Source organism: Algiphilus sp., assembly GCF_965216485.1.
Classification (GTDB): domain Bacteria; phylum Pseudomonadota; class Gammaproteobacteria; order Nevskiales; family Nevskiaceae; genus Algiphilus.
This window is the reverse complement of the sequence record NZ_OZ244162.1, coordinates 1,548,426-1,661,792: the sequence shown is the minus strand read 5'-3', so window position 1 is coordinate 1,661,792 and position 113,367 is coordinate 1,548,426. Positions and strand designations below refer to the sequence as shown.

Here is a 113,367-nt window from a genome sequence, read left to right as displayed (position 1 = left end):
CGTAATCGTGCAGGTAGCCCAACAATTCATTGGTACGGCTTTGCTCCATCGAAAGCGCCTTTTGCGCCTCGCCGAGCTGGCGAGCTGCCACTTCTTCGTTGCTGTTGCGTACGCGGGCGACCGCCTGCAAGGGGTGCTTGGACGCTGTCATGCGCTTTCCTCCGCGAAGAGACTGTTCAATGCCTGGCGGGACGACGCCAGATCCGAGGCTTCCCGCGTACCCTGACGCAGGAAGGATTCAATGCGCGGCCAGAGCCGGAGTGCTTCGTCGGTATCGGCATCCGTCCCGCTCTTGTAGGCGCCGATGGTGATGAGGTCACGATGCCGGCTGTAGGCCGAGAGCAGCCGACGGAGCCGACGCGCGGCCTCCTGCTGCGGTTGATCGGTTACGGCATCGGCCACACGCGATACCGAGGCCTCGATGTCAATCGCCGGGAAGCGGCCACTCTCCGCAATGGCACGCGACAGCACGATGTGTCCGTCGAGTACCGCGCGGGCGCTGTCCGCTACCGGGTCCTGCAGATCGTCGCCATCCACCAGCACGGTGTAGATCGCCGTGATGCTGCCCTGGCCATCGCCGTTGCCGGCCCGCTCCACCAACCGCGGCAGGCGCGCCAAGGCCGACGGTGGATATCCGCGGGTGGCGGGCGCCTCGCCGGTGGCAAGACCGATTTCCCGGGCGGCGTGTGCAAAACGCGTCAAAGAGTCCATCAGCAGCAGTACGGACAGCCCTCGGTCGCGGAAATATTCCGCCACGGTGCTGGCCAGCCAGGCACCCCGCAGGCGTGCCAACGGCGGTGCATCGGCAGGGGCGGCGATTACGCAGGCCCGCGCAAGACCTTCCGGCCCGAGCGTCTCATGGACGAAGTCCGCCACTTCCCGACCCCGCTCGCCGATCAGGCCTACGACCACCACATCGGCCGAAGTATTGCGCGTCATCATGCCGAGCAGCGTCGACTTTCCGACGCCACTTCCGGCGAACAGACCTACGCGCTGCCCTCGGCCCAGTGTCAGTACGCCATTGACCGCGCGTACGCCGACGTCGAGAGGGGTGTCGATGCGCCGACGCATCAACGGATTGATGGCCAGTGGCTCCGCGTGCGCCGGACGGTCACCGCGCGGTTCCGGGCCACCATCCAGCGCATGGCCACTGGCGTCGACGACACGACCCAGCCAATCGGGGCCGATGCGCAGGCTCGCGCCCGTCGAACGCTGCGACACCTCGGCGTCCGGCAGCAGGCCAGAGGCGCTGTCGAGCGGCATAAGCAGGGTACGCCCATGCGCGAAACCGACCACTTCGGCGCCAATGTCCTTGCCATTCGCATTGTCGATGCTCACGCGGGCACCCAGCGGTGCGGTGCAGCCTTCGGCCTCCAGCGTGAGACCGACCGCCCGCTTGAGGCGGCCGCTGCGCACCAAGCCACTGCCATCCGGCCAGTGCTGACGCAGGCCTTCGAGCCGTCGCGCAAGGGTTTCGCCGCGTGCACTCATGTCTAGCAGCGGCTGCATCACGAGGCCCCCTCGGCCAGCCAGACATGGGCCAGCTCTGTGATCCGGCTCTTCATGCGGCCGTCGATACCAGCCGTGTCCCGCCAGGCCCGGATGTCGCCACGCTGCAGCGCGGGATCATCGTGCCAATTGACGTGATCGGGTAGCGCGAATTCTTCGGGAAGGGCGGCACGATCCTGCGGATGCAGGGCGATATGCGCAGGTCCATCCATGTCACGCAGCGCATCCAGCGCGGCGCGCACCAGGCCCGCCAATGCCTCCGGCGAAACCGCCAGCGTATGGCGCGCCAGCTGCTCGCCGATCTCCAACGCCAACAGGCGCAGTTGCTCCACCGCGGCCTCGTCGGCTGCGGACAGCGGTGCGGCCAGGGACTGGGTCAGTAGCTTCAGCCGCTCGGCGGCAGCGTGCACCTCACCGAGTCCGGCGGCATAGCCATCCTCCCGCCCCTTCTCGTAGCCTTCGCCATAGGCGCGGGCAAAGACATCGTCGAGTTCGGCGGCGGTAGGCGGCTTGCTGCCATGCGCGCGTTCGGTGAAATCCGGAAAGGCGACGCGTTCCGCGCTATCAGACATATTCCTCACTCCCGCCCTTGCTGCCCAAGGTGATTTCGCCGGCGTCGGCGAGCTGGCGCGCCTGCGCCAGGATTTCCTTCTGCGCAGCTTCCACGTCGGAGACCTTGACCGGCCCACGCGCTTCGAGGTCTTCCTGCAGCATCTCCGCGGCGCGCTTGGAGATATTGCTCATGATCTTGTCGCGGACGGCGGTATCGGCGCCCTTGAGTGCCACCGGCAAGCGGTCACCGGGGACCTCGCGCAGCAGCCGCTGGATACTGCGATCGTCGAGACTGGCGAGATCATCGAAGACGAACATCAGATCCTCAATGCTTTCGCTCAGCTTGGGGTCGATAGCGCGCACGTTCTCGATCAGCTCGGTTTCCGTGCTTGAATCCAGAAAATTCAGGATGCCGGCCGCGACCTTGATGCCACCGACATTGGAGGCCTTGAGGTTGTTGTTGCCGGAGAACTGCCGCTCCATGATTTCGTCCAGCTCGGACAGCGCATTCGGCGGAATGCCTTCCAGGGTCGCGATACGCATAACGACATCGGCGCGTGTCCGCTCCGGCAGAATCTGCAGGACTTCCGCAGCCTGATCCGGTTCGAGATAGGCCAGCACGATGGAGACGATCTGGGGATGCTCGTTGCGCACGAGATCAGCAATGGCGCGTGCATCCATCCACTTCAGTGCATCCAGACCCTTGGTCTGACTGCCGACCAGGATGCGATCGATCAGGCGGCTGGCCTTGTCGTCGCCCAGCGCGTTGGCAAGTACCTTGCGGACGTACTCGTCGGCTCCCACACCCAGTGAGGTCTGGCCGTCGAGCTCGGCGACGAAGCTGCCGATGACTTCCTGCGCCTGCTCGGTGGAAACCGGCCCCATGCGCGCCATGGCTGCACCCAGCTTCTGTACCTCGCGCGCATTCATGTGTTTGAGCACTTCGGCGGCTTCGTTCTCGCCCAGCGAGAGCAGCAGCACGGCGGCGCGGTAGGTGCCGTCGCTGAGATTGCTTTCCGGCCGTTCGGCCAGCGCCGTACTAGCCATCGTTACCCACCCATGTCCGCATCAGTTGCGCCACCCGCTTGGGGTCCTGTTGCACCACTTCGCGCGCGGCCTTGAGCTGACGTTCATAGGGTGCCTCACGAACTTCGTGCTCGGGCGCCGTGTTCATCGCCGCCGCACCGCCATCGACCTCGCCCGCGACCGCGCCAGCGAGCTGCGGCCGCAGCCCGGGTTCGTCCAATGCCTGAACCGTGATCGGTTCCATCAGCGTGCGCATCAGCGGCCGCAGCACAGTGAAGATGAGTACCAGCAGCAGCAGCACGCCCCCGAAATTCCGAGCTGCCATCTGCAGCCAGCCATCGTCGAGCAGACGCTCCCACAGGGCCTGCTCCTCGGGCGGGCCAAGATCGGGGCCGGCGTCGACGAAACGGGCGTTGTCGATGGTGAGCTGGTCGCCGCGTGCGGCGTCGAAGCCAATGGCACTCTCTGCGAGACGACGCAGTCGCTCCAGCTTTTCGGGGTCGAGGGGACGAGAAATCGCATTGCCTTCGGCGTCGGTCTCCGGAAGGTTGTCGACCAGGATGGCTGCCGAGACACGCTTGATACTGCCCGATGGCTGCCGGGCAAATTCATATTCACGGCCCACCGCGTAGTTGCGCTGCACGTCGCTGGATTGGAGCGATTGCTCCTCGTTGTTGGTGGTGGCCTGTCCATCCGGGTTGTCCGGCATGTTGGCGGCAGCCCCGGCGGCACCCGCGGCCTGACGGGCTTCCCGCTCCTCCTTGATGCGTTCGCTGGTCACCGCCGCGGGATCGCCCTGGACCCGTTCGCTGGCGAGTTCGCGGCTCTCGGTCTGCTGCTCCACCGTCACCTGTGCACGGACCCGACCTTCACCCACGACGGCTTCCAGCAGTTCGACGATGCGCGAAGTCAGCAAGGCCTCGGTCTGCCGTGCCATCTCGAAATGGCGCTGTGCCTGCGACTCCGCCGAATCCTGGTTAGCCCGCTCGGAGAGCAGATTGCCAGCGCTGTCGACCACGGTGACGGCACTGGGATCCATCTGCGGCACGCTGGCCGCAAGCAAATTGACGATGCTGCGCGCCTGATCGGCACTCAAGCGTCGTCCCGCGTGCAGGTCGACCACCACCGAGGCGCTGGCCCGGCTGCTGTCGCGCACAAAGGCGGACTCGCGGGCCACGGCGAGGTGTACGCGCGCGCTGCGTACCGGCGCCAGGCTGCTGATTGTGCGGGCGAGCTCGGTTTCCAGCGCGTACTGATAGCGCGCCGATTCCATGAACTGGCTGACACCGAAGCCGGGCGATTCCGACAGCATCTCGAATCCGGCATCGCTGCCAATGGCATCGGTGCTGGCGAGTTGCAGTCGCGCCGCATGGAGCTGCGTGCGAGGCACCAGTACGGCATTCCCCATGTCGTTGACCTGCGTGGGGATGCCGGCCGCTTCCAGCGACTGCGCAATCTGCGCGGATTCGGTGGCATCGAGGCCGCTCGTTACCGGCGTCCAGTCGGTGCCGCGTGACCACATGTAGATGCTGATACCAAGGGCGACGGCCAGGGCAAGTCCGACCAGCAGCAGAATCGGCTTCAGCGCCGGCACTTCCTGAATCACACCAATGGGAGTACGTGCCATGAGAAGCGTCCTATAGCGGCATGTTCATGATGTCTTGGTAGGCCGAGACCGCGCGATTGCGTACTTCCACCGCGGCTCGGAATGCGACGCTTGATTCCTGCATCTTCAACATCGTGGTTGCCAGATCCATGCGACCCAGCTGGAAGGCTTCCTGCGCCTTTCCGGACTCGGCCTGCTTGGTGTTGAGGTCACGTACGGCATCCGCCATTGCATTGACAAAGCCGCTTTCCTTGCTTTCCTGCGCCGGTGCGGTGGGCGCAGTGGGTGCCACTTCCTGAGCGGGGAGCTTCGAACGCGCCTGCAGGGCCCGCATCTCCGTCAGCACACGATTGATTCCGAGATCATTCATCGCCATTCGCTCCTCGATCCCCTAGGCATTGCTGCAAGTGCCATACCGGGGCCCTAGCCGTTCGACGGTGCGCTGGCACCGTCCGGCGTAATGTCGTACTTGCGCAGCTTTTCGATCAGCGTGGTGCGGGATACACGCAGCAGCTGCGCGGCATGCGTCACCACGCCTTCGCTGCGCGCCAATGCCTCGCGGATCAGGCTGGCCTCAATCCGCGCCAGGTGGTCGCGCAGGTCGATCCCATCGGCCGGTAGTTGGTTGTCCGCGGCACGCGGCCGACACGGCATCTCGCCCGATGCCGTTGCCGGCACGTTGAGATCGGCTCGGTAACGCAAGGGCAGATCGTCGGCCGTGACCGTGCCATCGGTGCAGGTCACGGCCAGGCGTTCAATCAGATTGGCAAGCTCGCGCACATTGCCCGGCCAGCCATAGCCCTGCAGCGCACTGTGCGCACTGGCATCGAATTGCAAGGCCTCGCCGGCCTGGGTTGCGATGCGCGTGGCCAGCGCCTCAATCAGCAGCGGCAGATCGGCGACACGCTTGCGCAATGGCGGCAGTTCAATCGGGAAGACCGCGACGCGGTAGTACAGATCTTCGCGGAAACTGCCATCGCTGACCCGTGCTTCCAAATCGCGATGGGTGGCGGCGACGATGCGCACATTGCAGCTCAGCGTCTGGCTGCCACCGACGCGCTCATAGCTGCGCTCCTGGATGACGCGCAGCAGCTTGACCTGCATCGGCAGCGGCATGTCGCCGAGTTCGTCGAGAAAGAGCGTGCCACCCTCGGCCAGTTCGAAGCGACCCTTGCGGGCTGCAATGGCGCCGGTGAAGGCGCCGCGCTCGTGCCCGAACAGCTCGGATTCCAGCAGCTCGGCGGGAATGGCACCGCAGTTGATGGCCACGAAGGGACGATGGGCCCGGTCGGAGGCTTCGTGGATGGCACGCGCCACCAGTTCCTTGCCGGTACCGGATTCCCCGGTGATCAGCACATTGGTGTCGAAGGCCGCAACCTGTCCGATCAGCGTGCGCACGCGAACCATCGAGGGGCTGTCGCCGATCAACCGCCGCGCGACCGGCGCCGGACTCGCTTTGGCTGCGGGCGGCGCGATGCGCGACGACTTGGCGGCCTGCGCTTCATCGCGTTCGGCGGGCGGTTCAAGGGTCATGACGGTATCGAAATCCATGGCGGTGTCCTAGTTGATCCGGCGCAGCGTCAGGCGCTGATAGCGAGGGACTGCGAGGCTGCGCGCAATCGCGCTGGCGGGATGCCGAGGGCTTCGCGATACTTGGCAACGGTGCGGCGCGCGACGCGGATGCCGCGCTCGGCAAGCCGAGTTGCAATGGCCGCATCGTCCAGCGGCGTACGGGGATCCTCAGCCGCAACGAAACGGCGTACCAGCGCGCGGGCGGCGGTATTCGAGACCGCACAGCCGACACCAAAGCCGGCACCGAAGAAATGCTTGAGCTCGAAAATGCCGCGCGGTGTGATGACGTATTTGCCGCAGGTCACGCGGGAGACCGTGGATTCGTGCACGCCGACCTCGCCTGCGATCTCACGCAGCGTCATCGGCGCCAGCACTTCCTCGCCACCGGCAAGGAAGGCGTACTGGCGACGGAAAATGGCGTGCGTGACCTTGAGAAGCGTCTCGGCACGCTGAGCCAGACCGCGCAGAAACCAGCGTGCCTCGTGCAATTGCTGCTTCATCGCCGGCGCTGGCGTGGCACTGTCCTCCAGCGCACGCACATAGGCCGGGTTCACACGCAGGCGAGGCGTGGCAAATTCGGACAATGTGATGGTCCAGCGCCCGTCGACCTGGGCAACCACCACATCGGGATAGATGGCGGCCCCCTCCACCGCGGCGCGGCCCGGGTGCGGGTCCAGACGACGCAGCAGGGCCAGCGCTTCTGCGAAGGCGGCATCGTCGAGGCGCAGTTCGCGCTGGACAGTGCCGATCTCGCGACCTGCAAGGCGCTCCATGCCGGCACCGACGATTGCCAGCGCGTCGCGTACGGCCGCGTTTGGTGGCATGGCGCGCAGCTGCATAGCGAAGCATTCGGCCAGATCGCGCGCACCAAAGCCGGCAGGTGCCAGTTTCTGAATGAGTGCCAGCGCCGACACCAGTTCACCGGTGGGAAATCCCGTGCGACAGGCGATATCGTGCAGATCCTCTTCCAGCCAACCGCGGTCATCCACGGCCTCCAAGACCGCAAAGGCAGCGGCCAGGGCGCGGGGAGTACGGCACTCCATTGGCAGTTCGCGTGCCAGGCGGGCGATGGGATCGGTCACATCTGGTGCGGCCAGGGGCACATCAATGGCCTCACCGGAGGCAATGCCCGCCATGGGGGAATAGCCGTCGTCCCAATTGGAATCGAGCGCGATGTCGTTGTCGTCGGAATCGGGGGCGACTTCGGCATCCACGCCTTCGTCATCCACGTCGCTGGCCTCGGGCTCGAGCATGACGTTGTTCGCCAGCCACTGGTGGACTTCCTGCTCCAGCTCCTGCGCCGACAGCCCAAGAATGCGAATCTGCTGCGCAAGCTGTGGATTGAGCGTTTGCCGACCGCCTTGGTGTTGCGAGAAATCAACACGCATGTGCCTTCCCCTTCGACTGACCTGTTCCGCTGTTCTCCGACACCTTCGATGCCGGCCCAGATACTGGCGACGAGATTCCGTCGCGATGGGGAAATGATTCGATAACGGAAGTCCGACGCCCACTCGGGATTCCCCGACATGCGTAAGGCAAAGCCTTACATCACGCGGGGGCCGACTAGTGGCGCCTTTTCAGGGACTGAAGGGGCTTTCAGGCCGAACGGCTTTTCGCCTGGACTGCGCGCACGACGAGGTCGTGCGCGGTACGAAGTCCGAGTTGCTGCATGAGGCGCATGCGATGGGTTTCCACCGTCTTGACGCCAATACCCAGCAAGGTGGCGATGTCGCGCGTGCTCATGCCGCTGCCGATCAGATCAAAGATCTGGCGCTGGCGGGGCGGCAATTGATCGATGGCGGATTGCGGCCGCGGCACCTGGTGGCCGTTCAGCAGTTCGCCCACCAGATCGGCGGGTAACCAGCTATGGCCCTGCTCCAGTTGGCGCAGGGCCTCCAGGCAACGCTCCATGGGATCACTGGCGCTGATCAGCGCGGTGGCGCCGTGACGCAGCGCGGCGCGCATGATCTCGCGATCCTGCGGCGCGAGAACCAACAGCGAGGCCGTAGCCTGCGCGCCGCGAATGGCATCGAGGAGATCCGTCAGACGGATCAAAGGCAGACTGCCGCAGTCCACCACGAAGCAGCGGGCCGCCGTCGCGCGCAACGCCCGACCGAAGCCGTCGCCTGGCGGCAGTACGTCCACCCGCTTGATGCCGCTCTGCTGGCGCAGTCCCGCTGCCATCATTTCGGCTACCGCATGGTGCGGAGAATGCACGGCTAGATGCACGTCGATGCGTCCCCTTGGGTTTCACGGCATGGTAGCGCCGCGCGCTGCCGATGGCAGGATCAGCTCTGACGTCTGGCAGCAATTTCCCGTCGATGCAGACGAAACAGGAGCTGGTTGTATAACTCCTGTGTGGTGGCATCCGGTGTATCGAGATGGCACAGCATCCCATCCCCATCGCGCTGCACGGTCACCGGCAGCGGCAGGGGCATGGGCAGGCCCTCCAGGCAATAGAGCAGCAACCACTGCCGCTCATCCTCGATTTCCATACCGTTGGGCTCCATGTGCAGCTTGTCGGCATAGAGGGTGACCGACCGACTGGCCGGCAAAGGCCGATGAATGGCGAGCAATTCCGCGCCCATCCATAGCAGAAGGTCCACCTTGGTGTGCAAACGGCGCATTGCGTCCGACACCGTGCTGCTTTCGAAGTCCTTTTCGTCGGCTTCCTGGACACCTCCCAGACCGCCAATGTCGATAAGACGACTGAGCAGCGTCGCGAATGGCGTCGGCGAACCGTCGATGCGGGTCTGGAACGCCAGCGGCATGCGCGTGCGTGCCGTCAGCTCGCTATGGACATCAGGCGGCTGCATAGGCCCGGCTGACGTCACGCCCCTTGTGCATGCGCTGCAACTGGCGGCGCGCGTCGTCGCGAAGGACCTGCACGTGGGCAAGCAGTCCCAGATACGTGTCGTGCCAGCGGCGCAGCACATCTGGCGCCGGCAATTCACCGCGCAACTGCCGTTCGCGCAGCCATTGTCCTTGCGCCACGGCGAGGGAGAGAGCGTGATCGTAGTCACCCGCGAGCAGCGCATCGCTCAGATGCGCGCGCATGGCATCCACAGTGTCAGCGCGGTCTGCGCCGTCGGCAACGGTCGGGGTCAGGCGTGCGGGCAGCGTCATGAGGGGGATACCTCGGCGGCATGCATGCGGGAGGGAAGCTGATCCCAGGCGCTCTTGACCTCGCTGATCAAATCGGCAACCTCCTGGTAGGCGGCATCGTCCTGCCGTGTATTGGCTTCGAAGATGCGGCGGATGCAGTAGTCGTACAGGCTGCGCAGTCGCGTCGTCAATTCTCCGCCCGCCTTTGGATCGAGGATGCCATCCAGATAGCCGATGATGTCGATGACGCGCGAGCTGTGCAGCCCGCGCGCGGAGGCGTCTCCGGTGGCAAGTGCACGGCGGGCCTGCGCGATGCGCGACAGCGCCCCGGCCAGCAGGCACTCGATCAGCTGATGCGGGGATTGCTCGGCCGCATGCGCCAGAGGGCCGGACTGTCCGTAATGATTGACCGCTTGGGCGTAGGCTAGCGACATGGCGTAAAGCTCTTGGTGGACTCAAACACGGTATCGGCTTGCCAGGCTGATTCTTGAGTCATTTTTCACCTCTTACTCGCGCGGCAGTCCCAACTGCTGGAGCAGGAACTGACCATCCTGCTGCAACTGCGCAACGATGGCGTCCAAGGCCGTGAACTGACTGCGCAGGCGTTGTTCATACTGCTCCATGCGCCGATCCAGCGCCAGCCGATCTTCCTCGATGCGCTCCAGACGCTGGTCGAGCGAATCGCCGCGCGCGGTCAGCAGACCGTCGTTGCCGGTATAGCCGGACACGGCACCATCGATGCGCCCGGAAAGCCCGGCCTGGCCGAGCAATGCGGCCACGCCATCGGGATCCGTGTTCATGGCATCCGTGAAAGCGGCGCGATCGAAGCTGATGCGCCCGTCCGAATCGGTCTGGATACCGACCTGCGAGAGCACACTGATCTCGCCGGATTCGACGATATTGAAGGCACCGCGCATGGCGCTGGAGAGACTGCGCACGGCGGAATCGCCGAGCAGTGGGCCGGCATTACCGGTTTCGCTGTTGTAGCGGGTCTGCTGATCGATAACCCGACGGGTATCGTTGTAGGCGTCGACGAAGCGCTGGATCGCATCCGCCGTAGCGTTGTCGTCCCGGCGCACGTCCACATCGAAACTGGTGCCCGGCTCGGCACGGGCAATATCGATGTCGATGCCGTCGATGACGTCGCTGAACTGGTTGGTGGCACTGGTGATCTCGACACCTTCGACGCGGATGCGCGCGTCGCTGGCCGCCGCGATCTGGGTCAGGTTGTCGTTGATGCCGTCGCCGGCGTAGACCAGTGCATCCAGTCCCCCGTCGCCACCGCTGGCGCTCACCGTGATGGTGTTGGCCGCGCCGGTGGCTTCCGAGCTGAACACGATCTGGTCCCCGCTGGCGCCATTGATGACGGTGGCGCGTATGCCGGGGTTGTTTTCGGCATTGTTGACCGCTGCGGCGATCTCGTCGGGCGTTCCATTACTGGCAAGCACCTCGATGTCAAAGCTCTCGCCGCCCAGCGAGAAGGTGAGCGTCCCCGTCCCAATATCAGCGGCCGGATCAAAGGCCGCCGAGCGCAGCTTCTGCGCCGTGGCCAGGGCCTCCGTTTCCACGGAGAAGCGCCCGGTGGTCGCTGTATTGGAAGCTGTCACGCTGAACGGGGCGTCCTCGGGTACATCCACAGAACGCGATGGCTGGCCGATCTGTTCGGCCAGGGCTGTGGCCTGTGCCGTCAGTGAGGACACGACGCTTGCCAGGCTGTTGAAGGCACTAGCTTCGTCCTTGACCTGCTTTTCCTCACGGTTCAACCGCAGCTCGGGAGCGGCACGCTCCGCCTGCAGCAGCTGACGCGTCATGCTTTCGAGGTCGAGCCCCGAGCCGATTCCGGCAAAGCGGATGGGTTCCATCGCGCACCTCCTGGGTTTCGCGGTCTAACGGCTAGGCACTTGCATCCACCGTGCCGCCGCGCGCGTCCGCAATCATGTCCGCCACCCGCAACATGACTTCGCTCGGGATTTGGCGCACGATCTCGCCCGTTTCAGGATCACTGATGCGGATGACGACGCGGTCGTTGTCCTCCAGCTCGAAGCGCACATCCGACGATGGACTAGCCGGCTGTGGTGCCTTCGAGGGCAACTGACTCGGCACCGCAGGCTGTGCGGTGGCACTGGGCGCAGGCACCGCAGGCGGCGCGGTCAGTGCGGGACGCGGCGTTTCCGCCGGGAAGCGTTCAAGAGAAGAGATCACCATCATGATGTGGTCCTCCACGCATCAACACGGGGTGCTGACACGAGACAAAGCGGGGGCCGAGCAATCCCGGCCCCCGCGAAACAGCCCCTACCGGACTGAAGTTGACGCATTACCGAAGCAGACTCAGCACGTTCTGCGAGGAAGCGTTGGCCTGGGCCAGCATCGCCGTACCCGCCTGCTGCAGCACCTGGGTGCGGCTCAGGTTGGCGGTTTCCTTGGCGAAGTCCGCGTCCTGGATGCGCGACCGCGATGCGCTCAGGTTCTCGGAGGTAGTCTGCAGGTTGGCCACAACCGTTTCGAAGCGGCTCTGCAGCGCACCCAGGTCGGCGCGTGTGCTGTTGACCGTGGTCAGCGCGCTGTCCATCAGCTTGATCGCGGTCTGGGCGCCGGCAAAGTTGGCGACCGTGGCCGTATCGATACCGCTGGCGGTGGTGATGGTCGCGAAGCTCTGGTTGGCGTAGCCCGCCACGGTGAGATCGTTGACCGTACCCGCGATCGTGATCGCCGCTTCGCTGTTCAGCGTGAGCTGACCGGTGGCGGCGTCGTAGGAGGCGCCCACGCCCGTCTGCTGCGAGACCTCGTTGATGGCGTCGGCCAGCTGACCGGCACGCTCGGCGGCGCTGCTCGCACCGGCGATGGCGCCAATGTCGGTACCGTTGATGGTCACGCCACCCGCGGCGATGGCCGTTGCGAAGCCGGTGATGCTGGAGGCGGCAACACTCAGACCCGCCGAGGTGTTCTGGTCGACCGAGCCCAGCGCCGCGGCGTTGGTGTCGGCTATCGAGGACACGGTGATGGTCTCACCGGCATTGGCGCCCACCTGGAACTGCGCACCGGCGAAGGAGCCGTCGAGCAGATTCACACCGTTGAAGGTGGTCTGGTTGGCGACGCGGTCGATTTCGGAGACGAGCTGGTTGACTTCCGCCTGCAGGGCGTCGCGATCGGACTGCGAGTTGGTGGCGTTCGAGGACTGCACGGCCAGCTCACGGATGCGCTGCAGGTTGTTGGTGACCTCGGTCAGCGCGCCTTCGGCGGTCTGGGCGAGGGAGATGCCGTCGTTGGCGTTGCGCACGGCCTGGTTCATGCCGCGGATCTGCGAGGTGAAACGCTCGGAAATGGCGAGGCCGGCGGCGTCGTCCTTGGCGCTGTTGATGCGCAGGCCGGAAGACAGACGCTCCATGGAAGTGGCGAGCGAGCTCTGGGTGGCGCCGATGTTGCGCTGGGCCGTCAGAGACATCACATTGGTGTTGATCGAAAGCATGGCGAAGACTCCTAGTTCGGGCTTGAGGCCGGTTTGCTAGCCCGGCCAAGCCGGGCGATGGTCTGGCGCTCAGTGCGCCTTCGATCCCGATATCGGCCCCATCCCTGCGCCATTGAGCCCGCTTCGGCGGCTGGCGGCGCGAGTGGTAGGTCGCGACCGACGAGCGGCATCAGGCCGCCTTCGCCGCGACCTCGGACACCGCGCCGAGGTGGAATCCCTGCCCCCACGCGATACCGTGAGCGGCGACCGTGCGTTGCATTTCCACGTCTTCCAGACCCTCCGCGATGACCATGCCGCCCATGTCCTCCATCACCCGACAGGCCGCCTCCACCAGATGGCGGTAGGCAATATCGTCCTCCAGTCGATGCACCGTGGCGCGCGAGATCTTGATGCCGTCCGGCTTGAGTCGGCTCAGGCTGTCAAAGGAGTTGAAGCCGGTGCCGAAGTTATCCAGCCAGATTGCGTGACCGCGCTGACGCAGGCCGTCGATGAGCGGCGTGGCCTCACTGCTCAGCGCGATCTCTCCGTCGTTGACCTCGAACTGGATGCGGTCCGCTGGAATCGCCGCGGCATCCAGTACCGCCAGACATTCGCGCGTGAAGATGGGATCGCCCACCGACTGTGCTGAGAGGTTCACGGAAACAAAGCCCTCGCCCGTGGCACCGGCTTGCATGGCCGCGACCACGTCGCGCACCACGCGAAGATCGATGAGCCGCATCAGCCCCAGGCGCTGGGCAGCGGGCATGAAAGCGCCGGGCGCGACCACTCGACCATCCTCGCCGCGGAAGCGCAGCAGGATCTCGTGCCCGACGACCTGACCGGTATCCAGTTGCACGATGGGCTGCTGGTGCAGCTCGAAGTGGTCACTGTCGAGCGCGGCCTGCAGCTGTTGCGCCCAGTCCAGTTCTTGGCGGGCACGCGAGACATCGGCATCGGTGACCGAGAAGGTGTGCACGCGGTTACGTCCGGCACGCTTGGCGACGTAGCAGGCCGTATCGGCCCGCGCCAGGGTTTCCGTGGCACTGCCGGTCACCGGTGCGACGCCGAGACTCAAGGTCACCCGGAAACGGCGGCCATCAGCCACGAAGCTGTACTCGGCGGCGGCCTCCAGCAGCGACTGGGCGATACGCTGGGCGTCATCCAGTCCACATTCCGGTAGCAATACGGCAAATTCGTCGCCACCGATGCGCGCCAGCCGATCACCACTGCGCAGCCGGGTCCGAAGCAAACGCCCCATCTCGATGAGCAACTTGTCTCCGGCCTGGTGGCCACAGGTGTCGTTGACCACCTTGAAATGGTCGAGATCGAAATAGATCAGCGTGTGCTGCACCGGCATGTCGCGGCGGGTGTCACCGACGCGGGCGCACAGCTCGGTGAGTGCGGATTCAAAGGCGCGGCGATTAAGTAGACCGGTCATCGGATCATGGCTAGCCTGGAAGGCCCAGCCTTCGGCCACGCGCTTGGCATCCGAGATGTCCTGAAAGACGAAGACGCAGCCGAGCACCTCGCCGTCGCGCGCGTACATCGGCGTCAGCGTGTAGGCGATGGCGTTCAGATCGCCGTCCCCGTTCCTGAGCCGGGGAAAAGGCTCGTGCTCCACTGTGGCGCCTACGCGTAGCAGCGCGTCCACCGGATCCGGCAAGGGAACATCACGCCCCGGATTGAACAGCGGAACGCAATCCGAGAAGCGCTGACCAATCAGACTTTTCTCGGAACGCGCCAGATGCCAGCAGGCGGCATCATTGACATAGGTAATGGTGCCGCGCGCATCGGTACGGATGACGCCATCACCGATGGCGGCCAGCGTGATATGCGCCATTTCATTGGCTTCGAACAGCCAATCTTCGTACTTCTTGCGCTTGCTGATGTCCTGCACCTGCGCGATGAAGTAGAGCGGCTCGCCCTCCTGATCGCGCACCAGCGCGACATCGAGCTGGACATGCACCACGCGCCCGGACTGATGAAAGCAGCGTTTGAAGATACGGTATCCCGGCCGCTGCCCCGCCAGTGTATCGGTGATCAAGCCCATGTCGGCGTCGATGTCGTCGGGATGGGTCAGAGTGGCCCAGTTGGTGTGCTCCAGGTCGACCTCGCCGTAGCCCAGGATGTCGCAGAGGGCGTGATTGACCCGAATGAAGCTGCCATCCACATCGAGCAGCGCCTTGCCGATAGGGGCCTCGTCAAAGCTGGTGCGGAAGCGCTCCTCGGAATCGCGCAACGCGGTCTGCACGAGCTTCATCTGCGTGGTGTCGCGGGCCTCCAGCACGAGCAGGCTGCTGGGGTGCCCGGGTGCGCTCGACGACTTGATCGAGAGATCGACATCGGCCTGCGCGCTATTGGCGCCGGCGAGACATTCGTCATAGCGCACGAACTCCCCGCGCGCTGCTCGTTCCACCGCTGCGCGCAACCGCTCCTGGACCGTTTCGTCATACGCAAACCAGGGCGTCTCCCAGATCGGCCGGCCAATGACATCCTCGCGCGCAACGTCGGCAAAGCGCAGGGCAATGTCGTTCACGCTGAGCACCCAGCCATCGCGATGCAGCACGGCCATGAACGAGAAGGCGGCGTTGAACACGTCGCGGTAGCGCAATGAGGCCTCCGACGAAGGAACCTCTATGGCGTCAGTCGGCGGTAAAGGGGTTTCGAGCGGTGTGTCAGCGGCCATGGCGCAATCTCGGATTAAACGGACGTCCGGGACAAGCTTGCGCGCCGGTGGTCGCGACCGGCGATCATAGCCGCAGGGTGGTAGTGAGAATCCGACTAGCGGATGAGATCGAAAAGCGATTGCCGCTGGACCTGCAGATAGCTCTGCTGGGCAGCCGACAACCGATTGCCCGTCAGCGTGAGATCGGTAATGGCCTGCGCAATATCGGTATCCATCAAGTTCGCGCGCGTCACCGTCAACTGCTCCGACTCCACCGCACGCACCTCGGCGGATTGCTCAATGGCGGACAGACGGGCACCGACACGTCCGCGCGCCAGATTCATCTGGTCGAGCCGGGCGTCGAGCTGATCGAGGGTGGCTGCGGCTCCCGCCGCACGCAAAGCCGGATCGGGCTCCTCGACCGCGGCGATGGCGGCGTCGACGGCGGCGAAGAGGTCATTGCTGCCACGCCCGAAGACCGCCGGACCCTGTTCCCCGTCGGCAACCGTGGCGTCGGTGTTGATCGGCACCAGTCGGCTGCCGGCATTGCCCTGATAGATAATCGCGCCGCTGATGTCCTGCTGATAGGGCTTTCCACTGGCAGTCCCGGCAAAGAGGGCACGTCCCTCCCCGTCGCTGGCGTTCGCGGTTTGTAGCAGACCCTCGCGGATCTGACGCAGTTCGCGCGCGATGGCGGCACGGTCATCGCTGGACAGCGTGGCGTTGTTGCCCTGCACCACCAGCTCGCGCACGCGATTGGTCTGGTCCACGGCTTCGCCAATGCGGGATTCCGTGAGCGACAGGCGCGCGAAGGCGCGGTCGCTGGCGCGCTCGAAGCCAGTCAACAGCTCCTGACGGGCATCCAGGCGGGTGGCGGTGGTGAAAGCGGAGGGGTCCTCGCCGGAGCGGCGAATGCGCTCGCCCGAGGACAGCTGCTCCTGGACCCGCGCAAGATTGCTCTGCGCGTCCTGGATGGCCGCGACGGCCTGTCGGTAGATGGTGTCACTGGCAATGCGCATACTTACCTCCGTACCGCGCCAAGCAGGGTCTGGAACAGTTCGTCGGCGGTGGCGATGATGCGCGCCGAGGCCTGGTAGGCCTGCTGCAGGCGCAGCAGATTGGCCGCTTCCTCATCGAGGTTGACGCCGGATGTCGCCTCGCGTGCCGCCAAATCCGCCGTCTGCAGACGCTGGAAGGCATCGCGCGCGGATTCGGCCTGCCGCGCGGTGACGCCACCGGCCGCTACCAGTTCGGCATAGCCGCCGCTGGGCGTATCGCCACTGGCAGTGACCGGAGACTCCGCCAACGCGGCCAGGGCACGCGCACCGGCATTGCTGCCGCTGTCCGTCCCGGTGGGTGTCAGTTCAATACGATCGCCCGCGGAAGGGCTTCCTTCCAGGGTCAACTGCCAGCCGGCCCCGGTGATGACCCCGTCCGGATTCAAGCCCTGCACCGGACCGCCATCAATCTGATAGCTGTTCGGCCCCAGGAATTCGATGCTGGCGGCCGTACGCGCCCCCGGGTTGTTGGGATCCACACTCTCCACCGAGCGCACCGAGAAGTCACCCGTATTCGTCGGTGGCAAGCTCGGGGACAACGCCCCGGCAGCCGCGATACCGCGCGCGCCGATGTTGTTGAGTTGCATCCCTGCCACGGCGTCGCTGGCGGACTTCAGGGAGAATCGGTCTCCGTCGGAAGGGGTGCCGCTGACGATAATGGACAAGGCACCGGCCCGGAAGGGATCACCCGGCGTACCGCTGCCGGTCAGCGCCAGCGTGCCACCCTGCTGCGATTGCAGCTGCCAGCTGCCGCTGCTGAAGCGCAGCGTGAGTGCGCTGTCGGGCACCTTGCCATCCGCGCCAAAGGAGACATCCACGGTGGCAGTGCCGTCGTTGTTGGCGTTGGGCACCGCCACCGGGTTGCCGAGCTCGAACAGGGGCTGGCCGGGCTGGCCGTTGAGATCGGTTGCGGCCGTCTGCACGTCGTTGACCGCCCGAGCCAGGTTGGCCGTGAGCGCGCCAAGGCGCTCGCGCGTCGGGTCAATGACCTGGGTGCGGGCGCTGAACAGACCTCCCAGTTCACCGTTGGTGGGGGTCGGCAGGGGGATGGCACCGGGGCCCTGTCCTACGGTCAGCTGCAGCCGCGAGCCGCGCTCGGGATCCTCACGCAGAGCGAGCGGCCGGACATCGGCCCCCAGCAGAAGCGCATGGCCATCCCGGGTGTACACGTTGAGCTGATCGCCATCCTGCAGGGTGGTGTTGATGCCTATCTTTTCGGACAGTTGCCGCGTCAGCCGGTCGCGCTCGTCGCGCAGATCGTTGGCCGGGCCGGCACTGGCCGCAATATCGCGATTGACCCGCGCCAGGCTCTCGAGAATCTCATTGGCCTCGGCGACCGTGGCGATCGCGCGCTGGTCGATTTCATTGTCCAGCCGCGCGAGTTGGCTGTTGAGCGTGGTGGCGCGTGTCGTGAGATCGCGGGCGCTGCCAAGCAGCACCTCGCGCGCGGCCAGGCTGTTCGGGCTGGCCGAGACATCCTGCGCCGCCTGGAAGAAGGCATTGATGCTGCCGGAAAGGCCACTGTTGCTGTCCGAGAGGAGGGTATCCACACGGGTAGCGAAGTCGGCAAGGCGGGCATTGGCCGCCAGACCGGCGCCGTCTTCGATCAGGCGGTTATTGGCATAGACATCTTCGAGGCGCTCAACGCCCACCACGCGCACGCCTGCGCCGAAGGGCGAGCCGGTCACCTGGGCGCTGAGTTCGACCCGCTGCCGGCTATAGCCGTCGACGCCGGCATTCGACACGTTGTGCGAGGTGGTGGTGAGTGCACGCTGATAGGCCAGCAGACCGGAGGTCCCTACGCGGAGAAGGTCGCTCATACTCGCATCCCCCCATCGTTGCGCCCGTGATCATCGAGTGCGGCATCAAGCAATGGCGAACGGAAGACCCGCTCCAACTTCTGCGCGTAGTCCGGATCGGTGGCGTAACCGGCCTCGGCCACGCGCTGCAGGAAGGCGGCGCCGTCGCTGCTCTTAAGCGCCTCGCCGTAGCGTGGATTGCTACGCAGGAAGTCGACATAGTCGCCAAAGGCGGCCGCCGCGCCCGAGTAATTGCGGAAGCTTTCCTGCTGCGGACGCAGCACGGTTCCATCGAATTCCAGCGTGGCGCGCTGGCTGGCACTACCGGACCAGCCGTTGTGCGCCTTGATTCCGAAAAAGTTGTCACCCGGCGCATGCGCCCCCCAGCCGGATTCCAGGGCGGCGTGGGCGATAACGGCACGCACCGGCACGCCCAGCGCGGCCGCGGCCCGCTCGGCATGCGGCAGGATGCGATCCACGAAGGCCTGCACCCGCGCCCCTGCCCCCTCGACCGCCCGCACAGGCGGCGCCGCCCGTGCGGCTTCGGCTGCCGCAGGACGCTGTGCCATGACGCGTTCGCTGGGGAGGTTCATGGCGACGTTATCGGCGCCCATGGCATCGCCTTGAGTTCGACCACCACGGAGCTGCGCCACAAGGGCCTCGGCAATGCCCAGGCCACGGCCACTGCTGGCCAGGGTCTGCGCCAACTGGCCATCGAGCATCTGTCGATAGGTAGCCCCGTGCTTGCCGGCACCGTCGTCGCCGAAACTGGTCGCGCGCATGGCGGACAGCATCTGTTGCGTCAACAGCGCCTCGAATTGCTGCGCCGCCTTATGCAGGGCCGCATCGGGATCGCGCGCGGCCTGATGGCGCAGTGCGCTCAGCCCGCTGAGATCGGTATGCAGCGGCGTGGCGCTGTGCATCATCAGATCACCACAAGCTCGGCGCGCAGCGCACCCACGCGCTTCAGCGCCTCGAGAATGGCGATCAGATCACCCGGGGCAGCGCCGACTTCATTGACCGCGCGCACCAGGTCCGACAGCGTCACGCCAGGGTCAAACAGAAACATGCGGCCATCCTCCTGTTCGACGCGGACCTGGCTCTGCGGCGTCACCACGGTCTCGCCCTGACCGAAGGGCGCGGGCTGTGACACCCCGAAGGATTCCGAGATCGTCACCGACAGCGATCCGTGCGCCACGGCCGCGGGCGAGACCCGCACATTCGAGCCGATCACGATGGTTCCAGTGCGGCTGTTGACCACCACGCGGGCAGCCGCCTGACCGGGATCGACCTGCATGCTTTCGAGTTCCGCCATGAAGCGCACGCGGGCACTGGCGTCGCGCGGCGCCGCAACTTCGATGGAAACGGCATCCAGTGCCTGTGCGGTACCGGCGCCATAGACGGCATTGAGGCTCTCGACAATGCGCGAGGCCGTGGTGAAATCCGCGCTATGCAGGTTCAGCGTGACGCTGTCCTTGGCCGAGATATTGGTGGGTACTGCGCGCTCGACAATGGCACCACCGGGAATGCGCCCGGCCGAGGGAATATTCACCGACACCCGCGAGCCATCCCGGCCCTCGGCTCCGAAGCCACCCACCACCAGACTGCCCTGCGCCACGGCGTAGATCTGCCCGTCTGGGCCCTTGAGGGGGGTCATCAGCAGGGAACCGCCGCGCAGGCTGCCAGCGTTGGCGAGCGAGCTGACCGTCACATCGATCTGCTGACCCGGCTTGACGAAGGGCGGCAGGTCGGCGTGTACCGCCACGGCGGCCACATTCTTGAGCTGCGGATTCACATTCGGTGGGATGGTGACGCCGAGCTGGGTCAGCAGGCTTTTCAGCGACTGCACCGTAAAGGGCGCCTGGGAGGTCTGGTCGCCGGTGCCATCGAGGCCGACCACGAGTCCGTAGCCGATCAATTGATTGTTTCGGACCCCTTCGATGGAGACCAGGTCCTTGAGGCGGTCGGCCTGCGCCGAGGTCGCGACGATGAGCAGCGCGAGCAGCACCAGCGTCAGTCGAAAGGGTCGTTGCCGGATCATGGAGATCTCCTCAGAACGGCCACAGTGGCGAGTTGAAGAAGCGGCCTAGCCAGCCCTGCTGATTGGCCTGACCGAGCTGACCGCGACCGCGATAGCTGATGTCGGCATCGGCCACGCGCAGCGAGGGCACGGTGTTGTCCGGGCCGATGTCCTGCGGACGGACCAGGCCGGTGAGGACGATGGTCTCGTCGCCCCGATTGATGCGTAGCCGCTTCTCGCCGTGCACGCGCAGCAGGCCATTGGGCGTGATGTCGACCACTTGCGCGGTGATGAAACCGTCGAGCTGATTGGTCTGCTCGCTGGCGCCGCTGCCATTGAAGGAATTGTCCGACGTCACATCGGTGGTGAGCAGTGGATTGCCGCCGCGCGTCACCGGCGCGCCGAACAGGGTGGGATTGGGCAAGGAGATCTCCGTGCCCTTGCTGGTTTCGGTGGAGGAGGAGGTCCGCGCCTGGGTGCGCTCCTCCAGGACGATAGTCAGCACGTCGCCGAGCTGACGCGCGCGCTGGTCGGCGAACAGCGACACCGGCGACTGGGTATGAAAGAGGCTGCCGTTGCGCGCCTGCACCGGCTCCGGATAGGGCACGCTGACCGGCTTGCTGGGGGGCGGCTCCGCGGTGGTCGCGCAGCCGGCGAGGACCAGGCTCATCAGGATCAGAAGGCGCTTCATGAGTGCACCTAGAGCTGCTGGTTCACGAAACGCAGCATCTCGTCTGCTGCACTGACTGCCTTGGAATTCATTTCATAGGCGCGCTGGGTCTCGATCATGGCGACCATCTCCTCCACGATGTTGACGTTGGAGGCTTCCAGCGAGCCCTGCACCATCGAACCCAGGCCGTTAAGGCCCGGCGTCCCCTGCTGAGGCGGGCCGCTGGCGGCAGTCTCGACGTAGAGATTGCCGCCACGCGCCTGCAAACCCGACGGATTGACGAAATCCGTCAATGTCAGCCGGCCCAGCTCCAGCGGCTGTGCCTGATCGGCCAGCTTGGCCGTCACGGTGCCGTCTGCGGCGATGGTGATGCTCTGCGCGCCCTGCGGAATATTGATTGCCGGCTGCAGCAGGAAGCCCTGACTGTTGACCAGCTCACCCTGCGCCGACAGCTTGAAGCTGCCGTCGCGCGAGTAGGCCAGGCTGCCATCGGCCATCTGAATCTCGAAGAAACCACGACCGTCCACAGCGATGTCCAGCGCGTTGCCGGTCTGCTGCATATTGCCCTGGGCGTGATTCTTCTCGGTGGCGGCCACGCGCACACCAGTGCCGAGCATCATGCCGGTGGGCATGTCGCTCTGCTGCGTGGTGGCGCCGCCGGGCTGGCGCACGGTCTGGTAGAGCAGGTCCTCGAACACCGCGCGATCCTGCTTGAATCCAGTGGTGTTGGCATTGGCCAGATTGTTGGAGACCACGGACATGCGCGTGTTCTGCGCGTCGAGACCGGTCTTTGCGACCCAGAGGGCTTTCATCATGGCGCTATCTCCTAGCCACGGCGGATCAGGCGCGAACCTGCGGCGGCGTTTTCATCCACGCTGCGCATCAGATTCACGTTGAGTTCGAACTGCCGCGCCAGCTCGATCATCTTGACCAGCGACTCGGCGGTATTGACGTTGGCGCCTTCGACGGCACCGGGTTGAAGGACCTCGCCCACAGCGGGATTCGCCACCGCGTTCTCGGTCAGGCGCAGCAAACCATCTGGGCTGCGTTGCAGATCCTGCGGCGCAATGTCCATCACGCGGAGGCGGCCAATCTGAACCAAGGTGCCGCCGGCAGCCCCTTCGGGCACGATGCTGATCGTGCCGTCGCTACCGATGGACGCACTTTGATGCGGCGGCAGCGCAATCGGCCCATTCACGCCCATCACCGGGTGGCCGGCACCATTGAGCAACTGGCCGTTGGCATTCAGGCGCAGATCGCCCGCGCGGGTATAGGCGGCGTCGCCATCGGGCCCAAGGACTTCCAGATAGTGGTCGCCTTGCATGGCCACATGCAGCGGATTGCCGGTGTGCTGGATCGCACCATCGGCCGCCGAGAAGCCAGCTTCGTACGCCCGCGAATACTGGCGGGAGTCCGACAGCGGCATGGCCTCGGAGGCCACCATTTCGGCACGAAAGCCGGTGGTGGTGGCGTTGGCGAGATTGTTGCTGTTGGCCGCCTGCGCCCGCAGGGCGAGCGTGGCGGCATTGGCAGCAACGTAGAGTGCGCGATCCATGATTCAGCGGCCGGCTTAGCGACGGATGTTCAGGACGGTCTGCGTGACCTGATCCGAGGTGGTGATCATCTGCGCGTTGGCCTGGAAGCTGCGCTGCGCCGTGATCATGTTGACCAGCTCCTTGGTCAGATCGACATTGGAGGCCTCCAGGGCGCCGGATTCCACCGTGCCAAGATTGCCGGAGCCGGCCACGCCACGGACCGCCGGCCCGGAGGTGAAGCTTTCGCCCCAGGCGGTATCACCCAGCTTGGAGAGCCCTTCCGGATTGGCGAATTCGGTCAGGGCAATCTGCCCCAGCTGCTCGGCCTGGCCATTGGTGAAGCGGGCCTGGACGATGCCTTCCTTTGTGATTTCGATCCCCGTCATGCGGCCGGTCGCAAAGCCATCCTGGCGCAGCGCGTTAACCGCGAAACCACCACCGAACTGCGTGATGTTGGAGACGTCCAGGGTCAGGTTGAGATCATCGGCACCGCCGGTCACGGGTGCCGCCGGCAGCGTGATCTGGCCGCCCGCAGGGGTGGCGATCTGGCCGCTGCTGTCGAATGTGATGGTCTGGGCGGCGCCTACCGCCTGGCCGTCGAGTTGGGTACGCAGTTCCCACTCACCGTCGGTGGCGGTCCGCGTGAAATACAGCGAGGCGGTGCGCGGCGTGCCCAGCGAATCGTAGGCGGTCACTGAGGTGGTGTGACTGAAGGTCGAGGCATCACTCGGATCAAACGGCGTGTTCACGGGCACGTCGCCCTGGGCCGGTAGATTCAGCGCGGCTTCGATGCTCTGGGTGGCGCGCGGCGGATTGTCCGCGGTGGAGACGCGCAGATCCTGCAACTGACCGGTATCAAAGCCATCGGCGCTGGCCGGGAAGACCTGCAGGCGCGCACCCTGGGCATTGGTCACGAAGCCGTCACGATCAGTGCCGAGCGCGCCGTTGCGCGAGTAGACCAGTTCGTCCCCCTTGGCAAAGGTCAGGAAACCGTCGCCGGAGATGGCCACGTCGAGTGCCTTGTTGGTGAACTCGATGGAGCCCTGGTCGAACTGCTGGCGCACCGAGGCGAGACGCACGCCGCTGCCGACGGTGCGATCGGTCAGACCCTGACCGCCATTGGCGAAGACATCGGCAAATTCGGCACGCGAGCCTTTGAAGCCCGTGGTGTTGGCGTTGGCTACGTTGTGGCTGGTGACCTTGAGGTTTTCGTTGGCGGCGTTGAGGCCGGTCAGCGCTACGGTGAAGGACATGTGATGCTCCTTGGGCGAACCCGGTGATCAGGCAATGCGACGGATATCCGACATGGAAGCCGGCGGAAGTCCGTCAAGTTCGAGTTGCACGGTGGCGCCATCTCGCGTCACCGCGGAAACCGGTGCGGACAGATAGGTAGAAAGCTGCGTATTGCGGCCGTTGTCGACGGTGCGTGCGGCAACGCGATACTCGGCGACGGGAAGAAGATTGCCCTTGCTGTCGCGGCCATCCCAGGCAAAGGCGACATCGCCGCCACGGCTGCCATCGACGCTCAGGCTGCGGACGGTCTCGCCCGCCGGATTGAGAATGTCGACGCGCACCTCGTTGGCCGGGCCTGGCAGCTCGACGATGCCCTGCAGTCCGTCACCGGTGGTGCGCGCCATGGCCGGCACCAGCACATCGCGCCCCAGCAGGTTGGCCGCGGCCAGGGTCTGCTCGCCCGCAAGGCGGGAGCCGAGATCGTCAAATCCGGTATTGAGCTGCTGAATGCCGTCGACCATTGAGAACTGGGCCATCTGCCCCAGAAACTCGCCGTTGGCCTGCGGCTTCAGCGGATCCTGATTGCGCACCTGCGCCAGCATCAGTTCCAGGAAATCCTGCTGCCCCAGTTCCTGCTTGCCCTTCTGCGGCTGCTCGCGCGTCAGACCGAGTGCGGAAAAGGGATTGCTACCGGTGCTTGCGATGTCCATCAGGACCTCCCGATCTGCAGTGTGGCGAGCATCAGATCGCGCGACGTGGACATCACGTCCACCGCATTCTGATAGGAACGTGAAGCAGAGATCATGTTGGCCATCTCTTCCACGGTGTTGATCGCCGGGGCGTAGATGTAGCCCTCTGCGTCAGCCATGGGGTGACCCGGCTCGTAGCGCGCCTCGGGCGGCTTCTGGGAATCGACCACGCCGTCGGTGCGCACTCCGGCCACGCCGGCGGCGTCCATGACGGTCTGGAATAGCGGCACGCGGGCTCGGTAGGCCTGCTCGGGTGAGGCCGCCACGCTGTCGACATTGGCCAGGTTGCTGGCCGTGGCGTTGAGCCGCGTGTTCTGCGCGCTCATGGCGCTGGCGGCGATATCGAAGATGCGAAGGCTGCTCATGGTGGCTCCTACTGACCGCGAATCGCGGTCATCAGGCCGGAGATGCGGCCATCGACAAAGCGCAGCGCGGCTTCATAGCGCAGCGAGGCATCGGCAAAGGCCGCCTGCTCACGCGCCATGTCCACGGTGTTCTCATCCAATGCGGGGCTGACGGTGCGATAGATCGTGCGCGCCTCTTCCACCGCGTTGACGGTGCGGCTGCTCTTGCCCTTGTCCGACGCCATCGCTTCCAGCGTCGCCTGAAAGTCCAGATCCTGGGCGCGATAGCCAGGGGTATCCGCGTTCGCCAGATTGCCGGAGATCATTTCCATGCGCCGCGCCTGAAGCTGCAGGGCTGCGCCGTGGATTCCAAAGAGAGGGTGAGACATGGCAGGTCAACCGGATTCGGATGCACCCGCATTCCAGCAACCGCCATTCCCCTCGCCGTTGACTTGAGCCCGAGGCCGACGAGCGGTCGGGCGAGCACCGCTCAGCGGCGCACGGCTGACGCCAAAGCGCCTAGGCGGCGTTTCTGGCCATCAACTGATCGAGCCGTTCACTGACCGCGCGCGACAGCTCTTCCCGGCTGAACTTGGTGATGAAGCGATCGGCCCCAACCCGGTCGACCATGGCGCGGTTGCTCACACCGGAGAGCGAGGTATGCAGCACGATGTAGAGATCCTGCAACGCGGGCTCGCGACGGATCTCCGCGGTCAGTGCGTAGCCATCCAGGCGCGGCATCTCCACATCGGAGACGACCAGGGCGACATCGTCGAGATGGCCAAACTGGGCCTGTTCACGCAGCCAGACCAGGGCGCGCTCGCCGTCCGGTACGCAAATGCACTTGATACCGAGCGCCCGCACGGTTTCTTCCACCTGGCGCCGGGCAATCTGCGAATCGTCAGCGATGAGCGCGCGCCATCCACTGCTGCCGGCATCATCGTCCACCGCCGCACCCACATGAATATTGTTGATTTCCGCCATCACCCGCTCGACGTCGACGATCTGTACCGTGCGCTGGTCGTAGCGCGTCATCGCGGTCAGGAATCCTTCCGGATCATCCGGCGGCAATACATCGGCCACGTCGACGTGCAGAATGCGCTCGACACCGCCGACGGCAAAAGCCTGCATGTGGCGGTTGAATTCGGTGACGATGACGTACTGCGGGTTGCTGCTGCCGAGACCAAGGGCAGCGCTCAAATCAAGAACGGGCAGCACGACGCCGCGGCAATCAAAGACACCGCGTACCAGCGGATGCGCGCGCGGGACCTGCTGCAGCTTTGGACAGGGCAGCACTTCGCGTACCTTGAAGACGTTGATACCGAAGGTCGCCTTGCCGCCGAGAGAGAACAGCAGCAGCGCCAGGCGGTTGTAGCCTGCCAGCCGCGTTTGCTGGTCGATTGATTGCAGTAGTCCGGTATCCATGGCGCCATCATCGGCAAACGACCGGCCAGACTGAAGCTTTTGCCACTCGTCGGAGACAAGCGGCCGAGGCATGGGGATTGCTGCATGCTCCAGACATCCTCTTCACGGCGGGCATCATGCGCTGGAATCACCTTCTTCTCGTCGGGCTTCTGTCGGTCCTTGGCGGTTTCGCCAGTGCCGCGCACGCCCAGTGGGAGGATCCAGAGCGCCTGCGAACGGCAGCGGCCAGGGCCATGGGCGCCGACAGCGTGCAGATCGCGGTCGACCCCAATACCCGGGTACCGCGCTGCACACAGGCGCCCGAAGCCCGCGTGCGCGCCCGCTCGCGCACCGGCGCCAGCATTGAAATCCACTGCGAGGCCCCGGCCTGGCGCATCTACGTACCCGCGCGCAGCAATGGCGAGGCGCTGGTCGCCGTCTTGACCCGCCCTGTGGCCGCCGGCAGCAGTCTGCAGGCCTCCGACTTCAGTCTTCAGCAACGCAGTACGGCGACGCTCGGCTACGGCTGGTTCGAAAACCGGGATGGTCTGGTCGGGCGTCGCGTGCGCCGCGCGCTCCCTGTCGGCAAGGTGCTCAGCCCCAACGATCTGGAACAGGAACGCATGGTGTCCACCGGCGATACCGTGACGATCCTGAGCCGCAATCACGGCATCGAGGTGCGCATGAAGGGACAGGCGCTGTCCCACGGCGCGCGTCATGAGCAGATCCGCGTCCGCAACAATCAGTCCGGGCGCACCGTGGAAGCCACGGTGATCGCAGCCGGTACGGTGGAGGTTGCCCGATGAATCCAATCATTCCCGGAAATGCATGGCTCAAGTTTTCCGGACAGGCGTCGATAACACCAGCGAGTTCGTCGAACAACGAGTCTGCTGCCATGAAAATCGAATCCTCAAACGCCCTGGCTGCCACCCGCGCCGCAGCCGCTGGCGGCGAGGTCCGCAAGGCCGATGCGGCCGCTGCGCCCAATGACGCCAAGGGTGATTCCGCCGTGCTTGCCTCCCGCGCCCAAACCAATGCCCCGCCTCCCTTCGACAGCCAGCGCGTGGCCGAACTGCGTGCACAGGTTGCCGAAGGCCGCTATCAGCCCAGCGGCGAGCGCATTGCCGACGCCATGATCGTCCTCGAAGCTGACCTGGCCGGCCGCGGTCGATGAATCCGAGCGCGACAGCCGCCGCTCCGGACGACGGCTTGCAGCCCTTGATGCAGGCGCAGGACGCGCTGGCGGCCGCACTGGCCAACGGCGACGAAGGCCAGATCCAGCAGCAGGCACAGGCCCTGCTTGGCGCGGTGCAACGGCATGCCCGAGCCCTGCAGCAGGCACCGCCCGAAACACAAGCCGCACTGGGCAGCACCCAACGACAACTCCGCATCATGTTGCAGGCCCGACTGGGACAGACACGGCAGGTCATCGATGCCCTCGGCCTGCACGCCGCGCAATATTCCGCCGATGGCCGAGTCCGCTACCAGTCGCGTTGACGCCGAACTCACCGGCCTGGTCGAGGACCCACAGGAAGCCGCGCGCCTGCTAGTCCGTCTGCGCCGCATGCGCAATGTCATCACGCTACGCGCAGCGCAGAGCCCCAAGGAATTCAGCTCGATCCTGCTGTCGCTGGACCTGACCCACCGCTATCTGGTGCTGGATGCGCCCCGGCCCCGCCCGCAAGCGGCGGACTTTCGTCCGGGAACGAAGGTCTACGCGCGCAGTCACGTCGATGGTGCCGCCCTCATCTTCGTCGCCCAGATCGACAGCCTGATCGCCGCCGATGACACCGGGGACGACAACCTGGTGCTGGACTGGCCTACGCGTATCAGCCACTACCAGAAGCGGCGCGATTATCGGGTCTCCGTTCCCAGCACGGTGGTCCAGACCCCCGCGCGACTCATCATAGACAACCACGCCATCCATGCCCGCCTGCTCGACCTGTCGACATCCGGCGTGGCCATCCTGCTGGCAGCGGAAAGCACCTCGATTGCACCGGATACGACGGTGGAATGCGTGCTTCCCCTGCCCGAGCGCGACTTGAAGGTTGCGATGCGCGTGACCTCTGTGACGCCGACGCGGGATGGCGTGCGGATCGGCGGCGAACTGGCGCTTGAGGACAACAGTGCACGCGAGCTGATCCAGCGCACCGTGACCACACTGGAGCGCTGGTGGTTACAGCATCACCCCTGACAGCTGAGGTGTCGGCGCATCGACAGCACGGCTGCGCAGCGTCGGAACATCGACACCGATCCGACTACCGGTTGTCGATCCGTTTGAGCGAAAAGGCGCCTCGCAGCGTACCCAGCGCGTGACCGGTGGCGGCGTCATGCGGATAGTTTTCCTCTAAGACTGCGCGCAACTCCGCAGGCTGTGCCTCGGCCGCGCCATGGCAGACAAGGCACGCTGGCTGCGTTGGGATCGCCTGCAGGTAGCGTGACGCCATGCCCATGGGCTCTTGCACCCGCGCGAAATGCCGCAGTGGTGGCTCCGCCCCCCGTTTGAGCGCGTCGGCAAAGCGCAACAGCTGTTCCTGCTCCCAGGCATCGGGCAGACCGATGGCAGGGTTGCGCACCTTCAGGCTGACCCGCTTGACCTGCCAGCCGGACGTGCGAGACAGCTGCGCCGCGATGGCTGGCGCCACCTCCCGGCAGACCCTGATGGCCTCGACCGGCCCGCCGCTTCGCATCGCGCTCTGCAGTTCGCCCTGCAGGGTGCTGGCAAAGCGCTGGACGACGGCGGCCGCTTCCTTGGCGGCATCCTCCTGTGCGTAGGCCGACGTCCAGCCGCCGCTCAGTGCAGCGATGATGAGGGCTACCGTACCGCAGCCGGCGCATCGGCTACGGACCGTACGCCGCGGTCGGAAGGCTCTGTGCATGACGGCTTTCTCCGGTGGACATGGAATGGCCGGCAAATACTTCAGGCGTATTTGGAAAGGATGCGGCTCATCTCGCGAACCCCTGCTTCCAGATCTTCGCTCAGTGCGACATGGCGGCCGACTTCTTCGGATACCGCGCAGGCCATCATCTCGAAAAAGGCGCGGTCGAGTGCGCGACGGGCTGCTGCCAGTTGATGGGCCACGGCCTCACAGTCCTGACCTTCACCAATCATTCTCTGCACGCCGCGCAGCTGTCCTTCCACGCGGCGGAGCCGCTGCGTCAGTGCCTGTCGGGAATCTTCCATTGCCACTCCTTCGCCCGTTCACGGGACATCCGGCCCGCGATCGCTTGCCCATCATATACCCCCAGGGGTATTATGCAAAGCCGTACGCGGTGGGTTTCACCCACCACATCTGCCTTGGGAGAGCCGTCATGGAAACCAGTTTTACCCCCCTCACCGGATTACTCGGGGGCCTGCTGATCGGTAGTTCGGCACTGCTGCTGCTGTGGGCCAATGGCCGCATCGCCGGTATTTCCGGCATTGTCGGCGGACTGATCAGCCCACAACGGGGCGAAGTCGCCTGGCGCCTCACCTTCGTGATCGGGATGCTGATCGCCGCCCTTGGCTATGCCTTGACGCAGGACGGCCTCGACGTGCAGTTGGCGGCTGAATGGCCCGTGCTCGCCCTGGCCGGTGCCATCGTGGGCTTCGGCACACGGCTGGGCAGTGGTTGCACATCCGGACATGGCGTCTGCGGCATTGGCCGTCTCTCCAGCCGCTCTCTCGCCGCAACGGCCGTCTTTATGGTTTCCGCAGCGGTCACCGTCTACCTCATTCGTCACGTCTTCGGAGGTGCGGCATGAAGGCGCATCCCATCGCATCGCTAGCGGCCGGCTTGCTCTTCGGCCTCGGTCTGGTCATCTCCGGCATGGTCAATCCCGCCAAGGTGCTCAATTTTCTGGATGTGGCCGGAAGCTGGGACCCCACCCTGGCCTTCGTTATGGGAGGCGCGCTCCTGATCACCGTGCCGGGTTTCCGTCTCGTGCTGAAGCGGGAGACCCCGATTCTGGACGGGCGCTTTCACCTCCCCGAGCGCAATGACATCGATCTGCCGCTGATCGCCGGCGCGCTCCTGTTCGGCATTGGCTGGGGTATCGCCGGCTTCTGCCCCGGCCCCGCCGTCACCGCCATAGTCACCGGCGCGCCGGCGGTTCTTGCCTTCGTCGCCGCCATGCTCGGCGGGAGCTGGGTCGCTGGTCAGCTACGCCAGCGCATGGGTAGCTGAGACCTGAACGACAACGGGCGCCCTAGGGCGCCCGTTGAAGGATTATTTCTCGGACGACTTACTGGGGTCGAACGTACAACAGGGTGTTCGGCGAACCCGCACCGATGCCGCTGAGTACACCCGTCGTGGCATCGTCGAGCAGCAGATCAAAGACCGCCGCCGGGGCGCTCGCTTCATCGAGCAGCAGAGCCGCTGCTCCCGCCACGTGGGGCGAGGCCATCGAGGTGCCGCTGATGGTATTGGTCTGCGTATCGCTCTGATACCAGGCCGAGGTGATGTTGCTGCCCGGAGCAAAAATATCGACGCAGACCCCACGGTTGCTGAAGCTGCTGCGGCTGTCATTCTGCGTAGTGGAACCCACAGTGATGGCCTCAGCCACACGATTCGGCGAGCCATTGCACGCGTCGGTATTGTCATTACCCGCCGCAACAACCATGACCACACCGCGGTTGACCGCGTTGCGCACGGCATCGTCAAGCGCCGTGGATGCACCACCGCCGAGGCTCATATTGGCCACCGCGGGCTGATTGGCATTGTTCGCCACCCAGTCCACGCCCGCGATCACGCCCGAGTTGGAGCCACTGCCGTTGCAGCCGAGTACGCGAACACCATAGACGGTCGCCGCCTTGGCCACGCCGTAGGTCGTGCCGGCTGCGGTGCCGGCAACATGGGTGCCATGGCCATTGCAGTCCTCCCAATCGGTGGGATCCACGCTGCCACCGCCGAAGAGGCCGCCGAGCAATCCGCCGAAGAGCCCCCCGAACAGACCACCGGAGCTGCCGCCGACAAAGTTGCGCCCCTCGCCCACGCGACCGGTGAACTCGCGGTGCGTGCTGCGGATGCCCGTATCGATCACGTAGATATGCGTACCGGCGCCACCGTCCGCTGGATAGCGGTACTGGTTGTCGAGCATGCGCGCACGCTCGTCACTGCGGTCCAGGCCCCAGGTCGCTGGCGTCTGCGCCACGGTATTGGTGATCGACATCATCTGGTCCTGCTCGACGTAGTCGACCTGCGGATTGGCGGCGAGGATGCGGGCGGACAGCCCATCCACCCGAACCAGTGCGCCATTGATGATGGGTAGCTCCGCCAGGAAGCTGCCACCCACCGTCGAGAGCAGTGTCTGCACCGTCTCAGCAATCGGGCCGGTTTCGTCTTTGAGGACGACGATGTACTGCCCGGAAATCGCATTCGGATTGTCCGCGTGCAGCACTGTTCCCAGCTCGTTGCCGACACGCTGCAGCGTGCCTCCCAGCAACTGCGCCTGCGCGGCCGTTGCGCCCAGCGCCATCACAGCAGCGACAGCCACCCTCACTGACTGCTTCAGAGTCATCCCTTCCTCCTTGTGTGTCTGTGTACCGGTCTGCGCTTCTTGACCGGCCGTTCAGTCTAGCGGACCCGTCATGAAAGCGGTATGTCAGATGGGAAGTACACGCAATCGTGACTTGCGGCCGCCTTGCAACGCACAACCTCAAACGAAATCGGCCCGGGCGATGCACGCGCCCGGGCCGAGAACAACGCTATCGAATGTGGGGCTAAATGATCTCGCCGCCGTCGTCCTTCTGAATGACCACCGTGGCCGAACGCGGCCGCGCGGTGCCGTTATTCAAGGGCCAGCTGCCGCCCGGATGCTGGACATTGAGGAACATCGTTTTCAGGTCCGGCGTCATGATCACGCCCGTGACTTCGCAGTCGCTGGGCCCAACGAAGAAGCGCTTGAGCTGCGCCTGATTCTCGGCGGTGATGCTGTCGCTGCCCAGACGGGCCGGGATGACGGCCAGCATCTGGTCGTTCGGATCGTCGCCGTAGTCGAGCGGCGCGCCATTGTCGGTCTGAATCCAGAGCACGCCGCGCGGGTCGAACCAGAGGCCGTCGGGGCCACCAAACTCGTTGTCGGCCGTCAGACCGGACAGGTTGAAGTTCTCATCGGCGCTGGCCGGCGAGCCGAAGACAAAGTTGTTCCAGACAAAAGCAGTGGCTTCGGCGCGGTCGCCGTTTTCGCGCAGACGCAGCACGTGGCCGTGCGTGTTTGGCGTACGCGGGTTGGCGGCGTTTTCGCCGGCGTCGTCGCTCGGCGTCTCGCGGCGCGTGTTGTTGGTCAGCGTGACGTACATCTCCCCGGTATTCGGATCGACGGCGGTCCACTCGGGGCGGTCCATCGGTGTCGCGCCCACCAGGTCACCGGCAGTTCGGGTGTTCACCAGCAGCTCGCCCATGTCAGAGAACTCGGCCGCCAGGGTCGGGTTGTCCAGCGTCAGGGCGATCCATTCGCCAGTGCCATCGACGCTGAACTTGGCGACGTAGAGCGTGCCCTTGTCCAGCATGTCGGGGTCCGGATTGTTCGGATTCCACGCGTCGGCGGTGACGAACTTGTAGAGATATTCGAAACGCGCGTCGTCGCCCATGTAGAAGGCGATCGGCTCGCCGGCGCGGATGCGGCCCGGCTGGCAGCCTTCGTGACGGAAACGGCCCATGGCGGTGCGCTTCTTCGGCGCCAGATTGGGCTGCTTGGGATCGATTTCGACGATCCAGCCGAAGTTGTTGGCTTCGTTCTCCCAGCCGCCACCGGTCGACACGTCGAAGCGCGCGAATTCGCCTGCGGTTTCGGAGGGGTCGCCGGCCACGGCATTCCAAAAATAGCCAAAGCCGTTCTCGTTGATGCCCATGCGCGCAGTGGCGCGCGGCGGATTGGCATCGCTGGTGACGAAGTAGCCCTGGATATTCTCTTCGCAGGTCAGGTAGGTGTTCCACGGCGTGTCGCCCTTGCCGCAGTTGTTCACCGTGCCGCGCGTGCGGGTACCGGCACTGAACGGCGTGCGCAGCAGTTCGTGACCGCGCGCCGGGCCGGTGATCTCCATCTCCGTTTCCACCGTGATGCGGCGGTTGAACGGGCTGGTGGTATCGATCTCCCACTGCGTGCCATTGCGGAAGATCTCGATCACCGACACGCCGTGGGCGCGGATATCCTTGCGCACTTCGTCGACGTCGGTGGGACGGCCGTTCTCGTCTTCCTGGCGGCCGTCGCCGGCGTACAGCGTCGAGTTGGTGTATTCGTGGTTCATCACGAGCAGGCCCTTCTCGCTGTCGTTGAGCGGGAAGTAGTGAATGCCGTCGTGGTTCTGACCCACCTGCTGGGCCTGGTCTGCCGCCGTATTGGTGCCGTCACCCGCGTAGGCCGGCAGGCTGCCGACGATGGGCGTGCCCCAAGGGGCGAGAATCTGGAAATTGAAGCCCTCGGGGACAATCGTCACATTGTCCTGATTGGAACCCGGCACCGACGCAAACTTGAGTTCGCTGGGGATGTTGCTGCTACCACCACCGTTGCTGTCGGAGCAGCCCGCCAGGGCGCTGACACCGGCACCGGCGAAGACAGTGGATGCAGCCAGACCCAGGCCGCCGCGCAAGGTATGGCGGCGGGAAACCTGCATCTCGAGAAGCTCGTTCAGAGACGGGCTGGAGCTGTTGGACAGGCGAGCGCTGCCCTTGCGGCGTTGACGATCCATGCGTGCGAAACCTCTTGATGGTGGAACTATTGGAATAGTTCGCGGAGGTTAATGAGCACAGATGACAGGTCCGTGGGGCTTTTGTAACCACTTGATGACGCTTTCCACCCTGTGCATCAAAACGCTTCAGCGCACGCTCAATTCTCCGGGCTACGCCGTGTGCCCTCATCTCTTGAAGACCCGTCCGATGCGGGGCGGGGATCGTCGGTCATCTCGCGCTCCAGCAATCCCATCACCAGAACAATGATCAGAGCTAGCAGGGTCACCAGAGCGGCGAGGATCAGATTGCCGGTGGCACAGGCCACGCCGATCGCACCTGCAATCCAGATGGCGGCACCCGTGGTGATGCCGTGCACGCTGCCGCGGCTCTGAATGATGCTGCCGGCGCCGAGAAAGCCGATGCCGCCAATGACACCCTCGACGATCCTGGTCGGATCGATGCGCGCCGACGGGTCCCCCTCGGCGGTGGCCATGAGAATCTCGAGCCCGACCAGCAGAAAGGCCGCCGAGCCCAGCGCAACCAGCATGTGCGTGCGCAGTCCGGCGGGCCGATTCTTGAGCTGCCGCTCGAGGCCGATGACCGCAGCCAATGCCACTGCCGCGCCCAGCCGGATCACCATGTCGGTGAGGGCGAGTTCTGTCTGCATCCGGGCATCCTTGTTTACAAGCGTGCCCCTACCCCACCGCTTTAACGCTGAATCCTCCCTGACCGCACCGTGCCCATGTAGCGGCACAACAAGGGGGCGCTGCCTCGCTACCATAGGCGCATGATGGCGCTGATCGCCCCGCTCCTCCGGTCTCCCAGGGTCGAACACGGTCCAGGCGCGAGATGACCGCCCAGAATGCTCCGCCCATGCCGGCGCTCAGCCGTGCGCACTGGAGCCGCCTGCGCCAGATGGTTCGCTCGGCGGGTTGGCCGTGTCACGACGCCCTGGAACTGGATCTGCTGGCCGCCGGGCTGCTCGAGCGCATCACCCCCAGCAGCGGCCACGTCTTCCTGCAGCCAAGCCCCGCAGGCCTGCAGGCCCTCAGCACGCAGCGCCGCCGCAACCAGCACGCACGCAGTACCCACGCCGAGCTGGTTCAGCGGGTTGCCGAGCAGCTCGCCCTGGAAGGGCGCATCGCCTATGCCGAGCTGCCGCTGCGCGCCAAGCCCGGTGATCGCTGGCTGCGCTTGCGGCCGGATGTCTTCTCGATCCGGCACACCACGCGCAGCGAGGGCCTCGCCCCGATGGTCCACGAAATCAAGACGAGCCGCGCCGACCTGCTCGGCGATTTGCGCAATCCGGACAAGCGCGCGGGTTATCGCGCCCTCGCCGGCTGCTGCTATTACGTGCTCGCCGAGGGCATTGCCGATCCGTCCGAGGTGCCGGAGGAATGCGGCGTGCTGCAGGCGGAGGATGCATGCCTGCGCCTGCTGCGGGCGGCCCCCCGTGCGGCGGTGACGCTGGATTTCGGCACCTGGATGGCGCTGGCACGCGCCACACCGGTACCTGTTGCACCCGACCCGCAGCCTTCGCTGTGACCAAGACACAGGCATTGGAATCCTCGGAGCCGATTAGCGCCGGCGTCCGCGCCTTTTGCGCCTTCGTGGCCAAGTCGGGCGATCTCGATCATCGCTTCACCCCCGCACCCAGCGCCGAGGAAGGCATGGCGGGTCACCGCTTCGTAGTGGCGCGTCGGGGCCCGGGCTATCAGCAGGAAGTTGCCCTGGATGCCACCGTCAACGGCCTGCGCCTGCGCGGTCGCGTCGATGGACTGGACACCGATGCCGAAGCCCTGGAGGAGATCAAGACCTTCCGAGGTGATCTCGCCGCCATGCCCGACAACCACCGCGCACTGCACCGCGCCCAGCTCGAGACCTACGGTGCCCTCTACTGCCTGATGCACGGAAAAGCGGCCGTGACCTTGCGGCTGGTCTATTTCGACGTCGATCGCCGGGACGAGCAGATCGAGGACATCGACGGGGATGCCCAACGCCTGATCGCCATCACCGAAGCGCGAGCCGCCGACTACCTCGCGTGGGCGCAGGCATTGGAGGCGCATCGCCAACAGCGCGATCACGCCCTGCAGGCGCTGTCCTTCCCCTATGCCGCCGTGCCTGACGGACAGCGCCACCTGATGCAGGCGGTCGATGCGGCCATGGAGGAAGGCCATACTCTGCTGGCGCAGGCCCCCACCGGCGTCGGCAAGACCCTGGGGGTGCTTTATCCGGCGTTGCGCGCTCTGGGTCGGGGCGCGGTCGATCGGCTCTTTTATCTCACCGCCAAGACGAGCACCCAATTCGAAGCGCAGAAGGCGCTCGACCAGCTCCAGCCCGCCCAGGGCGCACTGCCGCTGCGCGTACTCACACTGACCTCGCGCGAGAAGGCCTGCGAGCATCCCGACAAGGCCTGCCACGGTGCCTCCTGCCCGCTGGCGCGCGGCTTCTTCGACCGGCTCCCGACGGCGCGCATCGCCGCCCGTGATCTGCCAGCCTTGCACCTGGACTCCTTGCGCGCCACCGCCGCGCAGCATCAGGTCTGTCCCTATTACCTCGGACAGGAAATGGCGCGCTGGGCCGATATCGTGATCGGCGATCTGCACTACTACTTCGACCGCAGCGCCCTGCTCTACGCGCTCAGCCTTCAGAATCGCTGGCGTCCGGGGGTGCTGATCGACGAGGCGCACAACCTCATCGAGCGGGCGCGGAGCATGTATTCGGCGGCCATCGCGCAGACGCCGCTGCGGGAAGCGGGACGCGGCGCCCCGGCCGACGTCCGTCAGGCACTGGCACGGCTGGACCGCTGCCTGGACGACCTTGCGCCGCAGGATGAGGCCGCTGCCGAGAACGCCGATACGGCTCCGCCGGAGACCCCGCCGGAGCCGCTGGTCCAGGCCCTCAACAAGAGCGTTGCGGCGCTCGGCAGCCACCTCAACACCACAGGCTCCCACACCGAGCCGGAGTTGTTGCAGCGCTACTTCGAATTGCTGGCGGTGCAACGCCTCGCCGAGGGGTTCGGCCGCCACGCGCTGTGCGACATCACGGTCGAGGCCGCACGCAGCAGCGATCTGTTCGGCACCGTCAATACACAGTTCGCCATCCACAACGTCATCCCGGCACCGCATCTGGCACCCGCGATACACCGCGCCCGCGCCCTGGTGGGCTTCTCCGCCACGCTGACGCCGCCCGAATACCATCAGCGCATGTGGGGATTGCCGGACGCACGCTTTCGCTGGTGCGATGCGCCTTCCGCCTTTGCCGATGGACAGCTGCGTGTGCGCACCGTTACGCGCATCCCCACCCGCATGCCACAGCGCCGCGCCTCGGCGCCGCGCATCGCCACGCTGATCGCGACCCAGTTCCACTACCGGCCCGGCAACTACCTGGCTTTTTTCAGCAGTTTCGCCTACCTGCAGGCGGTTGCCGAAGCCCTGGCGCGACTGCATCCGGACGTGCCGCAGCGGCGGCAGTCTTCCGCGATGTCCGATGCGCAGCGCAGCGCCTTCGTGCAGGATTTTGAGCACGGCGGACGTGGCGTGGCCTTCGCGGTGCTCGGTGGCGCCTTCGGTGAGGGGATCGACCTGCCCGGCGACCGCCTGACAGGCGTTTTCGTGACGACCCTTGGCATTCCACCGGTGACGCCTTTCCGCGACAGGATGGCGGCGCAGGTGGAACGGTCCTTCGGCGAAGGCAGCGGTTGGCCCTTCGTCTATCTCTACCCAGGTCTGCAGAAGGTGATCCAGGCCGTAGGGCGCACCATCCGCACCCAGGACGACGAAGGCGTCGCTATCCTCATCGACCCCCGCTATGGACGCCCCGAGATCCGGGCGCTTCTGCCCCCATCGTGGTATCCACCGCGCACGGACTCCGCGCGGGGCAGTGCGTCGCGATAGCGCACCCGGTCTCCTCAAATCGGCACGGGCAGCCTGCGGACACGAATTACTGGGCTGGCTCCTCGGCCACGATATCGACCACCAACGCACGCATCGGTGCGTCCGATACGTTTTCCCACCAGTGCGCGACGCCGCTGCGCTCGACGGCCACCGCGCCGGCACGACGGACGATGGGCTCGGGGTGATCATTGCGGTGCTCCACCGCCTCTCCCTCCAGAATGTAGGCGTAGCCCGGCCGTCCGTCGTGGCGGTGCACTGCCACCACCCCGCCGGGGGCGATGGTGATGACGCGTGCGCGGAAGACGCGGCCTTCGAGGCCGGGGAACTCGGTGGCAAGATCGATCGCGCCCAGGGCCTCTACGGACGTGATGCCGTGAGTCTCGCTCGGCCCCTCCAGCCCCAGCACCTCGGCAGTGCGCCGCTCGCGCTCGGGCGTGACCGCCTCCGCATGCACCTCCGCACTGGGGTGGGCCAGCAACGCCGGCGACCCCAGCCCTGCAGCCAGCAGCACGCAGACTCCCAAGGCCCGGCTCCCAACGGCAACCATCCTCGCCATGCATCACCTCTCATTAATCCGTCTGCGATAGCGCCAGAAACCATACGCCTGCATACCCCGGACAGGGAAGCTTAAGGCGCGATCCTTAGGCTCCAGCCGCATCAATGCCTTTGGATAACGAACAAGGAGAAGGCGCCCTGAGCGACGACGCCCGCCAACTGCCCCAGCGCACCGTCCACGGCAGCGCACGCATCGACACCCTCGAGGGGGTGCTCAATCAATTGCAGGCGGCCGACCTGGATGGCGACGGCGCCGTGTCGCTGCGCGAAATCTTCGAGACTTTCGGCACGCGCTCCTTTGGGCCAGTGCTGCTGATCCTCGGGCTGATCCAGGCCCTGCCCACGGGCGGGATTCCACTGATGCCCGATGTCATCGGGCTGCTGACGATCCTGCTCTTCGGGCAGATGCTGATCAAGCCACAGCGCCCATGGCTGCCGTCCCGGCTGATGCGCATGACGATCCCGCAACACCTGCTGGATCGCTCGATCTGCCGCGCCCGGCCGTGGATTCAGAGGGCCGACCGACTGTTTCGCAAGCAGCTCGGCTTCCTGCACAACAACCGCCCCGCGCTTGCCGCCCTGTGCGGCGCCGGCGTTGCAACCGGCGTCCTCATCATCGTTATGGGCTTCGTGCCCTTCGCCGCGGCCATACCGGCGCTGAGCCTGATCTGCTTCGGCATCGGCCTGACAGCAGAGGACGGTCTCCCCATCCTGTTGGGCTACGGCATCATCCTCGGCTGCATGGCCCTGGGGGTGTACTGGTTCGGCCTTCTTTAATGGCCGCCGCGCGCTGGCTCACGCCTTTGCAAAGCGCTGCACCGCAATCTCCCACGCCGAGTCGCTGACAGAAAGCAGCAGGCAACTGGGCCCGCCATAGGTGCGGGCACGCCCCGCGGCGCCCGGATTGAGAATCCACGGCCGTGCACTGTCATCCACGATCAGTCGGTGACTGTGGCCATAGAGCACGGCGGCGGCATCCGGGTAGGCCGCACGCAGACGGCGATGGCGGTCCCTTGCGGGCCATGCGTCACCGTGCACCACCGCCAGGGTGCCCCCCGGCAGCGCAAGACGGATGGACGCTGGCAGGCGCGCGCAGATCGCGGGATCGCCACGCCACTTCTCGGCGGTATCGTTGTTGCCGCGCACGCCATGCACGGAGGCGGTGCCAGCGGCGCACTCGTCTAGCACCGCCTCGCTGCCGATATCCCCGGCATGGACGACGTGATCACAGCCCTGCGCCACGGCTGCGATCCGTGGATCGAGAATGCCGTGGGTATCGGCGAGCAGGCAGAGTCGGATGGCGTCCACGCCGGCAGCCTAGCGCCCCGGCTATGCCGCGGGCAAAAAGCGGATCAGCACCCAGGCGGCCAGTGCGATGTGCGTCAGCGTGATCATGACCGAGGCGGCATGCAGCCAGCGAAAGCGCGACGTGGCTCCGCTATCGGTGGCACGGTTGATGGCCGGCATCAGCCTCTGGCGCGTGGGGATGGTGCTCAAGGCGATGGCCGCGAGCAGCACAGCTCCAAGCGGGTCCTCAGGCCATAGCAGGCCAGCCGCCACTGCTGCACTGATCAAAACGAAGAGATAGAAATGCGGGAAGGCGCGTCGGATCGTCGCCCCCGCCGTCTCGGCCGGCAAGGCGGTGAACAGAAAGGCCGCAAAGCCGAAGGCGTAGAGCACCATGCCACCGAACAGCAAGGCGGTGAGGAGCAGGGCCAGGATGGTCAGCATCGGGATCGCTCCAGACGGTGACGCGGCTGGTGGCATGCCGTGCAAGGCGCATGAGCCAAGACGGGCTGACCACAGCGCAGCACATCCCGCCAGGGCGGTGTATCCGCTACGAGAATCATCATGCCAACCCGACCTCGCGCAGGATGCGGGGAATCTGCTTCTTGACCTTGAAGAAGCCAGCCGTGGCGTGGGGCCAGATCGCCGTATCCCAATCCCGCCGCCACTCGCTCAGAGCCACGCCCTCGGCCTCCAACGCTGGTGCGGCTTCGTCGAGCCAGTCGCGCAGCGGACCAAAGGACACATAGGGCGTAACGATCTGGCGCACGCCGGCGCGGCGTGCCCACAGGGCAAGATCCTCCGGGACGCCAGCGCGCATGGCGGTCGCGGCCAGACCACTGCGTTCGGCGGCATCGCGTAGCGCACCCTGCTCGAAGGCCACCACCTGCGGGGCGACCTCGCGCGGCGAACGCAGATGACTGGCCTCCAGCGTCGCGGCGGCGCGAATATCCATGTCGGCCAGCGGGAAATCCTCGGCTCGGCAATCCTCTTCGGTCAGAAGCAGGGCAGACGGCAGCGCCGGATCGGGCGCCCGCGGCACACGCAGCGGCTGGACGTCTGGAAGGCCTTCCGGCTCCAGATGCTCCAGTCCGTGCACCGCACCGGCCAGATCGCACTCGCGTGGGCGGAAGCGTTGCTGGGTGAACTTGGCGATGTTCCACGCCTGTGCGGCATAGGGCTTGCCGCGGGTATGCAGCCCAGCAACCCATCGCCAGCTCAGCGTATTGGATGCCGGATCTCCATCAAGCAGATGGCGATAGAAGAAATCCGCGCCCAGCCGCCACGGCAGGTCAAAGGTGAAGATCCAGATGGAGGCGAACCACATGCGCGCGTGGTTGTGCAGATAGCCGGTCTCGCGCAGCTCTTCGGCCCAGGCGTCGAAGCACTCGAGCCCAGTGGTGCCGGCTTCAGCCTGCTCAACCTGCCGGCGCAGGCGCCGGTCCTTGTCCAGGGTGGCCAGATCCTGCACCAGGCCATCGCGGTAAGCCGACCACACCAAAGGCCGACGCTCCAGCCACCCCTTGAAGTAGCCGCGCCAGAAAACCTCCTGAATGAACTTCTCCGCGCCTTCCAGACCGTGGGACCCGAGGGCGGCGGCCACCGCCTCCTGTTCCAGCACGAGGCGCCGGCGCAGATAGGGCGAGAGCAGCGAGACGTCCCGGTGCTTACCCGGCCCGCGGTCGACATTGCGGCCGTTGGCGTACTGGCGCCCCATGCGTGGTGTGAAGCGTTCCAACACCGCCAGGCCCTCCGTACGTCGCGCTGCGACGGACTCGGTGCAGCTGGCTGCAATGTTCTGCTGACTGGCCATGAATGATATCGCTCCGAAGCGCTGCCCAAGCGCTGCTTGATCGCATCGCTGGCTTTGGGTTTGGGGATCACAGGCAGTCTGGCGCGGTGCCTTCTGTGCGGTCCATCGGCATCACCGTCTGTAGAACTTCCGGGAAATGCCGCCACGCACGCCCGTCGTCGCACTGCCTTCGTCGTTGCCTGCATCGCCGAACGCTGGACTTCAGCCGACACACGGCCTTGACGAAGCCTTGACCTGGGTCAAGGCGCAAACAGGGCGCCGACCGCGATGCTGTGCACGCCTTGGGATGCGTCGCGCAAGCGCGCGCTGGGGGCAGGTGGTCATCCGCGCGACTCGGACGAAAAAGGGCGTGGAGACCGAGAACTCGCGATGAGCAACACAAAAGGTCATAGCAATGAAAACGCAACACCGCTTCGCCCAACTGATCCCCGCGATCAGCCTCGCTGCCCTGCTGGGCATGACGCCCCTTGCCCATGCGCACAAGGCCGGCGATTTGATCGTACGTGCTGGCGGTGCCTGGGTCTCTCCTAATGACACCAGCGGCGACGTGCAGGGCTTTCCCGGGAACGGCGTCGAAGTGGATGACGCCTTTGCCGCCGGCCTGTCCATCACCTACATGGTGACGGATCTGTTCAGTGTCGATCTGCTGGGCGCCTCGCCCTTCACGCACGACGTCAATGCCACCGGCCCGGATCTGGGCGGCCTCGGCAAGATTGCCGAGGTCACGCATCTGCCCCCGACTCTGCTGGCGAACATCCATATCCCGCTGCAGAGCGAGCGCTTCCACCCCTACGCGGGCGTCGGCGTGAACTACACGCTCTTCTTCGACGAGAGCAGCAGCGAGAGCCTGGAAGGCGCGCTCGGCGAGTCGGACGTGGACCTGGATGACAGCATCGGTGCGGCCTTCCAGGTCGGCCTGGACTGGGACTTCTCGCCCAACATCGTGCTGAACCTGGCGGTCTGGTGGATCGATATCGACACCACGGCCACGATCAACTTCAAGGGCGATCCGAACGATCCGAGTGACGACGGCAAGACCAAGGTCGACGTCGATATCGACCCCTGGGTGGTCATGGTGGGCGCCGGTTACCGCTTCTGATTCCTGCGCACGCGATACCAAAGGGCGCGCCCATGGCGCGCCCTTTTGCGTTGATGGCATGGCAGTTCGGCTGAGACCTCAGGTCCGGTCCGAGTCCTTCCGTGCCGCCTGCTCGGCACGCCGGGCGAGGCGACGCGCCAGCCAGGCGGCACCGCCAAGAGCAAGCGCCGACCCCGCCAGTGCGCCACTGCCAGCGGATGCAGAGGCACTGCCGCCTCCCGGTGCGGGCGGTGCAATCGGGTCCATCGCGCCGCCGTCGTCATCCGGCACGCCCTGGCGGAAGGGGCCGGTGATCTCGAAGATCTCACCGCGCACTTCCTGCCCGGTGGCTTCGTCGACAGTGTGGCGCTTGCCCTGACTGGCGAAATAAAGACGTGTGCCATCGGCGGTGAAGGCCGGCCCCGCCAGCTCGGAATGCGGCACCGGATAGCGCAGGAAGGGCGCGACCGTGCGCGTTTCGTGCGTGATCAGCACCAGTTCCATATTGCCGCCGTCCTCGGCCACGAGCAGGTCGCGGCTGTTGGGATGCACGGTGAGGTTATCGACGCCGCGCAGCGGCGTGTTCTCGCCGGCCGTGCTGGCGTCGTAGAGGATGTCGATGCGCTGCGTCACCGTGTCGTAGACCCAGACGCGATTGGTGCCCTTGGTCGTGAAATAGACCTTGCCCGAGTCGAACCAGCAGCCCTCGCCGCCGTCGAAGACCGCGGCATTCGAGACCTGATAGCGCGTTGGAAGCGGGATGCCGAGCGGATTGCGGATGCGCTCCCAGCGAACGCGGCCGGTCCGGGTCTCGCGCAGCTCCGGCATGATCGAGCGCCACGGGATGTCGTGATGATCGGCGCCCGGGTTCTGCGAGAGCCAGGCGTCGATGGCCTGCGAATAGTCGCGCCGTTCCGGCGCATCCTCCTCGTCGAGCACCAGCACTTCCAGCGTGCCCCGCGACAGGTCCGGGTAATTGTCCGGTGTATAGCGGTAGAAGGCGCCGTCACCGGTGTCCTCGGTCATGTAGACCTGCTTGCCAACCGGGTCGACGGCGGCCGCCTCGTGGTTGAATTGCCCCATCGGCACGATGCGGCGCGACGCATTCAGGCGCGTCGGATCGCATTCGTAGACGAAGCCGAAGAAGTTCTCCTCGCAGGACAGCCAGGTGCCCCAGGGCGTCGGACCGCCGGCACAGTTGTTATTGGTGCCTTGCAGGATCGGGTACGCGTCCACGAGATTGCCTTCCACATCGAAGCGCAAGGCGCCGACCCCGCCCTGATCCTCACAGAAACGGGAACGCAGGTCGTCCGCGCATTCATCGGCAATGATGGGCACCTCGGAATTGGAGACATAGATCCAGCCTCCATCCTCCTGCGGGAACACCGCCCCGCCATCCGGCGCACGGTGCCAGACGTAGTCCGACATGCCGCCGCCGGCCAGCGCCACTGGCGAATAGGCTTCGGCGAGCTTGCGCGATCGAAAGCCGGCCGGCAGATAGAGACCGTTCTCATCCGGCCCGAGCAAGGGACCATAGGGGCTTTTCCCGGGCTGGGCGGGCGCCCCGTAGGCGCGCTGCCAGAAGGCATCGCCCAGGCCAAAGGTGCCGGCTACGGCGAGTCCGGTGTGAAGGAAATGACGTCGGTGCATGGCGTTGTCTCCAGTCAGCCGCCCATTACGGACGGTAGGGCACAGCAAATCGGGGGGCTTGGGACGCCATAGATGCGTACTGCCCGTGATGATGGTGGGCGTGCGCGGCGTGGCAATCCGCGGTGTCGCTGCAGTCGGCACAGAAACCGATCGCCAGATCGACCGGCACCAACGCTGCGCCCTGCTGGTTGAGCGTCTTCGTCTTCGCAGCGCCGGTATTCAGCGCGTAAATCTGCTGGGTGCGGTCGCGCTGCAGGCGTTCGGCGTTCCGCGTGCTGGCGAAGACCACCCTGTCCCCGGCAGGCACAGGCCAGGTGTTCACGCCCCGGCTGGGTATCAGGCTGCCCGATGTCCAGCCGTCTTCAAAGCGCGCCGTCATCACGCGCCAACGCCAGTCAACGCTGCGCGAATCGAACCAGGCTACCCGCGCGGTGCCATCCACACCACGACCCAAACGCGGCCGTGTGGCGCTGCTCGCTGGCTGCGCGCTGATCGATTCCGGCGTACTGAAGACCGGGTTGTCCGCGGCGCGACGGCTGCCCAGCACCGCCAGATTGACGCCCGCCGCCTGCAGCGGCTTACTGTCCCAGACCACATGCAGCGTGCCGGCATCATCAAAGCCGAGATCGGGATGGCGATCGGCCGCATCGGCCGCACCTAGATAGACGGTGTCTGCCCCATCATCCAAGGCGCGCACGGCGATCTGCCAGTCGTCCGGGTCGGTTCCTTCTCCGTAGCTGGCCTGCCCGGTCCACAATGGGTCGCGATCAAAACGGTTGTCCTGCCAGGCCGCCCAGACCGTGCCGTCCAGTGCAACGCTCACCGCCGGATGCACCGAGGCGGGATAACGTGCCGTACGCGAATCGAAGGGGTTGGCGGCATTGAAGGCCTTGTCGGCCCCACTGAGGTTGCGGGTCACGGCCAGCGCACCATCGGCACCGATGCGCGCGGTGAAGACGTCGAAAGGCCGCTCCGGCTGGATCTGCTGCCAGACCACATGCACTTCCCCGTCCGCAGTGACCGCCACATCCGGATGCATCGCCATGCCGTCGAGTTGCGCCACCGTGATCTCCGGCCCGAACTGGCGCCCGCCATCGCGGCTGATGCGCGCGAAGATGCCCGGCCGACGCGGCATCTGGCCGGCGCGTTCGTCCTGCCATACGACCGCAACTGTGTCACCCCGCGCGTCCACCGCCGGGAATCGCGCCGTGTCTTCCTGCGTGAGGTGCAGTCGCTCCTGCCATCGGCCGTCAGCATCCCGGCGGCGATACTGCACATGGGTGGCCGTGGCGCTGTGGGTTTCGGCCACGACATGCAGCGCACCCTGGGAAACGGCAGCGTCGGCAAAGCCCGCGTAGGCCTGCGGCGCACCCAGCACATACTCCGCGCCGTCGTCCGTGCCGGCGTCGGGCGGCGGCGTGGCCTCGCCCTGGGGCGACGCCGGCGCGGCGGAGACAAAGATGGGCGAGGTCACCGCGCGCAACTGATCGAACAGCTCCTGGAAGACGTTGTCGAGTTCGGCGGGCCCGAGCAGCAACCCGAAGAGCAGGCTGGCGGGCTCGGCCAGGCCAAGACTGCGCGCCTCGGCACGAAACCAGGTCGGGCTTTCGGGAGCGGCGACCTCGATGGTGAAGGTCTCGCTCATCAAGGCCGTGGGCGTCAGATCGGCGATCGGCTCGGCCGATCGACCCGGTGCGGCATAGACCAGTACGCGGGCACCGAGACCATTGACCACCTCGATGCGCAGACGGCCCGGAGTGCCGGCAGGCACGAAGACCTCGTCACCCGCCTGCACTTCGAAATCCGGGTCGTCGTCGAAATCGGCGCTGAGGCGCAGCCGCGGCGCGGCGCGCTCGCGCGAGTAGATGCTGGTGCGGCCGCTGCGCATGGCATCCAGCAGCGCGCGTTCCTTCAATACAGCCGCCTGCACCTCGGTAGACGGACGACCGGGCGTGCCACCCAGTGCCCACAGTTCCTTGAAATGGTTGTCGCTGGCCCCGGCCACGCCGAAGCGCCAGCCCGCATTCCAGCGGTTCTCGGCGTAGGCGATTTCGGCTTCCGGGTTCTCGGCGCGGTTCCAGACCTCGACGAGGTCCACACCCACCGCATCGGCCCGGGGCGAGGGCTGATTGTTGTCGTCGGTGGAATCGCGATCCGGATGCGCGGTCACCCAGACCGCGCCCTGGCTATGCGCCATCCAGATGGATTCCTGCACCACGCGGCTGTCGGCAGCGCCTTCCACGCTGGCGTTCTGGTCGATGGTGTCGATACCGCCGTGGACGGTGGCGTGCGGTCGCCCATTGGCCTCCTCGCCAGGAATCAGCAGGACCGACGCCGAACGCCAGTTGGGATCGTAATGCTGGTCGTAGGTGCGATGGTCGGTGAAGGGCAGAAAATCGAGATCGAGGGCGGTTTCGACCAGGGCGATGATGTCGGCCAGCGGCATATTGCCCGGTGCGGCGTCGTCGGCAGCCTGGCGCGCCAAGCTGCCGTCGCTGGAGTGGTCGGAATGGGTGTGCATATCCCCGGAGAATCGGGTGCCCGGTACAGGCGCGGCCTCGGCGCGCACAAAGCGTGCCTGCACCGTGGCGCGCGCAGACTCGGCCACACTGCAGACCGCGCCCATGCGCTGGGTACAGTCCCCGCTCCATTGCGAGAAGACCCATCCGCGGGCGGCCACCGCTTCCAGTGTGAGCCCACCGTCGAGCGGCAGGGTCCCGACGCAATCGCGCGTGCAGTCCAGCCCGCGTGGCGAGGACACCACCTGCCCTGCGCCCGCCAGCTGCATCGACAGCTCCACCGCCTCGATAGGTGCTGCGGGGGTGTCCCCCGGCGATGGCGACGGCTTGTTCCCTGGCGGCGCGCCACTGTCGGAAGCCGGCGTGGACACGCCATTGCCGCAGGCGCTGAGCAGACCGGCAAGGCACACCATCATCCACCGTCGGCGGGAATCCATGGCGTGTTTCGTCATCCTGTCAGCCGATCCGTGGCCGGCGCCGGTTCGGCATCGGGTGCGGCTGCCGTGCGCAGACCGCTGGTGGGATTGGCGGCGAAATCCCGCGCCAGATGCGGGCGCCCCACAGCCGAGCGGAACTGGCGGATCAGCGTCTGCGCATCGCTGCGTACCGGCGCCGGCACCTCCCACAGTTCGCAGACGACTTCGCTGTTGGTCAGATGGGCCAGCCCGTAGCCATAGGTGCGCCAGTTGAAATAGCGCAGGTTGGGATTGGCCAACTGTGCCGCGGGTTCCACCAGGCGCATGGTGGCGTTGCCCATCGGTACATAGATGCGACGGTAGTTTTCGTAGTCCTCGTGCACCGGCCGGCCGTTGGCCGCCTCGTACAGCGAACCGGCCACCACCTCTCCGCCTCCCGGACGCCCGAAGGCCGAGGGCACGATCTCGACGCCGACAACGCCCTGCGTGCCGCCACCGGTGAGCGGCTCATAGGCGGGCAGACCCGATGTTTCCACAAGGTCAGAGGCAAACCAGCCGTGGCTGTCTCCGGACATGACGACGTTGTCGACAATGCCGTTGTCACGCAGAAAGCCATAGAGCTGGTCCCGCGCCTCCGGCAGACCACCCCAGCCGCTGGTGTACAGCTCCGGGCCGTCTGGGTCGAGGCCGAGGGTTTCGAACACGCCCGGCACCGGCACGTTGAAGACGCGCAGTTGCGACAGATTGATCTGATTGACGATGACCCGATGGGTGACACCGCGCTGCGCCGAATCCAGCAGGCGCGCCTTCAGCCAGGCCGTCTGCGCAACGCCGAGCAGCTGCTCCAAGGCCGTGGGCGCCTCGGGGTCGCGATGACGCCGGATGTCGATCAGCAGCACCTCGCCCAGATCGCCATAGGGCAGCGCGCGGTAGAGCTGAGTCGCAGCCGCCCGTGGTACGGCCGCGATGTTGCTGTCTGGCGATGGCGCCGGGCCGAAGGCCCCGCTGCCATCCGGCAGGGGCGGCCTGGAGGGGGTCCAGAGCCAGAACACCTGCGCCGCTTCGGCCTCGGTGAAAGTCACGCCGGTATCCGGATTGGTCTCGTCGTCCAGGTCGTGCTGATCCGGCATGATCGCGAAGGGCAGCGATTGATGCGCCTTGAGCAGATCGGGGTCGCTGTAGTACAGCGCGTAGCGTCGGCCGCACTCCTCGGCGTCGAACCACTTGCGGAAGTCGACGTCCTCGAGATCAAAGCGGTCGTTGCGCGCGCGATACCAGCCCTTGGTGTCGACGAACTCATAGACGTGGTCGCCGGCATGGCAGAACAGGTCGAGATCGTCGCGCTCGGCGATGCGGCTGTAGGGATGGAAATCCATCGACCAGTAGGAGGTACAGGCTGCGTGCGCGATGCGCAGCGCATCCACCGCATCGCCCGGCGCCGGTGCCGTACGGGTACGACCGACGATGGAGGTGCGGCCCAGCGCACCAAAGGCGTAGTAATAGCTGGTCGCCGACGACAGGCCGGACGCGTCGACCTTGACCGTCCAATCCAGTGCCCGGCTGGTGCGCACCGTACCGCCGCCGACGATATCGGTCAGGCCCGGATCGGTGGCGATCACCCATCGCACATCGACGGCCTCCAGGCCCTGGGGCCGTTCCGCACGCCAGCCATCAGCGTCGGGCACGGTCACGCGCGTCCAGAGGATGACGCGATCGGCCAGCGGATCACCCGAGGCGACGCCGTGCCCGAAGGGCAACAGTTCGATCACGGCGGGATAATCCCAGCCCTCGGGCAGGGTGAAATCGATGGCGCGGCCCGCGTCACCGCCCCCCACCCCGGGCGTGCCGGACGGTGGTGGTGCCGTCCCATCGGCGGGGGCAGAGCCGCCACAGCCGCTGACCCCGGTCAAGAAGGCCGTGGCCCCGAGCATCTTGATCAGCTGACGCCGTTCGCGCATGTGCGCCGCGCGGATTTCGCGGCCTTGCTGGTTACTGGCCATGGCGTATCGCTAGCGGCTGGCGTTGAAGGGTCCACGCACCTCGTAGGTGATACCCCCACTGCCGCGGCCTCCGCGCTGCGAGCTGAAGTACAGACGGGTGCCGTCCGGGCTGAAGGCCGGACCGGTGATTTCGGAGTTGTCCTGCCCGACGATCTGCAGGATGGGCGCGACCACCCCATCCGGGCCGATGGCGCTGATGCGCATGTCACCGCCATCCTCGGCCACCAGCAGATCGCGCGAGGCGTTATAGACGACGCAGTTGTCGACCCCGCGCAGCGGCGCATCGGCACCGCCGAAGGCGTCGTCGTCGTAGATCAATTCGATGGTGTTGTCGGCCGTGTTCAATGCCCATACCCGGTTGCCGGATTTGCAGGTGAAGTAGACGATGTCGTCGAAGTACCAGATGCCCTCCGACCCGGCGAAGACCGTGGTGCCCTCGATGCGGTTCTCGCTCTGCGGCGCCTCCGGCGCCAGTGCGTCCACCCATTCAATGGGCATGGGCGCGGTGCCGAAGGCGATGTCGCGCGAATCCAGCACATTCGGGATCACCGCCACCTGCAGCAAGCCGTCTTCCAGCGCCGGGCGGTCGGCGTCCATCGGCCAGTCGGCCGCGCTCGGGATGAAGCGATAGAAGCGCGCGTCGCCGGTGTCTTCGGTCAGGAACAGATGCCGGCGCACCGGATCGACCGCGACCGCTTCGTGATCGAACATGCCCAGCGCCGGCAGTGTCTTGGCGTCGTTGACCGAACCGAAGGGGAAACACTCATGGACCAGGCCGCGCGTACGCTCCTCGCAGGACAGCCAGGTGCCCCAGGGCGTTGGCCCGCCCGCGCAGTTGATGGTGGTGCCGCGCAGCAGGCGATAGGCATCCACGCGGTTGCCGTCGGCATCGAAGCGCAGCGCGCCTACGCCACCCGGCACGGATTCGCTGTTCGAGACATAGACCCAGCCACCGTCCTCGGCGGCGAAGGTGGCGCCACCATCGGGGAAGGTGTGCCATTCGTAGCCCAGCAGCGGACCCAGCAGTCCACCAATGAGGTCCGAGACAACCGGCACCCCACTCTCGGCGACGACCCGTGAGGTAAAGCCTGCCGGCGACCGGATGCCGTTGGCGTCCGGTTCCATCAACGGCCCGAGCCGGGTGAGCGCGGGCGCGGCCACAGCACTGCCCTGCCCGCCGCCACCCGAGCAGCTCCATAGCAGCGGGCCGGTGGCTGCCACGCCCGACATCATCAGGGAACGACGCAAGAAATCCCGGCGCCCAACGCGACGCGGCGTGGACAGATGAGGCAGAGGACGAAGCATGACGACTCCAACGCGCAGAGGCGCGCCGGGTCATTGACTCACCCGCGCGCAGATCCGAGAAGAAAAACTACCGGTTCGTAAAAACCTTGTGATTTCTTAGGTTTAGAGCTTAGCGAGCCGCCGTGACGGTTCCATGACGGATTCATGAAAGCTTCCGCTGGGCGAGCGAAAGACCGCCGCTGGCGATCCCAGCGGCGGCGAGTTTGTGATGTTGCTCCTCGTACGGCGCGACGGCTCAGGAAGCGGCCTGGCGCCCGGCACGCGCCGCGGCGAGCCACTCGGCGACCCGGGCATTGTGCTCGCCCAGCGCCGGCGCGCGACCACTGCGCGTGCTCGCGCCCACAAACTGGATCGGGTTGCGGAAGGCTGGCTTGCCGCCGTCATCCTCGACCATGCCGCGGGCACGGGTCTGCTCGTTCTGCAGGGCTTCCTCCAGCGTCAGCACGGGACTGATGCAGGCGTCCTTGTCGGACAGGATGCGATCCCATTCGTCCCGGGTCTTGAGCAGGAAAGCCGCGCGCAGGGCCCAGCGCATGGGCGCCAGCATGCGCTGGGCCTTCTTCGGGTCCTCAAGCAACTTGGCAAGCTTGCCAACGCCGCCCTTGTCGGCCTTGTTTCCGCCCTCGGCGCCAGAGCCGGCTTTGCGCTTGCGCTTGGTCATGCCGAGGGCGCGTTTGGTGGCTGTCTCCAGTGCACTGCGCACGCCAGCCGGAAGCAGCTCCTCCTGCAGGGCCGCCAGCAGCCGCTGGAAGAACTTCGGTTCCAGCGCACCCACGGCGATGTAGCGGCCATCACGGCACCGGTAGATGGCATAGTTCGGCAGCGCACCGGAGAGCATGTCTTCGCCACGCGGCTGGGTCTGGCCCATACTGCGAAGGGTCGACATGGCCACCGCCTGCAGGGCGAGCGAGCCATCCTGCATGCCCACATCGACGAAGGCCCCCTGCCCTGAAGCACGCGCGCCGATCACCGCAGACAGAATACCGATGGCGCAGGTCAGCGCGCCGCCGGCCAGATCGGCGATCTGGACGTTGGACTGCGCCGGTGCGCCACCGGCCGGGCCGACCTGATCGAGCACCCCGGAATAGCTCAGGTAGTTCATGTCATGACCCGCGCGATCGCGGTACGGGCCGCTGTTGCCATAGCCGGTGAGGGCGGCGTAAACGAGCTTCGGGTTGACCGCACGCAGCGCCTCATAGCCACAGCCGAGCCGGTCCATGACGCCGGGGCGGAAGGAGTCGACCACCACATCGGCCTCTGCCGCCATGCGCTTGAAGGTCTCGACATCCTCGGCCAGACGCAGATCGAGGGTGACCGACTCCTTGCCGCGATTGACCAGACTGAACAGTTCCGGGCTCATGGCGCGGGCATAGTCGCCACCATCGGGCTCTTCGATCTTGATGACCTCGGCACCCAGTTGCGCCAAGTAGAGCGTGCAGAAGGGTCCCGGCAGCAGCCGGGACAGATCGAGCACACGCAACCCGTCGAGCAGCGGATTCTCCGTCGTGGATTGCTTGGCCATTCCCGTTATCCGTGGAAGCGCTTGCCGGCCTTGGCGTAGTCCCGCAGCAGCGGCGCCGGCTCGAAGCGCGCACCATGCCGTTCGGCAAGACGCTCCAGACTGCGCACCGCGGCCACTGCGCCCACTTCGTCGATGAAGCGGAACGGCCCACCGCGGAAAGGCGGGAAACCAAGCCCGAAGATGGCGCCGATGTCGCCGTGCATGGGCTCGGCGATGATGCCTTCCTGCAGGCAGTACACCGCCTCGTTGACCAGCATCCAATTACAGCGATCGACGATATCGCCCGCCGCCATGCTGGTGCCCTTGGGCGCGTTCAGCAGCTCATAGAGCGCGTCGTTGACCGGCTTGCTGCCCTTCTTGCCTGCATCGTAGACATAGAAGCCGCGGCCGGTCTTGCGCCCGAGGTAGCCGGCCTCGATCATCGCGCTGGCCGCCTTGGGCGACTGCATGCGTTCACCGAAGGCCTTTTCCAGAACCGGCGCCACTTTCGTGCCGACATCAATGCCCACTTCGTCCATGAGGGCGATGGGCCCCACTGGATAGCCGAAGGCGGTCAGCGCCTTGTCGATGGCGTGCGGGTCCACGCCCTCGCCGAGGATGCGGGCCGCTTCGTTGAGATAGGGCGCAAGCACGCGCGTGGTGTAGAAGCCGGGGCCATCCTGGACCACGATCACGGTCTTGCCCTGCGCCTTGCCGAGCGCGACCGCGGTGGCAGTGACGGCGTCGGCCGTCTTGGCGTGGGTGATGATTTCCAGCAGCGGCATCTTTTCGACCGGCGAAAAGTAATGCATGCCGATGACGTTCTCCGGCCGTTTCGCGCCCTTGGCCAGGTCCGTGATCGGAATCGAGGAGGTGTTGGAGGCAAAGATGGTGTCCGGGCCGCAATGGGCCTCGACATCGGCAATCATCCGATGCTTGAGATCGAGGTCCTCGAAGACAGCCTCGACCACCACATCACAACCGCGCATGCCCTGATAGCCGGTTCCACCGGTCACCAGACGCAGTTCCGCGTCGGCGTCGAAGCGGCGCATCGCCCCGCGCTTGACGCGCTTGCCGTAGAACTTGTTCAGGTATTCGAAGCCGTGCGCAAGGCCCTTGTCATCGCGGTCCTTGAGGCGCACGTTGATCCCGGCCTTGTTGGCGCTGACCAGCGCGATGCCCGCACCCATCAGCCCGGCGCCGAGCACGCCCACCTTCTCCAGCTTGCGCGGCGTCACCCCGGCCGGCACGAAGGTCTCCTTCTTCAGCGCGTTCTGGGCAAAGAAGATGCCGCGCAGCTGGCGCGAGACGTCGGTCATCGCCAGTTCGCCAAAGGCCTTGGCTTCTGCGGCATAGCCCGCGTCCAACCCCTTGGAGAAGCCCAGTGCGACCACGTCGAGGATGCGCTCCTGCGCGGGATAGTTGCCGCCGGTCTTGGCCAGCAACTGCTTGCGCGCCTGGCGGAACAGCACCAGACGACCGCCGGGCGTGTCCTCCAGCGCCAGGCCGGTCACCGCCCCGCTGAGATCCTTCTTGGCCTGCTGCAGACGGCTCGCCTTGGCCTTGCCCTTGCCGGAGGCCAGCGCAACCACCTTGCGAATGGCGGCTTCCTTGAGCACACCGGGATGGACCACCTCGTCGACGATGCCAAGCTTGCGCGCCTTGGCGGGCCGCACTTCCTTGCCGGTGAGCAGCAGATCGAGACTGTTGGCGATGCCGATCAGACGCGGCAGACGCTGCGTGCCGCCACCGGCGGGCAGCAGTCCCAGCATGCACTCGGGCAGCCCCAGCTTGGTCTGCGCCGCGTCGGTGGCAATACGCGCGTGGCAGGCCAGCGCCAACTCCAGGCCGCCGCCCAGGCAGGCGCCGTCGATGGCCGCCACCACCGGAATGCGCAGCGACTCGAACTGCTGGAAGGCCGCCTGGCACTGAATCGACAACTGCTCGACTTCCTCGGCCGTCTTCGCCCGGTCGAACATCGTGATATCGGCGCCAGCCACGAAGGAGCCCGGCTTGGTGGAGATCACCACCACGCCCTTGAGGTCGCCGTTACGCTCGATCTGGCGCATGACCTCTTCGAACTGGCCGGCGAACTCGGCCTTCAGCGTATTCTGGGCGTCGCCGGGCACATTGATCTCGACCAGACCGATGTCCCCTTCGCGGCGGAAGGTGAAACCAGCACCGCCGGCCGTGCTGCCGGGGCTGGCAGCGGCCTTGGTCGCAGCCTTCTTCGCCGGCGCCGCCTTCTTGGCCGCCGTCTTCTTCACGCTTGCCTTCTTTGCGCTTGCCTTCTTCGCGGACGACTTCTTCACCGCGCTCTTCTTGGCGGCGGAGGCCTTGCGGGCGGTCTTCTTGGTGGCGCCCTTGGTGGCCGCCGATGATTCCTGATCGCTCATATCGGACTCCTGCTTATTCGGTTTCGAGGACCATGGCCGCGCCGATACCACCGGCGGCACAGGCGGTCGTCAGTGCAAGACCGCCACCGCGGCGCTGCAGCTCGTTGAGGGTCTGCACGATGACACGCGCGCCGGTCGCACCAAAGGGGTGACCGTAGGCGATGGAACCACCGACCACGTTCAGCTTGCTGCGATCCACTTCACCCACGGGCTGGCTGCGGCCCATGGTTTCCTCGAAATACTTCTTCGACGCCAAACCCTTGAGATTGCAAGCGATCTGGGCGGCAAAGGCCTCGTGCATGTCGACCAGATCCATGTCCTTGAGGGTGACACCGGCGCGGTCCAGCGCCACCGGCGCTGCCAGGACCGGCCCCATCAGCAGGTCGTCCTTGGGCGTCTTGGCGGCAAAGTGGTAGCCCCGGATGTAGCCCAGCGGCTTGTAGCCCAGCACCTTGGCCTTCTCCTCGCTCATCAGGATCATGCCGGCGGCGCCATCGGTGAGCGGGCTGGCATTGCCCGCCGTCACGGTGCCGTACTGCTTGTCGAACACCGGCTTGAGTTTGCCGTAGCCCTCGCGCTTGGAGTCCTTGCGCACCAGATTGTCCTCGTGCACCGGGGTGGACTTGGGCGGGATGAAGGCGGTCATCACCTGCTCGTCCATCCAGCCCTGCGCCCATGCGTGAGCGGCATTGCTGTGCGAGGCGTGGGCGATATCGTCCTGCTCTTCGCGGGTGATGCCCCACTTCTTGGCCATCTTCTCGGCGCTCTGGCCCATGGTCTCGCCCACCGAATACTCGGTGATCGACGGCGGCACCGGCAGCAGATCCTTCGGCCGCAGCGTGGAGAACAGCTTCAGCCGCTGCTGCATGGTCTTGGCCGACTGCGCGTCGCGCAGCACCTGGGTCAGCTTCTTGGAGATGGTGATGGGCGGGTGCGAGGTGGAATCCACACCACCGGCGATGATCACGTCGGCGGTGCCGGCAAGAATGCTTTCCGCCGCGGTGGCCGCGGTCTGGAAGCTGGTCGCGCAGGCACGCGTGAGGCTGTAGGCGTCCACATCCGGCATGCCACAGGCCAAGGCGATCTCGCGACCAATGAACGGCGCCGACGGCATCATCACGGTCATGCCGAAGACCACCTGATCGATCTCCGACTTGGACAGATCACTGCGTGCCACCATCTCCGACACCAGCATCGCGCCCAGGTCGACCGCGTTGATGTCCCGGAAATGGGTACCCATGCGGGCGAAGGGCGTGCGCAGACCCGCGACGATGGCAACCCGGCCGCGCGGGCCGGAAAGCGGTAAGCGTTTACTCATGCAGAAGCTCCAATGGGGTTCCAGCGAAGGCCGCGCCGTAGCCGGATCTCGCTTCGACGATGCGCGCGCATCAGCCAGAACGGGGCCGTAACGATTGTTACTTGCGGAAAACGGCGCTTACGCTATGCGCTTGTCAGCCGCATTGTCAATGCGCTGCGGGCAGACTTGACCTAGACCCCTGAGCATGTAACGTTTCTTACATACTTGGTTCACTGGAAGACTGCATGCCGCGCGATACGCCGATGCGGGGTGACGCCCGACAGCGCATTGAAGATGCCGCTGTGTCGTTGTTTGCCGAACGCCCTTTTCATCAGGTCGGCCTTGATGCCATCGCCGGACGCGCGCACGCCTCACTGCAGACGGTCTACCGCTACTACGGCGGCAAGGAAGCCATCCTCAACGCCTGCCTGCACCGCTGGGCGCGCGAACTCTCGGTCCGCATGGCCGATCACCTGCAGGGCATCGAAAACTACAAGGACCGGCTGCGCAAGGTCTTCTGGGTGGTGCTGGACTACTTCGATCGCAACCCGGATGTCGCGCGCATGATCCAGCACACCATCAGCGCCGAACCGGTGCAGCGCGACGTCACCGACGAGCAACGCATGCTCACCGAAGTCTTCCTGCGCGTACTGCGCGAAGGCCGAGAACAGGGCGTGCTCACCAGTGAAATCAGCGAAAAACACCTGCTCGACTACTTCTACGGCGTGCTGATGCGCCTGGTACAGATGCACATCGCGCGCGGTGAAACCGAGCCGCTGGCCGCTAAGACCCCGGAGCTGTTTGCCGTGCTGTGGCGTGCGTTGGCGGCACCAGGCTCAGCGGGGTCATAGCAGGTCTTCCAGAAACCAGGCGGCAAAGGCATGCCGACCAGGCAGGTCTGCCTTGCGATAAATCGCGCTGGCCTGCTGACGTACCGTTTTCTCCTGCGTCTCTCGCAGCGCCGCGATTTCGCGGATGCTCAAACCCTTCAGCAGCAGACGTCCAACGTCCTTCTCGCCCTGACTCAGCCCCCAGTCGGCGAACTGTGAGTCGATAGCGTGACTGAGCGAAGTACGGGCGGCTTCGACCTCCGCGTTGCGCGGTGCCCCAGCACGTGCCACGACGTTGAGCTCCTCCCGTAGCTGCGCCACTTCGCGTGTTTTTCGGCGGAGATCGCCGGCCACCCACGCGGCGAGCCCGAGTGCGGCCGCCATGAGCAGCACCTCATGAAGAATGTGCCGCAGCGGCGTGCCAGCGGAGGCATCCAGTCCAATGTCGACAGCCGTTGCCAACACGATGAGAAGCGTAAGCGCCAGGGTCAGGTAGTCACGCTGTCTTTCGGTCATGGCTTCATTGGACTCGATGGATCGATCGTCTCGCAGGGCATCCGGCAAAGGTCCCATGTACGGTGTTTGCCGGATGCCGAAACGCGGCGATTTCAAGAGCATAGCGTTCTCCGTCGGCGGGCGGGAAGACGGCGGCAGCGAGCCGCGACCGCACGCTCCCCGTCCGCTGCCCCAACCCGAGGAGATTTCCGATGAACGGCGCTTTCCCGACCCACATTGCTCACTTTGGCCGCTGGCTGGTGATGGGGTGGCTCGGCATCTTGACCGCGGTGCACGCGGCATCTGTGACAACCGAAGACTTCGATCTGTCCGCCACGGAGGCGCGCCTGGTCTATCTGGACTTCTGGGCCTCCTGGTGCGCGCCTTGTGCCGCCAGCTTTCCCTGGATGCAGGACATCGCCAAACGTTTCGCGGGCCAAGGACTGCAGGTGGTTGCCGTCAACGTGGATCGCGACCGCGCGGCCGCCGAACGCTTCATCGACCGGCATCAACCCCGCTTTCAGGTGGTCTTCGATCCGAACGGAAAGATCGCCAAGGCCTACGGCATTCGCACCATGCCTTCGAGCTTTCTGGTGCGGCCCGACGGCACACGCCTGCTCGCTCACACCGGTTTTCGACTGTCGGATCGAGCCGAACTGGAGCGCAGCATCGCAGAGGCCCTGGCCCGAGCCGATGACTCCCCTGCTGCCCCAGGAGCCGGTCATGAATAAAACGCCATCCTGGCGCATCGTCGCGATCACGAGCGCGGCCATTGCCGGGGCCCTCCAAGGCTGCGTGACGGTCCAGCCCTGGGAGCGCGACCGGCTGGCGCAGCCCGCCATGGCCCTGGACGCAGACGCCATCACCGACGGGCTGGATGCCCACATCTATTTCTCCAAGGAGTCGGCCAGCGGTGGCCGCGGCTTCGGCGGGGGTGGCTGTGGCTGCAACTGATCTCCCGCAGGCCGTTGCGCCGCATGCGATGCGCATCATCGATGCGTTGACGCAGGCCACCACGCAACTCCTCGACCTTCCCACGCCCCGGCAACCGCGCAAGCAGGCGCACCCTGCCCCGTGGGCAGCCGCAGCCCTCGCGCTTCCCGGGGCCTTGTCCGCAGCCGCACCCGGCGCCTGGGACATTGACTCGGCGGTGCTTTTTTATTCCGAAACCGACCGCGTGCAGGCCATAGAGCCCGTCATCTCCGCGACGCGCTGGTTCGACACCGACCGCGCCCTCAACACCAAGCTGGTGGTCGACACCCTGACCGGCGCCTCGCCCAATGGCGCGGTGCCCTCCTCGTTGCCGCAGACCTATACGCAGGCCTCGGGACGCGGCAGCTATACGGTTGCCCCTGGCACCATCCCACTCGACGACACCTTCCGTGATACCCGGGTTGCGATCAGCGCGGGCTGGAATCAGCCACTGTCGCGGCATCTCGTCGGCAATATCGGTGTCTCAGCCTCCAACGAGTACGACTATTTTTCGCTTGGCGTCGACGGCGGCCTCGCCTATGCATTGGCTCAGAACAACGCCACGCTGTCGCTCGGCCTGGCCTACGCCATCGACACCATTGAACCCGAAGGCGGCATACCGATCCGCGGCAGTTGCTTGTTCGGCGCCAGTGCCGACACAGGATGCAGTGCGGCCAGCTTTGACGCCACGCGCCGCGGCAGCGAGGATTCCAAGGACACCGTCGATGTGCTGCTGGGATACACGCAGGTGCTGGGCGTACGCACCATCGCGCAGCTCAATCTGACATTGACCCAGTCGGACGGCTACCACAACGACCCCTTCAAGCTGGTCAGCGTGGTCGATACGGACAACAGCCAGGGCAACGGCACAGGCGAACCGGAGCGCCATCTGCACGAGGGCCGTCCCGACCGTCGCCAGAAGCAAGGCATTTTCGCCCGGATCAAGCGACAGTTCTTCGAACGCGATGTGCTCGATGCCGCCTACCGCTTCCAGACGGACGATTGGGGCATGCAGGCGCACACGCTTGACCTGCGCTATCGCTGGTCTTTTCGCGGGCCGCACGCGATCACTCCGCACCTGCGTTGGTACGACCAGTCGGCAGTGGACTTCTATCGCCCCTTCCTCAGGGACGATGCGCCCCTGCCGGACTTCTTCACCGCCGACTACCGGCAGGGCGCCTTCACCGGAATCACCGTGGGTGCCGAATATGCGTTCACCGGTCGTACCGGTACCGATTGGAAGATCGCAGTCGAGTACTACCAGCAGAATGGCGAGGATCCCGGCAACGCGCCCGGTCAACTGGCCGGGCGCGAGATCTTCCCGGATTTGGAAGCGATCATGGTTCGGCTGAACTTCGATTTCGATTGGTGAGCGCGACCGATCTGCGCCTGGAACGGGTCGGCGGCACGCAGACCGGTGGCTTCTGGCGCGGCCATTTCCAGGCCATGGCCAGTCCCTGCGAAGTGCTGGTCGACTGCGCCTCCGAGGTTACGGCACGCCGACTCGCACGGATCGCCTTCCAGGAGGCGCGGCGGATCGAAAGCCACTGGAGCCGGTATCGCGACGGCAACATCATGCACCGCATCAATCATGCCGGCGGCTGCGCGGTCCGCGTGGACGAGGAAACCGCCGGCATGCTGGATTACGCACAGACTCTCTGGCAGCTGTCCGAAGGCCGTTTTGACATCAGCTCCGGCATCTTGCGACGTGCCTGGCGCTTTGACGGCTCGGACCGCTTACCCGCCCCGGAGCGCGTGCACGCCCTGCTGGAACACGTGGGGTGGCAGCGCGTTCGCTGGGAGAAACCACATTTGCGCATGCCCAGGGGCATGGAGCTCGACTTTGGCGGAATTGGGAAGGAATACGCGGTGGACCGCGCCCTTCGCCTGATTCGCCACGCATCCTCCGTTCCCGTACTCGTCAATTTCGGAGGCGACATCGTCTGCGACGGCCCTCGCGCCAACGGTGCGGCGTGGCAGGTTGGGCTGACCGATGGCGTGCACAATGCCGCATTGGCTCGCAGCTTGTCGCTGGACTGCGGGGGCATGGCGACCAGTGGAGACGCCTTTCGCTATGTGATGCGCGACGGGCGTCGCTATGGCCATATCCTGGATGCCACCACCGGCTGGCCGGTACCGGGTGCCCCGGCAAGCGTCACCGTCGTCGCCGCGCATTGCACTCTCGCCGGCATGCTTTCGACGCTTGCGATCCTGCAAGGCGACAAGGCAGACCGCTTTCTTCGGGAACAAGGGGTGCAGTACCACCTGCAAGCGCACGCCTGAGCCGTGGACGCGCGGCGCGGCAAAGCCAGTGCCGCGGCATCCCCGGGCTTTGCTATGTTGCGCATGGACTTGACCGGAGCCCTGCCATGCCTGTTCACAGCCTTCGCCGTCTTTTCGCGGCCTGCCTCCTGTTCCTCACCGCATCCGCCAGCGTTTACGCGGCTGCAGTGCCCACCGAGGTCACGGTGCGCGTGCGCTCCCATGACGCCAAGTTCATCGGCTCCGGTGTCGGTGGCCTGCAGCTCCGCATCGAGGACGCGGTGACCGGCGCGTTGCTGGACAGCGGCATGGTCACCGGCGGTACCGGCGACACCGCGCGCCTGATGAAAACGCCGCAGTCGCGCGGCGACGCCCTCGCCGACGACAAGACCGCGCACTACACCAGCACCCTGATGCTGGAAGCGCCGACACAGATTCGGATCCGCGTGACGGGGCCCCTGGATGTGCCGGCCGCGATTCAGAATCTCAGCCTGACCACCTGGGTCGTACCCGGCAAGGACATCACCGGTGACGGCCTCGTGCTGCATCTGCCCGGCCTGATCGTCGATGCCATGAAGCTTGGCATGCAGGAGGACACCCTCCCGCTGGTGGCCGACATCACGCTGATGTGTGGCTGCCCGATCACCGACGGCGGTCTCTGGGACAGTGCCGACTACGAGGTGCAGGCGCGCATCGTCGGCCCGGACGGCGCCGTCGCGACCCGTGATCTGGCTTTCAGCGGCGAAGCCAACCGCTTTCAAGGCAGCTACAAGCCCGAAGCACCGGGTCTGTACGCGGTGACGATCTGGGCGCACAACGCCAATACCGGGAACACCGGCGCTGCTACCTACAGCGTGCACGCCACCGACTGAAATAGCGCGGGCAGGGCCAACACGGGAGGACAGCACTTTGCGCCAAAAGGGCTTCCTCCGCCCGGGCGACTAAAATACGGTCGTTTCACACCTCATTAGGCCAGGAAGGGATCGATGACTGAATACACCCAGGTCGGCGAACTGCGCGTCGCCACCCCACTCAAGACGTTGGTGGATCAGGAAATCTGCCCGGGAACCGGCGTCGAACCGGCGCAGTTCTGGGACGCGCTGGCGAAGGCCGTGGCCGAGTTCACGCCGCGCAACCGCGAGCTGCTGGCGCGGCGCGACACGCTGCAGGAGCAGATCGACCAGTGGCACCAGCAGCGCAAGGGTCAGCCGCATGACGCCGCCGCCTACAAGCAGTTCCTCACCGATATTGGCTATCTCGAAGAGCCGCCCGCCGATTTCACGGTCACCACGGCCAATGTCGACAGCGAGATTGCGGCGCAGGCCGGCCCGCAGCTGGTGGTGCCGGTGCGCAACGCCCGCTACGCGCTGAACGCCTCCAACGCGCGCTGGGGCAGCCTCTATGACGCCCTCTATGGCTTTGATGTCATTCCCGAAGACGGCGGTGCCGAGCGCGGCGGCGCCTACAACCCGGTGCGCGGCCAGAAGGTCATCGCCTTTGCCCGCGCCCACCTCGACGAAAGCACCCCGTTGGCCTCGGGCAGCCACGCCGACGCCACTGCCTACCGCGTGGTCGACGGCGCACTGCAGATCACGCAGGAAGACGGCAACCAGACCGGGCTGGAGACGCCGGCTCAGTTCGTCGGCTACATGGGCGACGCTGCCCAGCCGACCGCGATTCTGCTGAAGAACAACGGTCTGCACATCGAGATCCAGATCGACCCGTCGAGCCCCATCGGCAAAACGGACAAGGCGGGCGTCAAGGACCTGCTGGTGGAAGCCGCCGTGAGCACCATCATGGACTGCGAGGACTCGGTGGCGGCGGTCGATGCGGCCGACAAGTGCGAGGTCTACAGCAACTGGCTGGGCCTGATGAAGGGCACGCTGACCGAGCAGGTGGCCAAGGGTGACAAGACCATCACCCGCGTGCTCAACGAAGACCGCTTCTACACGACCCCCGATGGCGGCGAGCTGCGCCTGCATGGCCGCAGCCTGCTGTTCGTGCGCAATGTCGGGCATCTGATGACCAACCCTGCGATCCTCGACGCCGACGGCGACGAAATCTTCGAGGGCATCATGGATGGCTTCATGACGGCGCTGTGCGCCATGCACGATCTCAAGGCCGACCCCACGGCGCGCGACCGCAAGAGCAATTCGCGCACCGGCTCGGTGTATATCGTGAAGCCGAAGATGCACGGCTCGGACGAGGTGCGCTTCGCCAACGAGCTCTTCGCCACCATCGAGGATGCCCTCGGCCTGGCGCGCGACACGCTCAAGATCGGGATCATGGACGAGGAGCGCCGTACCACGGTCAACCTCAAGGCCTGCATCAAGGCCGCGCAGTCGCGCGTGGTCTTCATCAATACCGGCTTCCTCGACCGCACCGGCGACGAGATCCACACCAGCATGCAGGCCGGTCCGATGATCGCCAAGAGCAAGATGAAGCAGACGGCGTGGATCAAGGCCTACGAGGATTGGAACGTCGACGTCGGCATCCGCTGCGGTCTGCCGGGCCATGCCCAGATCGGCAAGGGCATGTGGCCGATGCCGGACGAGATGGCGGCCATGCTCGAACAGAAGATCGGTCACCCGCAGGCCGGGGCGACCACCGCCTGGGTGCCCTCGCCCACTGGCGCCACTCTGCACAGCATCCACTATCACCGCGTCAACGTGTTCCAGCGCATCGAGGAACTGCGTTCGCGCGAACATGCCAAGCTGGACGACATCCTCACCATTCCGTTGATGGAGGATGCCGGCAGCCTGTCTGCCGCCGAGGTGCAGCAGGAACTCGACAACAGCGCGCAGACCATCCTCGGCTACGTGGTGCGCTGGATCGACCAGGGCATCGGCTGCTCCAAGGTGCCCGACATCCACGACGTGGGCCTGATGGAAGACCGTGCCACCTTGCGCATCTCCAGCCAGCACATCGCTAACTGGCTGGTGCACGGCGTCTGCACCAAGGAGCAGGTGACCGACACGCTGAAGCGCATGGCCGAGGTCGTGGACCGCCAGAACAGCGGCGATCCGTTGTACGAACCCATGGCGCCCAACTTCGACGGTATCGCCTTCCAGGCGGCCAGTGCCCTCATCTTCGAAGGCACCACGCAGCCCAGTGGCTACACCGAGCCACTGCTGCATGCCTATCGCCTGAAGAAGAAGACGCTGCAGGCAGCCTGAACACGGCCTGGGACCCGAGGCGCGCGCAGCCTTGCATCTGCGCGCGCCTTCAGGCCTGGCCTTCCGGGCCGCAGGGCCCGGACCCCGCGCACCCCGCCTTGTAGGGAGATCACAGATGACGGTAGCGCTGACCGAATTCGCGCGCGCGCGCCTGTTTCCACGCCAAAGCCGCCGCAACGCCATCCGTGGTACCGACGCCGCGGCCTTCGAGCAGTACATCAATGCGCATTCGCCGATGAAGGTGCTGGAGGGCTACGCCCCCTTCTGTCAGCTCTGGGTCTATTCCAACTGGACCGAGACCCGCTGCGCGACCATCCCGATCACCAAAGAGAACCGCCACCTGCTGCACTCCGGCTATGAAGCACGCAACAGCAAGGAGCTTCCCGTGCTCAATCGCTGGTTCGAGGGGATCGAGGCACCGGTCGCGCAGTACCTGATCGTCATCGTCTACGACCGCGAGCAGATGGCGAAGGAAGGCGACCGCATCGACGCCGACTGGGGCGTCGTCGGCTGCCTGGCCACCGCCGAACCCGAGGAGATTCCGATGGCGCCCATCACCATGCTGCGCAACGCGCTTGGTGTGGAAGAGGGTGGTTCCGGCGTACCGCTGGACCGCGATGCCTATCTGAAGAGCGTGGCCTTCTGGGAACAGCACGCCAACTGGCGCGAATCCGACGAGCCGCAGTGACCCGCGAGTCCTTGCTGACGCGCGTCGGCATGCGGCATCAAGCGCTGGCCGCCTCCTGACAGAGGGTCGCCAAAGGCGAGGCGGTGCGCCTCCGTGAAGACCTGCTCGCCATCTCCGCCAATCGCGTCCGCTGTATCAGCGCGATGCCGACCGACCGCCCTGCAGAAATGAACGCAACAACAACGGCTTGCTCGTGTGTTTGCGCGCACCCGATCCTCTTGTATACTACGCGCCCTCGCAGGGGTGGCCGAGGGATTCGCCTTCTCCCCCACCCAGCCGCGGTGCGTCGGCGCAAGCCAAACCAGCACCCGCGAGACAGCGAAGCACGGGCCCGTAGCTCAGTTGGATAGAGTGTCTGGCTACGAACCAGAAGGTCGGGAGTTCGAATCTTCCCGGGCCCGCCAAATGAAAAGGGGATCAGCGTCGAACACGCTCATCCCCTTTTTCTTTTCCCGCTTGCATCCACTGCCGTGCTGCCTGCCATCGCAGCCCTGTCCTCCTCCTGTCGAAGCCTTTGCAAAGCCTGCGCGGCGCCACGCCAAACGACCGCGTTGAAACCTTTAGGCTGACGCATCGCGCTGAACGCGCGATTCAAAATAATGAGGAGACATACCATGGCGTATCGGCCGCACCTTCACCTTGCGTGCATCGCAGCGCTCTCGGCTGCGATCAGTCATCCCGCCTTCGCGCAGGCGGAGTACGAACCGGATGATGTTGGGCAGGCGATCGAGGAATTCGTGGAGACCTGTCGCCCGCTCTACGAGGAACTGGACGCGGCCGTGGCCGAAGCCGGGGTGGCAGATGCCTCGTATCGCCGCATTCCCGGCCTGCCCTTCTTGCGCGGCAGCCGCACGCTGGCCAGCTTCGCGCCTCCCCTGAGCGATCTCCATCGCGCTGGCGAATGGCTGATGCAGATGCGCTTCAACGATGCCTTCTCACGCGAGATCGAAATGCAAAGCCTCGGATGGCCCGCGCAGAAGGTCGCCGTGACGATGTCGGACATTCGCCTGTGCGCCGTCTGGCTGTCGGCCCTGGAGTTACAGGAGCCCGAGCGCTGGCAACAGCTTCTCGCACAGGTGGCGCCGGACGCACCGGTGGCGGACAACCAAGGCTTGCAGCGGCAACTCGAATCTCTGCGCGCTCCGGCGACGAGTACCGACGGATACCAGGTGGCAATGACGCCCCCGCCTGCGCCGGAGGCCGCGGAGGTGCTCGCACAGTTCGACGAACTCCCACGTGACCCACTGGGACGAACGGGCATGGTCAGCGACGCGTGGCAGGCGCTGGCGGCGCGCTATGCACCCGCACTGGCCCGCGCCTCGGAGAAGGCGCCGGCGCCCGCAGTCGGCACCCTGGGCTGGGCGGATGCGGGATTGGTCGTTGAGCAGCGCGCGCCCACGCTCTACTACCTGCCTACCTTCGTACGGGTCAACCAGCAGACACTGCTGCAGTTCAACTATTTCGCATGGCGCGCGAAGGACAAGCAGCCGCCGCAGGGGCACGCCTGGCGCGTCACCCTCGATGAAGCCGGGCTGCCGCTACTGTACGAGTCCATCGCACAAAACGGGGAAAACTATCAATGGCGCCACGCGCAGCAGGATGCCGATGAACGGGCTGGCCATGCCTTTACGCACGAAGGGGCTGACGCTCTGACGACCCTCCCGCGCACAGCGGCCCAGCCGACTACGGTCTATGCGCTGGAACTCTATGAAAACGTACTGAAGCTGCCCACCGATGCACAGCAGATTCGCAGCGCCTTCGACCCACAGGGACGATTGCGCGGCACGGATGCCCGGCAACCTTCGTTCCAGCACGGCCACATCCCAGTTGCCGCACTGGGCGGCCTTGCCTTCAACGATCCTCGTCTGACCACGGCACTGATCCGACTGCGCGAGGACGAAGGCATAGTCGCCATGGGCCGCGCTCCTGGGGAGGGCGCGTCGGCGGCAGACGAGGGCCTGCATGCCCGCTAGGACATCCTCTCTCGCCAGGGATCGCCACGCGCCGGGTGCCTGAGCGCTTGCGCGGGACCCCGTCGCGGGCTTGGCGTGATCGACTGGGCGGGGCGTCGCGGGCGGGCGTGCCGCGCGTGCCCGGCATGGCCGGGCGCCGCGCTCAGCGGACTTTCGGCAGGGATTCGACGGCGGTGGTGTAGGCCGGCGACAGATGCTGGCGACGCATCTGCCAGCCGCGTTCGGTGCCCGCGCCCGCCACCGCCAGCGTGCCGCGACCGAACTTCCGGTTGACGGCGTCCAGCGTGCTGTTGAGGCGGGATCGGCGGTCGATGGCATCGCTATCGTCGAACAGCCCGCCCTGACGCTGCGAACGCGGCACCAGATCCATCAGCATGACGCCGGCCTTATGGTAGGCAAATCCCTCGCGGTAGAGCAGATCCAGCGCGGCCAGCGCAAAGCGGCCAAGGGTGAGCGTGTCGTCAGTGGCCAGCGGGAGGTGCAGGCTGGTGCTGTTGGCGTATTGCGCCACCTCTGGCTTGAAGGGGTTGGTACGGATGAAGACCTGGATGGCGCCGGCGAGACTGCCCTGCCCGCGCAGCTTCTCGGCGGCGCGGGCGACATAGCTGAGCACGGCCTCGCGCAGCTCGCACCGCCCGCTCACGGTGCGGCTGAAGCTGCGGCTGGCCATGATCTGCTGCTTGGTCGGCGCGACTTCGTCGAGGCTAAGGCAGGACACGCCCTGCAACTCCCGGACGACGCGCTCAATGACGACATTGAAGCGCTGACGGATGCGCGCCCGGCTCGCATCCCGCAACGCCGCCGCCGTGGTGATGTCCATCGCCCGCAGGGCCTCGCCGATGCGACGCCCGATGCCCCACACCGCGTCGACGGCAATGTCGTCCAGCAGCACGGACTGGGCATTGGCGTCGCAGGCCTCCAGGTCAAAGACACCGCCATGCTGCGGCTGCTTCTTGGCGATGTGATTGGCGAGCTTGGCGCGGGTCTTGGTGCTGCCAATGCCCACGCAGACGGGCAGGCCGGTCCATTGCCCGATGCGCTCGCGCATGCGGCGACCCTGCTGCAGCGGCTCCGGCACGCCGGTCAGATCGCAGAAGCACTCGTCGATGCTGTACACCTCCTGCGCCGGGCACATGCCGCCGAGAATGGTCATGACCCGCTGCGACATATCTGCATACAGCGTGTAGTTGGACGAAAAGGCGGTGATGCCGTGGAGACGCGCCTCGCGCTGCAACTGGTGCCACGGATGGCCCATGCGGATGCCGAGCGCCTTGACCTCGGGCGAGCGCGCCACCACGCAGCCATCGTTGTTCGACAGCACGACCACCGGCTTGCCTGCCAGGCGCGGCTGGAACAGTTGCTCGCAGGAGACGTAGAAATTGTTGACGTCGACCAGCGCGAAGCGCGCCTCAGAAGCGCCGGATGGCACCGGTCACCACGCCCCAGATCGTGACGTCCTGCCCCCGGTCGAGGCGGATGTCCGGATAGCGGTCGACCTCCTGCTCGTTCTCCGAGGCCAGCGCCATGACACCGCTGGCAAGCCGGGTCAGGCGCTTGACGTAGAAGTCGCCATCCACCACGGCCACCACGATGCGGCCGGGCGCCGGGTCCAGGGAGCGGTCCACCACCAGGATGTCCTGGTCGTGGATACCGGCATCCTTCATCGATTCGCCGCGCACACGGACATAGAAGGTGGCTGGCGGGTTGCGCACCATCAAGGTGTGCAGATCGAGGGCATCCTCGACATAGTCCGCCGCCGGCGACGGAAAGCCGGCCTGCGGCGGAGGCGAATGCACATAAGGCAAGGCAACGGGGTCGCGACCGGGAGCCGCGCGGAAGATTTCGACGATATTGGGCAACACGCGCCGCGGCAGCGGCACGGGAGGCCATGGCGCGAGGGCAATCGCCGGCAGCGCGGCGGCTGGATGCAGGTCAGACATGCAAGCGTTCCGAAGGAGGACGCTGCTATGCTGATACTGTTTATTTATACAGTCAATGCTGTCGAGCCTTGCACCGCCCGCCTATGCCCACCCGCAGCGCCCTTGAACCGGCTTTCCGGAAGGAGGCTCTTCGCGCGCCCTGGACGGCAGTGCCGCTGGAGCGCGACCGCCATGGCATTGAATGGGAACGCGGCGCGCGCCAGCGAAACCCGGACCGGGTACGCGCACGGCTCGAACAGGCAGTGGACTACTGGATCGAGCAGGCCCGCGCCCTGCCGCACTTTGACGAATTGGGTCCGCCCATTCCGCGTCCGCGCACCGTCTTCGATCTGCGCGGCGCCACCGCCGGCATGGCGGTCACCGAGCGCACCGGCGCCCGCCAGATCAAGCAATGGATTCGCATCCATCCACAACTGCTGCTGCGCTACCCGGTACGCATGATCCAGCAGACCATCCCGCATGAGGTCGCGCATCTGGTCGTCGACTGGTATCTGCCTCGGGTCAACGACGCTCATGGCCCGGAATGGATGGCGGTGATGGTCTACTTCGGGCGGCCGCCTCTGCCCTACCACGACATGGAATCGATCCGCCGCCGTTGAAGGCGTTACGGCCGAGGGCGATGGCGCCCCGGAAGGCGCGCCATCGCAAGGCCGACACTATTCAGGCGCGGCGCAGGTATCCACGCCGAGGGCGTCCAGCACTTCGGCCAGATCGAAGGCCCCGACATTGCCGTCATCGTGCACGGCATAGAAGGCGCCCTTGGGGAAACCCGGCATGGCGCGCTGGGTCAGGGCGACGCCGTCGGTATTGCGCGTCACCGCACCCTGGAAGCTGCCGATGAAAGCCAGCGTCTTGCGGTCATAGACATCGAAGCGATTGTCCTGCTCGTCCTGGTCGGTGGTGAACCAGTAGCCCGCACCCTCCGCACAGCGATAAAGCGCAATGCCCTCCGGCTCAAAGCGGAAGCGGCCCTTGCCCATCACCTCACCCGAGAACTGGCCCTGCAGGTCGTAGAGCTTGATGTCTCGATCCTGCTCGGACTCGTCGGCAACCAGCAGGCGGTCGTATTCCGGATCGCCATAGATGGACTCGACCTGATGCAGAACGCCGTCCCCCTCGGTGGCGCCGAAACCGCCGCTGCTGGTCACATCCACGCCTTCTGCCGAGAACCGTAACGCGAAGGCCTTCACCCGCTCGCCCAGTTGCGCGTCGGCAGGGATGCCGCCATCCGCGGTCTCGTAGGCATCCGTCACGAAGACACGATAGCGGTCGCCGTCGAGCCGGTGCAGCCAGATCCCGTAGGGCCACCGCAGCACCTGGTCACCAAAGGCGCCGATGGCTTGCAGGCCGGGCAGCGTAAAGACCTGTACACGCCGGTTATTGCGCTCAACGACGAAGGCACGGTCGTCACGCACCGCAATGCCGTTGGGACGGTCCAAAGCCCCCAGACCCGCGCCCTCTTCGCCGGCACGGCGGATGATCTCGCCGGTGGCGGCGTCATAGACGATGAGCGCGTCGCTTTCCTTGGCCGTGGCCAGCAGCCAGTGCTGGCCGTCAGGGCCATGCCATACGGCGACCGAGTCGACGTTGTCGCCTTCGTCACGCGAGGTCAGATAGGCCTCGCGGATCGAGGTCGGCTGGCTCTGCGCGCTCGGCGTGGCTTGCGCCGGAGCGGCTTCCTGATCCTGCTGCCCACTGCCACCGCAAGCTGCAAGGCCAAACAGACTGCATGCGAACAGGGTGTGGGTACTGACTGCGGCCAAGCGCATGGAATGCTCCTAGAAATCGTAGGACAGGCCGACTTCGGCCGTAAGGCCATATTCCTCGTACTGCGAATTGAAGCGCGGCTGATCGAAGTAGGCGTAGAAGGGCTCATCCGTGATGTTGATGACGTTGAGACGGAGCTGCAGCTGCTGGGTGATGCGGTATTTGCCAGTGAAATCCAGCTGCAGATGTTCGTCCACATAGCGGTCGAAGGCCGGGTCGTCGAGCTCGTCCACCTCATCGAAGTAGACATCGCGGTAGCTGGCGGCGAGTCGCAATGACAGACCGTATTTCTCATAGCCGATCGCGAGGTTGAAGAGATTGTCGGACTGGCGCGGCAGCGGAACGTCGCCGTCACGGAAGGGCAAGCGGGCTTCACTGTCGGTCCAGGTGTAATTGGCCGAGACCAGAAAACCATCGAAGGGGGACGGCAGGCCGCGGAACTGCCGTACCGCGCTCAGCTCGATGCCGAAAAGATCCGCGTCGTCGCCATTGACCGTGGCGATGGCCTCGTCGAAATCGGCGAAGGCACCGGTGCCGGCGAGATCGCTGACCACGAAGAAATCGTCCAGGCGCTTGTAGAAGACACCCGCGCCCAGCACGGCGACCCCACCCGGGTAGTGTTCGATCGACAGGTCCACATTCTGCGCGCGCAAGGGGTCGAGGTCCGGATTGCCGACTTCGGCCTGGCGCTCGATCTGACCGTCGTCCTCGGCGATCTCGATCTCCGCGCGCGGCGCGGCGGCCTCGAAGCCCGGCCGGGCCAGCGTCTGGGTGTAGGCCGCGCGCAGCACGGTCGCTTCGCTGAAGGCGTAGCGCAAGTGGATCGAAGGCAGCACATCGGTGTAGCTGTTTTCTGCGCGCAGGGCGGCGAATCGCAGCTCTTCCGTGGTTTCGTCGATGACGGCCTCGGTGCCGATGGCGCTGAACTCGGTGTGTTCGACGCGGATGCCGCCGAAGATGCGCGCCTTGCCGATGTCGACGCTGGCCATCACGTAGCCGGCATAGACATCCTCATCGAGGTCGTAGTCGCCGATGCGGCTCCCCAGGGCGGAGTCCTCTTCGGCCAGTTCGAAGCGGTCCCGGTTGGCGAAGAAGAAGGAGCGCACCGCGCTGCGGTCGGCATAGGGGTTGATATCGCCAAACGGGTAGTCCAGCCGACCGCGGGCGAAATCGGCAACGGTGAAGTCACCGCCGAAGTCGTCGTAGATGAAGGCTTCGGTGTCGGCCTCCTTCTCGCGCAGCCGCAGCTTCACGCCGGACTTGAGATAGCCGCTGAAGGCACCGAAGCGGGTATCACGCCTGATGTCCGCAGACAGGCTCCATTCGCGCTCTTCGGTGAAGTTGTCCTCCAGCTCGATCTCGTCGAGGGCGTAGGTTTCGGCATCGGTGAAGGCCGGGTTCTCGCCGGAGAGGAAGGGAATATCGCTGCCGAAGCGATTCAGGTCGTAGGCGAGGTTCAGGTCTTCGCCCACGAAGGCGAAGCCGAGGGATTCGGGATCGTCCTCATTGGCAAAGGAATAGCCGAGCTGATAGTCGATTTGCCAGGGGCCGCGGAAATGCTCGCTCCCCACCAGCAGCGAGAAGATCTGCTGCGTCTCCTCACGCGCCTCGGACAGCTTCTCCACCTCGGCGCCACTGAAGCGGCCGGCGCGCGCACTCAGCGCTTCGATGTCGCCCTCTTCGAAGGCGAAGACATTGGTGACTTGCAACTCGTCATCGGAAAAATCGCTGAACAGGGTGCGCAGGTAGTAGCTGTCGTCCGCGTTGGGGCGATAGTCCAGGGACAGCGAGGTCGACAGGCGTTCGCGGGTGATCGCGTAGTCGCGCTGTTCGGCTTCTTCCAGCCCCCGGATTTCCGCACCTGAAGGCGCTTCCAGTTCGGGCCAGCCCGCGCTCTCGACATTGTCGGACAGGAAATCGCGCGAGAACCAGGACACCGAGGCGGCCACGCCGAAATTCTCGAAACCGTCGCCCAGGCTGAACAGGCGTGTGGCGGTGGCGCTCAGGCGCGGGCTCCATTCCTCGGCCTTCTCGCTGTAACTGCCGTCTGCGCTGATGCGGGTGGTGTTGCCACGATCAAAGGCGGTGACGCTGTTCAGCACGATGGTGCCGCCCACGGTGTCGCCGTCCATATCCGGCGTGGTGGTCTTGACCACCTCCAGCGACTCGAGCAGATCCGAACTGATCACGTCCAGGTTGACCTGACGGGTGTCGTCCTCCGGACTGGGCACGCGGATGCCATTGATGCTGGTGGCGGTGAGCGTGGAATCAATGCCGCGCACGATGGCGAAACGGCCTTCGCCCTGGTCGTTGGCCACCGACACGCCCGGCAGACGGCGCAGCGCCTCCGCGGCGTTTTGATCCGGGAATTGGCCGATGGCGTCGGCCGAGGCGATGCTCTTGAGGTTGTCGGCGCTGCGCTGCTTGTTGATGGCCGCGGCCTGCCCGGCCGCCTGCCCGATGACGAGCACATCGCCGAGCCCCGCTTCGGCCGCATCGATGCGGAAATCCTGCGTACTGCGACGATTGGCCTGCAGGCGAACCTCGGCGCGCGCTTCCTCGGCGCCCAGATAGTTCACCGTGACGGTGAAGGTGCCGGCCGGCAGCGCGCTGAAGCGATACTGCCCTTCGCGCGTGGTCGACACGGCGCGCTCCAGCTCCGGAATGCGCACGACCGCGCCCTCGAAAGGCACATCCCCGTTCACCGCCAGCACGCGCCCCACGAGCGAGGCGCCATCCTGGGCGGCTGCGACCCCCCAATGCCCCACGACCAACAGCAATATCGCCAGACACCGCACCCCGACCACTCCCCGATTCCACATATGACGCTCCCCGATAAGTACTTGGGCGCGCATCCCACTGCGCGCGCAGCGCACGCTAAGCGCCGCGCGTGACAGCGCAATGAAGCGGAGATGACGGGAGTGTGTGATCGGCTGTGCGCCGACGGGCGGCTCAGGCGCGCATGCGCGCCCAGTAGCGTTCCAGTTCGGCGACGAATTGATTCAGGCGTTTACTGAAGTTGGGGTCACGCGCCAGGAAACGCGCGCCGAATTCCTGATGGGCGCCGTCCAGCGCCAACTTCCAGCGGATATCGATCTTGGATTGCAGGAGATGCTCTTCGCGCCGCACTTCGCAGAAGGCCACCTGCTCGTCGCCGATATCGACATGCGGCACCTCCAGACGCAGGCGCACCCCTTCACGGCCGATATTGACCAGCTGGCAGAGCATGATTTCCCCCGGCACGTGCACCACCGCCACCGTGCGCGGCCCGGTACTGGGCGGAGGGAAGCGCGGCGCGGCCCGGCGCTCGTTCAACTCCGCGCTTTCGGGGATGCGGCAGGTGAGCTGGCCGTCCTGCGGCCTCAGCTGCACGGCCTCCAGCTCGGCGTAAAGGTGGAAGCTGGCGCCATTGAGCCGGCCGCGCAGCTCCACGCCATCACCGGCCTGCAGCGTCCGCATCGCCGGTCCCGGCATGAGCAGGCTCTGCAACTGGAAGCGCTCCGCCGTCACCGACTCGGGCACGATGAGCATCTGACTGGTCTCACCGCCCGGCAAGGCCAGCTGCAGCTGCTCGCGCTGGTTGGTGAGCTGCTTGAGCAGATAGCGGATGCCTTGTGCGGTCAGGCGGTTGTCTTCGGGAACGGAGGGCAAAGGGCGCATGCCATGGTTATTACGGAATGGCCTGGGACCCTGTCAACGCGCACACGACAACCGGAGGCCATGGGTGCGCCTTGCGGTCATCGCAGGCCGCCAAGGGGTCCTCACGCATGGCCTCCCAGCGTCCAGCACCTGCGTTGACGACAGCCCCCTTTTCTCCGCTCGGGCTGCCCCCCTCTACCGCCGGCGCGCAGTCGCCCTGCTCGAGGCGTGGGCCGAAGCAGCGAAATGCGTGATGAAGCCGATGCCGGGCAGCGAGGCCGCAGTCACTCGCCGACTGCTTCGTCCCGCATGCAGCCGGGAGGGGCCGACTTGCAGTCCCTGCCTAGGCGGTGGGCAGCGTCACGCCACGCTGCCCCATGTACTTGCCGGCGCGATCCTTGTACGAGGTAGCGCACACCTCGTCCGATTCGAAGAACAGCATCTGCGCCACCCCTTCGTTGGCGTAGATCTTGGCGGGCAGCGGGGTGGTGTTGGAGAACTCCAGCGTGACATGGCCCTCCCACTCCGGCTCCAGCGGCGTGACATTGACGATGATGCCGCAGCGCGCGTAGGTCGATTTGCCCAGGCAGACGGTGAGCACACTGCGTGGAATGCGGAAATACTCGACGGTATGCGCCAAGGCGAAGGAGTTCGGCGGAATGATGCAGCACTCGCCATGAAAATCCACGAAGCTGCGTTCGTCGAAGGACTTCGGGTCCACGATCGAGGAATTGATGTTGGTGAAGATCTTGAAGTGCTCGGCACAGCGCACGTCATAGCCGTAGCTGGAGGTGCCGTAGGAGACGATCTTGCGGCCATCGACCTCCCGCACCTGCGAGGCCTGATAGGGCTCGATCATGCCGTGCTCCCGGCTCATGCGGTCGATCCAGAGGTCCGATTTGATAGTCACGGGGGCTGCCAGCGGGAATGGGTGGCCCAATTATAGGGAGGAGCGCGACGCCACGGCGGGCATCCGCGGGATCCGCGCCACGGCGCCACCGCTCGGGGCGCACGGGGTACGCGTGGCATACTGCGCGGCCCGTTCAACGGCCCCCGAGCACGCATGGCGCCAGCTTCCCGCGAGATCTTTGTCACCAACGCCCTGCCCTACGCCAACGGCCCGATCCACGTCGGCCACCTGGTGGGCTACATCCAGGCGGACATCTGGGTGCGCTTTCAGCGCGCGCGCGGGCACAAGGTGCACTATGTCTGCGCCGATGACGCCCACGGCACACCGATCATGCTCGCGGCAGAAAAGGCGGGTCAGGCGCCGGAGGACTTCATCCGCGGCGTCCAGGCCGAGCACGGGGCCGACTTCGCTGCCTTTGGCGTCGCCTTCGACCACTACCACTCCACGCACTCCGCGGAGAATCGGGAACTCGCCACGCGCATCTACACTGCGCTGCGCGATGCGGGGCTGATCGAAACACGGACCATCGAGCAGGCTTTCGATCCGGAAAAGCAGATGTTTCTGCCAGACCGCTATGTGCGCGGCACCTGTCCGCGCTGCGGCACCGAGGACCAGTACGGCGACAACTGCGAGAGTTGCGGGGCCACCTATACCCCGGAGGAACTCAAGAATCCGCGTTCCGCCGTCTCCGGCGCCACCCCGGAATGGAAGCCCTCCGAGCACTACTTCTTCCGGCTGGCGGATATGCAGCAGGCCATCGTCGATTGGATGGACGCCCCCGCCACCCACATCCAGCCCGCCGTGCGCGCCAAGCTGGGCGAATGGATGCGCGAAGCCCTGCGCGCCTGGGACATCTCGCGCGACGCGCCCTATTTCGGCTTCGAGATTCCGGATGCGCCCGGCAAGTATTTCTATGTCTGGCTGGATGCCCCCATCGGCTATTTCGCCAGCCTGAAGGCACTGTGCGCACAGCGCGGCGACGATTTCGAGCGCTTCATCGCAAGTGACTCCGCTGTCGAGATGTGGCACTTCATCGGCAAGGACATCGTCAATTTCCACGGCCTGTTCTGGCCGGCGATGCTGCAAGGCGCCGGCATGCGCACGCCCACCGCGCTCAACGTCAACGGCTACCTGACCGTCAACGGCGCCAAGATGAGCAAGTCGCGCGGCACTTTCATCCGTGCAGCGACCTGGCGCGCGCACGTCAACCCGGAACTGCTGCGCTACTACTTTGCCGCCAAGCTGGCCAATGGCGTCGAGGACCTCGACCTCAACCTCGAGGACTTCGTCGCGCGCATCAACAGCGACCTGGTCGGCAAGTACGTCAACATTGCGGCGCGCTGCGCTGGCTTCATCCACAAGCGTTTCGACGGCCGTCTGGCCGACGCGGTGCACGACCCGGCGCTGCTCGAGAGCCTGCGCGCGGAAGCCGACGCCATCGCGGCCGCCTATGAGGCGCGCAATTACGCCAGCGCGGTGCGGCAGATCATGGCGCTGGCCGACGCCGTCAATGAATCCATCCAGGACATCGCGCCCTGGAAGCTGGCCAAGCAGGAGGGCCAGGAGGCCCTGCTGCACAGTGCCTGCACGACCTTCCTCAATGCCTTCCGCATCCTGAGCCTGTATCTCTCGCCCATCCTTCCGGATTTGACGGCGCGGGCGCTGCAATTCCTCCAGGACGAAGCGGCGCCGTGGGATGCCCTGTCCCGCACACTCACCAACCACGCCATCGCCCCCTACGCGCCGCTGCTCACGCGCGTGGATACCCAGACCATGACTGCCATGACCGACGACGCCCGCAGTGACCTCGAAGCCAAGACCAACGCCCCCGAAGCGCGAGGCGCACCGCAGGCTGAGACTATTGATATCAAGGACTTCGCCAAGGTCGACCTGCGCGTGGCCCGCATCGTCCGTGCCGAATCGGTGGAAGGCGCCGACAAGCTGCTTCGCCTGACCCTGGACGTCGGCATTCTCGGCGAGCGCCAGGTGCTGGCCGGCATCAAGGCGGCCTACGCCCCGGAAGACCTCGAAGGCCGGCTCACCGTCATCGTGGCCAACCTCGCGCCGCGAAAGATGCGCTTCGGCACCTCGGAAGGCATGGTGGCCGCGGCCAGCTTCGGTGACGGCAAGCCATTCCTGCTGAGCCCGGACAGCGGCGCCGAGCCCGGCATGCGGCTCGCCTGAGGGGCATCTGCACCATCTGGACGACGTCGCAGCCCGTCACGGGTCATAAGCTCATTGCCAAGTCCGATACGTCATTGCACGTATCGTCGCCGCGTCCGATCATTACCAGTTGCTCGGCCCAGCGCGCGGCCGGACCCGTATTTCGACCAGCCCTGACGTGACTGAATATCTGCTACTGCTGATCGGTGCCGTGCTCGTGCACAACTTCGTGCTCGTGCAATTCCTTGGCCTGTGCCCCTTCATGGGGGTCTCGCGCAAGGTGGAATCGAGCCTGGGGATGGCGTTGGCGACCACCTTCGTGCTGACGCTGTCCTCGGTGGTGACCTACCTCGTCCAGACCTTTGTGCTGGAACCGGTCGGGCTGGAATATCTGCGCACCATCGCCTTCATTCTGGTGATTGCGGCCGTGGTGCAGTTCGTGGAAATGGTGGTGCAGAAGACCAGCCCCCTGCTCTACCAGGTCCTGGGCATCTACCTCCCACTGATCACTACCAACTGTGCCGTGCTCGGGGTCGCGCTGCTCAATCTGCGCGAAGCCCATGACTTCCTCGCCTCGGCGGTGTACGGGCTGGGCGCCGGGCTCGGCTTTTCGCTGGTGCTGATCCTCTTTGCCGGCATCCGCGAGCGCCTTGCCGCGGCGGATGTGCCCGTGGCCTTTCAGGGGGCGCCGGTGGGGCTGATCACGGCGGGTGTCATGGCCTTGGCTTTCATGGGGTTTGGGGGGTTGGCGTGATGGCGCGCAGCGAATCGCTTCAAGCGAATGCAATGACGCTACCGCCTGTGGCGAGACCTCTATGCCTGCGGAGAATGGACTGCTCCGCTAATCGGTTCCGCGCTTTGAGGCGGACAGCTGGCGATTCAGCGCCTGCGCACGCGCGGGTTCCTTTGGTTCCGGCCAAAGGAACCAAAGCCAGGGTGCCCACGGGTGGCCTGGCGCGGCGGTTGCCGCACCAGGTGCCCGGATCGGAGGTCGTGCTCGGGGTCGGGCTGAGGCGCCGTCCATGGCGCCGCAGCCCTTGCTCGACGTCCTGTCTCGCACCCCACTGCGCGCGCCACCCAATCCGGCCACCCGCCAAGGGCACGGGGACTGGCTCGCTGCTGCGCAGCATCGCAGCAATGTCGCGAAGCGACGAGCCGTATGGAATCCCCTGCACCCGCGCCGGAGTAGCGCCTGCGCGCAGGGGATGGCTGGCCATGGACGGCCAGCCAAGGCCTGTCACGACAGGGACGTCGTGTCAGGCCGACCCCGAGCACAAGCGCTACGTAGGGGCCCGGCCCGCTAGGGCCGGCGCAGGTGTGGGGTGCACTCTCTTTGGTTCCTTTCTCTGGGCAAGCAGAGAAAGGGACCCGCACCGTTCGCAGAGATCAGTACGAAGCGCTTCAAATCATGGGTGCGGAACCATGAGCATATTTGGTCATTCAGCCACCCGCGAAAACCATCGTGCTTCGGAATTCCCGCTCTCCATGTCAATCAGATGCGTCGCCGTACATACACAATGGAAACCTCTTGTCTTGACTACTTCTCGGTCAGGAGGCCTTCTAAATGCTTGAAGCCATCCTGGCACTAGGCGGCCTTGCCGCCGTATTCGGCATCGGCCTGGGCTTTGCCTCCCTGCGCTTCAAGGTCGAAGGCGACCCGCTGGTCGACCAGATTGATGCCATCCTGCCGCAGACCCAATGCGGCCAGTGCGGCTACCCGGGCTGCAAGCCCTACGCCAAGGCCATCGCGGCGGATGAAGCGGATATCAATCAGTGCCCGCCTGGCGGCGAGGAGGGCGTCATCAAGCTCGCCGAACTGCTCGGCAAGGAGCCCAAGCCGCTGAATCCGGAGAATGGCACGGCCAAGGAGGCGCCGACGGTGGCGCTTATCGACGAGGATCTGTGCATCGGCTGCACCAAGTGCATCCAGGCCTGCCCAGTGGACGCCATCCTGGGCGCCGCCCAGCAGATGCATACCGTGATCGAAGATCACTGCACCGGTTGCGAGCTGTGCATCCCCCCCTGCCCGGTGGATTGCATCACAATGGAACCGGTGCCGCTGACGCAGCAGACCTGGACCTGGCCCGCCCCCGATGCGCGCAAGGAGCGGCAGGCCGCATGACGGCGCGTATGCTGCATCTCTCCGATTTCCCCGGCGGCCTCAAGCTGGACGAGCACAAGGACCTCGTCGCCGGCGCCCCCATCGCGGTCGCGCCCGTGCCCCCCGAACTGGTCATCCCGCTGGCCCAGCATGTTGGCGCACCGGCCGAGGCGGTGGTCCAGGTTGGGCAGACCGTCCGCCGCGGTGAGGTCATCGGGCGCGCGCAGGGCTATGTCTCGCTCCCCATCCACGCGTCCAGCTCAGGTACGGTCACTGCCATCGAGGACCGCCCTGTCGCGCATCCCTCCCGCATCCCGGCACGCTGCGTGGTAATCGCCACCGACGGCGCCGATACGCTGGCACCACCGGACTGGGAAGTGCTGAGCGATCCGGAGCAGGCCGAGCCCCACGTGCTGCGCGACATCGCGCGCGCCGCCGGCATCGCCGGCCAGGGCGGCGCCTCCTTTCCGACCTTCGTCAAGCTCAACCCGGCGCAGCCGGTGGACGCCCTGGTCATCAACGGCGCCGAGTGCGAACCCTACATCGCCTGTGATCAGACGCTGATGCGCGAGCAGGCCGACGAGATCATCGCCGGTGCCCGCATCATGATGCGAGCGCTGGACACCGCCGAGTGCCTGATCGGCATCGAGGACAACAAGCCCGAGGCGATCCGCGCCATGACCGAAGCGGCGGCGCACGACGCCCGCATTCAGGTCATCACGGTGCCCACCCGCTATCCGCAGGGCGGAGAAAAGCAGCTCATCCAGACCCTGACCGGCCGCGAAGTGCCAAGCCATGGCCTGCCGCTGGATATCGGCATCGTCTGCCAGAACCCGGGGACGGCGCGCGCGCTCTATCGCGCCGCAGTCTTCGGCGAGGCCCTGACCGACCGCGTGATCAGCCTCACCGGCCATGCCATGGCCGCACCCCGCAATGTCCGCGCCCGCATCGGCACGCCCATGCGCTTCCTGGTCGAGCAATTCGGCGGCTTTTCGGAAGCACCGGGACGGCTGCTCATGGGTGGACCGATGATGGGCATCGAACTGCCCGATCTCGACATCCCGGTGGTCAAGGCGAGCAATTGCCTGCTGGCGCTGCCCTCCGCCGAGCTCCCGCCGCAGGAAGAAGCCATGCCCTGCATTCGCTGCGGGGCCTGCGTCGATGCCTGCCCCGCCAAGCTGCTGCCGCAGCAGCTCTACTGGCACGCCAAGGCGCGCGAGTTCGACAAGGTGCAGGACTACAACCTGTTCGACTGCATTGAATGTGGCTGCTGCGCCGCGGTCTGTCCCAGCCACATCCCGCTGGTGCAGTACTACCGCTTCGCCAAGACCGAAATCTGGTCCGAGGAGCGTGAGCGCCAGGCGGCCGACGCCGCCCGTATCCGCCACGAAGAGCGCCAGCAGCGACTTGAGCGCGAGGCGGCCGAGAAGGAGGCCGCGCGCAAGGCACGCAAGCAGAAGGCCGCGGCCGCCAAGACGACCGAAAAGGCCAGCGCCCCCGCCGAGGCCGCCACCGCCGCACCGAGCGACGACCCGGTGGCCCGCGCCATGGCCGCAGCCAAGGCGCGCAAGGCCGCCCGGGACGACGCCGCACCGGCCGAGGCCGTGGCCCAAGCTTCCGACAACGCGGCCCACACGGCAGCAGCTGCGGACGATCCCGTCGCCCGTGCGCAGGCAGCCGCTCGCGCCCGCAAGGCGGCCAAGGGGAATACCGCGGCCGCGAGCGACACTGGCGCAAAGCAAACCGACGCCACCACCGCGAGCGACGCAACTCGTGCCGAAGACGACCCCGTCGAACGCGCCAAGGCAGCAGCGCGGGCCCGCAAGGCGGAGAAGGCCGCGGATGCAAGCGCCTCCACCGGTCAATCGGCCGGTCCGGAGTCCCCCGCCCCGTCGACCGACAGCGATGATCCGGTCGAACGTGCCAAGGCTGCCGCCCGTGCACACAAAGCGGCCAAGGCGGATGCTGCGGCTGCGGGCGACGCTGCGGCGAAACAGCCAGGCGCCACTACCGATCATGACGTAACGACCACCGAAGACGACCCCGTCGAGCGCGCCAAAGCGGCGGCGCGCGCCCGCAAGGCGGAGAAGGCCGGGGCTGCAACCTCGGCCACGCCGAACACAGCCAGTCAGGAAACTCCTACCCCATCAGCCGACAGCGATGACCCCATAGAGCGGGCCAAGGCAGCGGCGCGTGCACGCAAGGCGGAGAAGGCCGCCGCCGCTGAGACACCCGGCGGTGACGCGCCCTCAGCGACTGGCGCGGGCTCAGCCGACAGCGATGACCCGATCGAGCGCGCCAAGGCTGCCGCTCGCGCGCGCAAGGCCGCGAAGGCACTGGATGCCAGCCGCCAGAAGCAGGCCGGAGACGGCGCTTCATGAGCACGGTTTCCTCGCCGCATCTGCCGGTGCGCATCAGCGTCGGTGGGGTGATGGCGCGCGTGCTTGCGGCCTTGGCGCCAGGCATTGCGCTCTACGTCCTGCTGTTCGGCCCCGGCGTGCTGCTCAACATCGCGCTCTGCGCCGGTGCCTGCTGTGCCACCGAAGCGGCCTGGCTCAAGGCCCGTGGCCGCAAGCCGGGTCTGCAGATGCGCGACAACACCGCGCTGGTGACCGGTGTCCTGCTGGCATTGGCGCTGCCACCGCTGACACCTTGGTGGATTCCGGTGGTCGGCGGCGTCTGTGCCATTGTGCTCGGCAAGCAGATCTACGGCGGCCTGGGCGCCAACCCCTTCAATCCGGCCATGCTGGGCTATGTTGTGCTGCTCGTTTCCTTCCCGCTGCAGCTTTCGCTGTGGCCGGAGCTGGCGCCGATCTGGCGCGATGCGGGCGCCGCGCTGGCACAGCTTGCGATTCCCTTCTCCGGCGAATGGACCGCGCAGATGGACGCGATCAGCGCGGCCACCGCGCTGGATGCGGTACGCACCGGGGTCGGCGATGGCGCGACGCTGGCCGAGGTCTCCAGCGGCAGTGTCGCCGGCCTGTTTCGTGATGGCTACGCCTGGATCGCGCTCGCCTGGCTGGCAGGTGGCGCCTGGCTGGTCCATCGCAAATGGGCGGCCTGGCGGATCGTGCTCGGCGTGCTGCTCGGCGTTGGTCTCTTCGCACTGCCCTTCTGGCTGTACGATCCCAGCCGCTTTGCCTCTCCGCTGTGGCACCTCCTGGCGGGCGCGACGCTGCTCGGCGCCTTCTTCATCGCCACCGACCCGGTATCGGCTGCCACCACGCCGATGGGCCGCCTGTATTACGGTCTGGCCATTGGAGCGCTGACCGTGATCATCCGCACCTGGGGCAATTATCCGGACGCCATCGCCTTCTCGGTGCTGCTGCTCAATCTCTGCGTCCCCCTCATCGACCAGTACACGCAGCCACGCGTCTATGGCCAGCAGCGCCACCCGGAGGATGCGCCGTGACGGGCGAGAAGATGCCTCCGATGCTGCGCCAGATGCTCGTCTCGGGCGGTCTGCTGGCCGTCTTTGGCATGGCCGGCGCCCTGCTGCTGGCAGCCTCGCATGCAGTGACGGCGCCGCAGATCGCCGCCAACGTCCAGGCCACGCTGGAGCGGCAGCTGCACGCCGTGCTTCCGGCGGAGCGCTACAGCAATGCGATCACCGAGGACACTCTGCGCATTACCGATAGCGAGTGGCTGGATGCGCTCGGAACCCGCGACCCGGTGACGGTCTATCGGGCACGCCAGGACGGTGAGCCGACGGCCGCCGTCTTCGACATCACCACGCCGCAGGGCTACAGCGGTGATATCCGACTGCTGATCGCCACCGATCTGTCCGGCACCATCACCGGCGTGCGCGCGGTGTCTCACCGCGAAACGCCCGGGCTGGGCGACAAGATCGATCTCGCCAAGACCGACTGGATACTGGCCTTCAACGGCCGTTCCCTGGGCAACCCGCCCGCAGACGACTGGGAGGTGAAGCGTGATGGCGGCGTCTTCGACCAGTTTTCCGGCGCGACCATCACCCCGCGCGCGGTAGTGCGCCAGGTGGCGCGGGTGCTCGCCTTCTTCGAGGCGCACCAGCGGCAGCTCTTCGAAGGTGGCAGGGACGATGCGCCCAACGCTCCGGCTTCCAACGGGACAGCACACTCATGAGCTACAGCAAGATCGCCCACGAAGGCCTGTGGAAGAACAACCCAGCCATGGTGCAGCTACTGGGACTGTGCCCCCTGCTGGCCACCTCCAGCACCGTGATCAACGCTACCGGCATGGCGCTCGCGACGCTCGTCGTGGTGGTGCTGACCAACGTACTGGTATCGCTGATCCGCAGCCATACCCGCAAGGAAGTCCGCATCCCGATTTTCGTCATGATCATTGCCGCTGCGGTCACCGCGGTCGAACTCTTCATGAACGCCTATCTGCACGAACTGTTCCTGCGGCTGGGCATCTTCATCCCGCTGATCACCACCAACTGCATGATCCTCGGCCGTGCAGAAGCCTTTGCCTCCAAGAACACAGTGCAACGCGCCGCCTTTGACGGCCTGATGATGGGGGCCGGCTTCGGTGTCGTGCTGATCGCCCTGGGCGCCCTGCGCGAAGCACTCGGCCAGGGCACATTGCTGGCCGGTGCCGACATGCTGTTCGGCGCCGCGGCGGCGAACTGGACCATCACCCTGGTGCCCGGCTTCGAGGGATGGCTGCTCGCGGCCCTGCCGCCGGGTGCCTTCATCGGCCTTGGCTTTCTGGTTGCCGGCAAGCAATGGCTGGATCAGCGCGCGCAGCAGAAGGCGCAGCGCGCCCCGGCATCAGCGGTGACCGGCGAGGCTTCGGCGCGTTGAACGCCGACAAGCGGCGCGCCATCTTCGAGCGATTGCGCGCCGAAAAGCCGGCGCCCACCACCGAGTTGCGCTACGACACGCCCTTTGAACTGCTGGTCGCGGTGGTGCTGTCCGCGCAGGCCACCGATATCGGCGTGAACAAAGCCACGGCCCGCCTGTTCCCGCGCGCGAATACGCCCGAGGCCATCCTGGCCCTCGGCGAGGACGCCCTGCGCGACACCATCAAGACCATCGGCCTCTACCGCGCCAAGGCGGCCAATGTGATCAAGCTGTGCCGCATGCTGGTCGAGCAGCATGGCGGCGAGGTACCGCGCTCGCGCGAGGCGCTGGAGGCGCTGCCCGGGGTCGGGCGCAAGACCGCCAACGTCGTGCTGAACACCGCCTTCGGCGAGCCCACCATCGCCGTCGACACCCATATCTTTCGGGTCTCGAACCGTACGCGGCTGGCCCCTGGCAAGACCGTGCGCGAGGTCGAAGACCGCCTGGTGCGGCTGACGCCTTCCGAGTTCCGCAAGGACGCCCACCACTGGCTGATCCTGCACGGTCGCTACGTATGCAAGGCGCGCAAGCCGGAGTGCGGGAACTGCTGCATCAGCGACCTCTGCGAATACCCCCAGAAGCTGCGCCCTACGTCGGTATCGCCAGCCTAGACCGCCTTTGCGGCATGCGGCTCGGTCACCGGTAGCTCAAGGCAGATGGTGGTGCCTTCACCGGGCGCGCTGCGCACCAGCAGGCGGCCGCCGAGGACTGCGGCGCGGTGGGCCATATTGTCCAGCCCCTTGCCCAGTGGGACTGCCTCGCCATGCGCAAAGCCGACCCCGTCATCGCTGAATTCGATGCGTACCACCGCGGCATCTCCCGCATCATTGCTGCCCACAGCGGTGGACACGCGCACGGTACTGGCACCCGCGTGCTGCATCAGATTGCTGAAGGCTTCCTGGGCAATGCGCAGCACATGCAGGGCCTGGGGTGCACGCAGCCAGTCGAGCATGGGCAAGGGTTCCACTTCCCATTGCATGCCGATATGCGCTTGTTCGAGCTGGGGGGCAAGGCGATAGCGCAGGTTGCCGAGCAGGCTGAGCAAGTCGCCGTCGACGGGCTCCAGGGAGTCCACGGTCAGCTTGAGATCGGCGATCGCTGAGCGCAGCGCGTTGGCTGCGCGCGGATCACCTTCCTCTCCGCTGGCTTCCACCGCGGCCAGCGTCGTGACCAGATTGGCGCCGATGCCATCGTGGATTTCCCGCATCAGCCGTTGGCGCTCTTCAGTGAGTGCCTGCTCGCGATGCAAGGCCTCGAGTCGCTCGAAGCTGGATTCCAACGCCGCCTGCCGCTCCTGCACGCGTTCCTCCAGCGTGCGGTTGAGAATCTCGAACTCCCCCAGCCATTCCACGTAACGCGCGCCCAGTGCCAGAGAGAAGGACAGGAACATCAGCACCGCGCCCACCGGCATCAGATAGGGCAACTCAAGCGAGACGAAATGCCCCATCACGGCAAGGTCGTAGCAACTCACCCCGATGGTGGTGGTGTAGCCCACCGCAAGCAGCACCGGGGGTGCGCTGCGCAGGCGCATGGCACGCTCAATGAACAGGCCCGCCGTGAACAGCGCCAGTGGCAGCAAGCCCAGATAGACCCACGGGGCGACCTCGTAGGCATCCAAGCCTGTGCCTGGCGCAATCGCCACCGTCACCAGCGTGGCGCTCAGCAGCAGGATACGCGCCAGCCGCGGACGCACCAGATCGTAGTAGCGGAAGGCGAACAGGAACAAAAAGACCATCGTCCAGGGCAGCGAGGCCGTCGTGATCCACCAGAAGACTTCCGGCGATACGGGCGGTACTACCACGAAGTAGTGCAGCATGCGCACGGCGAAGACGGCCGCGCCGAGACCAAGCAACAGATGCAACCGCTCCGAGCGCCGAACCGCCCACACCCCGATGGAGAACAGGGCAAGCCCGGCAAGCATCCAGAAGCCCGCCTGCGCCGTGCTGATGCGAAGGATGTAAGACCATTGGTAATCGTCGCGCAGCGCCGCGGGCGGCCCAACGCGCAGTCGACCGATATCGACCTCGCCCGTGTAGGGCGAATCCACGCCAATCAGGACTTCATTGCTGCCCGCCTTGAGCGCGATACGCGGCACCACCGTCCAGAGCGGGCGGTTCCAGCCATGCTCGATCCGGTCCGCTTCCAGAAAGGAACGGTCGATCATCGAGCCATTGACGTAGACCCGCGCGCGATCGGAATAGCGCGGGGTATAGAGCGCCAGCGAGCGCACCACCGGATCGCCCAGCATGAAGCGGAATCGGTACCAATGCACCGGCGCCTTCAGGGGTCCATGCGGTCGGTTGCCCAGGCGGGAGCCTTCCAGCCGCGGTGTCGCCTCGGTGTCGGGAAGATCCACCCATGTCCAATCCGCAGTGACCAGAGGGGTAACGTTCTGCGGCGTCACGGTCCACTGCGCCCGCTCGAAAAGCCGCACCTCGTCGGTGGCGGCACTGGCTGGCCATGCCAGTGCGCTGACGAGCAGCAGAAGGGCGCCCGCGCTAGCGCGGCAGCAGGCCCATGCGCTGCGCCTCGAAGACGGCTTCACCGCGTGAACGCACCTGGAGCTTTTCGTACAGACGCTTGACATAGGTTCCGACGGTGTGCGGCGAGACATCGAGCAGACGGGCGATTTCCTGATAGGCGAACCCACGCGACAGCAGGTTGAGCACTTCGCTCTCGCGGGGGGACAGGACCGAGGCGGTCTCGCCGTCCTCAGCGGCACCGGTACTCGGCTGCAGACGCTGCAGGAGTTGTCGGGCAATGATAGGCGTTATCGGTGAGCCACCGTCGCGCAACTCCCGGATGCGGGCGACGAAGTCGGTCTGGGTATCGTCCTTGAGCAGATAGCCGGTGGCACCGGATTCGATGCTCTCCAGCACATTGCGCTGATCGCCGAAAACGGTGACGACCATGATGTCGCACTGTCGATACCGTGCATGCGCATGCTGGATGACGTGGATGCCGCTGGCGTCGGGCAGGCCGAGATCCACCAGCAGCACATCCGGCTCCGCGGCATCCAGCGCGGCAATGCCCTGCGCCGCGGTGGCCGCCCACGCCAACACCTCGACCCCGCCACTACGCACGAAGGCGGCGTCCAGCCGCTGCCGCATCTGCGGGTCGTCTTCCACAACGATGAGGCGAATGGGATCGGGCATGCCCCATTGTGCGCGCCGCCCTGCGCAAGCAACAGCCATAGAGGCTGCGGATACGTCACGGAATTTCGGTACACACCTCGATAATGTGACGCCTAGACTCCGGGGTTGGTTGCTAACCAGTGACTACGACGCGACAAACCAACCGATGGGAGTACGAGCAATGACAGCAATACGAAACTGGACAACCCTGGCGGCCGTGGTGGCCTGTTTGTCCCTCGGGGCCTGCAGCGACAGCGATGGCGACGGCGGTGGCGCTTCGGGGAATGGCGGAAACGGCGGTCAGATCGGGAACGGCGGCGGCAACGGCGGTAATGGCGGTGGCGGTAACGGCGGTGGCAATGGAGGAACCGCGGAAACGCGCGATCAGGCAGCCCAAGAGGGCGCCATCGCCACGCTGCTTGCCAAGGTCGCATCCACCGCAGCCAGCCAGGCGGACGACGCCGACGACAGCAACAGCACGCAGTCGCTGTCCACAAAGCAGCAGGACGGATGCGTCCAGACCAGTGAAAGCACCGAGGACGTCGGATCGCCCTTCGCCTCGCCGCTGAGCGTGACCACCACCACCGCCGACGACTGTCGCGATTCCGGACAGGGTGACGGTTTCTCCTTCAGTTCGCGGCAGGACGGCGTCCTGGCCGTTGGCGAAGCAGAGAACGGCAACGTGATCTATATCCGTGCCAGCGACATCAGTGGTGACCCGACCAGTGGCGGCCCGTACATCCTTCAAGTCGAGAGTACTTTCAACGGCCAGACCACCTCGCAGGATGTCGAACTGCGCGGCGAACTCAATGTCTGCGACAACTGTGCCAGCCCAACCCGTGGCGGCAATCTGGAGCTGATCGGCTATCTCAGCAGTTCCTTCGCTGGCAACAATGTGCCTGCTTTCTCGTCAACTTTCGGCACCGGTCCGAATGATCCGGCGACCATCATCATCAACGAAGGCAGCCAGACCACCGAAACGCGCATCGACGGGCCCTTCGAATTCAGCGACAACGGGAGCTGTGATGTCTCCACCGACTACGAGACGGTAGACCCGATCATCACCGACAACAGCTCAGGCCAGATCCAGAGCGGACGGCTCAATGTCACCGTCGACGGCGAGAGCTTCGTAGTCGTCTACAACGGCGACGGCAGTGTGACGGTGAATGGCGAAACCTACACCGCGCAGGAACTGGCAGCACTCAACAGTGATTGTGCCGACGCGCTGGAGGATGCCTCGCAGCAGTCCCAGTAGCTGCAGCGCAAAGCCTTACATCGAAGCGCCCGCGCACCCTGTGCGCGGGCGCTTTGTCATTTCAGAGCAACAGCAACAAGCCGAGCAGCCCGGTTCCGCCCACGACGAATCCACTGGTTTCCAGGATGAGATGACGTACCGGGATGGGCGCGCCACAGCAACGCGCACGACCGTCGAGATGCAGCCACCCGATGATGGGGGTGGCGTCCAGACGGCGCAGCGGGCGACGGCAGGCATCGCAATGGGCGCCGGGGCGCATGGCAGACCACCACCCGACCCGCGTGATGGCCGCTCGGCGGTCGATGGTGCGATCGATCAGGGCCGCGATCAGGGTACCGGCCACACCGCCGACCAGAAAGAAGACAACAAGAATCATGGGGATCGGATAGTACCCGCTAGTTCACCCAGCGTCGTGCATTGACGAACATCTGCATCCATGGCGTGTAGGCGCTATCGCGTCGCGGCCACCAGGAACCGGTGGTGCCGGCGACGGTACGCTCCGGATGCGGCATCAGGATGGTGACGCGCCCGTCGCTGTTGCATACACCGGTCAGACCACGCGGCGATCCGTTCGGATTGACCGGATAGTGCTCCGCTGGCGCACCATCGCCGTGGGCGTAGTACATCGCGATCTGACGCCCTCGATCGAGACGCAGCATGGCGTCCTCGGACAGTGCCATGCGGCCCTCGCCATGCGCTACCGCCACCGGCAACAGCGCGCCGCCCATGCCGGCAAAGAACAGGGAGCGCGATTCTGGCACCACGATCTGGCTCCAGCGCGCCTCGAACTGCTCGCTGCGATTGCGCTCCAGCTGTGGCCAATCCTCCGATCCCGGAATGATCTCGGCCAGCGCTGCCAGCATCTGGCAGCCGTTGCAGACCCCCAGGGCGAAGCGGGCATCGTCCGCGAAGAAGGCGGCGAAATCGGCGCGCACCGCCTCGTGGAACAGGATCGAGCGCGCCCACCCCTGCCCGGCTCCGAGGACGTCGCCATAGGAAAAGCCCCCGCAGGCAACCAGCCCCTGGAATTCGCGCAACGACCGGCGCCCTGCCAGGAGATCGCTCATGTGCACGTCCACGGCTTCGAAGCCGGCCTGATCAAAGGCCCACGCCATTTCGACATGGCCGTTGACGCCCTGCTCGCGCAGGATCGCCACCCGCGGCCGTGCACTGGCCACGGCCGGAATATCGAAGGGCGCCACAGGATCCGCCACCACGTGCAAGGGCTCGCGCCATGGCTGATGCTCGCGCGCCTGCTCCACGCACTCCGGCCGGTCGCGCAGGCGGCACATCTCGGCACTCGTTTCCGACCAGATGCCCTCCAGCGTCCGTAGCGGCGCTTCGAAGCACAGGGTCTTGCCGTGGCGCAGGCGTACCTCCTCGCCGGCCGTGGGGGTCCCCAGATCGCTGATCCGGGCGTGGGTGCCAAAGGCCTGACGGACCGTCTCTACTGCCGCCGCCTCGACCTGGATCACCCAGCCGAGCTCTTCGTTGAAGGCTGCCGCCGTGGGGTCCGGTCCCAATGTATCCAGGGCGACATCCACGCCCAGACGGCTGGCGAAGGCCATCTCCGCGAGGGTGACGAAGAGCCCGCCGTCGGAGCGGTCATGGCAGGCGCGCACGATGCCCTCATGCATCAGATGCGTCAGCGTCTCGAAACTGTGGCGCAGGCAGTCGGCGTCGTCCACATCCGGCACCGCGTCGCCGATGGCGCCGTAGACCTGCGCCAGGATGCTGCCGCCGAGCCGTTGATGCCCGTGCCCCGGTTCCACCAGCAGCAGCCGGCTGCGCAGTCCACGCTCCAGTTGCGGGGTGACATGGGCGCGCACATCAGGCACCGGTGCGAAAGCCGTGGCGATGAGCGAGACCGGCGCGGTCTGGCGCTGCTCCCCATCGTCGTCCTGCCAGACACTGCGCATCGACAGGGAATCCTTGCCGACGGGTATGGCCACGCCAAGCTGCGGGCAGAGTTCCTCTCCAACGGCGCGCACCGCGTCGAACAGGCGGGCATCTTCGTCGTCGCTGCCACAGGCGGCCATCCAGTTGGCGGACAGGCGCACATCGCTCAGCGACGTGGGCGCAGCGGCGGCGATATTGGTCAGCGCCTCGGCCACCGCCATGCGCGCCGAGGCGGCCGCGTCGACGATGGCCAGCGGGGCACGCTCACCCACCGCCATGGCCTCACCGGTCATCGCCGTGAAACCGGTGGCCGTGATTGCACAGTCGGCCACCGGCACCTGCCAGGGACCGACCATCTGGTCGCGTACCGTCAAGCCCCCCACCGTGCGGTCACCGATGGTGATGAGAAAGTCCTTGGCCGCCACGCTGGGGTGACGCAGCACGCGCTCTGCAGCCTCACTGAAATCGATGTGGTCGGTGAGGAACGGCGGCTCCTGTGCGGCCTGGCGATGGGTATAGCGTTCCATGCGCGGCGTCTTGCCCAGCAGCACGGGCATCGGAATGTCGGCAGCCTTGGCGCCGTCCGGGGCATCGACAAGCAGCACCGGTTCGGCCGTGGCCGTCCCGACCACCGCCATGGGACAGCGCTCGCGCGCACAGAAGGCCTGCAGTCGCGGCACTTCGGACTGGGGCACCGCGAGCACGTAGCGTTCCTGTGACTCGTTGCACCAGATCTCCATCGGTGACAACGACGGATCGGCACAATCCACATCCGCCAGCCGGAAGTGGCCGCCGCGCCCATCGGCATCGATCAGCTCAGGCAGCGCATTCGACAGGCCGCCGGCACCGACGTCATGGATCGAGAGAATGGGATTGTCCGCGCCGGCTGCCCAGCAGGCGTCGATGACCTCCTGGCAGCGCCGCTGCAATTCAGGATTGGCGCGTTGTACCGAAGCGAAATCCAGGGCCACATCACCGGTGCCGGTGGCGCGGCTGGAAGCGGCGCCACCCCCCAGCCCGATCAGCATGGCCGGTCCGCCGAGAACAATCAGTGCGGCCTCCACCGGCACTTCGGCCTTGTGTACGTCCGGCTCCCGGATATTGCCGAAACCGCCCGCGATCATGATCGGCTTGTGATAGCCACGGCGGCGGCCGCGGCCGTCGCGCGTCTCGAAGCTGCGGAAGTAGCCGGCCAGATTCGGGCGCCCGAATTCATTGTTGTAGTTGGCCGCGCCGATCGGCGCCTCGAGCATGATGCGCAGCGGTGACGCCATGTTGCGCGGCGCCGAGTCGGGCTGTTCCCACGGCCTGGGCGCCGCGGGAATGCGCAGATGGGACACGGAGAAGCCACACATGCCGGCCTTGGGGCGGGCGCCTCGGCCAGTGGCCGCCTCATCGCGGATTTCGCCGCCGGCACCGGTGGCCGCACCCGGGTCCGGCGAGATGCCGGTGGGATGGTTGTGCGTTTCCACCTTCATCAGCAGATGCACGGGCTCGGTCACGCTGTGCCAATGCCCGTTGGCCTGACGCAGGAAACGCGTCGCGCGCGCGCCCTGCACCACTGCGGCGTTGTCGCGGTAGGCGGACAGCACCCCCTCGGGCGCGGCGGCGTGCGTCATACGGATCATGTCGAAGAGGCTGTGCCGTGCCGGCACCTCATCGACGGTGAACTGGGCGTTGAAGATCTTGTGTCGACAATGCTCCGAGTTGATCTGCGCGAACATCATCAGCTCGGCGTCGGTGGGGTCGCGTCCGGTGGCCGCATAGTGCGCGTGCAGGTAGTCGATTTCCTCCTCGGAGAGCGCGAGCCCCCATGCATGGTTGGCCTCGGCCAAGGCCGCCCGCCCCTGCGACTGCAGCGGCACGTGCACCAATGGCCTGGCCTCCGGGGTATCGAAGACCTGGGCAAGGCCTGCGGCATCATCGAGCAGGCTCTCGGTCATCGCATCGAAGATCTCGGCGGCCGCCGCATCCGGAAGCGTACCGGCAGGCAGGCCGCTGATCCAGCGCGCCCGCTCGATCCGCTCCACCGACAGCCCGCAGACACGGGCGATATCGCTGGCCTTGCTGCTCCACGGGGACAAGGTACCCAGGCGTGGCACCACGAAGCGCGCGCCGGCGTCAGCCGACAGTGCGTCCATGCTGAGTGGCTCCGCATTGCCCAGCAGCGCGCCGAGGCGTGCCACTTCTTCGGTCGATACCGTGCCTGAGACCAGGTAGATCGAGCGCACCGACAGGCGCGCGGGATCCGCCAGGGCCACACCCATCGATTGCAGCCGCCGCGCCAGCGCTTCCAGCCGGAAATCAGACAGCGCGGAAGGTCCCAGGAAACTAAGCATGATCGATTCCAATAACGAATGGGGGCGGCCGAAGCCCGTGCGTGACCAAGACTCGGCTCATAGGCTGCGCCAGTCCAAGCCACTGGCCTGGCCCGCAACAGCCAGCCAATGAGCCTCGCAGCCGAGCGCAGTGGCCACGGCGCGACGCGCGAGTTCGGGTGTGTTGTTCTGTTCCGACAGATGCGTCAGGGCCACGTGCCGCAGCCGGGAAGCATCCAGTGCGCCGGCCAGCGCGGCGGATTGCGCATTGGAAAGATGACCCAGGCCGCCCCCGACGCGCGCCTTCAGGCTGGCGGGATAGGGGCCTTCCGCCAGCATCTCGGGGTCATGATTGGCTTCCAGCAGCAGCGCGTCGACGCCGTGCAGGGAGTCCACCATATGCGGCGTGACGTGACCGGCGTCGGAGAGTACCCCGAGCCGACGCGCCCCATCCCCGACAACGAATTGGCTGGGCTCGCGGGCGTCGTGCGGTACGGGCAGGGGCGTGACTTGCAGATCGCCCACCGCAAAAGGGGTGTGCGGGTCGAAATAGTGCGGCTGCGCCAGAGCCGTCCCCGCGCGCGACCTCGCCGCCGCGTAGGTGCCGGGTGTCATCCAGACGGGAATGTCAAAGCGACGCGACAACGGCCCCACGCCGCGCAGATGATCACCGTGCTCGTGGGTCACCAGAATGGCCGTGAGGGCGGACGCATCCTCGCCCAGCCGTGCCAGCCGCTGGCAGGTGTCCTCAATGGTGAAGCCACAATCAATGAGAAGCCGCGTGTTGCCGCAGGAGATCAGGGTCGCGTTGCCGCGACTGCCGCTGCCCAGTACAGCGAATCGCAGTGCCGGCACCCGCTCAGCTGCCGCGATTGCCGGGATTGAACACAGGGAGATGGGCCACCTTCCCGCTTTCACCCTCGGCGTCGCTGATGCGCGCCGTGCCGCGCTTGGTGACCTCGTCGATGCGCACCACCTGATGGACGGGTACGTAGAAACGTTCGACGTTCTCGAACTCCGCCTGCAGCTTTTCTTCGGTGGGGTCGACCAGCACCTGCGACTTCTCGCCGAAGACCGGCTTGCCGATCTCCACGAAGCCCATCATGTTGGCGTGGGAGACCTCGCGGGCGTAGATCTCATACACCTTGCCTTGCTGTACGAAGCTGATGCGATAGAGCGGCTGCTTTCCCATGATGTTTCTTGGCCGAGTGAGTCGCTACAGCGGCACTGCCGCCGCGCTGCATTTTACAACAGCGTCGGCGGCATCCTTCGCCGGAGCCGCTTCAGCCGCGACCCTGGCCCTGACGGTTCGCACCCTGCGCAGGGCGCTTGCGGCCGCGGCGCTGCGGCTTTCGGCCGCTCGGCGCGCGGGCATCCCGCGTTGCCGGCGCGCGCTCATTGCCGCCTTCGCGCGCTTCACCGCTGCCATCCTTGCGTCGCGGTCCGCCGGAGGGACGCTTCTTGGAAGGCTGCGTGCGCTGGGAGGGGCGTGCCTCCGAAGCGCTTTCCTCGCGGCCTGCCCCCTGCGGCGGCTGGAAGCCGGACGTGTCCAGGGTGTCGATCTTCCGGCCCAGGTGCCGCTCGATATCTCGCAGCAGGGACTGCTCGTCGCGGCCGACCAGCGAGATCGCGACACCGGTTGCACCAGCACGGGCGGTGCGACCGATGCGGTGGACGTAGTCCTCCGCGACGTGCGGCAGTTCGTAGTTGATGACGCAGGGCAGTTGATCGATATCAATCCCGCGTGCAGCGAGATCGGTAGCCACCACGATCCGCGTGCCACCGCTGCGGAAGCCATCGAGGGCCTTGCGACGGGCACCCTGGCTCTTGCCGCCATGCAACGCCACGGCGGGCAGCCCATCCATCGTCATCTGCTTGGCGAGCCGGTCGGCACCATGCTTGGTGCGGGCAAAGACGAGCACCTGCCGCCATTCGGGGTGCTGACCCACCAGCCATGCCAGCAGGGCACGCTTGTGATTCTTGTGCGTCCGCACCAGATGCTGGGTCACGCCTTCGGCAGTCGTGACCTCGGGCGCAATCTGGACGCGCTCGGGTGAACGCAGGAAGCGCCCCGCGAGCTCAAGGATGGGGTCCGAGAAAGTAGCGGAGAACAGCAGCGTCTGACGCGACTCCGGCAGCAGCTTCAGAATGCGCTTCAGATCGTGGATGAAGCCCATGTCGAGCATACGGTCGGCTTCGTCCAGCACGACATGCGCCACGCGCGACAGATCGACCAGCCCCTGGTTGTGCAGATCAAGCAGCCGCCCAGGCGTGGCCACCAAGAGATCCAGCCCGCGGGCGATGCCCTGCGCCTGCGGCCGCTGGCCGACACCACCGAAGATGGTGAGGCTGCGCACATTCAGGCCGTTGCCATAGCTGCGCGCCGAATCCCCGATCTGTCCCGCCAACTCGCGGGTGGGTGCCAATATAAGGACACGCGGAGTGCGCGCGCGCCCCGTGGGAACCTCTGCCTGACTCAGCTGATGCAGAAGCGGAAGGAGGAACGCGGCGGTCTTGCCGGTACCGGTTTGCGCGCTGGCGAGTAGATCGCTGCCGCGCAAGACAATCGGGATGGCGGACTGCTGGACGGGGCTGGGCATGGTATAGCCCGCCCGCGCGCAATTGTTGGTCAGGGCCTTGCCCAGACCAAGTGCTTCAAAGGACATCGGGACTCCGGGCGCATGGCCACGGCAAAAGGGCGAGCATCATACGCGCTCGCCCTATGCCAACGCACGCTTTTCCGGCGGCAACGCGTCGCCGTCCGGCGGGTGGCTGGGCATTTACGGCTTCGCGGAAGGTCGTCAAAGCCGATTGGCCACCATCCTGTTATTTACGATAAGGTCTTTTTGGGGATCTATACACGCGACTAGTGCGTACCTCAATACGGTGTGCATCGATCCCGCACGTCCTGCGTCAGGACTGGCGTGCGGGTACAGAACCATCAGGAGAGACCATGAGCGAAGACGCAGCAGAAAAGATTCCGGACAATCCGGAAGTCGACTACGAGATCGGGCAGGACAACGTACAGATCTTCGGGCTGGACATCCATAACCCGGTCTTCGTTGTCTCAGGGGGGATCATCGTCCTGTTCACCCTCTATGCGCTGATCTTCAGCGCGCACGCCGAAGCCATGTTCGGTGACCTCAGACCCTGGATCACCTCCACCTTCGACTGGGTGTTCATGGGTGCAGCCAATATCTTCGTGCTGTTCTGCCTCTTCCTGCTGGTCTCACCTTGGGGCAAGGTGCGTCTGGGCGGCGAGGACGCCGTTCCGGACTATGGCTACCCAGGCTGGTTCGCCATGCTCTTTGCTGCCGGCATGGGCATCGGGCTGATGTTTTTCGGTGTGCTTGAGCCGATGTATCACTTCCAGAACCCGCCGTTGGGCGTGGACCCCGGCGATACCGCGGCAGCGGCCGCCGCCGGCATGGCTGCCACCATCTTTCACTGGGGCCTGCACCCCTGGGCAATCTACGCGGTGGTGGCCCTTGCCCTCGCCTTCTTTACCTTCAACCGCGGCCTGCCGCTGACGATCCGCTCCGCCTTCTATCCGCTGCTGGGCAATCGCGTCTGGGGCTGGCCGGGGGATGTCATCGACATCTTCGCGGTCTTTGCCACCCTGTTCGGGCTTGCCACTTCGCTGGGCTTCGGCGCACAGCAGGCCGGTGCAGGCCTGCACTATCTGTTCAATGCGCCCGAAGGTGTGACCACGCAGGTGGTACTGATCATCGGCATCACGACCCTGGCCCTCATTTCCGTCATGCGGGGCCTGGATGGCGGCGTCAAGCGCCTGAGTGAGCTGAACATGCTGCTGGCGCTCGCTTTGATGATCTTTGTCATTGCCGTGGGTGGCGCGCTGCAGGTCCTGACCGGTTTCTTCGACGCCGCGGTCAACTACGTCAAGCAGGTGGTACCGCTAAGCAATCCGATCGGTCGCGAGGATCTCGATTTCATGCACGGCTGGACGACCTTCTACTGGGCCTGGTGGATTTCCTGGTCGCCCTTCGTCGGCATGTTCATTGCCCGCGTGTCACGCGGGCGCACCGTGCGCGAGTTCGTCACCTGCGTGCTGTTGATCCCGACGCTGGTCTCGATTCTCTGGATGACCGCCTTCGGCGGCACGGCCGTGCGGCAATACCTGAGTACGGGCTATGAGGGCGTGCTGAAGACCGTGACCGATTACACGCCGGAGCTGTCGCTCTTTGCAATGCTCGAAGCCCTGCCGCTGACCGCGGTGACCTCCTTCATCGGCATCGTCCTGGTTATTGTCTTCTTCGTGACCTCCTCGGATTCAGGCTCACTGGTGATCGACACCATCACCGCCGGGGGCAAGCTCGACGCCCCGGTCGCACAACGCGTGTTCTGGTGCCTGTTCGAGGGCTTGGTCGCGATTGCGCTGCTTGTGGGCGGCGGATTGGCGTCCCTGCAGGCCGCGGCGATCACGACCGGACTGCCCTTTGCCATCATTCTGATGATTCTGACCATTGGCGTCGCCATGGGGCTGCGCAACGAACGACGCGAGCATCTCGCAGGTACGACGCCCACCCAGGTGGATCCCAGCATCGGTAAATAGCGGCAGCCACCGGGCAGCGAGTTGGCTGCCCTGAAACAGAAAGCCCCGCGCGCCATTGAGCGTGCGGGGCTTTCTTTTTGGCTGTGGTTGGTCTACGCCGTTCGCGCGACCCAGCGCCCAAGCTCAGGCGTCGAAGGGATGCTCAAGCACGATGGTATGGTCGCGATCCGGGCCGGTGGAAACCACCTGCACCGGGACGCCCGTGATGTCGGTAATCCGGGCCAGGTAATCCTTGGCGGCGGCGGGGAGATCCTGATAGCGATTGACGCCGCTGGTGGTGCTCCGCCAGCCCGGCATGTCGTCGTACATCGGCTCGATATCAGCGTAGGCATCCGCGCCCAGTGGGAGTTGCTCCATCTTCTCGCCATCGACGCGATAACCGACACAGATCCGGATGACGTCCAGTTCGTCGAGCACGTCCATCTTGGTGATACAGAGCCCGCTCATGGAGTTGTTGAACACCGAACGGCGCAGCGCCACGGCATCAAACCAGCCGCAGCGCCGCGTGCGCCCCGTCGTGGTGCCGATCTCGCCGCCCTTTTCACGAAGATAGTGACCGATGTCATCGTCCAGCTCGGTCGGAAAGGGCCCCGCACCGACGCGAGTGGAATAGGCCTTGACGATGCCGAGCACAGAATCGATATGCCGCGGTCCGACCCCGGTACCGGTGGCCGCGCCACCCGCCGTGGTGTTGCTGGAGGTCACAAAGGGGTAGGTACCGTGGTCAATATCCAGCAGCGCACCCTGCGCCCCTTCGAACAACACGTTTTCGCCCGCCAGCAGGCGTGTTTCCAGCATGCCAGTGACGTCGCCGACCATCCCCTGTAGGGCTTCGGCGTATGACAGGCAGCGCTCGAGCAGCGCCTGGAAGTCCACCGGCGGTTCCTTGAAATACTGCTGCAGCACGAAGTTGTGGTAGTCGAGGACCTCCCCCAGCTTGGAGGCCAGCCGTTCGCGATGGAACAGGTCACCGAGACGTACCGCACGTCGCGCGACCTTGTCCTCGTACGCAGGACCGATGCCGCGGCCGGTCGTCCCGATCTTCGCGGCACCGCGTGCCTTTTCGCGCGCCTGGTCAATACGCACGTGGTAGTCGAGGATCAATGGCGCGGCGGCGGACAGGTGCAGGCGATCCCGCACCTTGACGCCCCGTACCTCCAATCCCTGCATCTCTTCGAGCAGCTTTTCGGGGGACAGCACGACCCCGTTGCCGATGAGGCAGGCAACGCCCTCGCGCATGATGCCGGAGGGGATCAGGTGCAAGGCCGTCTTTTCGCCGTTGATGACAAGCGTATGGCCTGCGTTGTGCCCGCCCTGGAAGCGCACGACAGAATGCGCGCGGTCGGTCAGCAAATCCACGACTTTGCCCTTGCCTTCGTCGCCCCATTGCGCGCCGATGACAACTACTGATTTACCCATAGTCCCTTTTTACTTTGGTGCGCGGCGCGCGGTCTTCAATGCAAGGCCAGCAATTCGTTCAGATCCGCCGAAAAGCCGGTAGCCGGGCGCGGCGCGCCGAAGATGTCCCCAATGCCATCGTACCGCCCGCCGCGCGCGAGTTCACGCGCGCGGTCGGTGCCGAAGGCGGCGAAACTCAAGCCGGTCTGGTAACGAAAACCGCGCAGTTCCGACAAATCTACATGCAATGCGTAGCTGCCAACGGCCTCGATGCGCGCGATGATCGCATCCAGTGCATCGAGAGCCGCCATGATGCCCGGCTCGCCAGGCAACAACTCCCGTGCCCTGGCAGTGACCTCCGCACCGCCGTGCAATTCCACCAATTGACGCAACGCATGCTGTGCGTCACTGGGCAAGCCCGCGGAACGCAGCCAGCTCTCCAGCTCGGGCACGCATTTGCGCTGCATGATGTCGAACAGAGTCTGTTCATCGCTGGGGCGCAGGCCCAGATCGGCGATCAGACTGCTGTATACCCCGACGTGACCCAGGTCGATCAGCGGCTGCTGGACGCCGGCAATCGCCAGCGTCTCGACCATCATGCGCAATACTTCTGCATCTGCCTCCAGCGAGGCATCGCCGAACAATTCGCAGCCCACCTGGCGCGGCGAGCGTGAACCGCCCGGCACATCGGGGTGCGTGCGCAGGACCGAGCCCACATAGCAGAGGCGCACCGTCGCATCATCCGGGAAGCGGGTCGCTGCCACGCGCGCCGCCTGCGGCGTCATGTCGGCACGCACCCCCAACATGCGGCCGCTAGCTGGGTCCATGAAGCGGAAGGTTTGATCTTCCAGATCTTCGCCGGCGCCCACCAGCAGGCTATCCAGGTGCTCCACCAGTGGCGGCAGGATCAACTGGTAATTGCTGGCCCGAAAATGATCGAGGACCTGCCTGCGCAGGTCCTCGGCAGCCCAGGCCGTCTCGGAAAGCAGTTCCTCGACGCCGTCAGGCAGGAATGCAGCCCGGCGCAAGCTCATAGCAGACGCACCAGTTGCAGCATCAACAAGCCCGCGATGATCGAGGTGACGCCGATGATGCGCAGCTGGCGATCATCCAGCGTCGCCAACCGGAGCATTGTCTCGCGCCAGCGTGCCGGTGCCGCGAAAGGCAGCAGCCCCTCAATCACCAGCACCAGTGCCAGCGCGCGAAACAAGTCATCCCACACAATGGCCGCCTAGCGCTCGTCCTTGGGATTGAAGTACTTGAACAGCTCCCCTTCCGGCTGCAGCACCATCACACTGTCATTGCCGGCGAAGGCACGACGGTAGATGTTCAGCGAACGGTAGAACTGATAGAACTCCTGATCATCCGAATAGGCGTTGGCGTAGATTTCCGCCGCGCGCGCGTCGCCGCGACCGCGGATTTCTTCCGCCTCCTTGTAGGCGTTGGCCAGAATGACTTCCGCCTTGCGGTCTGCGTCGGCGCGGATCTCTTCGGCTTCTTCCTTACCGCGGGCACGGAAATCGGCAGCGACGCGCTGACGCTCCGCCCGCATGCGCTGGTAGACCGATTCGCTGACCTCGTCCGGAAGGTCGATGGCTTTGACGCGCACATCGACGATTTCGACACCGAGCTCCTGTACCGGCTCTCTGGTCTCTTCCTGCACGGTCTGCATGATCGCATTGCGCTCATCCGATACTGCCTCGCGGATGGTGCGGGTTGAGAACTGATCGCGCAGTGCGCGGTTCATGATCGATGACAGTCGATCCGCTGCAACCAGTTCCTGGCCGCCCGTGGCGCGATAGAACTTGCGCAGCTCAGCCACTCTCCACTTGACGTAGTAATTGACCTTGACGTTCTTCTTTTCCGAAGTCAGAAACTCTTCGGAGCGCGAATCCAGACTCATGACCCGGCGTTCGACCGAGCGCGTGTTCTGTACGAAGGGGGTCTTCAAATGCAGGCCTGGCTCGAAGTCCAGCCCCTTGACTTCACCGAACTGGAAGAGGATGACCCGCTCGCGCTCATCGACGATGAAGAAGGACTGGCTCAGCGTGAACAGGCCGAGCAGGATGACACCTACGATTACCATCTGCCGATTACTCATCAGCGACGCTCCCGATCGCGCGACCGCGCATCGTTCGTGTTGGACCGGCCACCAAAGCTGTTGCTGCCGCCACCACCGAGGATTGGCGGTGCGCTGCTGCCCTTGCTGTCACTAGTGCTGCCCGAGCCCATGCCACGCAGCATTTCCTGCAGGGGCAGCATCATCAGCGAGCCGGAATCATCGATATCCACCAGCACCTTGCTGGTGTTGTTCATGACCTCGGTCATGGTGTCGAGATAGAGGCGATTGCGTGTGATCTCGGGGGCACGCCGCACCTCGGTCACCAACTGCCCGAAGCGGGATGCGTCACCTTCGGCGCGGGCGATGACGCGTTCGCGATAGCCCTCGGCCTGCTCGACCTCGCGCGCGGCGTTACCGCGTGCGCTCGGGATGCGGTCGTTGGCATAGGACTCAGCCTCGTTGACCAGACGAACGCGGTCTTCGCGCGCCTTGATGGCATCGAGGAAGGCATCCTGCACCTGCGCCGGTGCGCGCGCATCGGTGAGGTTGACGTTGGTCACGAACAGGCCTGTCCCGTAGTCGGTCAGGATGTCCTGCAGACGGTCGAGGGTCAGATTCGCAACCTGCGCACGACCGTCGACCAAGACGAAATCAAGATTGTTCTGACCGACGATCTCGCGCAGCGAACTCTTGGTGGCCTGCTGCAGCGTCTCGTCGGGGTTGCGCACGTTGAACAGGTAGTTCTGCACGTCCGAGATGCGGTACTGCACCCGCAACTCGACCTCGACGATATTCTCGTCCTCCGTCAGCATCAGCGTGCGATCCGAGGCTTCGCGAATCTCGGTGACGTTGATGGTCTCGACCTTTTCCACCGGCCACGGGATATGCCAGCGCAGACCGGGCTGCGTCACGCGCGAGAAGGCGCCGAACTGCAGAACCACACCCTGCTCCCGTTCATCGACCACGTAGAAGCCGGAAGCCACCCACAGCGCAACGATGATGCCGAGAATGACGACGGCGGCGCCCATGATCGGGCCCTTGCCGCCGGCTCCGTCGCCACCACCACTGCCGCCACCGTCTCCACGACCACTGAAACGCTCCTTGAAGCGCTTCAGCATCTGCTCGATATCGGGAGGCGAATTAGACCCGCGGTTTCCGGACCCCCAGGGATCCTTGTCGCCGCCTGGTTCGTTCCAAGCCATGCTTGACTCCATCGGGAAATGACACCGGCCGACCGCCGGTTCAGGAAGGATGTAGTTTAGCAGCCCGTCCGGTGCACCGAGTCGCTTGTCGCGCGCTCGATCGGTACACCCGACTGCTGGCACAGCCTATGCAACTGATCGCGCGGGATGCGCAGATGCAGATGAACTGTGCCGTCGTCGTCCGTGTGCTCGCCGGTGACCGCCTGCACATCGTAGAGTTGCGCCCGCAGCCGCGCCTCGTCAGGACGTAGGCGCAATTCGACCGCTTCAAGCCGCCCGTGGAAGAAGGCGCGCACCATGGCCCGCAGATCGTCCAGCCCGAAACCACTCACGGCCGAGATGAACACCTGACGGGCACGTCCCTCGCCATCGAAATCCGCGGTGGTGCGCTCGGGATAGCCGCCTTCCAGCCGGTCGCACTTGTTGCAGACGAGCAGGCGTGGGACATCCTCGGTCCCGATCTCGCGCAGGACTGCCTCCACCTGCTCGATGCGTTGATCGCGCTCGGGATCGGACCAATCGACCACATGCAGCAACAGTTCCGCCTCGCGCGTTTCCTCCAGCGTCGCACGGAAGGCCGCCACCAGGTCCGGCGGCAGGTCGCGGATGAAGCCCACCGTGTCGGCGAGCACCACATGCTCACCAGGCTGCAAGGCGAAGCGACGCAAGGTGGGATCTAGCGTCGCGAACAACTGATCCGAGGCAAAGGTGTTGCCCGTGGTCAGCGCGTTGAACAGTGTGGACTTGCCGGCGTTGGTGTAACCGACCAGCGATACCGTGGGGGTCTCATTGCGCTGGCGCGACGCGCGAGAGCGTGCGCGCCGCTTGCGCACGACTTCCAGACGCTGGCGCAAGGTACCCATGCGGTGGCGGAGCAATCGGCGGTCGGTTTCCAGCTGCGATTCACCAGGACCGCGCAAGCCGATACCGCCCTTCTGCCGCTCAAGATGCGACCAGCCGCGCACCAAGCGGGTGGCGAGGTGCTGCAGCTGCGCCAGTTCGACCTGGAGCTTGCCTTCATGGGTCCGCGCGCGCGCCGCGAAGATATCGAGAATGAGGCCGGCCCGCCCCAGCACGCGGCAGCAGAGTTGCTGCTCCAGGTTGCGCTCCTGGCTGGGTGAAAGGTCGTGGTTGAACACCACCAGCTCCACGCCATCGGCGCGCGCCAGTTCAGCGATTTCCTCCGCCTTGCCGCGCCCGACGAAGAAGCGCGGATCCGGCCGCTGCCGGCGTGCGCCCACACAGCGCTTCACGTCTGCTCCCGCAGAGCGGGCCAATTCAACGAATTCCGCGGTATCCGCCTCGGTGTCCGTACCCGGAAAAGTGACGTGCACGAGAATGGTGGCCTGGCCCACGGCCACCTGCTGGTGCTCGATCATCGAATCGCGAGACCGCGATCAGGCGTCGCTGTTGCCGTGATCGTCCGCATCAAGGTCCGCGACACGCACCGGGCGCGCCGGCACGATGGTGGAAATGGCATGCTTGTAGACCATCTGGCTGACGGCATTGCGCAGCAGCACGACGAATTGGTCAAAGGATTCCACCTGCCCCTGCAGCTTGATCCCGTTGACGAGGTATACCGAAACCGGGATGCGTTCTTTGCGCAGCGCATTCAGAAAGGGTTCCTGGAGCGTTTGTCCCTTAGTCATTGATCTTTTCCTTGTTGTAGTAAGACGCGGCTATTCCTGCAGCGTACCGCTGTTATGGACCCAATTATCACACCAAGTCTGGACAGCCGTGACCGTAGTATGTTCCATCACATTGAACACAGTTGAACCGCGGTGCACAAGAAGGGCGTCCACGAGCCCGCCGGAGAGCCAGGTCATCTGACGCTTGGCCAAGAGTTTGGTGGCCTTGATGGCTGCAGCAACCGCGGTTTCCCAGTCCGACCGTCCTTCGACAAAGCCCCACAGCTGGCGATAGCCAACGGCGCGGATCGCCGGCAGATCGGCGTGCAGACCACCACGCGCGTGCAGCCGGCGCACCTCGTCCAGCAAGCCGGCCTCGATCATCTGCTGGAACCGCATCTCGATGGCGGCGTGCAGTGCCGGCCGTGCGTGCGGGGTCCAGCGTACGAAGGCGGCGGGTCCCAGCCGCGCGCCCGGCCGGCTGCCGCCATCGCGTCGTGCGCTCGCTGGCTGGCCGGTGAGCTGGGTGATCTCCAGGGCGCGCTGAATGCGGGTTCGGTCATTGGGGTGCAGACGCGCGGCCGTCTCCGGGTCCACTTGGGCCAGCTCGGCATGCAGCGCCGGCCAGCCCAGTGCCTCAGCGCGCGCGGCGATGTCGGCGCGCAACGTGGCGTCGGCCCTGGGCAGGTCGGACAGGCCAGCAAACAAGGCCCGCAGATAGAGCATGGTCCCGCCGCAGAGGACCGGCACGCGTCCCCTCGCCTGCACTTCCGCGATGACCCGCGGTGCATCCTCGGCGAAGCGCGCGGCGGAATAGGCCTCCGTCGGGTCGCAGATATCGATGAGGTGATGCGGCACGCGCGCCCGCTCCTCGGCATTCGGCTTGGCGGTACCAATATCCATGCCGCGATAGACCTGCGCCGAGTCCACGGAAATCAGTTCGCCCGAGATGCGTGCGCACAGTTCAAGCGCAAAGCCGCTCTTGCCCGACGCGGTCGGCCCCAGAACGACGATGATCGGCGGCGCGGTTCCGCTACTGGCCACGCAGGAACAACCGATCCAGCGCGGCCAGCGGCATCTGCACCCAGGTCGGGCGTCCGTGATTGCACTGGCCGGAGCGCTCGGTGGACTCGATATCGCGCAGCAGCTGCTCCATTTCGGGCAGGCTCAGGCGGCGCTGACCCTTGATGGCGCTGCGGCAGGCAACATCCGCCAGCACGCGCTCCTGCGCATCGAGCACTTCCCCGAGGTGATGGTCGGGCTGGTCTTCCTCCACCGCTACCCCCAGCACCCGGCGCAGCACCTCCGCTGCAGCCTCGGCAGTGAGGATGGGCGGGGCGGCGCGCAGTCGCACCTGCGTGGGGGCACTGCGTTCGACTTCGAGCCCAAAGGCGGCCAGCTCCTCGTGTCGCGCCTCTGCAAGATCGGCGGCGTCTTCGCTCAGGCGCACGGCGACTGGCACCAGATACTGCTGGCGGGCAATGCCGCCTTCCCGGTACTGACGCTTCAGGCGCTCGTAGAGGACGCGCTCGTGCGCGGCGTGCTGGTCCACCAGCACCAACCCCTCGGCGTTCTGCGCGACGATGTAGAGATGGTGCAGCTGGCCGAGGGGCTGTCCCAAACCGCCGGCGGCAGCGCCTGCCGCCGGCCGCGATGCGGCCACGGATTCGGCCGGAGCCGCCTTGGCATCGGCGAGGCCGGCCGAGACTGCAGCCGATGCACCCGTCTCGGACATGCTTGGGGCTGCCGCCGCAGACGCTGCCTCCGCCGCTTCGCCGCGCGTGTCCGGTGCATATGCGGCCGAGGCCTCTGCCACCCGCGTCCAGTCCCAGCCGTGCTGCGCCGGTGGTGACGGTGCCCACCCGGCAGGGCGCGTCCTGGCGTTCTCGCCGGTGGCGGCCGGTGCCGTGTCTGGGAGATAACGATGGTGCTGCGCGCCGGGGCGTACTTTGGCCAGCGCGCGCGACATGCTGCTGTAGAGAAAATCGTGCACCGAGCCGGCATCGCGGAAACGGACTTCCCGTTTTGCGGGATGGACATTGACATCCACCCGGCTGGGATCCAGCGACAGAAACAGCAGAAAGGCCGGATGCCGCGCGCCATGCAGTACGTCGGCATAGGCCCGGCGCACCGCACCGGCCACCACGCGATCGCGTGCGGCACGACCATTAATGTAGAAGTGCTGCATGTCCGCCTGCGCGCGCGAGAAGGCGGGCACGCTGATCCAACCGGTGAGCGACAGACCGAGGGCGGTGCTCTCCACCGGAATCGACTGCCGGAAGAATTCCTCGCCCAGCAGCTGAGCGGCCCGCGCTGCCAGACTCTGTGGCGGGCAATGCCACAGCCGGCGCCCGTTGTGGCTGAGCGCCATGCCCACATCCGGACGCGCCAGCGCCAGCCGGCGCAGTGCCTGGTCGACATGGCGCGCCTCGGTGGCCTCCGTGCGCAGAAACTTGCGCCGCGCCGGCGTATTGCAGAACAGGTCGCGCACCTCGACGCTAGTGCCAGGCGGCTGCGCGCTCGGACTCAGCGTACCGTCCAGCTCCCCTTCGCCCTCGACGCACCAGCCGTGCTCGGCATCCAGGGTGCGCGACGACAGCCGGAATCGAGACACCGAGAGAATGCTCGCCAGCGCCTCACCACGAAAGCCGAAGCTGGAGACCTGCTCCAGATCATCGAGACTGCCAATCTTGCTGGTGGCGTGGGCACTGCACGCCAGCGCCAGTTCGTCGGCGGCAATGCCGGCGCCGTCATCGCGTACCCGCAGCAGGCGCAGCCCACCCTGCTCCAGCTCGACCGTGATGGCACGGGCGCCCGCATCGAAGCTGTTTTCGACCAGCTCCTTGATGACCGAGGCCGGGCGCTCCACCACCTCGCCAGCGGCGATCTGGTTGACCAGCTCGACCGGGAGACGCTGGATCGTCATGCGCCGACCCCGTTGTAGCGGCCACCGGGCAGCGCGACCCGTGGCCCTCGAGGCGCTGCCAAGAGCGGGAAGCGATGCGCCGAGCCCAGGCGCAAGCCTGCCCTCTCAAAAGAAGGCAGCGCGGAATCAGTGGTCGGCACGCGGCAAAGCGAACGCATGGTCGTACAAGGGCCGTGGCGGGTGAAGAATTGTCCCAGATCGGCCAAGGCGGCGCGCCCGCTCAGCCAGCGCCAGGCGGATGCAGATGACAGGCGACCTTGTGTTTCGCTGCCGTTGCCGCAGCAGCATTGACCAGGGCCGGTGTCTCCACCCGGCAGCGGTCGAAGGCTTCCGGGCAGCGCGGGTGAAAGGGGCAACCGGGCGGGGGCGCCGCTGGCGACGGTACATCGCCGGGCAGCACGATACGCGCCCGCTTGTGCTCGGGATCCGGCACCGGCACCGCCGACAGCAAGGCCTGGGTGTAGGGATGACGCGGGCGCGCAAACAGGGTCTCGACGTCGCTTTCCTCGACGATCCGCCCAAGATACATCACTGCGACGCGATCGGCGATGTGCTGGACCACCGCCAGATCGTGGGCGATGAACAGATAGCTGATGCCGAATTGCTGCTGAATGTCGCGGAACAGATTGAGCACCTGCGCCTGCACCGAGACGTCCAGTGCCGACACCGCCTCGTCGGCCACGATGAAGCTGGGCGACAGCGCCAGGGCGCGCGCGATGCCCACCCGCTGGCGCTGGCCGCCGGAGAATTCATGGGGATAGCGCGCGGCCATCTGCGCCCGGAGGCCAACCACATCGAGCAGTTCGCGCACCCGGCGGCGACGCGCATCGCGGTCGCCATAGCCGTGCAAGCGCAGCGGTTCCTCCAGGGTCTGCTCGATGCTGCGGCGCGGATTCAACGAGGCGTAGGGGTCCTGGAAGACGATCTGCATTTCCCGCCGGCGTGTGCGCAAGGCCCGCCGGGAAATGCCGGTGACCGGGCGGCCGTCGAGCTGCACCGTACCCGCCGTGGGCTCCTGCAGACGCAGGATGTTGCGTCCCAGCGTGGATTTCCCGCAGCCCGATTCGCCGACCAGGGCCAGCGTTTCCGCGCGCGCGATCTCCAGGTCGACGCCGTCGACGGCGCGCACCGGCGGCCGTCGCCGCACCAGGCCACCACCGCCAAACCATTTCTTCAGCCCCTGGACCTGCAGCAACGTCATACCGGCTCCGGATGCAGGCAGGCAACGCGCGTATCGCCCAGACGCCGCAATGGTGGGGGCGCGCTGCGACAGTCCGCCTGCACGTTCTTGCAGCGGTCGGCAAAGGCGCAACCCTCCGGCAGGGCATGCAATTCGGGCACCTTGCCGGGGATGGTCGGCAAGCTGCGCGCGCGCTCCGCACCCACCCGTGGCAGGCAGGCAAGCAGGCCCGCCGTATAGGGATGCCGGGGGGCGGCGAAGAGCGCCTTCACCGGTGCTTCCTCCACCACGCGACCGCAATACATCACGTGCACGCGATCGCAGGTCTCCGCTACCACCCCCATGTCGTGCGTGATCAGCAGCATGGATACGCCCTCGGCGCGCACCAGTTCCGTCATCAATTCGAGCACCTGCGCCTGAATGGTCACGTCCAGCGCCGTTGTGGGCTCGTCCGCGATCAGCAACCGCGGCCGGCACGACAGTGCCATCGCGATCATCACCCGCTGGCGCATGCCGCCGGAAAGCTGGTGGGGATAGGCGGAGAGACGCTGCTCCGGTGCCGGAATGCCGACCCGGTGCAGCCAGTCGATGGCGCGTGCTCGCGCGGCGCGGCGCGACAGGCGCTCGTGGCGGCGCAGGACATCGGTCATCTGCGAGCCAATGGTGAACACCGGATTCAACGCCGTCATCGGTTCCTGGAAGATCATCGCAATCTCCGGTCCGCGCAGCCTGCGAAGGGCCGCAGGCGACAGCGTGAGCAGGTCGCGTCCGTCGAAGCCAATGCGCCCGGCGGCCACCCGCGCAGGCGGTTCCGGCAGCAGGCGCAGCACCGCCGAAGCGGTCACGCTCTTGCCGCAGCCGGATTCGCCGACCAGGCCCACCACCTCGCCCGGGGCCACTTGAAGGTCAACGCCGTGCAGCGCACGCAGTTCGCCACCTTCGGACGCAAATCGCACATCAAGGCCTTCGATGGAAAGCAACGGCGCGCTCATGACGCCTCCTCCACCTTCTTCGGATCGAGCGCATCCTGCAGCGCGTCGGCAAAGAAATTGAAGGCCATCACGAGGACGAACATGGCCACCGAGGCGGCGATGAAATTGTTGAAGAAGCCGGCGGTCACTTCATTGGTCGACTGCGAGATCATCAAACCCCAGGACACCCCGTCCTGCACCCCGAGCCCGAGGAAGGACAGGATCACTTCGGCCTTGATGGCTGTGACGAAGACAATCGTCGCCTGCACCAGCAGAATGTGGGTCGTGTTGGGCAGCACATGGCGGAAGATGATGGCCGCCTGTGACACTCCCACTGCACGCGCTGCTTCGACAAACTCCATATTGCGCAGCTTGATCACCTCGCCCCGCACGTAGCGACCCGTGGTGGTCCAGAAGGTCACGATCATGGCGAAATGCATGGCCAGCGGATGCCCTTGCACCGCATAGGCGACCGCCACCACAAAAAGAAAGAAGGGAATGGCATCCAAGGTGCCCTTCACCCACAGGATCGTTTCGTCGATCCACGATCCGGCGAAATAGCCCGATAGAGCACCGAACAGCGCCCCCAGCAGCGTCGAGCTGACGGCCACCACCAGACCGATCTCGAAGGCCACACGCGTGGAGTAGATGGTGCGCGCGAAAATGTCCTGGCCATTGCGCGTGGTCCCGAACCAATGCTCCGCAGAGACCGGTGCGAAGCTGTCCGCCCCCAGCGCGGACCACCCCTGCCCAGCCAGACCCAGCCAGACCGCACAGGCAACAGCGAAATACGCGGCCACCACGAGTAACGCCGACATGCCGGCGCGATCGCGACGCAACCGCCGCCAGGCGCGGGACCACAGGCCACTGCTCTGCAATGCGGCTTCAGCGTCGGTCATTTGAGAGCCACGCGCGGGTCTACCGCCCGATACAGCATGTCGTTGAGGATCAGCACCACCACGAAGAGCAGCGCCGTGGCCCCAACCACTGCCTTGAGGACGGGCTGATCACCTGTGGTCACGGCGTCGTAGGCCAGCTTGCCCACGCCGGGAATCCCGAAATAGCTCTCGATCAGCAGACTGCCCGCAATCACGATGGAGGGGATCGAAAACATGATGCGCGTGATGATCGGGATCAGACTGTTCTTGAGCACATACTTGCCGAGTATCGCGACCGGCCCCGCCCCGAAGGCACGCGCGGTCCGGATGTGGTCGCGTCCGATCTCCTCGACGAAGACGGCACGATAGAAGCGCGTGTTGTAGCCCAGGGATACGAAGACGATGGCCAGCGTCGGCACCGTGACGTAGTAGAGATAGCTGCCGAGCGAGCGCATATCCCAGCCGCGCACCGGAAAATAGTTGAGACCGTAGCGCGACGAGAAGAACACCTGAAAGGCGATGATGATGATCAGGAAGCTGATGCTCATGCCGATCACCGAGAAGGCCATGATCCCACGATCGATCCAGCCGCCGCGGAACCACGCCGCCAGCAGTGCCAGTGCTATGCCAAGCAGATTCCCCAGCACGAAGCCCGGCAGCGTCAGCGCCATCGATACCGGCACCGTTTCGGCCAGCAGCGACCGCACCGATTCCCCGGTCGAGATCGAGCGCCCCAGATCGAGCGTCGCCAACTCCACCAGATACTGCCAATAACGCACCAGGAAGGGCTGGTCATAGCCGAGTTGGGCGCGCACCTGGGCAATCTGCTCCGCGGTTGGATTCTTGCCGACCAGCTCGAAGGTCATATCCGGACCGAAATAGACCATCAGCAGAAAGCTGATGAAGGTCACGCCCAGGATCAGCGGAATGCCGGTTGCAACCCGCCGCAGCAGGTAAAGGCCAAACGCCATGCTGTGTGAATCGCTTTAGGGTGTGGCGGACGCGACGTCCACGAAGCGCAGCCAGAAGCCACCGAGGATGGCTGTATCCGGCATGCCCTTGACGTCCTTGTGCCAGAGCGACACGTGCGAGCGCGTCAACCCCATGATGCCAACGCAATCATCGATCAGCATCTGGTTCATGCGCCGATAGATCTCGGTGCGCTCCGGCCCCGGCTGCATGGTCTTGGTTTCACGGAAGAGCCGGTTGTATTCGGGGTTGTCGTAATTGGAGGCATTGCTGCCCGGGGCTGCATTCGGCCCATAGAACAACTGCAGCACATTCTCGGCATCCGGGTAGTCGAGCTGCCAGCCGTAGCCCATGATCGACAGCTTCGAAGTCCGCAGCGCGCGGTTGTAATCCCCAAAGGTCGCGAAGGTCTCGCCGTTGATCTTGTCGCGCGGAATGCCGACATCCACCATGCGCCCGCGGAAGGACTCGAACATCTCCCGCGCCAGCACGGCGGACACCAGGCCGTAATCAAGCACGGGGAGGTTGTCGGCGGTCCAGCCTGCCGCCTCCAGCCGTTCTTTGGCCTGCTGCGGATTGTGCTCCACCGAGGCGCGCGACAGTGACGGGTCGAATTCTTCGAGGATGGGCGGAATCACCCCGGGAAAGACGATGCCAAGCCCCGAATAGAAGCGCTCGTTGCGCGCCTTCCAGTCGAAGGCATCGCGCATCGCGCAGCGCAGCTCGCGGTTGCGCGCCTCGCGCGCAGGATCCTCGTGGTAACCGATCTCCGGATCGTCCATGTTGAAGACCGTGAATACCAGGCCGGCTTCCGGTCCGGAATCCATGTGATAGCGCTCGGCATATTCCGGCTTCAGCGTAATCGGATCCTTGCTCGCCAGTACCGCCTCGGTCTGCTCGACCGGGAGGCCGGAGAACTGGATTTCGCGTCCGGAAGTGAAGGAAGCCCAGCGCGCCGAGGATTCCTGAATGAAGTCGATCTCCAGGCGATCAACAAAGGGCGGCGCCTTGCCGTCGAGATCGGCAATGCCATAGGCGGCATGGGCCGCCGGATCGTAACCCTCGGCCTCCAGATCCAGCGGCTCCTCGCGAAAATTCGGGTTGGGCTGGAAGAGCACCTGCTGCTTGGAGTACTCCAGCAGTTCATAGGGGCCGGAGCCTACCGCCTTGGTTCCCAGATCGCGCCCGAAGGCAGCCACCGCCTCCGGCGGTACGACCGCTGAGAAGCCCATCGCAAGGGTATGCACAAACTGCGGGAAAGGGGCGGTCAGCTCAACGCGCAGGGTGAAGTCATCAAGTGCGCGCAGGCCCGGCACCGTTGCCTCGTAGTCCGCTCCGGCTTCGGCCCAGGCGTCCATCCCCTTGATGCGACCCGCCCAAAGCCACTTGCCCTGTGAGGTGTTCTCGGGGTCGAAGTGGCGCTTGAGCGAGAACACCACATCGTGCGCTGTCACCGTGCGCCCCTCCCCCTCGGCGAAGACGGGGCTGTCGACATAGCGCCCGGTCTTCTTCAGCGCAATGGTGTAGACGAGCCCATCCTCGGAGACTTCCGGCATCGCGGCCGCGAGGTTCGGTGTCAGCGCGTAGGGACGCTCCAGATACTTGTAGCGGTAGAGCGTGTCATAGGCATTGACGACCACCAGATTCGAATAGACCGTGGCCGCCTGCAGCGGATCCATATTGGTCGGCACGCCACCCGCGGAGTGGCGGTAGACCTTCAGATCGGCTTCGGGCTCGGGTTTGGAGCAGCCCACCAGCAGGAGGGTGATCGCGAGCGAGGCAGCAAGGCTGCGTACCGTCGTCAATGGCTTCATCAAGTCAGCATTCCCTGAGGCGTTGCCGCGGCTGCGGCGTCACCCCAAGGCTAGCAAGGATCAGGCCCGCCAGGGGATCGGTTCAGGGGATCTGCAGTACCTGCCCCACGCGCAGCATGTCGCTGTCGAGGTCATTGACCTGGCGCAGCCGACGCGAGTCAGTACGGTAGCGCTGGGCCAGTTCGCTCAGCGTGTCACCGCGCTGCACCGTGTGTATGCCTGGCTCGACCGCCGCCGTAGTTGCACCACCGCGGGCGTCGACATAGCGCAACGGACGGTAGTTCTCGAAATAGCTGTGAATGCCTTCAAAAATGGAATCCGCGATGCGCTGCTGAAAAGCCCCTGAGCCCAGCTTGCGTTCTTCGCCCGGGTTGGTGATGAAGGCGGTTTCGACCAGCATCGAGGGGATGTCCGGCGCCTTCAACACCATGAAGCCGGCACGTTGCACCTCGCCGCGCTGCAGCTTGTTGAGTTGCCCCAGCGACTGCAATACCCGCTTGCCTGCATCGACGCTGGCTTCGATGGCCGCAGACTGGGAGATGTCGAGCAAGACGTGCGCCAGCGTATCTTCCTTGTCGGCCAGCTCGATGCCCCCGACGAGATCCGCCTCATTCTCGCGTTTTGCCAGCCAACGTGCCTGCTCAGAGCTGGCGCCGTTGGGCGAAAGGGTATAGACCGAGCTACCGCGTACGCGCGAATCCGTGAAACCGTTGGCGTGGATCGATACGAAGAGATCCGCCTGCGCCGCCCGCGCCTTGCGCACCCGCTCACGCAGGCCGATGTAGTAGTCGCCGCGGCGAATCATGACCGCCTTGAAACCCGGTTCGGCATCCACCAGCGTGGCCAGTCGGCGCGAAATGGACAACACCACGTCTTTTTCCTTCAAGCCGCTGGGCCCAAGCGCGCCCGGGTCTTCGCCGCCATGGCCCGCATCGATGGCGATGATGATGTTCTTCTGCTCGAGCCGTGCTGCAGGCTGCTGCACGGAGGCCTCGGGCGCACTGCTGGCGGCAGCGGCAGTCGGTGCCGTTTCAGTGGCAAGCCCTTCATCGCCAGCCTCCGGCTTGAGATCGACGACGATCCGATGGCCGTATTGCGCCTGCGGGGAGAGTGCGAAGCTGCTCGTGCGCGCGCTGCGTTGCAGATCGAGCACGACACGCAGGCGGCCGTCTGGCTGCCGAGCACTGCGCATGCCGCGCAACAGGCCTTCTCCGCCCACCGCGCCGGGATCCAGGGCGCTGGAACGAATATCCGCCAGATCGATCACGACCCGCGCCGGATTCTCCAGCGTGAAAACCTGGTGACTGGCGGCGTCGCTCAGGTCGAACACCACGCGGGTGTTCTGCGGGCCATCCCAGACGCGAACATCGCGCAGTTCCGCGGCCGATGCCGGCGCGCACAGCGCTGCCAAGGCCGCCATCGCGAGCCATGCACCCCAACCGTTGCGGATTGTCGCCAAGCCTTTCATACAGCAGCGTCCTAGTGCCCCGATTGGCACGCTACTGCATTCGGGCGTGGAGCGCAAGCATGAATTGCTGCATAAACAGCAAGTAACGGCAAACTACTGAGAAATTGAATTCAAAATATGCGCTAGCGTGTCGGCATGGGATGCGGATAACACGGCTTCCCGGCCCTGCGCAGCCGTAGAAAGAGCCATGCGTAGATCAGGTAACGGCAATCCCACCGCGACGCGCTCTGGCCACTCGATCAGCCAGAGCGCGCTGTCCGGCGGAGTGTCGCGCAGCCCCAGAAACTCCAGTTCCT

At 65.7% G+C, this 113,367-nt stretch carries 104 protein-coding genes and 1 tRNA gene (2 of these 105 running past the window's edge); 31 read left to right on the top strand and 74 right to left on the bottom strand.

Annotated features, from left to right (window positions below; genetic code table 11):
* The 28 genes from fliJ to ACOOFO_RS07560 all read right to left on the bottom strand — a co-directional run.
* On the bottom strand, positions 1–151 hold the start of the coding sequence (fliJ, locus tag ACOOFO_RS07695) for a flagellar export protein FliJ (RefSeq protein ID WP_420429581.1). Its footprint begins 278 nt before the window's first position; the window shows 151 of its 429 coding nt (coding positions 1–151); its start codon is at positions 149–151; its stop codon lies beyond the left edge, outside the window.
* Positions 148–1,509 carry a FliI/YscN family ATPase gene (locus tag ACOOFO_RS07690; protein WP_420429579.1) on the bottom strand — a complete coding sequence of 454 codons (1,362 nt, stop codon included), beginning with the start codon at positions 1,507–1,509 and terminating at the stop codon, positions 148–150. The genes fliJ and ACOOFO_RS07690 overlap by 4 nt, the downstream gene beginning before the upstream one ends.
* A complete protein-coding gene (locus tag ACOOFO_RS07685) occupies positions 1,509–2,081 on the bottom strand; it encodes a FliH/SctL family protein (RefSeq protein ID WP_420429577.1) in 573 nt (190 codons plus the stop codon). The genes ACOOFO_RS07690 and ACOOFO_RS07685 overlap by 1 nt, the downstream gene beginning before the upstream one ends.
* Positions 2,074–3,108, bottom strand: a complete 1,035-nt coding sequence (fliG, locus tag ACOOFO_RS07680) for a flagellar motor switch protein FliG (protein ID WP_420429575.1) — start codon at positions 3,106–3,108, stop codon at positions 2,074–2,076. The genes ACOOFO_RS07685 and fliG overlap by 8 nt, the downstream gene beginning before the upstream one ends.
* Positions 3,101–4,714 carry a flagellar basal-body MS-ring/collar protein FliF gene (gene fliF / locus ACOOFO_RS07675; protein ID WP_420429573.1) on the bottom strand — a complete coding sequence of 538 codons (1,614 nt, stop codon included), beginning with the start codon at positions 4,712–4,714 and terminating at the stop codon, positions 3,101–3,103. Before fliF ends, fliG begins: the two co-directional genes overlap by 8 nt.
* Before the next feature lie 10 nt (positions 4,715–4,724).
* The gene (fliE, locus tag ACOOFO_RS07670; protein ID WP_420429571.1) at positions 4,725–5,063 is read right to left on the bottom strand and encodes a flagellar hook-basal body complex protein FliE; all 339 of its coding nucleotides are present in this window, start codon (positions 5,061–5,063) and stop codon (positions 4,725–4,727) included.
* 53 nt (positions 5,064–5,116) lie between these two features.
* Positions 5,117–6,244 carry a sigma-54 interaction domain-containing protein gene (locus ACOOFO_RS07665; RefSeq protein WP_420429569.1) on the bottom strand — a complete coding sequence of 376 codons (1,128 nt, stop codon included), beginning with the start codon at positions 6,242–6,244 and terminating at the stop codon, positions 5,117–5,119.
* A 29-nt stretch (positions 6,245–6,273) separates the two neighbouring features.
* The gene (gene rpoN, locus ACOOFO_RS07660) at positions 6,274–7,653 is read right to left on the bottom strand and encodes an RNA polymerase factor sigma-54 (protein WP_420429567.1); all 1,380 of its coding nucleotides are present in this window, start codon (positions 7,651–7,653) and stop codon (positions 6,274–6,276) included.
* 208 nt (positions 7,654–7,861) lie between these two features.
* Complete coding sequence (locus ACOOFO_RS07655) at positions 7,862–8,452, bottom strand: sigma factor-like helix-turn-helix DNA-binding protein (RefSeq protein WP_420429565.1); 591 nt, start codon at positions 8,450–8,452, stop codon at positions 7,862–7,864.
* A gap of 101 nt (positions 8,453–8,553) precedes the next feature.
* Positions 8,554–9,081 (bottom strand): PilZ domain-containing protein, encoded by a 528-nt coding sequence (locus tag ACOOFO_RS07650; protein ID WP_420429563.1) that lies wholly within the window; start codon positions 9,079–9,081, stop codon positions 8,554–8,556.
* On the bottom strand, positions 9,068–9,391 hold the full coding sequence (locus tag ACOOFO_RS07645; RefSeq protein WP_420429561.1) for a hypothetical protein: 324 nt from the start codon (positions 9,389–9,391) through the stop codon (positions 9,068–9,070). The genes ACOOFO_RS07650 and ACOOFO_RS07645 overlap by 14 nt, the downstream gene beginning before the upstream one ends.
* On the bottom strand, positions 9,388–9,804 hold the full coding sequence (gene fliS, locus ACOOFO_RS07640) for a flagellar export chaperone FliS (protein ID WP_420429559.1): 417 nt from the start codon (positions 9,802–9,804) through the stop codon (positions 9,388–9,390). Before fliS ends, ACOOFO_RS07645 begins: the two co-directional genes overlap by 4 nt.
* Positions 9,805–9,876: 72 nt before the next feature.
* Positions 9,877–11,232: a flagellar filament capping protein FliD gene (fliD, locus tag ACOOFO_RS07635; protein ID WP_420429557.1), complete on the bottom strand. Its 1,356-nt coding sequence runs from the start codon at positions 11,230–11,232 to the stop codon at positions 9,877–9,879.
* 31 nt (positions 11,233–11,263) lie between these two features.
* A complete protein-coding gene (locus ACOOFO_RS07630; protein WP_420429555.1) occupies positions 11,264–11,578 on the bottom strand; it encodes a flagellar protein FlaG in 315 nt (104 codons plus the stop codon).
* Between the two features lie 106 nt (positions 11,579–11,684).
* Entirely contained in the window at positions 11,685–12,836 is a 1,152-nt protein-coding gene (locus tag ACOOFO_RS07625; protein WP_420429553.1) for a flagellin, read from the bottom strand.
* Positions 12,837–13,005: 169 nt separating this feature from the next.
* The gene (locus ACOOFO_RS07620) at positions 13,006–15,501 is read right to left on the bottom strand and encodes an EAL domain-containing protein (protein ID WP_420429551.1); all 2,496 of its coding nucleotides are present in this window, start codon (positions 15,499–15,501) and stop codon (positions 13,006–13,008) included.
* A 95-nt stretch (positions 15,502–15,596) separates the two neighbouring features.
* Entirely contained in the window at positions 15,597–16,499 is a 903-nt protein-coding gene (flgL, locus tag ACOOFO_RS07615) for a flagellar hook-associated protein FlgL (RefSeq protein WP_420429549.1), read from the bottom strand.
* Positions 16,500–16,501: 2 nt separating this feature from the next.
* Positions 16,502–18,358: a flagellar hook-associated protein FlgK gene (gene flgK, locus ACOOFO_RS07610; protein WP_420429547.1), complete on the bottom strand. Its 1,857-nt coding sequence runs from the start codon at positions 18,356–18,358 to the stop codon at positions 16,502–16,504.
* On the bottom strand, positions 18,355–19,263 hold the full coding sequence (gene flgJ / locus ACOOFO_RS07605; RefSeq protein ID WP_420429545.1) for a flagellar assembly peptidoglycan hydrolase FlgJ: 909 nt from the start codon (positions 19,261–19,263) through the stop codon (positions 18,355–18,357). Before flgJ ends, flgK begins: the two co-directional genes overlap by 4 nt.
* Positions 19,263–20,378, bottom strand: coding sequence for a flagellar basal body P-ring protein FlgI (locus ACOOFO_RS07600; protein WP_420429543.1), 1,116 nt, complete (start codon positions 20,376–20,378; stop codon positions 19,263–19,265). Before ACOOFO_RS07600 ends, flgJ begins: the two co-directional genes overlap by 1 nt.
* Positions 20,379–20,388: 10 nt before the next feature.
* Complete coding sequence (locus ACOOFO_RS07595; protein WP_420429541.1) at positions 20,389–21,048, bottom strand: flagellar basal body L-ring protein FlgH; 660 nt, start codon at positions 21,046–21,048, stop codon at positions 20,389–20,391.
* An 8-nt stretch (positions 21,049–21,056) separates the two neighbouring features.
* Positions 21,057–21,842, bottom strand: coding sequence for a flagellar basal-body rod protein FlgG (gene flgG / locus ACOOFO_RS07590; RefSeq protein ID WP_223057582.1), 786 nt, complete (start codon positions 21,840–21,842; stop codon positions 21,057–21,059).
* 11 nt (positions 21,843–21,853) lie between these two features.
* Entirely contained in the window at positions 21,854–22,582 is a 729-nt protein-coding gene (locus tag ACOOFO_RS07585; RefSeq protein WP_420429539.1) for a flagellar basal body rod protein FlgF, read from the bottom strand.
* Positions 22,583–22,597: 15 nt separating this feature from the next.
* Positions 22,598–23,815 carry a flagellar hook protein FlgE gene (gene flgE / locus ACOOFO_RS07580; RefSeq protein WP_420429537.1) on the bottom strand — a complete coding sequence of 406 codons (1,218 nt, stop codon included), beginning with the start codon at positions 23,813–23,815 and terminating at the stop codon, positions 22,598–22,600.
* A gap of 27 nt (positions 23,816–23,842) precedes the next feature.
* Positions 23,843–24,505, bottom strand: coding sequence for a flagellar hook assembly protein FlgD (locus ACOOFO_RS07575; protein WP_420429535.1), 663 nt, complete (start codon positions 24,503–24,505; stop codon positions 23,843–23,845).
* Positions 24,505–24,909, bottom strand: coding sequence for a flagellar basal body rod protein FlgC (gene flgC / locus ACOOFO_RS07570; RefSeq protein ID WP_420429533.1), 405 nt, complete (start codon positions 24,907–24,909; stop codon positions 24,505–24,507). The genes ACOOFO_RS07575 and flgC overlap by 1 nt, the downstream gene beginning before the upstream one ends.
* Positions 24,910–24,917: 8 nt before the next feature.
* Positions 24,918–25,220 carry a flagellar basal body rod protein FlgB gene (flgB, locus tag ACOOFO_RS07565; protein WP_420429531.1) on the bottom strand — a complete coding sequence of 101 codons (303 nt, stop codon included), beginning with the start codon at positions 25,218–25,220 and terminating at the stop codon, positions 24,918–24,920.
* A gap of 187 nt (positions 25,221–25,407) precedes the next feature.
* Positions 25,408–26,313 carry a chemotaxis protein gene (locus tag ACOOFO_RS07560; protein ID WP_420429529.1) on the bottom strand — a complete coding sequence of 302 codons (906 nt, stop codon included), beginning with the start codon at positions 26,311–26,313 and terminating at the stop codon, positions 25,408–25,410.
* 77 nt (positions 26,314–26,390) lie between these two features.
* On the opposite strand from ACOOFO_RS07560, the gene flgA reads away from it, so the two are divergent.
* The 4 genes from flgA to ACOOFO_RS07540 all read left to right on the top strand — a co-directional run bounded on the left by flgA (position 26,391) and on the right by ACOOFO_RS07540 (position 28,486).
* Positions 26,391–27,098 (top strand): flagellar basal body P-ring formation chaperone FlgA, encoded by a 708-nt coding sequence (gene flgA, locus ACOOFO_RS07555; protein WP_420429527.1) that lies wholly within the window; start codon positions 26,391–26,393, stop codon positions 27,096–27,098.
* 89 nt (positions 27,099–27,187) lie between these two features.
* Positions 27,188–27,466 carry a flagellar biosynthesis anti-sigma factor FlgM gene (gene flgM / locus ACOOFO_RS07550; RefSeq protein WP_420429525.1) on the top strand — a complete coding sequence of 93 codons (279 nt, stop codon included), beginning with the start codon at positions 27,188–27,190 and terminating at the stop codon, positions 27,464–27,466.
* Complete coding sequence (locus ACOOFO_RS07545; protein WP_420429523.1) at positions 27,463–27,789, top strand: hypothetical protein; 327 nt, start codon at positions 27,463–27,465, stop codon at positions 27,787–27,789. The genes flgM and ACOOFO_RS07545 overlap by 4 nt, the downstream gene beginning before the upstream one ends.
* Positions 27,761–28,486 carry a flagellar brake protein gene (locus ACOOFO_RS07540; protein ID WP_420429521.1) on the top strand — a complete coding sequence of 242 codons (726 nt, stop codon included), beginning with the start codon at positions 27,761–27,763 and terminating at the stop codon, positions 28,484–28,486. The genes ACOOFO_RS07545 and ACOOFO_RS07540 overlap by 29 nt, the downstream gene beginning before the upstream one ends.
* Positions 28,487–28,550: 64 nt before the next feature.
* Here ACOOFO_RS07540 and ACOOFO_RS07535 read toward each other — a convergent pair whose 3' ends face one another.
* Positions 28,551–29,171, bottom strand: a complete 621-nt coding sequence (locus tag ACOOFO_RS07535; RefSeq protein ID WP_420429519.1) for a Tll0287-like domain-containing protein — start codon at positions 29,169–29,171, stop codon at positions 28,551–28,553.
* A gap of 41 nt (positions 29,172–29,212) precedes the next feature.
* Complete coding sequence (locus ACOOFO_RS07530) at positions 29,213–29,476, bottom strand: metal-sensing transcriptional repressor (RefSeq protein ID WP_420429517.1); 264 nt, start codon at positions 29,474–29,476, stop codon at positions 29,213–29,215.
* 128 nt (positions 29,477–29,604) lie between these two features.
* Between ACOOFO_RS07530 and ACOOFO_RS07525 the strand changes: the two genes are divergently transcribed.
* Both ACOOFO_RS07525 and ACOOFO_RS07520 read left to right on the top strand, forming a co-directional pair.
* Entirely contained in the window at positions 29,605–30,036 is a 432-nt protein-coding gene (locus tag ACOOFO_RS07525) for a YeeE/YedE family protein (RefSeq protein WP_420429515.1), read from the top strand.
* Positions 30,033–30,458 (top strand): DUF6691 family protein, encoded by a 426-nt coding sequence (locus ACOOFO_RS07520; protein ID WP_420429513.1) that lies wholly within the window; start codon positions 30,033–30,035, stop codon positions 30,456–30,458. Before ACOOFO_RS07525 ends, ACOOFO_RS07520 begins: the two co-directional genes overlap by 4 nt.
* 58 nt (positions 30,459–30,516) lie before the next feature.
* Here the strand turns inward: ACOOFO_RS07520 and ACOOFO_RS07515 are convergent, their stop codons facing one another.
* The 3 genes from ACOOFO_RS07515 to ACOOFO_RS07505 form a co-directional block, all read right to left on the bottom strand.
* On the bottom strand, positions 30,517–31,791 hold the full coding sequence (locus ACOOFO_RS07515; protein WP_420429511.1) for a S8 family serine peptidase: 1,275 nt from the start codon (positions 31,789–31,791) through the stop codon (positions 30,517–30,519).
* 202 nt (positions 31,792–31,993) lie between these two features.
* Entirely contained in the window at positions 31,994–33,961 is a 1,968-nt protein-coding gene (locus ACOOFO_RS07510) for a PhoX family protein (protein ID WP_420429509.1), read from the bottom strand.
* Between the two features lie 137 nt (positions 33,962–34,098).
* Positions 34,099–34,608 (bottom strand): MgtC/SapB family protein, encoded by a 510-nt coding sequence (locus ACOOFO_RS07505; protein WP_420429507.1) that lies wholly within the window; start codon positions 34,606–34,608, stop codon positions 34,099–34,101.
* Between the two features lie 206 nt (positions 34,609–34,814).
* Here ACOOFO_RS07505 and ACOOFO_RS07500 point away from each other — a divergent pair, with 206 nt between their 5' ends.
* Both ACOOFO_RS07500 and ACOOFO_RS07495 read left to right on the top strand, forming a co-directional pair.
* Entirely contained in the window at positions 34,815–35,486 is a 672-nt protein-coding gene (locus tag ACOOFO_RS07500) for a hypothetical protein (protein WP_420429505.1), read from the top strand.
* Positions 35,483–37,837: a helicase C-terminal domain-containing protein gene (locus ACOOFO_RS07495; protein WP_420429503.1), complete on the top strand. Its 2,355-nt coding sequence runs from the start codon at positions 35,483–35,485 to the stop codon at positions 37,835–37,837. The genes ACOOFO_RS07500 and ACOOFO_RS07495 overlap by 4 nt, the downstream gene beginning before the upstream one ends.
* 46 nt (positions 37,838–37,883) lie before the next feature.
* On the opposite strand, the gene ACOOFO_RS07490 is transcribed toward ACOOFO_RS07495, so the two are convergent.
* A complete protein-coding gene (locus ACOOFO_RS07490; RefSeq protein ID WP_420429501.1) occupies positions 37,884–38,348 on the bottom strand; it encodes a cupin domain-containing protein in 465 nt (154 codons plus the stop codon).
* A 155-nt stretch (positions 38,349–38,503) separates the two neighbouring features.
* Between ACOOFO_RS07490 and ACOOFO_RS07485 the strand changes: the two genes are divergently transcribed.
* Positions 38,504–39,169, top strand: coding sequence for an exopolysaccharide biosynthesis protein (locus ACOOFO_RS07485; RefSeq protein WP_420429499.1), 666 nt, complete (start codon positions 38,504–38,506; stop codon positions 39,167–39,169).
* Between the two features lie 18 nt (positions 39,170–39,187).
* Here ACOOFO_RS07485 and ACOOFO_RS07480 read toward each other — a convergent pair whose 3' ends face one another.
* The 3 genes from ACOOFO_RS07480 to ACOOFO_RS07470 form a co-directional block, all read right to left on the bottom strand.
* Positions 39,188–39,700 (bottom strand): metallophosphoesterase family protein, encoded by a 513-nt coding sequence (locus ACOOFO_RS07480; RefSeq protein ID WP_420429497.1) that lies wholly within the window; start codon positions 39,698–39,700, stop codon positions 39,188–39,190.
* 21 nt (positions 39,701–39,721) lie between these two features.
* Positions 39,722–40,123 (bottom strand): DUF4149 domain-containing protein, encoded by a 402-nt coding sequence (locus ACOOFO_RS07475; protein ID WP_420429495.1) that lies wholly within the window; start codon positions 40,121–40,123, stop codon positions 39,722–39,724.
* 118 nt (positions 40,124–40,241) lie between these two features.
* On the bottom strand, positions 40,242–41,492 hold the full coding sequence (locus ACOOFO_RS07470; protein ID WP_420429493.1) for an FAD-binding domain-containing protein: 1,251 nt from the start codon (positions 41,490–41,492) through the stop codon (positions 40,242–40,244).
* A 394-nt stretch (positions 41,493–41,886) separates the two neighbouring features.
* Between ACOOFO_RS07470 and ACOOFO_RS07465 the strand changes: the two genes are divergently transcribed.
* The gene (locus tag ACOOFO_RS07465; protein ID WP_420429491.1) at positions 41,887–42,591 is read left to right on the top strand and encodes an OmpW/AlkL family protein; all 705 of its coding nucleotides are present in this window, start codon (positions 41,887–41,889) and stop codon (positions 42,589–42,591) included.
* 78 nt (positions 42,592–42,669) lie between these two features.
* Here the strand turns inward: ACOOFO_RS07465 and ACOOFO_RS07460 are convergent, their stop codons facing one another.
* The 7 genes from ACOOFO_RS07460 to fadI all read right to left on the bottom strand — a co-directional run bounded on the left by ACOOFO_RS07460 (position 42,670) and on the right by fadI (position 55,675).
* Entirely contained in the window at positions 42,670–44,220 is a 1,551-nt protein-coding gene (locus ACOOFO_RS07460; protein ID WP_420429489.1) for an alkaline phosphatase PhoX, read from the bottom strand.
* A gap of 25 nt (positions 44,221–44,245) precedes the next feature.
* Positions 44,246–47,191: a CehA/McbA family metallohydrolase gene (locus ACOOFO_RS07455; protein WP_420429487.1), complete on the bottom strand. Its 2,946-nt coding sequence runs from the start codon at positions 47,189–47,191 to the stop codon at positions 44,246–44,248.
* Positions 47,188–49,155, bottom strand: a complete 1,968-nt coding sequence (locus ACOOFO_RS07450; RefSeq protein WP_420429485.1) for an alkaline phosphatase D family protein — start codon at positions 49,153–49,155, stop codon at positions 47,188–47,190. Before ACOOFO_RS07450 ends, ACOOFO_RS07455 begins: the two co-directional genes overlap by 4 nt.
* A gap of 9 nt (positions 49,156–49,164) precedes the next feature.
* Positions 49,165–50,460, bottom strand: a complete 1,296-nt coding sequence (locus ACOOFO_RS07445; protein WP_420429483.1) for an alkaline phosphatase PhoX — start codon at positions 50,458–50,460, stop codon at positions 49,165–49,167.
* Between the two features lie 235 nt (positions 50,461–50,695).
* Positions 50,696–51,982 (bottom strand): CaiB/BaiF CoA transferase family protein, encoded by a 1,287-nt coding sequence (locus tag ACOOFO_RS07440; protein ID WP_420429481.1) that lies wholly within the window; start codon positions 51,980–51,982, stop codon positions 50,696–50,698.
* Positions 51,983–51,987: 5 nt separating this feature from the next.
* Positions 51,988–54,357 carry a fatty acid oxidation complex subunit alpha FadJ gene (gene fadJ / locus ACOOFO_RS07435; protein WP_420429479.1) on the bottom strand — a complete coding sequence of 790 codons (2,370 nt, stop codon included), beginning with the start codon at positions 54,355–54,357 and terminating at the stop codon, positions 51,988–51,990.
* Positions 54,358–54,370: 13 nt separating this feature from the next.
* A complete protein-coding gene (gene fadI / locus ACOOFO_RS07430) occupies positions 54,371–55,675 on the bottom strand; it encodes an acetyl-CoA C-acyltransferase FadI (RefSeq protein WP_420429477.1) in 1,305 nt (434 codons plus the stop codon).
* A gap of 224 nt (positions 55,676–55,899) precedes the next feature.
* Between fadI and ACOOFO_RS07425 the strand changes: the two genes are divergently transcribed.
* Entirely contained in the window at positions 55,900–56,505 is a 606-nt protein-coding gene (locus ACOOFO_RS07425; protein ID WP_420429475.1) for a TetR/AcrR family transcriptional regulator, read from the top strand.
* Here the strand turns inward: ACOOFO_RS07425 and ACOOFO_RS07420 are convergent.
* Positions 56,500–57,102, bottom strand: coding sequence for a helix-turn-helix transcriptional regulator (locus ACOOFO_RS07420; RefSeq protein WP_420429473.1), 603 nt, complete (start codon positions 57,100–57,102; stop codon positions 56,500–56,502). The genes ACOOFO_RS07425 and ACOOFO_RS07420 overlap by 6 nt on opposite strands.
* 89 nt (positions 57,103–57,191) lie before the next feature.
* Between ACOOFO_RS07420 and ACOOFO_RS07415 the strand changes: the two genes are divergently transcribed.
* The 9 genes from ACOOFO_RS07415 to ACOOFO_RS07375 all read left to right on the top strand — a co-directional run bounded on the left by ACOOFO_RS07415 (position 57,192) and on the right by ACOOFO_RS07375 (position 66,050).
* Positions 57,192–57,710 carry a TlpA disulfide reductase family protein gene (locus tag ACOOFO_RS07415; RefSeq protein ID WP_420429471.1) on the top strand — a complete coding sequence of 173 codons (519 nt, stop codon included), beginning with the start codon at positions 57,192–57,194 and terminating at the stop codon, positions 57,708–57,710.
* On the top strand, positions 57,703–57,933 hold the full coding sequence (locus ACOOFO_RS07410) for a DUF4266 domain-containing protein (RefSeq protein WP_420429469.1): 231 nt from the start codon (positions 57,703–57,705) through the stop codon (positions 57,931–57,933). Before ACOOFO_RS07415 ends, ACOOFO_RS07410 begins: the two co-directional genes overlap by 8 nt.
* Entirely contained in the window at positions 57,920–59,323 is a 1,404-nt protein-coding gene (locus tag ACOOFO_RS07405) for a DUF3570 domain-containing protein (RefSeq protein ID WP_420429676.1), read from the top strand. The genes ACOOFO_RS07410 and ACOOFO_RS07405 overlap by 14 nt, the downstream gene beginning before the upstream one ends.
* Positions 59,320–60,234 (top strand): FAD:protein FMN transferase, encoded by a 915-nt coding sequence (locus ACOOFO_RS07400; protein WP_420429467.1) that lies wholly within the window; start codon positions 59,320–59,322, stop codon positions 60,232–60,234. The genes ACOOFO_RS07405 and ACOOFO_RS07400 overlap by 4 nt, the downstream gene beginning before the upstream one ends.
* Before the next feature lie 86 nt (positions 60,235–60,320).
* Positions 60,321–61,085 carry a hypothetical protein gene (locus ACOOFO_RS07395; protein ID WP_420429465.1) on the top strand — a complete coding sequence of 255 codons (765 nt, stop codon included), beginning with the start codon at positions 60,321–60,323 and terminating at the stop codon, positions 61,083–61,085.
* Between the two features lie 114 nt (positions 61,086–61,199).
* Entirely contained in the window at positions 61,200–63,389 is a 2,190-nt protein-coding gene (locus tag ACOOFO_RS07390; protein WP_420429463.1) for a malate synthase G, read from the top strand.
* A gap of 115 nt (positions 63,390–63,504) precedes the next feature.
* Complete coding sequence (locus ACOOFO_RS07385; protein ID WP_420429461.1) at positions 63,505–64,077, top strand: DUF3228 family protein; 573 nt, start codon at positions 63,505–63,507, stop codon at positions 64,075–64,077.
* 327 nt (positions 64,078–64,404) lie between these two features.
* Positions 64,405–64,481 (top strand) — tRNA-Arg (locus ACOOFO_RS07380).
* 210 nt (positions 64,482–64,691) lie between these two features.
* Positions 64,692–66,050: a hypothetical protein gene (locus ACOOFO_RS07375; protein WP_420429459.1), complete on the top strand. Its 1,359-nt coding sequence runs from the start codon at positions 64,692–64,694 to the stop codon at positions 66,048–66,050.
* Positions 66,051–66,192: 142 nt separating this feature from the next.
* Here the strand turns inward: ACOOFO_RS07375 and ACOOFO_RS07370 are convergent, their stop codons facing one another.
* Together ACOOFO_RS07370 and ACOOFO_RS07365 are read right to left on the bottom strand one after the other, a co-directional pair.
* Positions 66,193–67,479, bottom strand: coding sequence for a Y-family DNA polymerase (locus ACOOFO_RS07370; protein WP_420429457.1), 1,287 nt, complete (start codon positions 67,477–67,479; stop codon positions 66,193–66,195).
* Entirely contained in the window at positions 67,460–67,990 is a 531-nt protein-coding gene (locus ACOOFO_RS07365) for a LexA family protein (protein ID WP_420429455.1), read from the bottom strand. Before ACOOFO_RS07365 ends, ACOOFO_RS07370 begins: the two co-directional genes overlap by 20 nt.
* A gap of 83 nt (positions 67,991–68,073) precedes the next feature.
* On the opposite strand from ACOOFO_RS07365, the gene ACOOFO_RS07360 reads away from it, so the two are divergent.
* A complete protein-coding gene (locus ACOOFO_RS07360; protein WP_420429453.1) occupies positions 68,074–68,589 on the top strand; it encodes a SprT-like domain-containing protein in 516 nt (171 codons plus the stop codon).
* A 57-nt stretch (positions 68,590–68,646) separates the two neighbouring features.
* Here ACOOFO_RS07360 and ACOOFO_RS07355 read toward each other — a convergent pair whose 3' ends face one another.
* The 4 genes from ACOOFO_RS07355 to dcd all read right to left on the bottom strand — a co-directional run bounded on the left by ACOOFO_RS07355 (position 68,647) and on the right by dcd (position 74,306).
* Positions 68,647–69,759 (bottom strand): phytase, encoded by a 1,113-nt coding sequence (locus ACOOFO_RS07355; RefSeq protein WP_420429451.1) that lies wholly within the window; start codon positions 69,757–69,759, stop codon positions 68,647–68,649.
* Positions 69,760–69,768: 9 nt separating this feature from the next.
* Positions 69,769–72,579: a TonB-dependent receptor gene (locus ACOOFO_RS07350; RefSeq protein ID WP_420429449.1), complete on the bottom strand. Its 2,811-nt coding sequence runs from the start codon at positions 72,577–72,579 to the stop codon at positions 69,769–69,771.
* Between the two features lie 130 nt (positions 72,580–72,709).
* Complete coding sequence (locus ACOOFO_RS07345) at positions 72,710–73,417, bottom strand: PilZ domain-containing protein (protein ID WP_420429447.1); 708 nt, start codon at positions 73,415–73,417, stop codon at positions 72,710–72,712.
* A 322-nt stretch (positions 73,418–73,739) separates the two neighbouring features.
* The gene (dcd, locus tag ACOOFO_RS07340) at positions 73,740–74,306 is read right to left on the bottom strand and encodes a dCTP deaminase (RefSeq protein ID WP_420429445.1); all 567 of its coding nucleotides are present in this window, start codon (positions 74,304–74,306) and stop codon (positions 73,740–73,742) included.
* A gap of 153 nt (positions 74,307–74,459) precedes the next feature.
* Between dcd and metG the strand changes: the two genes are divergently transcribed.
* The 8 genes from metG to nth all read left to right on the top strand — a co-directional run bounded on the left by metG (position 74,460) and on the right by nth (position 84,007).
* Positions 74,460–76,490: a methionine--tRNA ligase gene (metG, locus tag ACOOFO_RS07335; RefSeq protein WP_420429443.1), complete on the top strand. Its 2,031-nt coding sequence runs from the start codon at positions 74,460–74,462 to the stop codon at positions 76,488–76,490.
* 157 nt (positions 76,491–76,647) lie between these two features.
* Complete coding sequence (gene rsxA / locus ACOOFO_RS07330) at positions 76,648–77,223, top strand: electron transport complex subunit RsxA (protein WP_223057716.1); 576 nt, start codon at positions 76,648–76,650, stop codon at positions 77,221–77,223.
* Between the two features lie 810 nt (positions 77,224–78,033).
* Positions 78,034–78,591 (top strand): electron transport complex subunit RsxB, encoded by a 558-nt coding sequence (gene rsxB, locus ACOOFO_RS07325; RefSeq protein WP_420429441.1) that lies wholly within the window; start codon positions 78,034–78,036, stop codon positions 78,589–78,591.
* Positions 78,588–80,951, top strand: a complete 2,364-nt coding sequence (rsxC, locus tag ACOOFO_RS07320; protein WP_420429439.1) for an electron transport complex subunit RsxC — start codon at positions 78,588–78,590, stop codon at positions 80,949–80,951. Before rsxB ends, rsxC begins: the two co-directional genes overlap by 4 nt.
* A complete protein-coding gene (locus tag ACOOFO_RS07315) occupies positions 80,948–81,982 on the top strand; it encodes an RnfABCDGE type electron transport complex subunit D (protein ID WP_420429437.1) in 1,035 nt (344 codons plus the stop codon). The genes rsxC and ACOOFO_RS07315 overlap by 4 nt, the downstream gene beginning before the upstream one ends.
* Positions 81,979–82,674 carry an electron transport complex subunit RsxG gene (rsxG, locus tag ACOOFO_RS07310; protein ID WP_420429435.1) on the top strand — a complete coding sequence of 232 codons (696 nt, stop codon included), beginning with the start codon at positions 81,979–81,981 and terminating at the stop codon, positions 82,672–82,674. The genes ACOOFO_RS07315 and rsxG overlap by 4 nt, the downstream gene beginning before the upstream one ends.
* Entirely contained in the window at positions 82,671–83,357 is a 687-nt protein-coding gene (locus ACOOFO_RS07305; protein ID WP_420429433.1) for an electron transport complex subunit E, read from the top strand. The genes rsxG and ACOOFO_RS07305 overlap by 4 nt, the downstream gene beginning before the upstream one ends.
* Positions 83,354–84,007, top strand: a complete 654-nt coding sequence (gene nth, locus ACOOFO_RS07300) for an endonuclease III (protein WP_420429431.1) — start codon at positions 83,354–83,356, stop codon at positions 84,005–84,007. The genes ACOOFO_RS07305 and nth overlap by 4 nt, the downstream gene beginning before the upstream one ends.
* Here the strand turns inward: nth and ACOOFO_RS07295 are convergent.
* Both ACOOFO_RS07295 and ACOOFO_RS07290 read right to left on the bottom strand, forming a co-directional pair.
* Positions 84,004–85,941: an ATP-binding protein gene (locus ACOOFO_RS07295; protein WP_420429429.1), complete on the bottom strand. Its 1,938-nt coding sequence runs from the start codon at positions 85,939–85,941 to the stop codon at positions 84,004–84,006. The genes nth and ACOOFO_RS07295 overlap by 4 nt on opposite strands.
* Positions 85,895–86,551, bottom strand: a complete 657-nt coding sequence (locus ACOOFO_RS07290) for a response regulator (protein ID WP_420429427.1) — start codon at positions 86,549–86,551, stop codon at positions 85,895–85,897. Before ACOOFO_RS07290 ends, ACOOFO_RS07295 begins: the two co-directional genes overlap by 47 nt.
* A gap of 160 nt (positions 86,552–86,711) precedes the next feature.
* Here ACOOFO_RS07290 and ACOOFO_RS07285 point away from each other — a divergent pair, with 160 nt between their 5' ends.
* A complete protein-coding gene (locus tag ACOOFO_RS07285) occupies positions 86,712–87,785 on the top strand; it encodes a hypothetical protein (RefSeq protein ID WP_420429425.1) in 1,074 nt (357 codons plus the stop codon).
* Between the two features lie 61 nt (positions 87,786–87,846).
* Here the strand turns inward: ACOOFO_RS07285 and ACOOFO_RS07280 are convergent, their stop codons facing one another.
* The 5 genes from ACOOFO_RS07280 to ACOOFO_RS07260 form a co-directional block, all read right to left on the bottom strand.
* Positions 87,847–88,161, bottom strand: a complete 315-nt coding sequence (locus ACOOFO_RS07280) for a prepilin peptidase (protein WP_420429423.1) — start codon at positions 88,159–88,161, stop codon at positions 87,847–87,849.
* A gap of 19 nt (positions 88,162–88,180) precedes the next feature.
* Positions 88,181–92,023, bottom strand: a complete 3,843-nt coding sequence (purL, locus tag ACOOFO_RS07275) for a phosphoribosylformylglycinamidine synthase (protein ID WP_420429421.1) — start codon at positions 92,021–92,023, stop codon at positions 88,181–88,183.
* A gap of 57 nt (positions 92,024–92,080) precedes the next feature.
* Positions 92,081–92,857: an MBL fold metallo-hydrolase gene (locus ACOOFO_RS07270; RefSeq protein ID WP_420429419.1), complete on the bottom strand. Its 777-nt coding sequence runs from the start codon at positions 92,855–92,857 to the stop codon at positions 92,081–92,083.
* Positions 92,858–92,861: 4 nt separating this feature from the next.
* Positions 92,862–93,194 carry a DUF1820 family protein gene (locus tag ACOOFO_RS07265; RefSeq protein ID WP_420429417.1) on the bottom strand — a complete coding sequence of 111 codons (333 nt, stop codon included), beginning with the start codon at positions 93,192–93,194 and terminating at the stop codon, positions 92,862–92,864.
* Between the two features lie 91 nt (positions 93,195–93,285).
* Positions 93,286–94,668 (bottom strand): DEAD/DEAH box helicase, encoded by a 1,383-nt coding sequence (locus tag ACOOFO_RS07260; RefSeq protein ID WP_420429415.1) that lies wholly within the window; start codon positions 94,666–94,668, stop codon positions 93,286–93,288.
* A 287-nt stretch (positions 94,669–94,955) separates the two neighbouring features.
* Between ACOOFO_RS07260 and ACOOFO_RS07255 the strand changes: the two genes are divergently transcribed.
* The gene (locus ACOOFO_RS07255) at positions 94,956–96,575 is read left to right on the top strand and encodes a BCCT family transporter (protein ID WP_420429413.1); all 1,620 of its coding nucleotides are present in this window, start codon (positions 94,956–94,958) and stop codon (positions 96,573–96,575) included.
* A 123-nt stretch (positions 96,576–96,698) separates the two neighbouring features.
* On the opposite strand, the gene ACOOFO_RS07250 is transcribed toward ACOOFO_RS07255, so the two are convergent.
* The 16 genes from ACOOFO_RS07250 to tsaE form a co-directional block, all read right to left on the bottom strand.
* Positions 96,699–97,994, bottom strand: coding sequence for an adenylosuccinate synthase (locus ACOOFO_RS07250; protein ID WP_420429411.1), 1,296 nt, complete (start codon positions 97,992–97,994; stop codon positions 96,699–96,701).
* A gap of 35 nt (positions 97,995–98,029) precedes the next feature.
* Positions 98,030–99,007 carry an ATP phosphoribosyltransferase regulatory subunit gene (locus ACOOFO_RS07245; RefSeq protein ID WP_420429409.1) on the bottom strand — a complete coding sequence of 326 codons (978 nt, stop codon included), beginning with the start codon at positions 99,005–99,007 and terminating at the stop codon, positions 98,030–98,032.
* A complete protein-coding gene (locus tag ACOOFO_RS07240; RefSeq protein ID WP_223057506.1) occupies positions 99,004–99,195 on the bottom strand; it encodes a DUF2065 domain-containing protein in 192 nt (63 codons plus the stop codon). Before ACOOFO_RS07240 ends, ACOOFO_RS07245 begins: the two co-directional genes overlap by 4 nt.
* A 9-nt stretch (positions 99,196–99,204) precedes the next feature.
* Positions 99,205–100,074 carry a protease modulator HflC gene (gene hflC, locus ACOOFO_RS07235; RefSeq protein WP_420429407.1) on the bottom strand — a complete coding sequence of 290 codons (870 nt, stop codon included), beginning with the start codon at positions 100,072–100,074 and terminating at the stop codon, positions 99,205–99,207.
* Positions 100,074–101,237, bottom strand: a complete 1,164-nt coding sequence (gene hflK, locus ACOOFO_RS07230; RefSeq protein ID WP_420429405.1) for an FtsH protease activity modulator HflK — start codon at positions 101,235–101,237, stop codon at positions 100,074–100,076. Before hflK ends, hflC begins: the two co-directional genes overlap by 1 nt.
* A gap of 56 nt (positions 101,238–101,293) precedes the next feature.
* Entirely contained in the window at positions 101,294–102,616 is a 1,323-nt protein-coding gene (gene hflX / locus ACOOFO_RS07225; protein ID WP_420429403.1) for a ribosome rescue GTPase HflX, read from the bottom strand.
* Between the two features lie 18 nt (positions 102,617–102,634).
* Positions 102,635–102,886: an RNA chaperone Hfq gene (hfq, locus tag ACOOFO_RS07220; RefSeq protein WP_420429401.1), complete on the bottom strand. Its 252-nt coding sequence runs from the start codon at positions 102,884–102,886 to the stop codon at positions 102,635–102,637.
* Between the two features lie 30 nt (positions 102,887–102,916).
* Positions 102,917–103,909, bottom strand: coding sequence for a tRNA (adenosine(37)-N6)-dimethylallyltransferase MiaA (gene miaA / locus ACOOFO_RS07215; RefSeq protein ID WP_420429399.1), 993 nt, complete (start codon positions 103,907–103,909; stop codon positions 102,917–102,919).
* Positions 103,899–105,791, bottom strand: coding sequence for a DNA mismatch repair endonuclease MutL (gene mutL, locus ACOOFO_RS07210; RefSeq protein ID WP_420429397.1), 1,893 nt, complete (start codon positions 105,789–105,791; stop codon positions 103,899–103,901). Before mutL ends, miaA begins: the two co-directional genes overlap by 11 nt.
* Positions 105,792–106,011: 220 nt before the next feature.
* A complete protein-coding gene (locus tag ACOOFO_RS07205; protein WP_420429395.1) occupies positions 106,012–106,992 on the bottom strand; it encodes an ABC transporter ATP-binding protein in 981 nt (326 codons plus the stop codon).
* Complete coding sequence (locus ACOOFO_RS07200) at positions 106,989–107,963, bottom strand: ABC transporter ATP-binding protein (protein ID WP_420429393.1); 975 nt, start codon at positions 107,961–107,963, stop codon at positions 106,989–106,991. Before ACOOFO_RS07200 ends, ACOOFO_RS07205 begins: the two co-directional genes overlap by 4 nt.
* A complete protein-coding gene (locus ACOOFO_RS07195) occupies positions 107,960–108,841 on the bottom strand; it encodes an ABC transporter permease (RefSeq protein WP_420429391.1) in 882 nt (293 codons plus the stop codon). The genes ACOOFO_RS07200 and ACOOFO_RS07195 overlap by 4 nt, the downstream gene beginning before the upstream one ends.
* Positions 108,838–109,791: an ABC transporter permease gene (locus ACOOFO_RS07190; protein ID WP_420429389.1), complete on the bottom strand. Its 954-nt coding sequence runs from the start codon at positions 109,789–109,791 to the stop codon at positions 108,838–108,840. Before ACOOFO_RS07190 ends, ACOOFO_RS07195 begins: the two co-directional genes overlap by 4 nt.
* A 15-nt stretch (positions 109,792–109,806) precedes the next feature.
* Positions 109,807–111,603, bottom strand: coding sequence for an ABC transporter substrate-binding protein (locus ACOOFO_RS07185; protein WP_420429387.1), 1,797 nt, complete (start codon positions 111,601–111,603; stop codon positions 109,807–109,809).
* Between the two features lie 82 nt (positions 111,604–111,685).
* A complete protein-coding gene (locus tag ACOOFO_RS07180) occupies positions 111,686–113,071 on the bottom strand; it encodes an N-acetylmuramoyl-L-alanine amidase (RefSeq protein ID WP_420429385.1) in 1,386 nt (461 codons plus the stop codon).
* A gap of 93 nt (positions 113,072–113,164) precedes the next feature.
* Positions 113,165–113,367: the final stretch of a tRNA (adenosine(37)-N6)-threonylcarbamoyltransferase complex ATPase subunit type 1 TsaE gene (gene tsaE / locus ACOOFO_RS07175; protein WP_420429383.1), read on the bottom strand. 295 nt of this gene lie beyond the right edge of the window; the window shows 203 of its 498 coding nt (coding positions 296–498); its start codon lies off the right edge, out of view; the stop codon is at positions 113,165–113,167.

What these genes read in the sequence shown, in the direction of transcription:
- ACOOFO_RS07690 (WP_420429579.1), bottom strand. Translation starts at nt 1,509, where the DNA reads ATGCAGCCGCTGCTAGACATGAGTGCACGCGGCGAAACCCTTGCGCGA.
- ACOOFO_RS07685 (WP_420429577.1), bottom strand. Translation starts at nt 2,081, where the DNA reads ATGTCTGATAGCGCGGAACGCGTCGCCTTTCCGGATTTCACCGAACGC.
- fliG (WP_420429575.1), bottom strand. Translation starts at nt 3,108, where the DNA reads ATGGCTAGTACGGCGCTGGCCGAACGGCCGGAAAGCAATCTCAGCGAC.
- fliF (WP_420429573.1), bottom strand. Translation starts at nt 4,714, where the DNA reads ATGGCACGTACTCCCATTGGTGTGATTCAGGAAGTGCCGGCGCTGAAG.
- fliE (WP_420429571.1), bottom strand. Translation starts at nt 5,063, where the DNA reads ATGAATGATCTCGGAATCAATCGTGTGCTGACGGAGATGCGGGCCCTG.
- ACOOFO_RS07665 (WP_420429569.1), bottom strand. Translation starts at nt 6,244, where the DNA reads ATGGATTTCGATACCGTCATGACCCTTGAACCGCCCGCCGAACGCGAT.
- rpoN (WP_420429567.1), bottom strand. Translation starts at nt 7,653, where the DNA reads ATGCGTGTTGATTTCTCGCAACACCAAGGCGGTCGGCAAACGCTCAAT.
- ACOOFO_RS07655 (WP_420429565.1), bottom strand. Translation starts at nt 8,452, where the DNA reads ATGATGGCAGCGGGACTGCGCCAGCAGAGCGGCATCAAGCGGGTGGAC.
- ACOOFO_RS07650 (WP_420429563.1), bottom strand. Translation starts at nt 9,081, where the DNA reads ATGCAGCCGCCTGATGTCCATAGCGAGCTGACGGCACGCACGCGCATG.
- ACOOFO_RS07645 (WP_420429561.1), bottom strand. Translation starts at nt 9,391, where the DNA reads ATGACGCTGCCCGCACGCCTGACCCCGACCGTTGCCGACGGCGCAGAC.
- fliS (WP_420429559.1), bottom strand. Translation starts at nt 9,804, where the DNA reads ATGTCGCTAGCCTACGCCCAAGCGGTCAATCATTACGGACAGTCCGGC.
- fliD (WP_420429557.1), bottom strand. Translation starts at nt 11,232, where the DNA reads ATGGAACCCATCCGCTTTGCCGGAATCGGCTCGGGGCTCGACCTCGAA.
- ACOOFO_RS07630 (WP_420429555.1), bottom strand. Translation starts at nt 11,578, where the DNA reads ATGATGGTGATCTCTTCTCTTGAACGCTTCCCGGCGGAAACGCCGCGT.
- ACOOFO_RS07625 (WP_420429553.1), bottom strand. Translation starts at nt 12,836, where the DNA reads ATGCTTTCGATCAACACCAATGTGATGTCTCTGACGGCCCAGCGCAAC.
- ACOOFO_RS07620 (WP_420429551.1), bottom strand. Translation starts at nt 15,501, where the DNA reads ATGGCCGCTGACACACCGCTCGAAACCCCTTTACCGCCGACTGACGCC.
- flgL (WP_420429549.1), bottom strand. Translation starts at nt 16,499, where the DNA reads ATGCGCATTGCCAGTGACACCATCTACCGACAGGCCGTCGCGGCCATC.
- flgK (WP_420429547.1), bottom strand. Translation starts at nt 18,358, where the DNA reads ATGAGCGACCTTCTCCGCGTAGGGACCTCCGGTCTGCTGGCCTATCAG.
- flgJ (WP_420429545.1), bottom strand. Translation starts at nt 19,263, where the DNA reads ATGATGCACAGCGCCACGCCGCTGCATACCGATCTCAGCGGGCTGAGC.
- ACOOFO_RS07600 (WP_420429543.1), bottom strand. Translation starts at nt 20,378, where the DNA reads ATGATCCGGCAACGACCCTTTCGACTGACGCTGGTGCTGCTCGCGCTG.
- ACOOFO_RS07595 (WP_420429541.1), bottom strand. Translation starts at nt 21,048, where the DNA reads ATGAAGCGCCTTCTGATCCTGATGAGCCTGGTCCTCGCCGGCTGCGCG.
- flgG (WP_223057582.1), bottom strand. Translation starts at nt 21,842, where the DNA reads ATGATGAAAGCCCTCTGGGTCGCAAAGACCGGTCTCGACGCGCAGAAC.
- ACOOFO_RS07585 (WP_420429539.1), bottom strand. Translation starts at nt 22,582, where the DNA reads ATGGATCGCGCACTCTACGTTGCTGCCAATGCCGCCACGCTCGCCCTG.
- flgE (WP_420429537.1), bottom strand. Translation starts at nt 23,815, where the DNA reads ATGTCCTTCACCGTAGCGCTGACCGGCCTCAACGCCGCCAACGAAAAC.
- ACOOFO_RS07575 (WP_420429535.1), bottom strand. Translation starts at nt 24,505, where the DNA reads ATGGACATCGCAAGCACCGGTAGCAATCCCTTTTCCGCACTCGGTCTG.
- flgC (WP_420429533.1), bottom strand. Translation starts at nt 24,909, where the DNA reads ATGAGCAGCCTTCGCATCTTCGATATCGCCGCCAGCGCCATGAGCGCG.
- flgB (WP_420429531.1), bottom strand. Translation starts at nt 25,220, where the DNA reads ATGGAAATGATCTCCGGCAATCTGGCGAACGCGGATACCCCTGGCTAT.
- ACOOFO_RS07560 (WP_420429529.1), bottom strand. Translation starts at nt 26,313, where the DNA reads ATGGATACCGGACTACTGCAATCAATCGACCAGCAAACGCGGCTGGCA.
- flgM (WP_420429525.1), top strand. Translation starts at nt 27,188, where the DNA reads ATGAAAATCGAATCCTCAAACGCCCTGGCTGCCACCCGCGCCGCAGCC.
- ACOOFO_RS07545 (WP_420429523.1), top strand. Translation starts at nt 27,463, where the DNA reads ATGAATCCGAGCGCGACAGCCGCCGCTCCGGACGACGGCTTGCAGCCC.
- ACOOFO_RS07540 (WP_420429521.1), top strand. Translation starts at nt 27,761, where the DNA reads ATGGCCGAGTCCGCTACCAGTCGCGTTGACGCCGAACTCACCGGCCTG.
- ACOOFO_RS07535 (WP_420429519.1), bottom strand. Translation starts at nt 29,171, where the DNA reads ATGCACAGAGCCTTCCGACCGCGGCGTACGGTCCGTAGCCGATGCGCC.
- ACOOFO_RS07530 (WP_420429517.1), bottom strand. Translation starts at nt 29,476, where the DNA reads ATGGAAGATTCCCGACAGGCACTGACGCAGCGGCTCCGCCGCGTGGAA.
- ACOOFO_RS07525 (WP_420429515.1), top strand. Translation starts at nt 29,605, where the DNA reads ATGGAAACCAGTTTTACCCCCCTCACCGGATTACTCGGGGGCCTGCTG.
- ACOOFO_RS07520 (WP_420429513.1), top strand. Translation starts at nt 30,033, where the DNA reads ATGAAGGCGCATCCCATCGCATCGCTAGCGGCCGGCTTGCTCTTCGGC.
- ACOOFO_RS07515 (WP_420429511.1), bottom strand. Translation starts at nt 31,791, where the DNA reads ATGACTCTGAAGCAGTCAGTGAGGGTGGCTGTCGCTGCTGTGATGGCG.
- ACOOFO_RS07510 (WP_420429509.1), bottom strand. Translation starts at nt 33,961, where the DNA reads ATGGATCGTCAACGCCGCAAGGGCAGCGCTCGCCTGTCCAACAGCTCC.
- ACOOFO_RS07505 (WP_420429507.1), bottom strand. Translation starts at nt 34,608, where the DNA reads ATGCAGACAGAACTCGCCCTCACCGACATGGTGATCCGGCTGGGCGCG.
- ACOOFO_RS07500 (WP_420429505.1), top strand. Translation starts at nt 34,815, where the DNA reads ATGCCGGCGCTCAGCCGTGCGCACTGGAGCCGCCTGCGCCAGATGGTT.
- ACOOFO_RS07475 (WP_420429495.1), bottom strand. Translation starts at nt 40,123, where the DNA reads ATGCTGACCATCCTGGCCCTGCTCCTCACCGCCTTGCTGTTCGGTGGC.
- ACOOFO_RS07470 (WP_420429493.1), bottom strand. Translation starts at nt 41,492, where the DNA reads ATGGCCAGTCAGCAGAACATTGCAGCCAGCTGCACCGAGTCCGTCGCA.
- ACOOFO_RS07465 (WP_420429491.1), top strand. Translation starts at nt 41,887, where the DNA reads ATGAAAACGCAACACCGCTTCGCCCAACTGATCCCCGCGATCAGCCTC.
- ACOOFO_RS07460 (WP_420429489.1), bottom strand. Translation starts at nt 44,220, where the DNA reads ATGCACCGACGTCATTTCCTTCACACCGGACTCGCCGTAGCCGGCACC.
- ACOOFO_RS07455 (WP_420429487.1), bottom strand. Translation starts at nt 47,191, where the DNA reads ATGACGAAACACGCCATGGATTCCCGCCGACGGTGGATGATGGTGTGC.
- ACOOFO_RS07450 (WP_420429485.1), bottom strand. Translation starts at nt 49,155, where the DNA reads ATGGCCAGTAACCAGCAAGGCCGCGAAATCCGCGCGGCGCACATGCGC.
- ACOOFO_RS07445 (WP_420429483.1), bottom strand. Translation starts at nt 50,460, where the DNA reads ATGCTTCGTCCTCTGCCTCATCTGTCCACGCCGCGTCGCGTTGGGCGC.
- ACOOFO_RS07440 (WP_420429481.1), bottom strand. Translation starts at nt 51,982, where the DNA reads ATGGCCAAGCAATCCACGACGGAGAATCCGCTGCTCGACGGGTTGCGT.
- fadJ (WP_420429479.1), bottom strand. Translation starts at nt 54,357, where the DNA reads ATGAGCGATCAGGAATCATCGGCGGCCACCAAGGGCGCCACCAAGAAG.
- fadI (WP_420429477.1), bottom strand. Translation starts at nt 55,675, where the DNA reads ATGAGTAAACGCTTACCGCTTTCCGGCCCGCGCGGCCGGGTTGCCATC.
- ACOOFO_RS07425 (WP_420429475.1), top strand. Translation starts at nt 55,900, where the DNA reads ATGCCGCGCGATACGCCGATGCGGGGTGACGCCCGACAGCGCATTGAA.
- ACOOFO_RS07420 (WP_420429473.1), bottom strand. Translation starts at nt 57,102, where the DNA reads ATGCTCTTGAAATCGCCGCGTTTCGGCATCCGGCAAACACCGTACATG.
- ACOOFO_RS07415 (WP_420429471.1), top strand. Translation starts at nt 57,192, where the DNA reads ATGAACGGCGCTTTCCCGACCCACATTGCTCACTTTGGCCGCTGGCTG.
- ACOOFO_RS07410 (WP_420429469.1), top strand. Translation starts at nt 57,703, where the DNA reads ATGAATAAAACGCCATCCTGGCGCATCGTCGCGATCACGAGCGCGGCC.
- ACOOFO_RS07395 (WP_420429465.1), top strand. Translation starts at nt 60,321, where the DNA reads ATGCCTGTTCACAGCCTTCGCCGTCTTTTCGCGGCCTGCCTCCTGTTC.
- ACOOFO_RS07390 (WP_420429463.1), top strand. Translation starts at nt 61,200, where the DNA reads ATGACTGAATACACCCAGGTCGGCGAACTGCGCGTCGCCACCCCACTC.
- ACOOFO_RS07385 (WP_420429461.1), top strand. Translation starts at nt 63,505, where the DNA reads ATGACGGTAGCGCTGACCGAATTCGCGCGCGCGCGCCTGTTTCCACGC.
- ACOOFO_RS07375 (WP_420429459.1), top strand. Translation starts at nt 64,692, where the DNA reads ATGGCGTATCGGCCGCACCTTCACCTTGCGTGCATCGCAGCGCTCTCG.
- ACOOFO_RS07365 (WP_420429455.1), bottom strand. Translation starts at nt 67,990, where the DNA reads ATGTCTGACCTGCATCCAGCCGCCGCGCTGCCGGCGATTGCCCTCGCG.
- ACOOFO_RS07360 (WP_420429453.1), top strand. Translation starts at nt 68,074, where the DNA reads ATGCCCACCCGCAGCGCCCTTGAACCGGCTTTCCGGAAGGAGGCTCTT.
- ACOOFO_RS07355 (WP_420429451.1), bottom strand. Translation starts at nt 69,759, where the DNA reads ATGCGCTTGGCCGCAGTCAGTACCCACACCCTGTTCGCATGCAGTCTG.
- ACOOFO_RS07350 (WP_420429449.1), bottom strand. Translation starts at nt 72,579, where the DNA reads ATGTGGAATCGGGGAGTGGTCGGGGTGCGGTGTCTGGCGATATTGCTG.
- ACOOFO_RS07345 (WP_420429447.1), bottom strand. Translation starts at nt 73,417, where the DNA reads ATGCGCCCTTTGCCCTCCGTTCCCGAAGACAACCGCCTGACCGCACAA.
- metG (WP_420429443.1), top strand. Translation starts at nt 74,460, where the DNA reads ATGGCGCCAGCTTCCCGCGAGATCTTTGTCACCAACGCCCTGCCCTAC.
- rsxB (WP_420429441.1), top strand. Translation starts at nt 78,034, where the DNA reads ATGCTTGAAGCCATCCTGGCACTAGGCGGCCTTGCCGCCGTATTCGGC.
- rsxC (WP_420429439.1), top strand. Translation starts at nt 78,588, where the DNA reads ATGACGGCGCGTATGCTGCATCTCTCCGATTTCCCCGGCGGCCTCAAG.
- ACOOFO_RS07315 (WP_420429437.1), top strand. Translation starts at nt 80,948, where the DNA reads ATGAGCACGGTTTCCTCGCCGCATCTGCCGGTGCGCATCAGCGTCGGT.
- ACOOFO_RS07305 (WP_420429433.1), top strand. Translation starts at nt 82,671, where the DNA reads ATGAGCTACAGCAAGATCGCCCACGAAGGCCTGTGGAAGAACAACCCA.
- ACOOFO_RS07290 (WP_420429427.1), bottom strand. Translation starts at nt 86,551, where the DNA reads ATGCCCGATCCCATTCGCCTCATCGTTGTGGAAGACGACCCGCAGATG.
- ACOOFO_RS07285 (WP_420429425.1), top strand. Translation starts at nt 86,712, where the DNA reads ATGACAGCAATACGAAACTGGACAACCCTGGCGGCCGTGGTGGCCTGT.
- ACOOFO_RS07280 (WP_420429423.1), bottom strand. Translation starts at nt 88,161, where the DNA reads ATGATTCTTGTTGTCTTCTTTCTGGTCGGCGGTGTGGCCGGTACCCTG.
- purL (WP_420429421.1), bottom strand. Translation starts at nt 92,023, where the DNA reads ATGCTTAGTTTCCTGGGACCTTCCGCGCTGTCTGATTTCCGGCTGGAA.
- ACOOFO_RS07265 (WP_420429417.1), bottom strand. Translation starts at nt 93,194, where the DNA reads ATGGGAAAGCAGCCGCTCTATCGCATCAGCTTCGTACAGCAAGGCAAG.
- ACOOFO_RS07260 (WP_420429415.1), bottom strand. Translation starts at nt 94,668, where the DNA reads ATGTCCTTTGAAGCACTTGGTCTGGGCAAGGCCCTGACCAACAATTGC.
- ACOOFO_RS07255 (WP_420429413.1), top strand. Translation starts at nt 94,956, where the DNA reads ATGAGCGAAGACGCAGCAGAAAAGATTCCGGACAATCCGGAAGTCGAC.
- ACOOFO_RS07250 (WP_420429411.1), bottom strand. Translation starts at nt 97,994, where the DNA reads ATGGGTAAATCAGTAGTTGTCATCGGCGCGCAATGGGGCGACGAAGGC.
- ACOOFO_RS07245 (WP_420429409.1), bottom strand. Translation starts at nt 99,007, where the DNA reads ATGAGCTTGCGCCGGGCTGCATTCCTGCCTGACGGCGTCGAGGAACTG.
- hflC (WP_420429407.1), bottom strand. Translation starts at nt 100,074, where the DNA reads ATGAGTAATCGGCAGATGGTAATCGTAGGTGTCATCCTGCTCGGCCTG.
- hflK (WP_420429405.1), bottom strand. Translation starts at nt 101,237, where the DNA reads ATGGCTTGGAACGAACCAGGCGGCGACAAGGATCCCTGGGGGTCCGGA.
- hflX (WP_420429403.1), bottom strand. Translation starts at nt 102,616, where the DNA reads ATGATCGAGCACCAGCAGGTGGCCGTGGGCCAGGCCACCATTCTCGTG.
- hfq (WP_420429401.1), bottom strand. Translation starts at nt 102,886, where the DNA reads ATGACTAAGGGACAAACGCTCCAGGAACCCTTTCTGAATGCGCTGCGC.
- mutL (WP_420429397.1), bottom strand. Translation starts at nt 105,791, where the DNA reads ATGACGATCCAGCGTCTCCCGGTCGAGCTGGTCAACCAGATCGCCGCT.
- ACOOFO_RS07205 (WP_420429395.1), bottom strand. Translation starts at nt 106,992, where the DNA reads ATGACGTTGCTGCAGGTCCAGGGGCTGAAGAAATGGTTTGGCGGTGGT.
- ACOOFO_RS07200 (WP_420429393.1), bottom strand. Translation starts at nt 107,963, where the DNA reads ATGAGCGCGCCGTTGCTTTCCATCGAAGGCCTTGATGTGCGATTTGCG.
- ACOOFO_RS07195 (WP_420429391.1), bottom strand. Translation starts at nt 108,841, where the DNA reads ATGACCGACGCTGAAGCCGCATTGCAGAGCAGTGGCCTGTGGTCCCGC.
- ACOOFO_RS07190 (WP_420429389.1), bottom strand. Translation starts at nt 109,791, where the DNA reads ATGGCGTTTGGCCTTTACCTGCTGCGGCGGGTTGCAACCGGCATTCCG.
- ACOOFO_RS07185 (WP_420429387.1), bottom strand. Translation starts at nt 111,603, where the DNA reads ATGAAGCCATTGACGACGGTACGCAGCCTTGCTGCCTCGCTCGCGATC.
- ACOOFO_RS07180 (WP_420429385.1), bottom strand. Translation starts at nt 113,071, where the DNA reads ATGAAAGGCTTGGCGACAATCCGCAACGGTTGGGGTGCATGGCTCGCG.